This is a genomic window from Rubripirellula reticaptiva, assembly GCF_007860175.1.
Taxonomy (GTDB): domain Bacteria; phylum Planctomycetota; class Planctomycetia; order Pirellulales; family Pirellulaceae; genus Rubripirellula; species Rubripirellula reticaptiva.
Genome location: NZ_SJPX01000001.1, coordinates 1,211,101 through 1,326,443 on the forward strand (window position 1 = coordinate 1,211,101; position 115,343 = coordinate 1,326,443).

The window sequence follows — 115,343 nt, forward strand, 5'->3', positions numbered from 1 at the left end:
CGACGCTTGCTCTCGTAGTGAACGTGACGCGCGAGCACTTCTTTACCTGTTCCGTTCTTGCCGAGGATTAGAACCGACAAGTCTGTGTTGGCGACTTTGTCGGCGCTGCGGCGAACGTTTTCAACCGACTCGTGATTGCCCACAAGCGGACTCGACGATGCGGCATCGTTGACCAATCGGTCGCGGGATTCGACGAGCCGGCGACGAGTCCGCAAGGACTCGATCGCGACTGCTGCGTGAGTCGCCAAGTCGGCCAACAAGACCGCATCGAACTCGTCAAAGTCGCCATCGACTCGGTTGATCGCTTCGAAAACGCCGATCAGTTCATCGCGTTTGTTTTCGTCTTGCCCGCGAGACATTGGCACGGCAACGAGAGATTGCGTTCGAAAGTCGAGCGTTGCGTCAACTTTGCGATTCACTCTCGCTTCGTCGTCAGACCCTGCGTTCCAAATCTTTCGTTCGCCGCTGCGAAGGACTTCCCCCACTACCCCTGCGTCATCATCGACTTCAAGCGAACTACCTTTGATGCCAAGCGCGGGCCGACCGATAAGTTTGCTGCGGCGACGGTCCCACAAGAAAATACTAGCGCGTTCGCACCTCAGCAATTGAGTGGCGGTATCGGCGATCTCTTTCAACAGTTTTTCATCATCGTCAAGTCGTTGCCATTTCGCGGCTGAGGCTAAGACGGCAGATAGCTGCTCGATCCGGCGCTGTTGACGTTGATGCGTTTCGATTCGGTGCAGAGTCGTGGCAAGCAGTTCAGCTGCGCAAGTGATTCGTCGAATGCGACTGTTTGATTCACTGCTGTCGCCAAGCTCGGCCTCGCCAAGACGAACCACCAGCGCCGACGACGCGACAAGTTGATTACCAGTCGATGAGGTTTGGACGTTGCTTGGCATCGCAGTGATGCACCAGCCATCGGACAATTGTGTCGACATCGTTCCTGAATGCGACCGGTCGATCACGTCACCAATCAATTGCGTAGGGACATCTGTCATGTCGCCGACCCACGGACAACAGGCCCAGGTTCCACGGTGCTGTTTGACTAGTCCACCGACTTGGCTGCCTACCAGATGCAACAGATTCGGTAGCACGGTTGTCGCAAATGTCGGCGAGGAGAGGTCGATTTGTTCGGTTGCTGCGAGTTCGAGTGCCAACCGCAGTTCGTTGGTGGCCGGATCAATAAACGCCGGATCAATAGATTCAGATGATTGTGGCACAGAAAGACTCGACAAGGCTTGGGGGAGTGAGCGTGTCGGCTCACATCACGTGGTATGGGACGATGAGTTGGTATTAGAAAATTGCTGGGCTAGATGGCGATTGATGGGATCTGAATTGAAGGTAAATAGACGAACCCCAGGGATTGGCGGTATGTTGGTGCTTTGACGTACCGTTTTAAGAACCAAATAGGAAACACTGCACATGCAATTCGCCGGAAAAAAGGGACTCATCCTCGGAGTCGCCAACGACCATTCCATTGCTTGGGCGATCGCAAAGCAAATCATGGACGCCGGTGGTGAATGTGGTTTTACTCACTTACCTGATCGTCCGGATGATGAACGCCAACGCAATCGCCGCCGTGTTTCTCAGTTGACCGACAAGTATGAGAACGCAAAGTTCCTTGTACCTCTTGATGCGCAGAATGACGACAACATCCGCACTGTTTTTGAAAAAGCAGCGGAAACGTTTGGGAAAATCGACTTTTTGCTGCATTCCATCGCGTTCGCCGATCGTGACGATCTGTCCCGCGACACGGTTTACACCTCGCGAGAAGGCTTCAAATTGGCGATGGACGTTAGTGTCTATACACTGATCAAATGTACCGCTGAGGCCAAGGAAATTATGAACCCCGGCGGTGCGATCGCTACGATGACCTACTTTGGTGGCGAGAAATGTGTGCCCGGATACAACGTGATGGGGATCTGCAAAGCGGCACTTGACGCGACCGTACGCTATTTGGCGTACGACATGGGCCCACAAGGGGTGCGAGTCAATGCGTTGTCGGCGGGTCCGGTTCGGACGTTGGCTGGCCGTGCCGCAGGCGTCGAGGAAATGTTGACCCTGTACGAGCACATGGCACCGTTAGGCCGAAATGTCAGCCACGAAGAAGTCGGTCGCACCGGTGCATTCTTGCTGAGCGAAAACAGCGAAGGAATTACTGGCGAGATTTTGCACGTCGACGGTGGCTATCACGCAATGGGCAGCCCCGGCCGTTTGTTAAACAAGTTGAAGTCGTAGCATAACCGCCGTGCCGGCCGTCTCGCCCGAGCGCGAGACGGTGAGCCTAAAATGACGATTCTCTGATCCACAACTTCTAACCCTTTGATTCCTTACGATGGTTCGCACTGCTAGCACGATGTTGCCCTTGGGCACGACCGCCCCCGCATTTGAGTTGACCGGAACCGACGGAAAGGTGGTCTCGATTGATCAGTTCGACGGTGCCAAAGCATTGCTCGTGATGTTCATGTGCAACCATTGTCCGTACGTCATCCACGTTGCCGACGAATTGGCGACCCTGGCTAATGACTATGCCGATCAAGGAGTCGCGTTTGTCGGGATCAACAGCAATGATGCCGAAAAGTATCCGGACGATTCGTTGGAAGCGATGGTCAAAGAAAAGGCGGCGAGAGGCTACCCTTTCCCCTATCTGTTTGACAGCGATCAGAGCGTCGCTATCGCGTACTCGGCGGCCTGCACACCGGACTTCTTTCTATTCGACGCGGACAAGCGGTTGGTCTATCGCGGTCAACTCGATTCCAGTCGTCCCAAGACTGACATTCCTGTGACCGGCAATGACTTGCGTGCTGCGATCGATGCCGTCATCGGCGGGAAGCTGCCCACCGCTGACCAACGACCGTCGATCGGTTGTAACATCAAATGGAAAGATGGTAACGCGCCGCAGTACTTCAACCCGCAAGGCTCTGCGTGAGTCTGCCGTACTTGCAAGAGTTGACGTTGCAGTTGGCTTTGGGTGCGTCGAGTCTTGATGAAGGATTTCGTCGTCGTCATGTCGATTGGTTGGTTGCCAAGCAACGATCCGATGGTGGCTTTGCCGGTCGCGAAGGCGAAAGTGACCCGTATTACACGGCTTTCGCGCTGCGAGGGCTTTGGATCGCTGGCGGATTGGACGATTCGGTCGGAAAGCGGGCTGCCGATTTCTTGCGATCTCGATTGCAGAAACGAGAATCGGTCATCGACTTGATGTCGCTGATCTTTGGTGCGGCAATCTGCGAAATGGCGGTTGGCCAAGTGGTGATCGGCGATGACGATCTGCACTGGCGATCCAATGTCGCGGCAATGCTAGAAACCTTGCGGACTGATGACGGCGGATTTGCGAAAACCCCCGAGGGCCGCGCTGGCAGCACCTACCAAACTTTCTTGTCGGTGCTGTGCCATCAATTGATTGATATTCCCGTCAATGATGTCGAGGGTATCGAACGTTTCTTGGCGTCTCAAGCGCATGACGAAGGCGGCTACTTGGAAATCCGTGCGGCCAAACGTCCGGGTGTGAACCCGACCGCGGCCGCCATCGGAACCCTGAAAGCGATGGGGCGATTGGACAGCGTTGACCACACCAATACCGTCGAATTTCTATCGGAAATGCAAACCGACGAAGGTGGGTTGTCCGCCAATACACGCATTCCATTCGCAGATCTGTTGTCGTCATTCACCGGACTGTTGACGCTGGCTGATTTAGACGCCTCGACGCGAGTCAACGTGGATTCGATTCGACGTTATGCTTTGGCGATGGAGTCGCCCAAATCAGGCTCCGGTGGATTCATTGGTTTTTCTCTCGATCAAACTGCCGACGTGGAGTACACGTTCTATGGTTTGGCCGCGTTGTCGATGTGCAACCTTCTTTCCAACTAAAACTATGAACGATAATTCGTCTTCGCCCTCATTGATCGTCAAGAACTTGTCAAAGTCGTTTGCGACTGGGGACGATCGGCTTGTCGTATTGTCGAATCTGAATTTGGAACTCTCGAGCGGTGATTCGCTGGCTGTGGTTGGACCGAGTGGAAGTGGCAAGAGCACCTTGCTGCAGATCCTGGGCACACTGGATCGGCCCGATTCGGGCACAGTGATGATCGACGGTGCGGACCCGTTTGCACTGTCGGATGACAAACTTGCTCGGTTTCGTAACGAAAAGGTCGGCTTCATTTTTCAGGATCATCATCTGTTGCCTCAATTGACGGTGATCGAAAATGTTTTGGTACCTAGCCTGGCACAAGGGAAATCTTCGGCAAGCGATGTCGCGCGAGCAACGGAACTGTTGGACGAAGTCGGTTTGTCGAGTCGGCTAGGGCATCTGCCAAGTGAGTTGTCGGGTGGTGAGCGTGAAAGAGTCGCGATCGCGAGGGCGCTTCTAATGCAGCCTCGGTTGATCTTGGCGGACGAGCCGACCGGAAATCTGGATCGCAAGACCGCCGACAGTGTGACCGAACTGCTGTTGCGGCTGCAAAGTTCAGTGGGTGCGATCTTGATCACCGTCACGCACAGCGAGTCGTTGGCCGCCGCCATGAATGAGCGTAAAGAGCTTGTCGATGGCGGTCTCGTTTGATCGATCGACATGTCAGTAGTGTGAACGTCGTGTGCTAATTCATCGGCGGATTTTATCGATTGGCGACGTAACGACCGGACGATTTAATGGCATCGTTCACCAGTCGAGCCGATCATTTCCGTCCGTTTTTATTCCTTGACAGGCAGCGACGATGAACCTTCCCGGTGGCCCTACGGGTAAGTGGCGCAACACGTGGCACGTCATCCAGAATCCGCGCCGGATGTTCGTCCGCTGCGTCCAGCAGTACGGCGATCCGTTTGTGATGCGAGCGATCAACGGCGACGTGCTAGTCACGGGACGACCGGATTTGGTCGAACAGATTTTCAAGGCCGATCCCGACGCATTCGCCGTTTTCGCTAGCGATGCCATTCGTCCGATCCTAGGCAGCGGATCTTTGCTGATGATGGAGGGACCGCCCCACCGTGCCGAACGCAAGCGGGTCGCGCCGCCACTGCATGGGGACCGTATGAAAGCGTATGGCGAGGCGATGCAGGCGACCGCGACGGCTGCGGTTAGCAACTATCAGGACGGTCGCGAGTTTACGGGACTAAAACTTGGAACCGAAATCTCGCTTGATGTGATTTTGCAAACGGTCCTCGGCGCTGACTCGCACCAGTTGATGAAAGAGTTCCGCGCGACAACGCGTGGGGTGTTGGATCGTTCGTTGCCGATTTTGTTCTTTTCACCAAGAACGCAGTTTTCGTGCTTGGGCTTTAGCCCCATGGATCGTTTGCGGGTGGCGCAGGTAAAGCTGCGACAGCAAATCAAAAACGAAGTCCAACGACGTGGCGAATCGGTGCACACGCGCGAAGATATCTTGTCGATCTTGGCACGGCCTACCGACGACGAACCCAACGTTGACTTCGAACATCTCGCCGACTCGATTGGAACGTTGCTATTTGCCGGGCACGAAACCACTGCCGTTACGATCGCTTGGACGCTGTACCACTTGCACTGGAATCCCGATTGGCTGGCAACCCTGCGGCTTGAACTTGATCAATGTGACATGCTGCCCGAGACATTGGCCGCAATGCCGATGTTGCGAGCGATCACTCAAGAAACGTTGCGATTGAATCCGATCGTGACCGAAGTTTTGCGAACGCTGACGCGGCCGATGCAGATCGGTGACTACCATTTGCCGGCCGGATTTTCGGTGGCGGCTGCGGCCTGTTTGACGCACTATGATGAATCCATCTACGAATCACCCGAAACATTCAATCCCGGTCGATTTCTAAATCACACTTATTCTCCATCACAATACTATCCGTTTGGGGGTGGTAATCGGCGGTGCGTTGGGGCGGCCTTTGCAAGTTATGAAATGGCAATCGTTTTGGGGACGTTGATTCGCCGTCACGAATTCGAACTGCTGGAAACGACACCTGTCGTTCCACGCAGGCGTAATATCACGATGTGTCCGTCCACCGGCGTTCGGCTTCGTGTATCGGGTGCTCTTTAATTAGCGATAGACCTACGCCGCGTCACCAAGGTTCATGCGTTTGCCATAGCGACGCATCATCTGTTCGCGAAGCGCTGCAAAATCTTCCGATTCCAGTTCGGGATCTTCGTCGATGATTTCTTGTGCCATCGCCCGGGCGACGACTAATACTTCGACGTCACGGTTTAGGTCTGCGATTCGCATTGGCGGCATGCCGCTTTGTTTGCGACCGAGTAAATCGCCTGGGCCACGCAAGCGAAAATCAGCTTCGGCGAGTTCGAAGCCGTCATCGGTTTGTTCGAAGACTTTCAATCGCTCGTTCTCGTCCGGTGATCGTTCGCCGTCGGTGAAGACGCAAACGTGACCGGCGTGCGAACCTCGCGCGACTCGCCCACGCAATTGGTGCAACTGCGCTAGCCCGAATTGCTGTCCGCCCATGATGGTCATGACGGTCGCGTTGGGAATGTTGATGCCGACTTCGATCACCGTTGTGCTGACCAGGACTTGGGTCCGTCCAGCTGCGAAAGCCTGCATGATTGCTTGTTTTTCGTCGTTAGACATCTTGCCGTGCAGCAGTCCAACGCGGTAATCGGCAAGCGGCCCGTTGCACAAGTCTTCGTAGACCGTTTCCACCGATGACACGTCTTCGGTTTCCGATTCATCGTCGTCTGAAACGACGGCAGATACTCGCGGTGCGACCACAAATGCTTGGCGCCCTTCGCCAAGTCGCTCGCGAACAAACGCCCACCAGCGGTCTTTCCAACCATCGTGCGACAAGTAAGTATTGATCTTGCCGCGACCAGGTGGTTTTTCGCGGATCGTGCTCAGTTCAACATCGCCGAACATCGTCATGGCGATCGACCGAGGAATCGGCGTTGCCGACATCACCAACGAATGCGGATCGAGTCCTCCGGTACGCAGTTGTACGCGTTGGTTGACGCCAAACTTGTGCTGCTCGTCGACGACGCATAGTCCCAATTGGTGAAACTCGATTCCACCGTAAAGCAGTGCCTGGGTCCCTATCAGCAAATCGATTTCACCCGACGCCGTTTTCGCAAACACATCGCGCCGATCGGCGGCGGAAAGAGATCCGCAAAGCAAACCGATGCGAACTCGGCTTCCTTCAAGCATCTCGGTCATCGTTTTAAAATGCTGGCGAGCCAGTACTTCGGTCGGCGCCATCAAAACAGCCTGGTGACCACCGGCCACCGTTAACATCATCGCGTAGACGGCGACCACGGTTTTCCCACTGCCGACGTCACCTTGCAACAACCGGTTCATCGGAAACTGACGAGACATGTCAGCGCGAATTTCGTCGATGGCTAGCCGCTGATCACCAGTCAGAGTGAACGGCAGCCGATTAGTGATTCTCGCGTCGATCATCGCGGTCGAGGGCAGCGGTGGCGCATGCAGATTGGTAGTTGACCGTCGCCGCTTCATTGCCAAAGCAAGTTGCATGACGAACAGTTCTTGAAACACTAACCGCGTTCGAGCGGTCAGCATTGAAATCTCGTTGTCTGGCAGATGCAGTTGCCGTAGCGACTCGTCGATCGATGGCAAATTGCCGAAGACTTGAATTCCTTTTTCTCGCAATCGTTCTGCCGCGGCCGAACGCAGCGACTCGGGCATGACTTCCGGTAAGTCGGTCGCCAACGGCAGGTAGGTTTCGGCGAGGTTGCGAAGTTCCGAGTGTTTGACACCTTCGGTCAATGGGTAGATCGCCATCATCCGCGGTTCTGGTAGCGTTTCGGTCTCATCCAGAATGGTGACCTTCGGATGCACAAACTCCCACCGCAATCCGCTAAGTTTTGGCGTTCCGGAAATGATCACACGGCGGCCGAGTGTCAGCTGTTCGGCGCGGAAGGCCTGGTTGAAAAACAGAATGCGGATGGAGCCTGATTCGTTCTCGACGACCGCGCCGAAGACCGACTTGCCAGGTGTTCGAGATACAATTTCGGTATCCGTAATCGCGCCCAACATCGAAGCAGGTTCGCCTTCGCGAAGCTCGTCGACTTTTGCGGCCGGTGCGGGGCGTTCATAGTCCCGCGGAAACAAAAATAGCAAATCCTGGACGGTTCTTAAACCCAGTTTTGTATACCGATTCGCACGCGCGCGACTCATCCCCGGCAATGTATCGATTGCCGTCGTCAGTTTTAGTTTAGCTGCGACCTCAGGGCCTTTAGAGGCCGAGGCGTTGGCTGCGGTGGTTTTCGAATTCGAGGTCCCCATGGACGAATCGTAGACGATTTTGCCAACCGTTGCTAAGCAGTACGTCTACAGAATTGGGCGAAGGAAGCGGCTATGCCAACTCTCGCATAAACGACGGCGTAGCGCCGACATAGCATTTGCAGTAACCGCAAACGGCAACGGCTTCCGAAATCGCGATCGAGCATTTCGGGCACGGACGGGTCTTGATTTGGTTGACCGACTGAGTCGGCGCCGGTGGCAACGGATCCGCATCGCCTAAAATTCGCATGATGCTCGATTCAGTCACGCTTGGTTTACCCGTCGAAACGACAACGGCGCGTTCGGGAGGGGCGAAAATGAAGGGAACGTCACAACGAGGGCAACGCACCTTTTGCCCTGCCATGGTGATATCACCACGAACATGATGTCCGGCAGGACAGCAGCCCTTGATCTTTTGTGTTCTTGCTTCCATTTCAATGATCCCGAATTTATTGATCCCGAAGTTCCAATCGTTTGTCTCGTCAGACATTCAACCCCTGACCTAATCGCAAGTATCGACTGAAATTGAGACGTGGAAAATGCTTTTCTGTCGCACCCCCCTTGGCTCACTTTGTGAGCGTTTCATCGGGAAACATCGGTTGGTATCCGCAAGCCACACGAGGGGGCGTATAATCCGCCCGTCGCTAGTGTTTCACATTGAGCATTGGTGGCTGCGTACCCCGAAGTTGCCGGAATCATCATAGTTGGTGGGACTGAATTCAGGGATAAGCTGGTTTTTGCTTGAAGGAAACGCCGTGTATGAGTGAAGACGCAAAGCTTCAAGTCAATCAGCAGTTGGCTAGCGAAGTCGTTCGCCACGATTCTGATTCTGGCCACGATTCGGATGCCTCGCCGTTCGACTCTGAGAGCACGCTGATGCAACAATTGAAACTGCATCAGATTGAGTTGGAACAGCAAAATGCAGAACTTCGCCGGGCGGTGGCTGACGTCAACGATCAGTGTGCGAAGTACTTCAAATTGTATGACCAAGCGCCGGTAGGTTGTTGCACTGTCAATCGACTAGGAACGGTTGTCGAAGCAAACCACACTTTGCTGAGCTTGCTAGGTACCGTCCGCGACGAGTTGATCGAGGCGTCTCTTGCGCAATTCATTCATCCCGAAGATCAGGATGATTTTCATCAAATGCATAACGAGTTGCATTCGATGATCCAGGTTGCCCAGGAAGATGGTGTTGAAGGCGACATTGAAGTCGATCGATCGCACTTAAATCCTGTAGCGACCAGTTGTGAAGTTCGAATGCTTCAGTCCGACGGCGGTTGCTTTTGGGCTCATTTCTTCGCGTTAGTGCCATCCAGCAAACAGGAGAGTTCGAGTGCCGGCCAGCAGTCTGCTGTACAGATTTCGATTGCAAAAGTTGATTCGCGACGAAACCCTTTGTCGCAGTTGAAGGGCAGCGAGCAGCACCTGAAAGAGTCGCAGTCGATTGCCCAGATTGGAAGCTTTCATTGGAATTCGCAAACCAACGAGGTGTTTTGGTCGGACGAGGCTTATCGCATTTTTGGTCAGCTTCCAGGCGAATTTCAACCAAGCTTCGATAGCTATATCGCGGCAATCCATCCATCGGATAAATCATTTGTGCTGGATAGTTTGAATCATGCGATCGACACGCTTGGAGCATTCGACCATGTCTATCGGGCAATCTTGCCGAACGGCACTCAGCGTTGGTTCAATGCACGAGGGTGGGCAACGCTAGGTCCGAACGGTGAACTAGCTGGGTTGGACGGAACCTGCCAGGACATCACCGAATCGAAGATTGAAACTGAGGCAAAGCAAGAGGCGCTTGGTCGCCTTGAAAAAATTGCCAGCCATCTGCCAGGATTTGTTTACCAATATCGATTGCGTCCCGATGGAAGTTCGTGTCTTCCGTATGCCAGTGAAAATTTGCGACAGATTTTTCGTCTCGACCCAGAGGACGTCGTTGATGCATCAGCAATGGACGGCATCATTCATCCCGATGATCGGGACGGGTTCCGTGAAGCTGTCGAAAAGTCGGCGCGAGATTTGACGCGGTTCAATCATGAGTTTCGTCTGGAGTTTTCGGATGGCGAGATCAAATGGTTGTCAATCAATTCATTCCCAGAGCGAGAGCCTGACGGTTCCATACTCTGGCACGGCTATGCCGCCGATGTAAGCGAGCGCAAGAACGCTGAATTCAATCTCTATCGCAGCAAACAGGATCTCAATGAAGCACAACGTATCGCTCGCATGGGAAGCTGGCACCTGAATCTGGAAACGAATGAAGTCCAATGGTCGGATGAGGTCTACCGAGTATTTGGCCTTGATCCTGCTTTGCCGGCGCCAACCGTCGATGAACAAAAACAACTCTTCGTTGAAGACAGTTGGGCCAAAATGAATGCTGCGGTTGAGAACACGACGCGGACTGGTGTAGCGTATGAAGTCGAGCTTGAAATCCTACGAATCGGTCAGTACCGCGGGTGGATGTGGGCGCGTGGCGAGGTCGTTAAGGATCCCAGCGGCAGAACCATTGGTCTACGCGGCGTCGCCCAAGACATTACTCGGCGAAAGAGGGCGGAAGTTGAACTCCAGCAGAGCGAAACACTACTGCGGATTGTGACTGGAAGCGCGCGAGTGGGGCTGGTCGTGCTCAGTGCTGAGCGTCGCTACAGCTTCGCCAACGAAACGTACGCAGCGATTTTGGGGCGTCCATCTGCCAGTATCGTCGGTCATTTGGTTGCCGATGTACTGCCGGAAATTTACGAAGAACTGATACGGCCACAGATGGATCGGGCTTTTGCGGGCGAAAGCGTGGATTATGAAGTCCGAGTGCCCAAGGGAAGCGGGGAAGCGATCGTCACTCTCTATTATCAACCTGTTTTCGAAGGCAATGTTGTATCTCGTGTCGTGGCCGTATTGGTGGATGTGACAGAGATACGCAGTATCGAAGAGCAACTACGTCAGGCTCAAAAGATGGAAGCCGTTGGGCAGTTGGCGGGCGGGATAGCACATGATTTCAACAACCTATTGACGGTCATCATTGGCTATACCGACCTTATGTTGCGGAATCCTGCAACGGACCTTTCAACGTCGAACTTCTTGCGGGAAATTGAAAAGGCGAGCGAGCATGCGTCGGATCTGACACGAAGTCTGTTGGCATACAGTCGCCGCCAAGTTCGAACTCCCGAGAAGCTTGATCTAAATGAAGTGATTTTGAATTCACTTTCTTTGCTGCGCAGTCTAGTGGGTGATGGTGTCGAAGTAGAGTTGAAGCTCGAACCGAACCTACGACGAGTCTGGATCGACCAGAGCGAAATGTCGCAGATGCTGTTGAACATTTCGATCAATGCTCGTGACGCAATGGATCACATGGGGAAGCTTGAGATCGAGACTCGCAACGTTGACATCACGGCCGACGACTCGATCGAAGCTGGGGGTGCAAGGCCGGGGAAATATGTTCAGTTATCGGTCTCGGATGTTGGGTGCGGAATATCCGAAGAGATTCAGCAAAGGATTTTCGAGCCATTCTTTACGACTAAACCCGTCGGCAAGGGATCAGGTTTGGGTTTGTCGATGGTGCAAGGCATCATCAGCGAATCAGGTGGGGTGATTCAAGTCACTAGCCGTGTTGGGGAGGGAACAACGTTCAAGATTTTGTTGCCCGAGATGCTTGGAACTCTGGCGTTGTTCAAAAACTCGCCATCCAATCAGGATCCGGTGGGCGGCGATGAAACCATTCTGTTGGTGGAAGACGATGATTCGGTGCGGCTGCTGACCATGAACATTTTGGGCAATTATGGATACGATGTGATCCCGGCTAGAAATGCGCAGGAAGCGATCGACATTTTGGATCAGCAGCCGGACAGAATTCAGGCGTTAATGACTGATTTGGTCATGCCTGGAATGAATGGATTTGACCTTTCTGAGTACATTCAAGCGGCTATCCCAGGGCTTCCCATGCTGTTCATGTCCGGGTTTGTGGGTGAAATCGCAAGGCGTGAACTGATGAACGACGAAAACTTCACTTTCTTGCAAAAACCCTTCACTCCGCGCGACTTGGCAGCCAAGCTGCGAGAAACCCTCGACCGCCGCATCGCGTCCAAGCGATGAATTCTTAGACACTTCGCGCAAGAATCGCTAATTGGCATCCGTTAGTCTTTGTGGATGAGCACGACTTGCCCATAAACGGGATCTTCGGCTTGTCTCGTTTTACAGTGTCAACTCGGAATTGCGTTTCGCCATGTCGATAAGCGGTAGGGAGCCTCAGCCGACGACTCGCCCAAGCCTATTGGTTCGCTTGAAAGACACGCGAGACCATGAGGCGTGGACCGATTTCCACGCCGTCTATGAACCGGTCATTTACGCGATGTGCCGGCGACGCGGACTGCAAGACGCAGATGCCCGAGAAATTGTTCAGGAAGTTTTGATGGCGGTTTCCCGGTCAATTGCAAATTTCACGAACCATGGAGATGGCACCTTTCGAGGATGGCTAAGCCGAATCACTCGCAATGCCACGATTGACGCGCTCCGTAAGTCCGCGTCGCGCCGTGAAACGATCGATGCTAGCGGTGTCATGCGCCATCTGGAAATCATTGCGGCCGACAATGTGAATGACGAAACGACGGAAGAGTTTGACTGGGATCGTCGGCAACAACTCTTTCGCTGGGCTGCAGCGGAAGTTCGACAGCGCACTGGTGAAACGAACTGGATCGCGTTCTGGAAATCATCGGTCGACGGACTATCCATTTCCGACGTCGCCAAAGAACTGGGGATCGGCGAAGGCGCCGTCTATGTTGCTCGTTGCAGAATCATCAAGCGAATCCGCGAACTGGTCGATGACCGATTGACGGAGTGACGATTAAAACATGATTTCAATCCAAGACTATCATTTCGACGATCAAATTCTGATTCAGTTGCTGGATGATTCGTTGCCTGTCGGTCGTACCGAGCAAGTTGAACTGCATCTTTCAAGTTGCACCCGTTGTCGTCAATCGCTCGCGCGGCTCGCGGCGAGCGAGCCGTGGTGGGATGAAACCATTGAAGTGCTCGGAAAGAGCGTGACGATCCCTGGCGACGATCATCCGACCGCTGTGGAAACAGCAATGGTGGTCGAATGGTTGTTGCCAATCCTGGAACCGTCCGAGTCGGGGATCGGAATGCTGGATCGCTATCCTGTGACTGAAGTGATCGGGCAAGGCGGAATGGGGGTTGTTTTGCGAGCGTATGACAACGAACTGAACCGTCCCGTTGCCGTGAAAGTTTTGTCACCGCACTTGGCGGGCGTGGGGGCGGCGCGAGCGAGGTTCATGCGAGAAGCTCAAGCGGCGGCTGCGGTTGTGCATCCTGCGATTGTGCCGATCTATAGCGTTGTGACGTCGGCGCGGTTGCCCTACTTGGTAATGCCGCTGGTAACGGGCGGCAATTTGCAGCAGCGTATCGATCGCGAAGGTCCGCTTGATCTGATCGAAGTGCTTCGTATCGCCGTTCAATTGGCCGATGGTTTGGCCGCCGCGCACCGAATGGGCGTGATTCATCGCGACATCAAACCGGCAAACATCTTGGTCGAAGAAGGCGGCATCCGTTATTTGATCAGCGACTTTGGTCTTGCCCGCGCCCTGAACGACGCATCGTTGACCTGCAGCGGAATGATTGCGGGGACGCCACAGTACATGAGCCCCGAGCAAGCACGTGGTGACGTCGCCGACGCGCAAAGCGATCTGTTTTCGTTGGGCAGTCTGATGTACGCGCTCGCCACCGGCCGACCACCGTTTCGCGCCGGTAACCCCATCGCCGTCTTGAAAATGATCACGGAATCACGTCCGACTCCGATCCACCGGGTCAATGAACGGATGCCGGTGTGGTTTGATCGATTGGTTGGCCGCTTGATGGCGATTCAGCCGAGCCAGCGAATTGCAACGGCGGATCAGGCCGGTGAGTTGCTGCGAGCCGCACTCGCGCACGTGCAAAATCCATCCGCCCATCGGTTGCCCGTTGAAGTCGATTGGCCCGCACACCGCATGCGATGGATCGCGATCGTTGCCGCTGCGTTGTTGATCGGCACGATGATTTGGGCTTTTCGTCCGGAGCAAGTTCGGGAGTCTCCTACGACGACATTGCATCGGCGTCTGGTCACAGTGACACCACCAACAGCGGAAGATGTTCGATGGAACAACGGACAACTTGATTTGAGTCTCCGGCAACTCGCCAGCGAAATCGAAATTCTCGAAACCCAACTCAACTTCTCGGCGCAAACCCTAGGCAGCAAAAAATGAAATCCTATCGAAAAACCGCGTTCCGAATTGCCACGGCAACCGTCTTTGTTGTCCCCGTCGGATGGACATGGCTGCGCGCCGATGATCCGAATCAATTTGGTCGCTCAGCCGGTGGCTATTCGGATGCGCCGGCGCCGTCACGAACTGATGCTACGGTGCCTCAGCCCACGTTCACGCCCACTTACCACACGGTTCATGATCGGGAGACGGGTGAAGTGCGTCGCATTCCGATGTCGGCGTGGCAATCGCACGCTGCGGCCGGTGGTTTTCATAGCCCAATGGTACAAAGTTACGATTCGCGTTCGGACGAAGCCGAAACGCTACGAACGAAGTACTTGCAGACTAAAGATGATGCTCACCGTGATCAAATCAAAGCAGAACTCACCGCACTGATCGAAGCACAATTCGAATCAATGCATATTGATCAAGCAGCTTCGATTCAAAGCATGAAGGAGCGTCTGCAGCGAGTTGAGTCGCTGCACGAAAGACGAATGCAAAATCGTGAGGCCATCGTGCAGCGGCGAATTGAGGATTTGCTAGGGATGCCCGACCATTTGCGATGGACTCCCCCTGTGACGGCCGATTTTCCGCCGCATAGGCAACTCCCTTCGACTAGCCATGCTCCGATATCAGCGTGGGCGAACGACAGCTTTCGACCCTATGCTGATCAACGCAATAACGATCTGCGGACACCGACACCTCAACCACCGACAAGATATGTCGCCCCCCAACCGCCATCGAATGTTCCTTGGGGGAACCCGCCCTCACCATACAACCAACCGAGACCGTCCCAACCGAGTCCTGTCCTACGGAGCAGTCCACCGCAACTTGTCCCAGAGTTGCCAAGTTCACCTGCTCCTGCTCCTGCTCCGTCGACTGTCAGTTCCGACCAACGAGTCTTCGATGTATTGCGAGACTTGGCCTCTCGGCGAGCCAAGCTAGAAGCGACTGTGAAGCAATTCGAACAAGCAGTGGAATTGAATCAAAAGGGGGCGTTGCCGAAAAGCGAACTCGACGCTCTGCAGGCCGAAGTCGTTGGACTGCGCCAGCAACTCGAAGTCGACGAGCGAGAATTGAAGTGGATCAAAGGCGAAGTTGAACGTGATGTTGCCCGGTTAGAGCCGCTCCTTGAGGGGGATCGATCTGACCGCGAAAAGATTGAGACTGAACGTGAAATCGATCGACTGATGCGGCTTCTTGCAATCTTGAAGTCGAATGGCACCAACTCGGACTCTGATTGAGTTTCAATGATTTGAGAAACTTGAGGTGTTGCGGTTTATTTTCAATTCGATCGAATTGAGATCGACGGCCAATGCGCCCAACCCACACGCATTGTTCGCTGCGACGATCGATGCTAGGTGCGAACTGCGGCGGACGGAAAAGCCTTTCGCGATTCCGTAGAGAAATGCGCCGTGGAAGGTATCACCGCATCCGGTTGTGTCGACCACTCGATCAACGTTCACCGCCGGTTCATGCCAACGACCATTATTGCGACAGACAAACCAACTGCCGCGATCACCTGCGGTAACGCCGACGATGCGAGCATCGAAATCAGCAGCAAGCTGTTCCGCCAGCGTTGCCGGATCTGAGTTGCCGTGGACGTCATCTCCATTCACGTGCGCGGCGGCGAAGTGTTCCGATACGATCAAAATGTCGCTTGCCCGGACCAGCGGCAGCACTTCATCGCGATAGCGATGGGCGCCGCCATCGAACGAGACCAGCGTGTCGCTGCGTTTGGCAATCTCGATGGCTCGCAGACACGTTTCGACGTGACGCCCGTTGCAGTGAAGGATTTTGGCGTTGGCAACGGCGGCGGCCAATTCGTCGTTCCATGACAAGGGGATGTCGCTGCCGGGTGAAAAGACGATCGTTCGTGATCCCGAGTTTTGCCGAACCCAGACGGTCGCGACCGAAGCCGATTGCTCTTTGACGACTTCGATGTGATCGACATTCACCCCCGCAGATTTCAGTTCCGCCAGGATCGTTTGCGAGGCGACATCGTTGCCAAGCCGATCGGCAAACGACACTTGGCCGCCCATCATCGCCGCTGTTGCGGTGGCAACTGCGACGCCACCGCCCAAGCTGATTCGTCGGTCCTTGGCGCGGACGACTGATTCATCGGTCGGCAGTTCGTCGACCACCATCAACACATCCAAAACGGAAACGCCGATGCCGAGAATTTCGATCGATTTGGAGGGTGAATTCATCAACAGAACATACCAAAACGGCTGTCTCAGTTCACACTTTGCCGCACGACTGCTTCGCTATCTTCGATGAAGAAGTCGTCAAAGTCGGCGGACTTCTCGGCCGTTCCTTCTAAGTCGTATTCGTCCGACACGAGGGTCCCGATGTACGCCTGGATCCGGTTGGCCCCGTCGGGCGTCGCGTGGTGCGTGGCGATCTCGCTGGCAAAGTTGATCAAGTCGTACACGCGAGCCTTGCTGGGCAGGATGCGTTGGCGTTTGTCGCTTAACGCTTCGATATTCGACAGCCCGTACAGTTCGCTTAGGTTGCCTGCGATCCCTCGCAAGCGTCCAAGCACACCTTCGCACAAAAGTTGTTTCTCGCGTTTGGCTTTTTCGAGAGTCGTCGCCAGCGTGAGGCATTCGTGGACCGAAGCCCACGAACTTTGGCTTGATTCGAATCGTTGACGCAGGGCGACGTAGCCATCGCCGTTATCGAACGATTCGATCGCACGTGAAATGCAGTGATCCATGTGTTTGCCGACCGGCACGTCGCTGCGAAAGGCACGGGCGTAACCGATCATGCCGTTGCTGCATACCATTCGCATCATCGACAAGAACAACCGAGGGTGCCCGTAACCGTCGATGGGTGTTTCCAAACAGAAACGATCACGAAACTGATCGCCGCCGATTGCGAATTGGCGTGAACCGCCGCGTGGGGCATGCGTGCTGAGGACGAGGCCGTTGTGATAACGCACGTCGGACCCGCCGTATCGCGTGATCAGGTCAACCACTTCATCGTGACGGATGACAGGTTTTTTGGGGCTGGTTACTGCCAACAGATCGCGTTTCGTGCGGCCATCGGTGTCGGTGTGATTGGCGATGCAGAAACGAAACGCCGTGTCAGCGTTGACTTCCTCAATGCGGTTGAAGACTTCGGCAGGCGTGAAGTAGCGAAATACATTTTCGGCGATTCCGAACCGGCTGAAGAACGATCGCCAGAATCGCCGTGTCGCCACAACGGGCTGACCATCGATCCGCAGATCCTTTAGCGACACCTTACCGGCTTCGGTCGGCTGCACTCGATCGACCTGTAAGTCGGCGACCGTGGCGATTCCGTAGCTGAAACGTGGCTTGTCGGTTGCTTTTTCTGTTTCGGTGGTTGTCGTAGTCATGCGAATGGTTCCCTAAATTCGGTGGGTTGGTCGTTTGGACTGGTAGCGTTGTGTTGATGATTCGTTGATGTTCATTCGGCCTGCGATAGCCAAGCCATTCGATTTCGCGAACGGTGCATTGAAATCAGAGGTGGCAACTTCACATCTGCCTTGGCGACTCGGCGGCGCGCCGTCATCGCCATTTGGTCCAAGCGAGCGTTGGCACGGATGCTCCGCCAACCATCCTCGCTCCACAGATATTGTTCCTGAGGCATCGCTGTTCGCATCATCGGATGCTTGGTGAGCCGGCACTGAACGACTTGCTTGTGAGGAACGCGATGCGATGTGCGAAGCACGCGTCCGGCCATTTGAATCGTAGGTCCTTTGCCACTCGGTCGACAAAACACCGTCTTCAATTCGGGACAATCGAAGCCTTCGGTTAGGATCGCCATGTTGATCAACACGTCGAATCGACCAGCGACAAAATCACTGAGTTGCTGTTCCCGATTGCTGGTCGCGGTGACCACGTCTGACCGAATGCCGCGAGCACGAAGCATTGATTCGAGTTCGTTGCACTCGGTTCGGCGGTGAAAGAACACCAGCGATTTTCCCCAGCGGTCGGCGTCGGTGGCTAGCAAGTTGGCGACCGCCGATGGCGTGTAGTCAGGGATGGTGTAGTGGTGATACTGGCTCAGATATCCGTCAGCGATCAGTGCTGCAATGCCTGCGTCGCGAATCACTTGATCAAAGCACAGTTTGATCCGATCGGTGCGATAGGGCGTTGCGGAAAGCCCCAGCGTCCAAGTCGGACGGACCTTGCTGTGCAGGTTCGCCATGCTGGTTGCCGCATCGTGTTGAGCTTCGTCGACGATCAACAAGTCACATGGCGGCGGGTTCTTGTCGAACATGCTGATCAGGTGCATCTTCACCCCAAATCGGCGACGAGCATTTTCAGCTTCGGCTTGCGTCAACAAGTTCCGTCGCATGGCGACCCATCCAACTCGGGCGCCCGTCGTTCGCTGGATGAAAGCAGCTGCGGCCAACCCCATCACGGTTTTACCGCTGCCGGTCGGACTCTCGATCAAGACGCTGGCTGCCGCTGGGCTGGTCCGATCACCTACCTGGAAACGGCCTGCGAACATTCGGATCACCGACGCGATGATTCGGCTTTGATAGGGCCGCGGTTGCAGGCCGCTGGAAGCCCACAGTCCCGCTAGCGTGCCGCTGACTCCGTCGGCCATCGTCTGTATCGGCCGTGGATCAAATGCCGTGGCACTTGTCGACACCGATTGGTCCAAGTTGTTGATCAATCCATCGCTCCCTGGTTCGTGTTTACCAGTCATTTGATGACTGGCACTTGAAGACAGAAAGCAGTGTTGTTGGGCAATGTGACACGTCTGGTCACGGGACTGAAATCAGTCCTGGAAAGTTTTTTTGGCTCGGTGCTCAGGCCTGGACTCGGAGCCGCTGGTTCTCATTGTCCCGAAATTTCGATGCGGCCATGCAGGCCAGCTCGCGCCTTTTTGTCGGTGTTGCCAACCGTTGCCCACAGACGGGCTTCTCCGGTGACCGGATGAAGCTCGGGAGACACATACGTGATTTTTCCAACAAGCGGTTGAGCTGAATCATCCCCATCGCTGCCTTTGGGAAAGAACTTGATCGATCGACCAATTAACTCCGGACCGTGCTGTTGTCCGTCGACAAAGCATTCGACCCGGATCGGGTCAACCGTCACCAAGCGGACCACTGGCTTGCCCGGTTCGACCCATTCGCCCGCCTCGACGGCGACTTCCACGACCTGGCCGGTGACGGGCGCCGCGATGCCATGTTTGTCCAAGCGAGCTTGGACAATTTTGGCTGCGGCTTGCTTTTCGTTGGCCTTAGCGCGAGCAACCGCTAAATCGTGATCCGCTTGTTCGATTGCCAATTCAGACTGATCGACCACCAACTGCAATTTGGCAATTTCGGTTTCACTGATTGCACCGGCAAAGCCACGGTTTGCATCGATGCTCTGTTCGAGCTCGCGAATTCGGACTTCTAAAGTTCGTTTGGCATAGCGAGTGTCGACGTCGTTTGATGCTTCGAGTCGCGCGGCTTCGTAAGAGGCTTGTGCTGCTTCGTATTCTGTTCGAACTTGTTCGTTGTCCAACTGGACCATGCGTTGACCGACCGACACGATGTCACCTTCGGCCACTAACACTTCCGCGACAACGCCAGCAATCGGCGCGGCAATGAACGTGTTTTGAATCAGTGACAACTGAGCGTCGGCAATCATGATTGTTTCCGCTGGTGCGGCGGATGATTGGGCGCGTGCTGATCCAACATTCCCTACAAACAGCGAAATTGCCGCCAAGCACGATGCGGTAGTCCAAGGTGGTGGGAATCGAAAACTCATAAATCAGACTTTGGCGGCAAGCGTATGGAATGAAGGTGTGGTTGCCAATAGACTAAAGCCACACCCGTTTGGAAAGATAGATTTTGAGTGTCAAGATCAATTAGGCCATCCAGAGCGACGCGAAGTACCGCCTGCACTCTGTGACTAAGGTTCAAGGAGTCATAGCAATGGAACAAACTCAATCGCTGGTTTTGGTCATCACAACCGTAGAAACAGCCAGTGATGCGGGCGTTCTTTCCCGCGCCTTGGTCGGCTTGTCCTTGGCTGCGTGTGTCCAGATTGATGGACCGATCACCAGCCACTATCGCTGGGCGGGCGAAGTTCAGCAGTCGTCCGAGTTTCGTTTGATGATCAAGTCGTCGTTGTCGGCTTGGCCGGAACTGCGAGACCAAATCGCCAAACTGCATCCCTATGACGAACCCGAAATCATCATGACATTCATCGATGATTCGAGTGAGGGTTATCGAAACTGGGTCATTGATCAGACGACGTAGCCAGGTCGAAGACGGTATCCCAAAGCGGCGGGCCGATCGCAATCACACCGATGACGGCCGCTGCGATCGCCGCCACCAGGACTGCTGCTGCGGCCGCATCGAGTGCACGTCCGATTTGAACGTCGTGGCTTGGATGGACGACGCGGACCATTTCTTCGATCGCGGTGTTGAGCAGTTCGGAGGATAACACCATGGCGATTGCAACGACAATTGACACCCATCGCCACGGTTCTAGTTCTAGCCAATATCCGATTCCCATCGCTGCCAACGCGACCGGAAGATGAACCCAGAAACTGTTCTGAGTTTTGACTGCGTGGATGAGTCCAGTGACCGCAAAAGCAAACTTTTGGTAACAGCGAATCGTACTCGAAGGCTTGGTCATTCGAGTCCCTCGACGCCCGGAGGCGGAATCAATTGACCGCCCAAACGCCCCAGTTTTGGTCGAGGCCAGAATCGCGGTTCGATCGCAAACCGGAATCCGACGTTGTCACGGCCGGCGTCAACATTCACGCCTAATCTCAACAGCATCGATTCGCCAATCCGAGTCACGCCAAGTGACTGACCCACGTTTCCTGTGGGGCCAAAGTCGTAGGTGGTGCCAGCCGACGCGATCCATTTTTCGTTTAATCGATAGTCCAGCGTGCTACGCAGGACCGTACTGCTGATCGGTCCTTCGATCGACAGCAGTCCGACGTAAATGTCACCAACGCCGGGGCGACTGGTGCGAACACCCCCGCTGATGGATCGCAGTCCCTCATCAAAAAAGTCAAAGTACCCATCGCTCAACAAGGTCACTCGATCACCGACGTGGTAACGCATGTCGTACAGTGTTGGTCCGATCGTTTGCCCAAAGTTGTCTCGATCCGCATCCGGGAAGATCATGGTGTCGACATCAAACTGGAACAGATCCACGATGCGTTCGGCACCCGGTAGACCTCGTTTGGTTTGCCATCGTTGATGCAGTCCGAAGCGAAGTTGTTGTAAGTCGTCGGCAACAACATCGCTGGGACTTGCGATCAAGCCTTGAAAGCCTTGTCGAAACGCGTAGTTGCGAGGATCGAATTGGTCGGGCAGGATGCCGCCGTAGGTGTCTTGAATGAACCGACGTCGGAACTGCTCTTGCGCGTTGTCGTCGAGTGGATCGTAATACGGAACTTCATCAAGGTTTGTGTCGCTGTCGGCGTACAAGTACTCGGCCGTCCATTCCAGTTTGTGGGCCAAGCCACGAACATTCAGCAGGCTACTTTGCACCGATGGGTCCACATTCCACATCGGCAAGCTAAAACGAATGCCGGCTTGTCCGACCAGCCGAGTCAATGAATCGCCATCGACTGCCTCGCCATAATGGGTTGCTTCGCCCATCAGATTGGGCACGATCTTGACTGGACCCAACTGAACCGGCAGAGCGATTCCCTGACGAGTAGTCGCGACGACGCCTTGCGATTGGGTCTCGCCGGGGATAGCCGAATACTGCGCCGCTTCGGCTGCGTCGGTCGGCAAGTCGGCAACGTTCAGTCGCGAATAGCTGACGGCGTTGTGAGCCGAATAGGTAAGCCGATCGCCTAGCAGCGAGCCGCCAAGCAGGTAATGATCTAGCTTCGGAAGGTCTTCGGTTTCGGTATAGAAATCATTGACTTGCGCGTTGGCAGACAGGTCGATCAAGTTGTTGTAATAGTACTTTCGAAACCGCAATGCGGTGCGGTGATCGAGGTCTTGGTCCCATTCGTTCTCGAGATACTGTTCCAAGAAGTTTCGATCGCTGAGGTATCCCAGTTCGGCGATGAATTCATAGTCGTTTGGCAAGTAGTGACGATGTCTCAGCAAAGCTCGGCCGCGCGTGGTGCTTTCGGGCGTTAGATTTCGTCGGTCACTTCCCAGATTGTCGAGGCCAGTGTCGTAAATTCCCCACGCGTCAAACATCCCTTTGGCTGGTCCGGCAACGCCCATCAGTCCAGGCAGCGTGTAGTCGAGCGACGTCCCGATTGCTGGCCCGCGGTCGCTTAAGTAGTCCGTCGATAATTCCCATTCCACACCTTTCGGCACATTGTCGATGCCGAACAATTGGAAGAGGTCAAAGTCTAATTCGACTCGTGTCCCAAAGTTGCTGTCGTTTCCAACGCTTGCACCGGTGATGTAGTAGCCCGGTTGATCAAGACTTGCCGAGAAAGTTGGCCAGTACAAAACGGGAACGCCCGCGACGTAGACAAAATTGTTGTTGCTTTCGATCGTCGGATCGCGAACGGTGCGTTGGATGCCTGTAGCGGGGTCGACCTCCAAACGCTGGCGATCGGTCAATTTCAACTCTTCGCTCTGGATCCAATAACGCGGCACACCGATTCGGCTAGTCGTGACCGCCGCATCGAAGGCGCGGAAGTTTCCACGATTAATCTGTTGCAACACTTTCGACTTTAAGCGGACCACGCCTTGGTAGTTCGGCACCGTCGTGATGGCTTCGGCATCTAGGATCATGCCAACTTCGCGAGCGGCATTGAAGTACATCGATTCGGCATAGATGATTCGTTCGCCTTGGCGGAAAACAATGTCGCCTTCCAGATACATTTCGCCTTCGGAATCCGAGATGTTCGACATTCCGTTCAGCAGGTTTGGCACGTACGGGAACCAACCGACGATCCGATCGGCCGACAGTGAAATCGTACCCAGCTCCATGAACTCGCCGTTGGGCAATCGAGCCGACACGTCGCGAATCAAGACGGTGACGCCGCCACGGAAAACAAATGCACTCTCGTTCGATTCAGGGCGGTTGATGGTTTCAAAGTCCGGTGGCGTCGAAGCGCCTCGCGCAAGGATCTGCATACTGCGGGTGCCGCCACCGACGATGAATTGCATCCCCTTGGTGGTTGCACCGTCCGAGAATGTGATCGGTTCCGATCCAGCCTGCGGTGGCGGTATCAGCGAATCGGTAAACTGGGCCTGTTGGATGGTGGTTGCAACGTTACCGGACGCCCCGCCGTCCGCTTGGGCAACGTCACTGCTTGTCTGATTTGGCAAGTACTGCAGCAAGGAAGGCGGTCGGTTCGGTTTGCCACGGTAAACGGGAGCTTGGATTTGCGGGTCGATCAGCGTTCGGATCGACAGTGAGATCGGATCGTTCGATTTGCCTTCAGGCAGGATCGCACCACCGAGTACCAAGCGACAATTCACGTTTCCAGCGTTGCCGTCAGTCACCAGCAAGATCGACTCGGCTGCGATCCGTCGTCCATCGTGTTGCAGTAAGCAGTCACCTTCGAGCAACGATGCGTCGGCGTCGCCAATTTGCCAACGATAGATTGTATTGCCACTGACCTGGACTGGATCAGGACTGATCAATGGTGAAGTCGGCGCAGTTGCCGGTTCTTCGAAACTGGCAATCGCAACGGACGGATCTTCAGCCGATATCGTCGATCGGCCCAGCTGGATGGCTAGCAGAACAGGAAATATCAGCGCAGCCGCAATCACAGACGATGACGGGTCGCGCCAAAATCTGTAAATGAGCGTTTCAGTCGTGGCTTCCTTGCCGACCAAAAGTGTCGATTCCTTAAGATTCTTCGTGCCGATCAACGGACCGGTGACGGGCGGAGTGTACGAATTAAAAACGCCTGATCACAACTCCGAAAAACACCGGTTTCGCGTGGTATAGGTTGTTTGCGTAAAGCACGGGGGCGTGAAACGCGGCCAGGATCGTGAAACTTTCAATTTGTTTTCAGTGACGCGCCGATTCGGATGCCAGCAGCCGAAACACGTCGTCCAAATCAGACCGGATCAGGTTGGCCCAAATGTCGTATCCCTGGTCGCTTAGGTGCAGATTGTCGTCGGCAAATAATTCAGTCCGTGGTTGGCCGGCCGAATCTAGGAAGTGCTCGGCGGTGTCGATGCAGTAGACCTTAGGTGTCGACAAGGCGATCTCTCTTAGTTGGGCGTTCAGTTCTCGAATCTCTGGCCACTGTTTCCATCGTTTCATCGTTGGCGTGACTTCGATGATCATGACGGGAGCATCGGGTTGATGGCGACGCGAGACATCGATGATATGCCGGACCCACCGGTCCACCTGTTCGACGCTGTGGTCGTCGTCGCTGCCCGCGATGTCGTTGCCCACAAACACCACCATGGCACGATAGTGATGCGGTTGGATTAGGCGATCGGCAAAGACCGCCAAGTCGCTGTATTTGGCACCACCATAGCCCCGGCGGATGACTCGGTAGGGCGACATGTCGACGTCGATTTGGGACCACCGCCGAACGCTGCTGCTGCCAACCATCAGGATCTCGTCTGGACTGTGCGACTCTGACAAGTCGAGGGCTTCGAGTTCTTGAATTGCTTTCTCCCATTTGTCGATCGCTTTGTCGCGGATCTCTGATTCCACCTGGAACGGTGCGGGTGCGACGATCTCTTGAGCAATCGCTGGCAAGGAAAACAACACGCTTGCAACGATGAATCCGACTCGCAATCTCATGCTTTTCTGCTCCGAGGAGGCTTTCGATCGCGTCGCGAACCATCGCGACAACTGTTAAAGACTATGATTGCGATCGTAGCGGGAACAAGTCTTTCGGTTGTTTTCGCCATGACTTCGACTTGCCAAAAATTTGAAGAAAACTGCCGTGCGAATCATCTTTGCCTGTCTGATCTGCTTTTTGATCCCTATCGCCTTCACGTTTGCCCAGGATGCCGCGCCAGCGACGTCGACAGCCGTCGATGCAAAGTTGCGCGAAGTGATGGACGAAGTATGGGATTTCGAATTGAACGAAAACCCAATGCTGGCCACAAATTCAGGTGACCCTCGTGGCCAAGATCGGTTGGCCGATGACAGCATCGATTCGATCAATCGACGCAATGTTGCAAGGAAAGATTTTCTGAAGCGATTGACGGAAATTGAGCCTGCCTCGTTGACCGAGTTTAGCCGCATCGACCAAGAACTGCTGCGACTACGACTGGAGGGGCAAATCGCCGACCATCGTTTTCAAACGCATTTGATGTCGATCAACAATCGCGAAGGTTTTCACGTCGGGTTTCCTGAGCTACCCCACGAAATGAATCCTAAGACGCCGGCCGACTACAAGAACTACATCGCCCGACTTCGTGACTTTAGCCGTTATGCGGATCAGCAAATTGCGTTGCTGCGGATGGGGATCGAAGCCGGTCTGACCCAACCGTCCATCGTGATGCGAGACTCGGTTGATCAAGCGATGTCACACGTCGTGGATGATCCGAACGAATCCTTGTTGATGACGAATCTATCGACCGATAGCCAAACGACGCTCGGGCGAGAGGTTTGGGAACCCATCGCGGATCAGATTCGCGACGCGATCAAAACAAGCGTGATTCCTGGGTATCAACGATTTGCGGATTTCTTGAAAGACGAATATGTGCCGGCTTGTCGCGGATCGTTGGGAGCATCGGCATTGCCGCACGGCAGCGAGTTTTATCGGGATCGGATTCTCCGGTTCACCACCTTGGAACTGACACCCGAGGAGTTGCATCAGACGGGGATCAGCGAGAACGCAAGGATCCGTGGCGAGATGGAAGCGATCGTCAAAGCCGAGAAATTTGATGGCGATCTCGAGGCGTTCGTTCAGTATCTGCGCACCGATCCAAAGTTTTATGCGAAGACACCCGAGGAGTTGTTGAAGGAAGTCGCGATGATCTTGAAGACGGTTGATGGCCGCCTGCCAGAGCTGTTTGGTCGCTTGCCACGGATTCCCTACGGCATCCGCGAAATCCCTGCTTACATCGCGCCGCAAACCACAGCGGCCTATTACTGGCCGCCGTCGACCGACGGAAAACGTGCCGGGTATTACTACGTTAACACGTACAATTTGTCGTCGCGTCCGCTATTTGAATTGGAATCGTTGTCGATGCATGAAGCGGTTCCAGGTCACCACCTGCAACTGGCGCTGCAAGCAGAACTGACGGACTTGCATCCGATCAGCCGCGAGAGCAACTTCACTGCCTTTATCGAAGGTTGGGCGTTGTACAGCGAGCGACTTGGCAAGGAAATCGGCTTTTATCAAGATCCGTACCAAGACTTTGGACGCTTAAGTATGGAGGCATGGCGGGCCAGTCGGTTGGTCGTCGACACGGGGATCCACGCGATGGGATGGTCACGTGAACGAGCGATCGAGTACATGAAAGCAAATACGGCGTTGAGCGAGCATAATATTGTCGCGGAAGTCGATCGCTACATCGGCTGGCCGGGTCAAGCACTGGCCTACAAGACGGGCGAGTTGGCGATCTCGCGATTGCGCCGTTCAGCCGAAGCCCAGTTGGGCGAACGGTTCGACGTTCGCGCGTTTCATGATCGAGTGCTCGAGGCCGGATCGATCCCGTTGCCGTTGTTGGAAACACGTGTTAACGATTGGATTGCAGACCAAAAATAGAACAGCACGGCAGAGTTCCCTCTGCCACCTTGTTGCGGTGCTGCCATGCATCGGCTTTCGCCTTAGCGTTTCGCCTTGACTCGCTTAGTTTTTGGTTTGGGCTTGCTATTCGGGTCGGTGTATGGGGCGTGTTCAAAAATCGGATCGTCGCTGACTCGGGGGTCACCGGTTGATTGCAGATAGTTCATCAGCCGATGATCGAGTCCTAGGACGACGTCAGCTAGTTTTCGATCTTCGGCCAAGTTTGTCATGCAGTGTGGGTCAGCTTTGATGTCGTAAAGCTCTCGGTTCGGCCGAAGGCTGAACGCGTACTCGAACGACTGGGGATCTTGTTCTTTGTGCAACACGATCCATGCCTTTGTCGGGCTGGCGTCCATGTCGCCAAAGGCGGCGAACGTGTTTTCGCGTAGGAGTGTTTCATCGGGCAAGCTGCCCGGCGCGCCAAAACCAGGGCCGGTTCCCATCGGCCAGCGATCCGGCTTGTAGTTGATGATGTACAAGTACTGGTCCGTTCGGATCGCACGTTGAGGGTACGGCATGTTGTCCGTGCGCGCCGCTGCGACGTGACGTTCACGACCGGTGAATACCACATCGCGATCAGGGTCAACTTGCCCCGACTTTTCGCTCTGCAGAATTGGCATCAGCGATCGGGCGATCATCGTTTTCGGAGCGGCAACTTCCGCGGCTTCCAAAAACGTTGGCGCCAAATCGGGAAGCGACACAAAGTCGTCCACCACTCGGCCGTGATTCTTGATACCAGCGGGCCAACGGATCGCTAGGGGAACTTGGGTTCCGAGATCGTACAGATTGCATTTTCCGCGTGACACGCCCGGGATACCATGGTCGCCGCTGACTACCAAAATGGTGTTGTCGTAAGCACCGATGCGTTTGAGTTCTTCGATCAAGACACCCAAGCCTGCATCAAAGGCTTGCACTTCACCAAGGTAGTCAGCAAAGTCTTCGCGAACGGTTTCGACGTCGGGCAAGTAGGCTGGCAACTTGCCTTTCAAATCATCGGGGTCGATGTTCCATAGTTCTTTGCCACTGCCGGCAACCCATTTACGGTGCGTGTTGGTTGGTCCGAACCAATAACAAAATGGTGAGTCGCCATCTAGTTTGGCGTCATCATCGGAATCCAAAAACGAACGCACATTCTTGCGTACCTCGTCGAGTAGCTGTTTCTTGCCCGCTTCGTGATCGGAGTTTTTCATCGCGTTCTGAGAAAACCCATTGAATGCGCGACCGTGCGAATTGAATGCTGTCTTAGCGCCGCCATGCGGTGCATCGGCGGGCGACCCGGGGCTCCATACCTTGTAGGTGTGACCGATTCGGTAACCTTTTTCTTGCAACAGCAGCGGATAGGCGGGAATCGAAAAATCCCAGATCGCACCCTGCAGAATCGATGCTCGTTCGCATCGCCAAAATGGTTGCCCGGATAACAACGAACTGCGGCATGGCGTGCATGATGGAGCACTGACGAATGCGCGATTGAACAGGACGCCTTCGTTGGCGACGGAATCAAAGTTGGGTGTCGAAACGACTTCGTGAATGCTGTCCGGTTCCATTGATGCGTAAACGCTAGCGTACTTGCCCCAATCGTCGGCAAACGCCATCACGATGTTGGGTTTGTCGGCGGCAATCAGGTTCGAACCCGAAGTGACGGCGCAATAAACCGCGACCACGGCCAGGGTCAGTTGGCGAATCGTTTCTGTATTCATTGTGATGGATTTGTTGAGAGAGGCGGCAGGGACGCTGTTTACGATAACGGTTGGGCGGTTGCGTCGCCGTACCCCGGCCTGCGAAAATGGGAATTCGAATCACCGAAACACGGAAGCAATCAAATGAGTGACGAAACAGGCGAAGATAAGAAGACTGCGGGGCCTTTGTCGGCAGGTGCGCGGCGAGTGCTGGGCGTGCTGATCGAGAAAGCCAAGACGACACCGGACAATTATCCGTTGACGTTGGCGTCGTTGATCAGCGGCTGCAACCAAAAATCCAACCGCGATCCCAAGATGGACATGGATGACGAAGATGCACTGTTGGCGCTCGATGAATTGAAAGCCGCTGGCGCCGCACGCGAAGTTCAAGGCAGCGGTCGTGCGGTCAAGTACCGTCACGTGGGCTACGAATGGTTGGACGTCGACGGGCCTGGGTCAGCGGTGATGACGGAGTTGTTGTTGCGTGGCGCCCAGACGCTTGGTGAATTGCGCACGCGAGCTTCGCGGATGCACCCGTTTAGTGATCTGTCCGTCATTCAAACGACGGTCGACGACCTGATCGAGAAAGGATTGGTCGAAGCGATCACGCCAGCGGGACGCGGTCAGATGTTCGCGCACAAACTGTACACACCGCAAGACCGCCAGTACTTGGTCGCTCGCATTGAAAAGCATGCGGCGGCCGAGCAATCAACCGCCACGCTAGCACGCGAGCCGAAATCATCGGGTAATCCCGTCGATGCACTCTTGGCTCGACTTGAAACGGTTAGCGAACGGATCGATGCACTTGAAAAACGAATCGCCGAGCTCGAAAGCTAAGCCGCTCGAACCGCGCGAGCGGCTCGGTTCGCTACCACTGGCAAAGTGAATCAATGTAGTCGGCACTGCCGTCTCGCTTCCACGGATCGAGTTGGGCTTGCGCCTTGAGCTGTTGCCCACGTCGCATTGCCGTCACAAAGAATCGCGTATCGATTTCGGGAAGTGCCGTCATGTCGCCCCAAAGTTTTTCGAACTGCGCGACGGGATAGACGTCTTCTTGAGCGTGCCCCCAACGTTTCTTGACGTCTTTGAGCGTCACGTACGTCGGAAGTCTCATTCCCATCTTACGAACGGCAGCGTCGACTTTTGCCTCGTTAGCCAAGTCTTCGCGAGTCAATTCGAACGACGACAACAGTCTGTCGATTTCAATCCACGTTGTCATCGAGTTGTAGTACGTCAGCGCGAACTCGGTCTTTTCATTCGGCATCGCAAGGCCTTCGACCAATCGAGGCCGGCCGCCGACCAAGGCGAGTCCACCACCGCGATCTTCCAGTCGGCGGCCAATCACTTCGAACGACAGTGTTTGTTTGCCGTCGATGTGCAATCCTAGTAATCCTGGATCAACGCTCGCACCGAGCGTGTCGATGTTGTGAAGAAGCAGGTACTTCAGTTCACTTTGGTCGGCCAGCATTTGTCGCAGGACACCGCTGCGAAGCAGGTTTGGAACTTCGTACCAGTGCCCGACCGGATGGATACATTGGCTTGGGACATTGTCGGTATAGTCATTGCATTGACCCGCCGACGTCGCCCAACCCACAAGTGCTTGCCGGACGCTTTCGCGAACCTTCTGTTGCTGTTCGTCCAGGACCTGCTGCGCGGTTTCTTCCCACAGAAAGCGTAAATCGCGAACTGTCGGAATCATTCGCAAACCCACACTGCGACCGGTTGAAACGTGAACTTCCTTGGGATCAAAACCAAAGTAGTTTTGTCGGGCCAAGTGATCGCGAATCGGTTCGTCGGTCAGATGGCTGGTCGTGAAGACGTGCGGGATTTTTCCGCCATAGGTGGATCGAGTTTTACGGTTCTTTGCTAAGTGAACTTCCAAAAACGTGCGGTGGCGACCGGCAAATCGATTGAACGGGTGTAGTGCTTTACAAACGCCCGCACCCTCGGTCCAGCGACTACCCACGCCTGCGGCTAGTGTGACGACGGCGACTTGCCCATCGCGAATGGCTCGGGCGCCCAAGTCGACGTACTTTTTGTCGATGCCTTCGCGAACATCGGTGACGTGCTGAGGCCCGACGTCGCGGATGGTGGTATTGGACGCCAGTCGGTTTTGCGACAAGCCGATTCGGCCGCTGCGTAGGTCTTCACGAATTTGTTCGTGTTGTTGGCGATCGAAACCCGATGCGGCTAGGACTTGGTTCAGCGACTGAGCCTTGATGTCGTCTGTGCTGCTTTGCGGCAAGACACTGCCGAGCAGCAGTCGTGCGGTTTCGGAATCGGCTGAATCTTGGCACCGCCGGCTGATTTGCTGCAGCTCGATGCGGCGTCCCATCGGCAGGTCTCGCATCGGCGTGCGCAGCAATTGCGGCAACACCAGCGAGTAGTATCGATCCGGCATGACCGCTTGATCGCCGGTCATCAAGTCGGCGAACGAGCCATTGTCGTTGATCGAAAAATCGTAGACCACCGGATCCATTGCAAACGGCAATGATGTTTGCATCTCGCGTTTGGTATCGACCATCGCGACGGACAACCAATCTTGGGCTTCGCTTTTGATCGCGGGATCAAAGATGAATCCCATCCCACCGCCGGCCATCCCGCCGAGCATCCAGAAGCCCCAGAACTTGTCGCCGTATCGATCGCGACACTGCTCGATTAACGAATCCGTAAACCGGTTTGTGGCCCAAGGAATGATGGTCTGCAGCGGACCTTCGAAGTTGCGAGTGGTGACTTCGCCAATGCGTTTGACATCGCCCGTGCGGATCGCGTCAGTGACTTCGTCCAGGATCTTCATCGCTTCGCCGCGACCGACCCACTCGTGCTCGCTGCGCAGCAAATAGTGCTCAGTCACCATCTCTAAAATCGGACCAACGTTTTGGGCCATCCCACCGTGGACTAGCACTAAGCTGTCTTGGATTTTTTGACGTGTTTCCGGCGACGCTTCATCGTCGCCCATCACGTGATGGACCGGCATCAACCGGCCACGGCTGATACCGAATTCCGGATCGCCTTCGCCAGCGGTCGTGCCGCAGATCAGCTTGATGCCTGGCCAAACGCCGCCTGAATCCTGCCATCCGCCGCCGCTGCCGCCGATCCATTCGCCCAAAATTGCACGGGCGGCGACGAGTCGGCGATCGGCTTCGGTCAATTTGCCAGTTAACGACTGAATCTGGCCCGTCGCTCGCATTAAAATCGAAATCAACGAACCGAGCAGATTTGTTGATACTGCTAAACGCGATCCCTTGGGGATGTCGTTGATCTTGCTGACCAGTTCGATACCGCGACCGGGACCGACAATACGCGCCAGCAATTCAGGGATCGTTTGACGACAACCTTCGAGGCCCGGCGGAACGACGCCTGACGCGATGACGGCGGCTTTGAGTAGTCCCAGATAGTCGCGAGCAAAGTCGAACATTTCAGAAATGGATTCGACTTCGGTTGACGCGCCTAAATCGACACTCGTCAAACGAATCACGGGGCGATCAATGACTCGCAGGTACGTTTCAATCGGTGGTTTAGGATGATCGTCGCGACCGCGAACGGCCAAGTCGACCGATACGTTCAGAACGCGGGCCCCTTCGGGAAAGTCCATTCCCAGAAAGAAAATGTCGCTCCACGCCGAATGCGAAAAGTCCATTCGCACCGCGGTCGTTTCTCGCATCAACGGCGATGTTCCCGTTGCCGGATCAATTGCTGTTAGTTCCGGACGGATCCGCAGCGGGTGATCGGCTGGGTGTCCCAAGCGAAACATCCACTGGTTGCCGCGGACACTTCGGACACTGCGGCGGACTTGATCAGCAAGCGTTTGGAAACCAAGTTGGTGATAAGCTTGCGCAAGCGAACTGGCAATCGCATCGCTAGGGCCTTCGACCGCTTGGACTTCCAAGAACGTGTCAATCGCTTCGATGAATCGACGTGACAACAGATGGTCATAGCCGCCGTACGGAATCACACCCGTTTGCTTGGGCGACAACCGAGTCGGCAAGTGGTATCGATAGATCGCCGCCAAGAAGAACAACGCTCGCACACGATGATAGAGGTTCTTTTCGACTCGGCGAAACTGATCGAGTGCGTTGACGTGAGCGAGCAAATCGTCCAACGACGCTCCATCGCATACGGATTCGAGCGATCGGTTGCGAACGTTGTCGTCATCCGACAGGATGATTTCGATTAGCGGGTTCGATTGAGCAGGCGAAATCATGATGCCGACTGGGCCTCCAACCGGTGCGACAACAAATCCACCATTTCGGCCAGGATCTGTTCTTTGTCGATGCCGGAAAGTCCGATCGCTAATTGAGCTTTCAACAATCCGTATTTGATACCCAAGTTATATCGAGAACCATGAATTTCGTAGGCCAAGTATCGTCCACGCGACGGCAGCAAATCGGCCGCATCGGAAAGAGTTGGCTTCTTATCGAACGAACCTGATTGTTTGAAATCAGCGATCAAGCGATCGATCAGCGGCATCACTTCGCTGGTCAGCACGTGCATGCCGAAAAAGCCGAGGTAGTGGCCGACGCGAAGACCGGGCGTCACTAATTCTTGTTCAGCAAACGTTGGCGTTGGTTTTTCTACGACTCGTTCAATCTCGTAAAGTCGTTCGCGCCGCGGCACGTTCGGTCCGCTGACGATTCCAAAGTACGGCAAGTTGTTCTCGCGTGTCGACTGGACCGCAGAAACCGAGCAATCAAACTCGCCGGCGATTTCCACCAACTGTTTCGCGCAGGGGGTCAGGTTTCCGCTGACGTACAAGTGGTCACCGACCAAGTGCAAGAAAGGTTCGTCACCGACGAAGTCTTTGGCTCGCAGAATCGCGTCGGCATAACCGAGTGGTTCGGGCTGCTCGACAAATTTTACGCTTCCCAAATGCGACCCGGCGGCAGACTGGTAGGCAGCGTGATCGCCCGGTTTGATGACCAAGCAGATTTCTTCGACGCCGGCTGCGACGGTCTCTTCGATGATCAGTTGAAGCGCCGTTTTTTCTTCGCCGTGGGCGTCTACCAATTGCTGAAGTGGCAGTCGATTCTGGTTCGGAGCGGCGGCCGTGATGACGGCTTTAAGGACCTGCATTTCATTCACTATCGGGCGAGAAGTGTGGGCGAGCCAATCGCTCGTCCTATAATGTCGCCTAGCATAGTTTATGAAACCCCGTTCGCACGGCGGTGGCTCAAATCTGTCCACCACTGGGCGAAACTATACGCAAATGCCGTTTTAATCGCCAAAACCGCAACATTCCGACCCAGGCAACGGCGGCCACCATCGCCAACGAACTAGCTTCGGGGACGCTGACGACGGTTAACGTGCCCGTCAGGGTGGTTGGAAAGATGGTGTTCGGAATCGATAGCACCTGAGGGCCAAGCACAAATCCGAAGTCAGAATCCGCAGCAAGGTTGATCGCGTATTGGCCAGATGCCAGCAAGTTTGTGTCGATGGTCGTCTGAACCAGAAAAAGCGATGTGTTGCTCGTGATTGGGACTACGGTTACACCGCCCGGGGCCGTCGGACGGGTCAATTGTACGTCCAGTGATTGGGGATCGTCGAGTGCGACAATCGGGGTGTTGGGAAAGTCCGATGAAACGACAACGGAGCTAGCGTCTGCGTGCGTCACGTTTGTGTCTCCCGAAATTCCAAAATTGAATTTTCCCGTACCAACGCCTAGAGTCTGTAACCTCATTTCCGATTGCGATGCGGTCAAATAAATATCCAGCGTCAGGGACTCACCCGCGACCACCGTAAAGTTCGTTAAATCTACGTTGGTTCCTTGGCCGAATTGGAAAAGAAAGTCGGCTCTCGATTCGCTTGCTGATGACCACAGCAAAGGTAACGCGATGGCGATGATGGATAGATGGTGTTTATTCATAGAACTTGTCAGTAGCCAGTGTTATCGCGACTTTCCGTAGGTTGATCGGAATCGAATGTATTCGGCAACGCCAATCAATCCGTCGAGGTCGTATGAAAACCCGGCGTTGTATCCATTTTGACCTGGCGATTTTGCGTAGCTGTTCCTGAATTGGATAAAGTCGGTCACGCCAACGATTCCATCTCCATCGACGTCGCCATAGAGCGAGTAAAAACGATCAAGAGGATTGTCGCCCAGTGAATAGTTACCGCCGGACGATCCGTTTCCATCGCCATCTAGCATCGCGACGGTGTTTCGTTTGGTAACGAGGCTTGAATCAATCGTGATGCGATAGTCACCATTTTCCAGGCCACCGTATTGATTGACGGTCGTTGTTCCAGTGATCGCGCTAAGGAATGTCAACACGACACGTGTTCGCTGTGGGACACCTTGATCCAAGACGTCGACCGTGTTGACTTGCAACGGAACGCTTGACGTCGACTGGCCATCGGAGATTCGATCAACGGTAAACGCACTTGGGTCAACCGTGGCAAGCCCATCAAAGTCAACCTCGACTTGGCGAACAACCGAACGCGAGGTGTTGTCGGCACCAATGGTCACTGACTGCACACCAAGCGGCGACTGTCCGTCGGTGAAGTCGATGCGTGGCGATAGGGTCGACGAACCGTCGAATTCCGAGTCATCGCTGACCACCGTGACGGATAGTGTTTCGGATTGGTTGCCTTCGATCGAGTAATCTTCGATCGGTGTGATGGTCACGGGCTGAGGAGTGTCCCAGTTCTGGAATGTGAACGTTAGTGTGGATGGTGACGTTGTGACTTGAGTTGACGGGGCGATCGTAACCGTGACGTCGCTGGTGGGTGCGTGCGTCAGAACCGCAGTCACGTTCGATGCATTGCCTTCGGATCCCGACAAAACCGGGGTCGACCAAACGACGCCCGGCAAGGCGAATACAAGCGTGCCGTCGGTGCTGAAATCAGAAAGTGAACGAGTCACCGTCTGGTTGTTGTACGTGACTGTGATCTCATAGTCGCCGCGAAACACATCGGCCGCCACATTGCCGTCACCACGCGTGGTCCCACGCGTGTCGGTCCACCAGGATCCAAACACGAGGTCTTCGTAGACCTGGCCGTGCGGTCGGATCGAGAAATCAGCGTTGTACATTGCTCCGTCTGGACGCCAGTGCGCTTCGGACCAGAATCCCCAATGAATGAACTCGTCGATCGCCGATTTGCTGAATGCGATCGTCATGTAGTCACGCAAATAATCAGCTTGCAGTTGCCGGTCCTGGCTGGTGATGTCAAATTCGGTGATCGCGATCGGCAGATTGAACGTCGTGTGATAGGTGTCGATCAACGCACCAAAGACCGCGATGTCGGTCAAGTTTCCGTCGGTATAGTGGCTCTGTTCGCCAATCCGTTCGATCGCGTTTGCGGCAGTTAGTGTTTGCAACCACGAATCAAAGTTGGCACGGTGGGCAGCGTTGTTGCCGTTGTTGGCAAAGATGTCATAGTCGTTGAGGACTCGGTCGCCCGTCGGATCATATTGGCGAAACAAATTGAACCAATCCAAAACGACGCCTGCGCCCAACGCTTCAATGGCGTCGGTGTTGGTGAAGGGTTCGTTGACGACATCCCATTCGCCCGTGACGCTAGCGAAGGTTGTCGCGACGTCTTCAATGTGTGTCGCAATGGCTTGCCGCAAGTAGTTTTCGGCGTTGGCCGAATCACCAGCTGCAAGAGTTGTTTGGTATGTGTTCCAGACGGACGCGGGCAGGTTGTCAGCGCCTGGCCAAACTGCGTTGTGGCCTCGCAGATACAAGCCGCTATTCACAGCCCAGTTTGCGACTTCAATCGCGCGAGCCCGATTGGATTCGAGTTGCGGCCACTTCAAGCTGTTCTCGATCACCGCAGTATTAAACAGCCGAGTGATTTCGCTTTGATAGGTTTGGAAATCCGCGTTTACGGTATTGGGATCAAGTTGGCCGCCGAGGCTGTCAATTGCCGATCCAAACCGAAACGCGTGTGATGCTTGTTGGATCGAAACCACGGCTCCCTCGACGGGATTGCCCAACGCATCAATCACATGAACGGTCAGTTCAGATTGGCGGTTTGCTACGATGTCGTCGACTGCCGAATCTCGCCACGAATCTTCGGCATCTCGGCCAACGTAGCTGATCGACGGTGACATGCTTGGCAATTCGTTCAGGTTGGCCGTTGCTGATACGTTGGTCCAACGAAGATCGGCAACTTCCACGGTTTGGGGATCGAAACCCAAGTTCAGCATTGCCTGCAAACCTTCGATCGCGAAGTCTGCTGTAGCAGTTGCCATGATTGTGTATTTCTGCCAGGACGAGGTGGGCTGAATTAGCTGGCTACTAAGCGTGGCAAAGTCGGTGGTCGTTTGGATCACAGCGTTGATCCGCGGATTCGCGCCGGCAACACTGCGAGCATAGAAGTCAAATTCAAGGTTGTCACCTGATCCGACGGGTCCCGAATTTCGGCCGCCATATTGGAAACGCCACGGTTCGGCGCTCGGTGGATCTCCGCCCGTGGGCGTCGTCACCGTTTGGATCTGTTTGGCCGTTTCAAATGGTTGGTTGGTAACGGAAACCGATGTTGTTGATCCAAATCCACTGCCGCCGTTGACCAATTGCACGTTCGCCGGAGTGACGTCGCGTGGCGCTCCGTACGCGTACAAGTGAATGTCGGCGAACTGAATTGTCTGTGGTTTTGAACCCAGGATGAAACCAAAGGCCATCGGCGTCGTTGTGCTGTCATACGGCCGTGCGATCGTGAAAGGCACTTGGATTCGTGTCCATTGTGTCGGCACATCGATCGAGTGATCAAGGCTGTGGTCATAGGGCTGACCATCGGTTTCCGCGATAGCCGTGATCTTGCCTACGCCGCCGATCGAACGAACATAGAAATCAGCCAGCATGACGTCGCCGGTTTGAAAACCCTGCAGGTTCCCAAACCTCAGCTGCGAATCAAATTGGCTGCCGGTCACGGTCGGTATCGCGGCCTCAATCACATTGGTGAAGGGAGCGGTTGGTGTTATCGAAGTGAAGTTGCCGCCGAATTTCGCGTAGTTGGTTAGTGGAACCGCGGGGCTGACTACAAGTGTTCCGGTGGGCGGTTCGACGTCGTCACTGATGATCGCTTCGGCCCGACGCTCGCTGATGAATCCAACGTCATAGCCAGCGGAGTCGACGACTTCAAAGATGATCGATTCCGTTCCTTCGCTAAGTGAGTCTGACACCGGGTTGATCGAGACAGTTGCCGATGTCGCACCGGCGGGAATCGTGACTAAACCGGACGCGGTTCCGGCATAGTCAACGCCGGGTGTCGCATCCCCGCGCAGTGAATACGAAACCACGATCGGATCGTTGGTAGGTTGCCCCGTGCGGTGAACGACAAATTCGACTGGGGCGACTGCACCCTCGGACACTTGTCCGCCGCTCGCAAAAACTCGGACCGTCGGAAGTGGTGGCGATAAGAACTGGCCGTCGAGCACTTCAACGGTTTCGGAACCAGGCTGCGTCCAGCCCACAGCGATTGGGCCCGACGATTGACCGCTCTGATAAACCAGTTCGATCGCGTACGCCTGGCCAGCAACCAATTGCACCGGATCGGATTGTTGTTGCGGCGTCAGTGTCCACTGTTGGGCGGCAGAGGACGCTGGAAGCGACGCGATCAGTTGTTTTGCATCCGGCGATTCTGTGTTGCTAAGCCAAACTTGTGCGAGGCCATCGCCGGCAACAAAGAACTGGTAATCGCCCGTGACGGGAACGTGCAACAGAGCCGACGAGGATCCGATCGTTGCCGAAGTCGACGATGATGTGACTTGTAGCGAGGGTATTTGGCCAAGGTCATCGGGGTCGCTGGGATAGCCTGTCAACCAGTTCGATGCGGGCACAGCAGGATCGACATCCCAAACGCGATTTTGGATCGACCCGAGTTCCGTGGCGAACAACTGCGCCGGTGCAATGGGTTGTAATGGAAGCGAGGGGCTTGACCAATTCAGTGAGACGTTGGCATCGCCGCCGGTTTCGCGATACTCCAATTTGATTTCGTAACGTCGTCCTGAAATTAAATTCACCGTCGACGTTTCATTGGTCGTTGATGAATCCCAGTTGTCGATGACCGCGACGCCATTGATCCACAATCGTGCACCGCCATCGGCGGACAACGCAAACGCGTGAGGTTCGGTGAAGGAGGCTTCGACTTGGCCCGTCATGCGGACTGAAAACGCGTCGACGTTTAAACCCGCGACGGGCGCTGACGCCGCCCAGTCTTGAGTGATCGAAGATTCGACGTTAGTTGCAACGATTTGCTGTAGGTCGATGTCCGCGAAATACTGGGCCGTGATGCCGGACCCGGCGAACGAATCGATCGCTAGCAAGCGACGGTCTTCCAGTTTTTCTAACCGGATGCTGTGCCGCTTGATTGTGCTGCAGTGTTTTTTGACGCGTCGATGTCGCGATACGTTGGACAAGATCAAAACCTGTGCTGGATCAATGGGAGCGGCGCAAACGCGCGGCCCTACGAAGGCTCACGATTTTATCTAACCCTGGTTATTTCGCGAACGAAAGTCCGAGAATTTCTGTTGGGGGTGCATGCACCCCGTAAAACGTCTAGAAGACCGGTTCATTGGTCCTATAACTTTTTCAACGCTTTGACCACATCGTCAGCGGTGCTGCGACCGGCGTGATTATCACTGACCAACTTCCAGGCAACGTTGCCTTGACCGTTGATCACAAACGTCGCTGGATAGGCTGTTTCGCGAGGTGCATTCCAACGCAGGCCCCACTTGTCGACCATTTTCATATCCGGATCGCGGACCATCACGATCGGGCTGGGCAACGTCCGCGGTCCCATGAACTCGGCAGCATGATCTTCCAGCGATTCGGATGGGCCGGGGTACACCAAAACGATTCGAGATGCTCTTTCGCCGATTGCCTTGGCTCGGTTCGCCAGCGCTCCGACCTGTTTGCTGCACAGCGGGCACTGATAGCCAGGAAAGCCGCGCAGCACAACAACGACAACGGGCCCACTGTCGCATTGTTTGCTAAGCGAAAACATCTCGTCGCTGCCAACGACGGGCAGTTTGAAATCGGGCGCTGAATCGCCAACCGCTGGCGACGCTGGAGCCGTTTCTTTAGCAGCGCTGGTGCAGGTGGGGGCAACCAGAATCAAGAACGCGGCCAGTCGCAGTGCATTTGTCATGGGAGAGCCGTTTCAGTACAGAGTTATTGGTTTCGTTTTTCGCGTTGCCGACGACTGTATCGTTCTAGGATTTTGCGTTCGCCCGCCGTCAGACTTGATTCGCCTTGCTGGTGAATCTTGGCCAGAATCCGATCGGCGTCGTCGGCTTCCTGAGCAAGTTTCTTGTCCGGGTCGTGGAGTTTGATTTTCATCCGTCGAGATCGATCTCGCATCTTCGACGGCAGATCCATCAATGAATTCGGCGCCATCCATTTCAGATTCCATCGTTGATAGAAGTATGCCAAGGCAAATCCGGCGCCCGCCAAGTGGACCGTGAACGCGGTGTTGCCCGAGGAACCCATGCTAGACATCAATCCGATGGCACCGAGCACATCCATGGCGACAAACAAGACTGCCGCGATCCACGCTTTGACGGGAATGACCATCATCAAATAGATCTGTTGATGGGGGTAATAACAGGCAAACAGAATGACTGTCGCCACCACCGCTCCGCTGGCACCGATCGTCGATGCTTGAACACCGGTTGCCTGGAACATCACGATGTTGGTGACCGCCGCCACGATGCCGCCGAACACGATCGCAACCAAATAGAATCGCAGGAACTCCATTTGGCCGAGACGTTGCTCGATGATTCGGCCAAAGAAGAACAGCCCCATCATGTTGAACAGGACGTGAAAGATTTTTTGGTAATCGTGGACGAAACCATACGACAGCAACTGCCACCACATCCATGGCTTGTACAGCGTGTCGCTCTTGACGGACAACCAATCGGCGATCGGGCTGGATTTGACCATCGCCTCGCTGCCGTCGGAGAGCCGTATCGGCGTCGTGTTTTGAAACAGGACTTCGGCAAAGAACACTGCCACCGTCACGACGATCAAAATGATTGTCATGCTGCGAGGGTTCTCGATTCGATCCCATGCGGTTCGTTCGTCGCGTCCGTAGTCGCGGTCGTAAAGCCCCATCAAAATCCTGCGAATAAGAGAAGTCCAGCGAAAGGCAATGACCAGATGTTACCAGTGATCGGCCGGGGCTCGTAGGTCGGTCCGGGGCGACTGTACGTGAAGGCTGCTTTTCCGGCAGCTACGCCGCTTCTTTCACGCGGCTTCGCTACTTTTTTCACGCGGCTTCGCTACTATTTTCACGCGGCTTCGCTGGCCGGGGTTTTGGCTGAGATTTGCTTCTTCAGCGTTTCGACGGCTCGCCGCAATTGCGGGTCGATCATCGTGCTGGAGCTCATGGTTTTGGGGGCTTCAACGGACAAAGACTCCGTTGCCAGAGCCGGATAGGCGGATTCGGTCCATCGGCGAGCCACTTTCTTTAGGCTTTCTTCGTCCAATTCGACGACCATGGATTCATCCGGCGTTACTCCCCATTCGTCTTCGTCAGTGGCATCTTTGACGCGGTGGATGTTCTTGCCGCTGGGGCGATAGTACCGGGCCACGGTCAATCGCAGGGCGCTGCGTCCGAATTGCAGCGGCAGAATATTCTGGACCGTGCCTTTGCCATAGCTGCGAGTGCCGACGATGGTGGCGCGCCCGTTGTCCTGCATGCAGGCCGACACGATCTCGCTGGCACTGGCAGAATTGCCATCGATCAGAATCGCGAACGGAATCTTGGTGTCGACCAACGTTCCTGGTGTGGCGTCGAATTCTGATTCGATGACGCCGCCGCGAGTTCGCGTTGAAACGATGTTCCCCGAATTCAAAAACATGTCACTGATGTCGGCGGCCGTATGCAGAAGTCCGCCTCCGTTGCCGCGCAAGTCCAACACAATCGCGCGAAAGTTGTTGTCCAGTCCTTTTAATGCCGCCGCCATTTCGTCGGTCGATTTGTCGCCAAAGCTAGTCAAGCGAACATAGGCAATGGTGGGATCTTCACGGAGGCGATAAACCCATTGATCATCATCATTGCGATAATCGCCGACGACGGATTCAAGCTCGATGCGTGCCCGTTGAACCTGCAGCGTCGCTTCGACATATTCAACTGGTTCGTCAGGTTCCGCCGATTCCGTTTTTTCCAATGGCGCGATATTTTCATCTTCTACAGCGATTTTGGGTTTCGTGTTCGACTTGGTTGCTCGTTTGACGACTACCAATACCGAAGTCCCGATCGGGCCACGCAGCCGTGTGCTGACATCGGGCAGGGGCATCTTTGAAACGTCTTCACCATCGACTCGAATGATCAGATCGCCGGGACGAAAACCGGCTGCGAGCGCCGGTGATCCAACCAGCGGCGTTCGCACTCGCACAGGGCCGTTGTCTTCGGACGCTTCGACGAAAATCCCGATTCCCGCGAATTCTTGATTGATGCTGTCTTGGAACGATTCGTACGCCGCGCCGGGAATGTACTCGCTGTTTTCGTCCAGTGTTGACGTCATCCCGTTCATCGCAGCAAGCAAAAGCTGGTCGCTGTCGACCGGATCGACGTAGTAAGCATCAACCAAATTCATCGCTTCGCCAATGATCAATGCTGTCCGAGTGCGCCGGTGAGTGGCGTAGCAAAGCAGGCTGATCGCCGCGGCGATGATGATGATGTTCAGATTGCGTGGTGACATTGAAAGCCAAGTCGTCAAAGCGAGTGAGGTTCGAACGGCCGCATTTTACCCGCTCGATGCAACCTCACGTAGCCATGGGCTGGGAACCAGCCTGGCCAATGTTTGGGCTCTCCAGAACGGCTGAACTTAGGTGCCACCTAAAAAGGGTACCGGAATAAGGATTGCGTGCTGTTGAACCCAGGTCTGCAGCCCATCCCAGCTGGTGTACTGGGACACATAAACGAACACCAGGTACACCGCCACAACCGGAACCAGCAGGAACCGGGCGGTCCACTGTGAAGTTGTCGCCCATCGACCGGTGGGTTCGGGACGCGATCTTGCACGGCGAAGTGCCAGTCCTTCGGCGATTCTCGCCGGTAGGATGAAGGCGACAAAGACGAGACAGGGCAACCAAACGACTTCACGCGGAGTCGCTTCGATTTTTAACAGGTACAGCGGTATCGGAAGAATCACTAATCCGCAAACCATCGCGCCCAGCCATGCCCACGGTGCGCATCGAAAGTCACGGCGAATGCGACGAACTTCGAAAAGAGCCCGGATTCGATTTTCGGAGGCAAAGTTTGCTTGCAGCATCGGTAAGTACATCAGCGCGACACCAAGCATGATCAACGACACGAACCCAACCAGGCCAGCCAATCCGGTTTCGCCATTTCGAAACGCGGCAATGATGATCATTGCGGGAATCAGCCAGACGAGTGTTCCGGCCGCGCCGCGAAGACCCAACCAGAAATATCGTGGCAGTTCCAGCGAAACCGTAAATTCCCAAAGTCGGTCGGGCATCGAGGTCCATGTGGATAGTCGCCAAGCCTCGCGGAAAAAACGTTTCGGTTGCGGCCAAAGGTAGTGCCCGAGTCGTCCTCCACGGACCCACGCCCACAACAAATACCCCGTCGCGAATAGGGCTGCCGCGATTGCGCCGACTCGCAGCGCTGTGGCTTGGTCCGAACCGGGGTTGATCAGTGACGCGACCGATTCCCAGTGCGTCAACAATTGAGTCGGCAGTGCTGCGATGAACACCGCCGCTAGCGTCATTCCGATCTGGCCCGCCTGTCGCAGTTTGGGCAGCGAGTCTCGAAACTTCGCACCCGATGCCAGTTCGCCACTGACCGACAACAGGTACCCGAACGCGATCAGTTGAACGATCGGAATCGCGGTCAGTAGGGCTAGCAGCAGAATCAAGGACGCAATGCTGAAAGAACCCCGGACCGCCCAAACGACCCAGTTTTGCAATCGCCGCACTCGGCCTGGCCGGGGGAGCGTCGCGAAGACGGTGTGTACATCTGCATCGATGCTGTCCGCAACTGGATCGGTGACGATCAGTTCAGCGGAGATCAGCTCATCGGCAGTGGTGGCTTGGTTCACAAATAAGTATCCCAGTTTGTCGCGACGAGGATGGATTCGTCGCTTCTTGCTCGATCTTGGCGATCGGATTTGACGGTTGCGATGTTTTTTCTAAAGTAACCTGCTTCGGTGGCCGATGCTGAAATATAGATCTGTCTTGGGGGGATACTCGTACAGGCACCGCGAAACTTCGCGTCGTCGTTCCATGCGCCACTGCTACCCTCAGTCTCTATCAGTTCGCTTACTCGTGTCGTCTGTCTTGATTAGCCAATCGGGGTGCTTGGCCTTGAATGTGCCGAGCGAGCGACTACACGATCCGACTGACGCGGGCGGCATTCTAGGCGACTGGAAGAGCGATTCCATCGGCGGTTGCCACCATTTGGCTGGCGGCTATGGAACCGGAAGCGGCTTGCCGGCCGGATACGACGGCGAGTGCATCGATGGCGGTTCACTTGAGGTCGATCCGTTCGGGTCTGCATTCGGGTCCGACAGCACTGAACCGAAACCACCCGAAGTGCCGTGGCCTCGGTTTCATCCCGTTCCGACGCGGCCTGTTTTTGGTACGCCGGCGGCCGACGTTGGCTACTAAAACAGTCTGAAAATTCGTCTGTTCTTTTGCCACGCTTGGCATGTGGTCCCGCGGTTGGGCTCGTTTGGGGGATGCCGGTGTTAAGGTTGGTAAACCTTGCGGCGTGATCTCTCGCTGGTCAAGGTTCGCAGTCGAATGTTCCGATGCAAACATTCATACCGGTCATGCCGGTGGAAATGAAGGCGGATGGATTGTTAAGTCCGCCTGAATGTTTGCATCCGAATGATTCGGGTACGGGAACTAATGCGACTGAAAAATACAGCATCCCGCGCTGCGTCCTGTGTGATGATCGCCGCCGCTCTTGTCGGCACGCTCATCAACGCAGATTCGTCGGCCGGACAATCGCCATCGCGTCGAGTTTCCGACATACGTGAAACACCGACCGTCTTGGCCATTCGACGAGTCTCACCGGCCGTCGTCAATATTCATGGACAGAAAACAGTCCGTTCCACTGCCGCCGGTATGGCTGGTGCAGAGGGGCCTGATTCTTTCCGACAAGTCAACGGCATGGGAACCGGCGTGGTCATCGATCCACGCGGTTACGTGATCACGAATTATCACGTCGTTGAAGACGTCGATAACATTCAGGTCACGTTGTCCAACGGCCAAAACACGACCGCTGAACTCGTTTCAGCCCGCATTCGGAATGACCTGGCGTTGATCAAAGTCAACATCGATGAGCCGCTTCCGACGATTCCGCGAGGCACAAGTAGCGATCTGATGATTGGTGAGAGTGTGATCGCGATCGGCAATGCTTATGGATATGTTCATACCAGCACGCAAGGCATCATCAGTGCACTGCATCGCGATGTGCCGGTCAATGATACCCAAGAGTATCGTGATCTGATTCAGATCAGTGCTGGCATCAACCCTGGTAACTCCGGCGGACCGCTACTGAACATTGCTGGCGAGATGATTGGTGTGAATGTTGCGGTCCGAGTCGGTGCCCAACAAATCGCGTTCGCGATTCCAATCGACCAAGTGATCGAAGTCGTCACCGACATGATCGAACAGCACAATGAGTCTCGTTTGATGACCGGCATGCGAGCCAGCGGTGGGCCGCTCGATAATGATGGCGTCACCATCGCCAACGTATCCGCTAGCAGCCCCGCCGCCCGTGAAGGGTTGCAGGCTGGTGATCGTGTCGTCCGCATCGGATCGCAACCGATCAACAGTCGTTTGGACTTCGCATTGGCGATGATCGACTCGGCACCCGGAACTCCACTGCAGTTCGGTATCGAGCGATCTGGAAAAAGAATCGATTTGGCCGTCGTCGGCGAGTCAGCGGTTGCTGATTCACAATCGGTCGCAGACATGGCTTGGAACGTGCTCGGTATCCAAGCTAAGCCGGTCGCTGAGTCGACGATGCGCCGGTTGAACCAGCGGATGAAGACACCGTACCGCGGTGGCCTCTACATCACTCGCGTTCGTCCTGGGTCGGCTGCCGATCAACAGGGCATCGTCAGTGGTGACGTGTTGCTTGGGATTCACGGCTGGCAAACGTCAACGATGAAGGACTTGGCTGGCATCTTGGAACATCCCGACATGCAACGTGGTCCGCGAGCAAAATTCTATCTGGTTCGCAAAGAGCAGACGTTGTTCGGTCATCTGCAACTCGCCGCCCAACCGGCCCGAAGCTCACATCGCTAGAGTTGGTTCTTTTCGAGACAGTTTCTTACGAGTCAATCGCCAGTGTTCACGTCCCTGGGTGAACTTGATCTGCTTCCCGCAGCGATCGAGTTTGCCGACCCAGCGGGGACGAGATCACTGGCGATTTTTCTGGATTCAAGTGATCTCAATCACAGCTTCGATTCCGGGTTTCCCATAGACGGCTGATCCGGTTCGCACCGTCAAGTTCTCGGCCATCTGCACGACGCCTTCGTGATGTGTGTGACCACACAGTACGCTAATACTGACGCTCGGGTGCGACTGGTTGTACTGTAGCAGAACCTGGCCCAAGGCGCCGCATACAAACGAGGGAGCCCAGTTGTCGTCTGCGATTCGGCCCTCGTACCAGCATGCTTCGCGAAATGGCGGCAAGTGGGTCAGTACCGTAATCTGCCGAGCCGTTGCCGGCAGTATCGCCAGTTTGTTGGCGAGACGTTCGGCGGATTCGTGCCCCAGTTGCCGGAGTCTCTTTGTCAGGTTTTTGTGCGTCAGCCCGGTGAGGTCTTCGATCTTTTCGAAGTCGCGCAACCGGATCGGTGAATGGTCGAAGTCGCCAACGGTGGCGTCGCCCCAGCCGTCTTCACCGACGAGGAAGACATTGTCGATCAGTTCAATCGGTTGAGAATCGGTCAGATAGACCAGTCGGCGATCGTCGCGTGTGGCCGAGACAACGTCACGCCGTGTGCGGCTGATTGAGGAATCGTAGAAATCGTGGTTGCCAAGAACAAAGTAGACAGGCAGGTTGGACGCATCGGCGACGCGACGAAGTTGGATGACGACGTCTTCGCCTTCGGAGATATCGCCAGTGATCCACAGCCCGTCGGGCGACGTTGCCGTAACATCAGCGACCCAGTCTTGCCAGGCGGATTCGGGAACATGATCGAAGTGCGGGTCAGTCGTCCAAACGAATTTCACCGCAACATTCCCTTACCTCCGGCCAGGACTTGTCCTGGCCTTCGTAGCTTGACCAACGTGGCTCGATCTGTGGCCGTGCGACAATGCCCTGACTAAGCCGATGCGGTTGCACCGGCGGCAGCGGCAAGTGTTTCTGCCTTGTCAGTCTTTTCCCATGTGAAGCCGTCGCCTTCGCGGCCGAAGTGACCGCCAGCGCTGGTCTCTTTGAACACTGGACGACGCAGTTGCAGGTGATTGATGATGCCTGCAGGCGTCAGTGGGAAATGGGCTCGGACCAGCTCGCACAATTGTGCATCATCGATCTTGCCAGTGCCTTCGGTGTCCACGTTCACGCTGACGGGTTCGGTCACACCGATCGCGTAAGCCAGTTGGACTTCGCAGCGTTCGGCCAAGCCAGATGCAACGATGTTCTTGGCAACGTAGCGAGCCATGTAGGCCGCACTGCGGTCAACCTTGGTGCTGTCCTTGCCACTGAACGCGCCGCCGCCGTGACGACCCCAACCACCATAGGTGTCAACGATGATCTTACGGCCGGTCAAGCCACAGTCACCGTGCGGTCCGCCAACGACGAACTTGCCCGTTGGGTTGATGTGATACTTGACTTCGCCCTTGACCAAGTTCGCCGGTAATTCGGGGACGATGATCTTGTCGATGATGAATTTCTTGATTTCGTCGTTGGTCACATCGGGGCTGTGTTGAGCGCTGACGACGACGGTGTCGATTCGAACCGGCGTGTTGCCCTCGTATTCGACAGTGACTTGAGCTTTGTTGTCAGGACGCAGCCAGTCGACTTCTTTGTTGAAGCGGGCTTCGGTCAGACGGTTGATGATGCGATGCGACAATGCGATCGGCAACGGCATCATTTCAGGAGTGTCTTTGCACGCGTAGCCGAACATCAAACCTTGGTCACCAGCGCCGATGTCCTTGCCAGATGAGTCGTCCGAGTTCACGCCTTGGGCAATGTCGGGGCTCTGTGTGTCTAGCGAAACCATGACCGAGCAGGTGCTGCCATTGATGCCCATTTGGTCATCGGTGTAGCCGACTTCGTTGATCACTCCACGGACGACGTCGGCATAGTTGATCTTGGCCTTGGTCGAGATTTCGCCGGCAATGATCGCGATGCCGGTGGTGACCATCGTTTCGCAAGCGACGCGGCTGTTGGGATCTTCGGTCAACAGAGCGTCCAAGATGCCGTCGGAAATTCGGTCCGCCAGCTTATCAGGGTGTCCCATGCTGACCGATTCGCTAGTAAACAGATAACGAGAGCTTGTCACGACGGCTTTCTCCGGGCTTCCGTCCCCGCGGGGACGTGTAAGGTCTAAAATAAACGCAGACATAGGCTACTTGCCCGACGCCAAAAAGAGAAGCGGCGCAGGAAATCTATTATGGGCGCCCCTGCAATACGCACTAGATTTGCTACTTTTCAGCGGTCGCCTTTACCAATTGATTGACCGGAACGCATGAACCATTCCGCCCCGGCGGCCCAGCCCGTTGACCTGACTCCGTCGCCCCCAGCCTGGCCGGCGCTGGTGATGTCGTTGGTTTTTCACATCCTTTTGCTAACCACGATCGGGCTGATCTGGACCCAAAACCCGCTTGGTAGCGGTGAAATCACGGATCGTCCGGTTGGCATCGCGATTGTCCACCGGATGCCTGATCGAGACCTTTACACCGAACCGGTCGTTCCCCAAGTCATCGAGCAGCCGACTTCTGAAGCGGCCTCGGCGGCTGCCGCGGCTAGCCCCGCAGCCCCGCCGGCCGACCTTTCGCCGCCGCTGGATCTTGATGGGATTTTAAAAGCAATTCAGTCCACTCCGTCGCCAATTTCCGGCACGGGTATGGCCGGCGAGACGAATTTGGACGGTGACGCGTTCGGATCGGCAGGCGGAAAAACGACTTCCGGTGACTCCAGCGACTCGACCGCAATGCTGTTCGGCGTCTCGGGAAGCGGATCGCGGTTCGTCTATGTATTTGACCGCAGCGACAGCATGAATGGCTTTGGCGGAAAACCGCTACGGGCCGCCAAAGCGGAACTGATTCGCAGCCTCGGGTCGCTGTCGGACAAGCAACGTTTCCAACTAATTTTTTACAACGATAAACCGACACCCTTTCGAATGACCGGTGTGCCGCTGCAGATGATGGCCGGCGATGATCCGAACGTCATGATGGCAACTCAGTACGTCAATTCCATCACGGCGTTTGGCGGCACCGAACACGAATCGGCGATCAAGATGGCGTTGCGGTTGTCGCCCGACGTCATCTTCTTTTTGACCGATGCCCGCATTCCGAGACTATCCAGTGGTGACCTTCGCGAAATTCAAGCGAGGGCTCAGCAGGTGGGGACTACGATTCACGCGATCGAGTTTGGGCCGGATCCGGTCCCGCCGATCGACAGTTTTTTGCGAGACCTAGCGTCCATGAACCAAGGCCAGTATCAGTACGTCGACGTTCGCGGCTTGAAGTCGCCCGGTACGCAATGAAACATTGCTACACCATGACGTGGACTCGCACTCTTACCGCCGGATACCTTGTCTGTGTCACGGCAATCGCAACCGCGCAAACGCCCGAGCGCATTTGGTTGCAGCCGATGCCACCGACTCGCGCCGAAAGCGACTGGTATCCTCGCGCGATCACGATCGTCGAAGGTGCCGTCGTTGATTTTGATCATCAACAGCTTCGTGTGATTGCCGCGGGCGATGAAGCTGAAACGATCGTGTCGGCGCGGCGAGTGATCTGGATCGAACCGGGGGCGGTTTCGTCTGAGCAAGCAGACGCGATCGAGCAGTATGAATCTGGGAATTATGCAAATGCCCTTTCGGCTTTGCCGGCGATCTTGAAACAGCGGCCGCCGGTTTGGCGACAGCAATGGTTGACGATGATGGCGGCCAATGCCGCGTGGAAAACATCGCGTGCCGATATCGCATTGGAATTGGTTTCGCAGCTCGATCGTCGCCCGCTGCCGCCGTTGGTGATCGCATGGTTGCCGGTGGCGTGGAAGAACGGTGGGCAATCGGCTGTGGTGGTTCAAGCCGCCAAGGCTCGCCTACAGGATCCGTCGTTGGCCGTTCAATTGGTCGCGGCAAGTTGGTTGTTGTCGTCTGCCGATCGCAGCGAGGCGACTTCGGTTCTGCAATCGCTTGCCACGCAAACCGATCGCACCGACATCGCGCGGCAAGCAAAGTGTTTGGCTTGGCGAACGGCGACTCCACCACAGGTCGCAGCGTCGTCGCAACGCTGGCAACAAGAACTAATGAAGCTGCCGATGGTCTGGCAGGTCGGTCCCACGGTCACCTTGGTCGATAAGTTTCAATCCGCCGGTCAAGATGAATCCGCAAAGCGATTGAAATGGTCTCTGGAACTGACGCCCATTCATCCGCACCCGGCACTGCAAGACTAGCGGTTGCTTGCGAGTAAACAGTCATAGCTTCATCGTGCACCAACGCCGAACCACGTCGGTATAGATGTCGGCACCGCGACTGAGTTGATCCAAGCTGATCCACTCGTTTGTGGTATGAGCTTGGGCGATATCACCGGGGCCGAAGATGACGCGTTGTTCCAGTTCGTAAAACTCACCCGCATCCGTACCGTAGCAAACTGTGTTGGAGGGACTGCCGACAAGTTTGCAAAGGTCAGTAATGCAGTGCGAATCGGGCTGGATCCAAACCGGGTTGCCACCTTTGAATCGTTTAAATTCGAGACCCCGTAATTTAGCCGCTTCGGCAACTCTTGCGATCAACCCTTCGCCGTCGATTGTCGGCATCGTGCGAAGACAGCACCACGCGACCGAACGTTCTGGAGTGATATTGACTGCCGTGCATCCGTCGCTGACACCGAAGTTCCACGACAAGTGCGGCGGGTCAAAACGATGGTCCATCAGAGACTCGTCGGATCGAGTTTCGTCGCCAATGTCTCGCAGTAATTCCAATATCGGCACAATAGCGATGTTCGCGTTGACGCCCGCGTCGGTACTGCTGTGGGCGGCTTTGCCGTGGCTGGTGACCGAGAAACCAGCGATCCCTTTGTGAGCATGAACGACACGCAGTCCCGTGGGTTCGCCGATGATGGCAAGCGGTTGGGCATCGACGATTTCGCGATAGGCTGCCGAGTGATTGACCAAGTGCGCGGCGCCTTCGAAACCGACTTCTTCGTCGGCCGTGCATACGATCCACAGCGGTGAGGTCTGTTCGGCGCGAGTCACGCGATCGGCCGCGGCCAACATCGCAACGAGCGACCCTTTCATGTCACACGAACCGCGTCCATACAAACGTTCGTTGGCAATCGTGGCGACGAAGGCGTCGTCCGAAGGTCCGTTCCACTGGGTGACGGGAACAACATCGGTATGGCAAAAGTAAGCCAGTCCGGAGTTGCCCCGCGGATTGCCCCCGATAGGATCGCGGCACGCCACCAAGTTCATTTTGCGAATGCCGGCCGAGTCAAGGTACTCCGTTGTCTCAACGACAAAGCCGAGTTCTTCCAAGTAACCGCGGACGTGGTTGGATACGTCCACGTTGCTAGTGGCGCTAACCGAAGGAAAGCGAATCAAATCAGCAAGAGCATCGGTGAGACAGATATTCGACATGAGCCCCATTCTAAGCCGCACGATTCAAACCCGCCACGACACTTCATGAGCAACAAACGCGGTTAACGTAACCGTTCTCGGCCGTCCACGAGAGAGCGGTTAGCTTTGACACTCTGCTATAGACTGCTTAGTTGTCCCTATTGCCTCAACCAAATCCAAGCCAGGTTGGCTAAGCCTTCCCACCAACATGTGCGTCAATAAGCTCACTCGAGAATCCATCAGGACGGTCGCAACGGAATTGGCTCGTCGTGATCCGGTCCTCGCGTCCGTCCTTGACCAACATGGTCCACCACCGCTGTGGAAACGTCCAGCGACTCTGTCCACGTTGGTCCGAATCATCCTGGAACAACAAGTATCGCTTGCGTCCGCCAAAGCGACGTTTGATCGGCTGGTGGTCGCCTGCGAGGGCGAAGTCACTGAAGGATCGCTCGTCAATCTTGGTCAAAGCCAACTCGCCGACCTCGGCTTTACTCGTCAAAAAGCTCGTTACACCTTCACTCTTGCCCAAGACGTCGCTGAAGGTCGTTTCAACGTCAGCAGTCTCGCAAGAAAATCCGACGACCAAGTCCGCACCGAAATCACAGCGAGATTGGGCATGGGCCATTGGACCGCGGATGTCTTCCTGATGATGGCATTGTTGCGCCCCGACCTTTTACCAACTGGCGATCTAGCACTTGTCAAAGGGTTGCAAGAACTCGACGAAACAACCTATCCCACGTCGCAGTCACTGATTCAGCGAGCCATGATTTGGCGACCCTACCGTAGCGTCGCGACCAGGATGGTTTGGCAAAGTTACCTGGCTCGGCGAGGAAGAAGGCTGTTGTAAACGAAGCTTCGCGAAGCGGCTCTTCGGAAATTGAAAACGTTGTAAGTTTTTCCGCCAGCGGAAACGGGAACTCACTGTTTTTTGAGACGGCGACTCCGTAGGTGCCGGTTTGGATTAAGCCAGCCGACGGCAGTGGATTGCAGGAGGCATCCGCGTGCGATCTTCACGTTCAGCTAAGTCATCGATGCGGTCCTTCACACCGGTAAACCGGCTTGATTGGGAAGTCTCGGCGATCGTCGACCAGATCGGATTCAAGCCAACGTTAGCCAAACAGGCCGCCGCCGGCCCGCCACTTCATCGCTCTAAATTACCAGCACATCCGGCCGGTTCCGCAAGGCTCATTCGATATGGTTGTGCCTCAGCGTGTAGGTCAGACAGTTCGACGGCAAGAACACTGGCGAGTACATCGCTGGACGCAATGGAGGAGCTGAACTTTGGCAGGATATAGAACTTCGCCACGAGCAACTCTGGGTAGGGAGCGACCTTCCGCAAGGATGCGATTGAGCTGGGAAGGCCAAAATTTGAAGAAGCGAACGGTCGAGAACAACGCGAGTTGATGTCTGCCCCTTTTCGCTTTTGAAATACTCCGTTGCCTCAACGACAAAGCCGAATTATCGGGGGTAACCACGGACAAGGGGCGATACGGCGACGTTGCTAGTGGCGCTAACCGTGGGAAGGCGACTCAAAGCTGCAAAGGTAGCCGTGAGACCGATATTGGGCATGAACGTCATTCTTAGCCGCGTTTTTCAAACCCGCCACGACACATAACACGCAACAAACGATTGTTGGCGTAATCGCCCCGGCCCGACGGAGGAGAGGGTGACTGAACTTTTGGCTCGCTGCCAAAATTGTTGGTTCCCCCCCTTTCGCCGGGTGACTAACATCGACCAGTTGCAGACCCCGAGCAATCAAAGCACGTTTCCATCTGGAACATTTACCACCACGTCCGTAATTGTTTACACGCTGTCTTCGCAGACAAAAACGGCCGACAACAACCGAGGATTCCATCGATGCGTCAGCACCCCAGCCGCCGAAGCAATCGTCGAACGAGATTCGAGCCTCTGGAAGAACGGCGACTGCTCGCCGCTGATCCGTTTGGCACAAACCAGCTTCAACCACTCGACGTTTCTCGCGATGGTCAGGTCTCTGCTCTGGATGCATTGCAGGTGATCAATGCTTTGGGGCGGTCCAGTCAGCCGGGCATCGCAGATCCCACGGCCAACCCCGGTACTTTTGTTGACGTCAACAACGATGGCTCGGGTACACCCTTGGATGCCTTGATGGTGATCAATGCGCTTGGACGAAAGGGGGCCATCATCGCCGCAACCTTGCCCGTCGACTCCGCCCCGATTGGTGACGCTGATCTCGGATTTGATTTGCTAACGAATGATTATGCGATCAACTTGAATGTCAGTATCGGTGGCGTCGAGAATACGCTCGTTACGATCAGCATTGATGGCGGACAGGCCGAAGACATCACCGATGCGTTCTCTGACAATCGAGCTCATTTATCGAAAGAGAACATCGACGCAATTTTCGGCGGGCCGCTTTCTGATGGTGACCATCCTGTTGTCATTCAATTCGGTGACAACCCGGCAAATCGACTCGAGTTTGTGCTAACCGTTGATCGCGAAGTTCCTGAACTGGTCGATGTCTACCCGAAGCGTTCGGTGTTGGTTGGCGATCGTTCGGTCGAAGTCGAAATGGGAACGTCGGTTGATGAGTTGTTTTTGGATTCCGAAGCAGTTGTGTTGATCGATACATCTGATTCGTCAAAGCAGTTTCGTCCCTCCAGCATCACGCCGCATAGTGAATCGTCGACACTGCGTTTCAACTTTGACCAAGACGTTCCCGCCGGTGACTATGAACTCGTCGTCGACCAAGCACGTATCTCGACACCGGCCGGCAACGCGGTGGGATCTGACACTGTTCGTGCCCCGTTGCGTTTCCTGCGCGCAACCGCGATTTGGGACAATCCCGAGGGTGGCAGTTGGGATGATCCCGAAAATTGGAAACTGGGGCGAGTTCCCGGCGAGTTCGATGCGGTGCTGATTGATGTTCCCGAAGGTGTCGTCGTCGAGGGACCGGCGGCCGCTGTGACAACGATCGAACATTTAGCACTTCATGGAATTCTTGAATCACGCAGCAACATTCAGGCCCGTACGATCTCGGTCGAACGCGGGGTACTTCGCATCAATAGTGGCGGCTCCGTCAGCGACGTGCTGTACACAAGCCGAACGGGTTTGGGCGCGGTATCGGCAGTGCAAATGAATGTCGAAAATGTTGTTTTCGATCTTCCGGTTGGCCTGGATGCTGGAAACAGTTTGCGAGTCACCGGTGGCTTGGAAATCAACCATGAACTTCGCATCGCCGGCGTTCCCACCAACTCGGTACCTGCCGAGGTCACGTTTGTCGACGGGCAAGACGTGACAGGCCGTGGCAAGATCGTCTTCGCCGGAAGCGGAACGGATTTGAACAAGATTACCGCGGCCGGATCGGGTGTCGTGAAGTTTGCCGATACCCTGACCATCGTCGGCTCCGATGCAACGATTAGTGGCAGCACGACAAACAGAATCGATTTGGAAGCTCGCGTCTTTGACGATGGACGTGATGGCGATCGGAAAATCCTGCTGAAGAATCTAGGTTCGAGCGATAGCGTTTTGGCATTGAACCTTGATACACCCGAAGGCTTGGTGCAAATCGACGCACCGTCCGACCATGTCATCCTGAATCGGCGAACATCACCGCTAGAATTCAATTCATCGGTGCCGCTGCAGCGAGTTATCCTCCGGTCACCATCGTTGGTGACGAGTCATTTGTCGTTCCAAGACCAGGTGACGCTCGAGTCAGACATGACGATCCGCAGTGTTGCGGGTGCTCTGTCAAGAATCAATCTGCTTGGCAGTGTGAACGTCGACGGGTTCGGCGACATCGTGTTTGATGGGCAGCCTACCGATGAGTTCAGTCAACGAATCGAAACGGGAAGCGTGACGGGTCAGCCGTTGCCGCAAACTGCTTCGATCGGACCGGGAATCACGATTCGCGGCAATGCGGGCCTACTTCGCACTCGCTCGGGCGTCGCATTCGATTTTTCTGGGACCATTATCGGCGGCCCCGACAGTAACTTTGTGCTCAACGATGTGGGTTCGGTCGAAGGATTCAAGATCGATTCGCCATGGGGCACCGTCAAACTTGATGATATACAGCCATCCAAGATTTTCGGTGTTGGAGATAGCTTTGTACGCATCAGTGACTCGCAAGTCTGGACGACGATGCAGCTCTTTGTGCCGGTTCGCATCGAAGCGGGCGCTCATTTGGAACTCAAGGGGGGGGCCACGATCAATCGGCTGATCACGTTGGAAGGCAACGACCTGGAACAAGCGGTACTGGAGCTGACTGATGGCGAGCCGTTCACTGGCAACGGGGGCGTCTTCTTTGCCGGACTCGCCAGTCGTCCGTACGGCAACTACTTCAAGGCTGACTTGCGTGGCGAGACCCTTGATTCCAATCTTAGCGTCGGCGGCTATAACGGAATCTTTGGTGGCTCGGCGCGTTACAACGGGCGAATCAGTGCTTATGACGGAGGCACAATTGCGGTGGGGATGATCGACGGCGGTGGCGAGGCGATCACGATCGGGTCGTCCGGCGGCAAAGTTCTGTTGTATGAAATCAGCAATGCGATTCTCAACAGCGCAGGTAGTGGCGATGTGATGGTCCAGCAGTTCGCCGACCTCGGCTTCACGAGTCCGAACACAGGAATTGATGAAGTCAGCATTCCGAAGTTCACGAACGTTTCGTTGAACGTGCCGTTAACCGTGCTGGGAAGTACGTTGTTCGTGCTCGAATCGCTGACGGTGAATTCGACGATCGTTCTGGAAGGCCGCGAGGATGAAGTCAGTCGTCTTGACCAACGTTTCAATTCGAAAATTATAGTTCAAGACAGCACCGACAACGCAGCGACGATAAACGGAACCGGCAGCATCTTGTTTGGTGACGCGATCACGACGGCTGACGAACACAGTTTGGTTTCGTCCAACTTTCACAACTTGACGATCGGTCCCGAAATCATGCTCGGTGGAAAGAGTGGTCGGATCTCAACTGGATCGGCACAGATTACACACCAAGGTTCAATCGTCACCGACGCCGATGCGGTGATCAAGCTTTACGACGTCGTGACTCGTTCCGGCGAGTTAAAGCTTGAGCCACAAAACGGACGTGTGTTCATCGCACGAGTTCCCGAAAATATCACGATCACAGGGACCGAAGGAGCGGTGGCGTACACCGAGGAACTGTTGCTTGTGGATGCGACGGTGGATATCCCCTTGGTCGTCACAAAGATCGATCTCAATGATGGTATCGCGGTTTCTGGAATCTCGGTAAACGGCGATCTTACTTTGAACTCGACGTTGAGGTTGTTTGCCGAAGGAACAGGCATCTCATTCAGCGATCCGGGTGTGCCATCCGTGGACGCGATTTCTTATTTGAATGGCACCGGCACCGTCATCATGGTTCAGTTTGACCCAGACCCCAATGACGGGATCGGGGTTAGCTCTCACTACATCACCGGATTTGATTCGCTGACGATCGGAGCGGGCATCACGATCCAAGCGGGCAGAGGAGTCATTCGGGTCAACGACTCACGAGAAGATCTGCGGATCCTTGGAACGATTGAAGATTTCAACAGCCAATTAACTATCGGCCCGCTAGCTGATGACTGAGGCGAACTCGCATTTCGATGATGCAAGCGCCTACGGGCAGACGCAATGGCTGTTTGGTCGCGTCTAACGGGTCAGCGCCAGAGGCGGCTGTTGCCCCCGCTCGGCTGTACGTATCGGCAACGGGGGGCAGCGAGGACACCGCCAACAGTCGCTGAGCCTCGAGCGTTTCCAGCGACGGATGGTAGTTTCGCTTCTTCGATCGAGACAGAGGACACATGAGTACGGCGGCAATGGGTGATTGAGAACGACTGTCGAGACATCCTTGCCCTCCTCGACGATGTGAGAAAGTCGTCGTTGATAATCGTTCGCCGGCTTCGATGGCTCCATACGTTTCTACACACGTCTTCTCTGAAATGTCGCGTCCTTGGGTGTCGCCGCTGCGGCAAACCAAAGCGATACAGCGTCGTGCGACCGACAAATGGCAAGATGGGTGATTGCACATCGTCCGTGCGCATGCCTCCTGTTATTTCCGGTCTCTCGTGCGGTCGAGAGAGGTCAAGGCCTAGTCACGGTCTTGATTGCCTCAATCACGAGGGTGGTGTCGGCACCTTCGACTTGTCCGTCAAGGCTGCCAAGCGTTGCAATGGCTTTGTCACGGTAGCCTTCGTTGCTCATCGGAGCAATGGCTTGGAAGGCCGACATCGAAGCTTGGCGAAGCGGACCTTCGGCAATCGAAAACGTCGCAAGCTTTTCCGCCAGCGGAAATGGGAACTCATCGAACTTGAACGTGCGGTTCTTGGCGTTGTATCGAACGACCAGGAAGTCTGGTCCGACTTCGACAATCACGACCCTGAAATCACTAGTCACTTCAAAGTCATTACCAACCGCCAAACTGCCCAGTCCCCGCTGGATGCCGCCTTGATAGTATGTTGCTAAGTCGGCCAGTTGGTAGAGTCCGTCGGCGAGCGACTGTTGATCGTTATTCATCGGCATCGCGGCGGTCGTCTCGGCTAGCGATTTCATCTCGCCCCATTTCGCGGATCGCAGCACGTCGACAACTTTTGCGATGGCGGCGTCCGCTTGGGCAACGGCCGCGTCAGAGACGGCCGGCTGCTCGGTCATGGGCTGAGTTTTGGATGGCGTTGTCATCTCTGGCTGCAGGCTCGGTTTGGACGCCATTTCGGTCGGCTCCGGTGCAATCATTGGTTGGACACTTGTGCTCATGTCGGGCGGAGACAATTGGAACGGTGGTTCGACGTTGCCTGCCATGTTCCCCATAACGGGGTCGAATTTCTTTTTGGTGATGGGAGCTCGGTTGTCTTCAATGGGGAATGGCTGAGCAACGGTCGATGAACCCGTGTTTGCTCCGGGGCTGGTTGAAATCGTCAACGAGCCGTCTTTGCTGGTGATCGCCAACGTGCCGGGACCAAAAAACAAGAAGTACGACAGTGCTCCGATAGCGCCGAGCATGCTAAGGATGAACGTGGCCATCATCAGCGTGCCCAGTTTCGATCCACGACGCCGCGTTTTAACGGGACGAACATTACGCAGAACGGGTGCCGCAGGGCTGCTCGGGGCAATCGGCGAAGCAGTGTTAGGTACAACGATTCCTGCCGGGATGCCCGACACCGCGGGAATGCTTGGCGTCACGGGAGTGGTCGGTGCTACTGGAGCGATTGGCGCGACAGGGTTGCTGGGCGGCAGAAAACCTGCCAGCGGGTCGACCTTGGAGGGTGAGTTTGCCGCTGGAGCTTTTGCTGTTGGTGGTGTTTCGTCGATCGCAAAGATGCCGAACCGGGCGTCCAATTCTGCTTTCTTGGCCGGGTCGGCGAGCGTCACGCGTGCGGCCTGAACCAATTGGGCAGCCTTTTTCCAGACTGCTGGCGCTGAATCTGCTTTTACGCTGCGCAGCCGAGCGACGGTGGCTTGGACCGATTTGGTGATCCGGGCGATGTCTTGTTCGCCGTCTTCCAATCCAAAGATCTGATACGCGTGCGGCGCTGAATTAGCGTCGTCGATCGGCAGCAGTTCGGATAGTTTCTTGAATGCCATCACCTATCCTGCGTCGGAAGGGTCGAAGTTGTCGTTTGAGGCAAGCATAATAGTCCTCGGCAAACGAGATTTGTTTTTTGACAATGAGGTCGCCGAACATGAGCTGACAACGCGGCCGAGTCACCGCCGGTCAGCACCAGTTTAACCGTCGATTGATTCGCCAAGGCAGCCGGTTTTGAATCGGCCTTCGATGCCAGGGTTACTTGCCAGTTTTCGATGTACCGATCCGCGAATCCATCGATGGCTGCCGCCACGCCGACCAGGATTCCGGCGTGAATCGCATTTGCGGTATTGGTGGCGGGCAATTGGACATCCCGGCTTTCGGTCCAATCGATGTGGGGCAACGCGTCGGTGCCGGTCGCCAGCACGCTGGCCTGTAACGCTAGCCCCGGCAAGATCACTCCGCCGCAAAACGTCCCTGACTCATCCACCCAGTCGATCGTCACCGCGGACCCAGCGTCCACCACAACCAAGGGACTCGAATCTACGAGTCCGGAATTTGCGGGGCCGGATACTCTGTCCGATACAAGTCGGTGTGCTGCGTAGGCGCTAAGCAATCGGTCAATGCCAAGTCGTTCCGGGTGATCGACGGCGACCGGCATGGGCACATCGCGAAAAGTGATCAAGTCGATCGTGGCATCGGGTGCCGCTTTTTCAACGGCGTCGACGAGTCGTGTTGCCGCACGACGATGAACGCTGGCAACACGCCATTGCATCTGTTTGCACCCGAGCCGCTCGCATACCCACTCGATTGCGCTGAGTTCCCAGTTGGTTTGGTTGATGACGATCGAGTGATCGATCACTTCGCCGAACTGTTCGACGGCCAACTTTACCGCCGTGTTGCCGACGTCGACCGCGACAATGCACGCGGCCGGGTTCACGAATCCATGTCCTTGGATTGGTGTTCGTTGGACAACGTTGATGTGGGCCCCGCCAAGTGCGGCGGAACTCGTTTCTTCTCGGGTGCGACGGCGGGACGAATGTCGTTTTCGCGTAGCAACGTGACTTCTTCGCCAGCGGCAATCATTTCAGCGCGACGTTTTTCGACGCGATCTAAGATCGCCGATACCAACTCGGGTAAGCCCTTGCCGACTACCGCGCTGATCAAGAACACGTCGTTGCCGGTCAGATTGTGCAGCGCGTCGCGGACATCTTCGGCGCCCTCGAGTTCGCTTTTGGTGACCACGATGATTTCTTCTCGCTCGCCTAACGACGCATCGTATTCGGCGAGTTCCGCACGGATCGTTTGATAGTTTTCGATCGGGTCTGTTTCGTCCATGGGCGACGGTTCGACCAAGTGGACAAGCAGGCCGGCGCGTTCGACGTGACGGAGGAATTCGTGGCCGAGCCCGAGTCCTTCGCTGGCACCTTCGATCAGACCTGGGATGTCGGCCAATACAAACGACTTCTCGCCCAAATCGACGATGCCCAAGTTGGGGTGCTTGGTCGTGAAGGGATAGTCGGCGATCTCTGGCCGAGCGCTACTGATCCGGCTTAGCAGGGTGCTTTTGCCAGCGTTAGGTTTGCCGACCAAGCCGACGTCGGCGATCGAACGCAGTTCCAAAATCACAGCTCGGACTTCGCCCATTCCACCGGGTTCACAGTGTTTGGGAGCACGGTCCTCGGGGGTCTTGAAGTGCGCGTTGCCACGGCCTCCACGACCTCCGCGAGCGACGACAAAGGAATCGCCAGGCTGCTTCAAGTCTTTGATGACGAAGCCGCCTGCCGCGTCGATCACCGTGGTTCCCGGCGGGACGTAAAGCGTGTGGTCCTTGGCGCCTCTTCCGTAACGTTTGGAGCCTTCGCCGTTGCTGCCGTTTTTGGCGCGAAAGAATTGACGATTGGCAAGTTCAGCCAGCGAATTGACGCCCAAGCGGGCTTCCAGAATGATGCTGGCGCCGTCGCCACCATCGCCGCCGTCCGGGCCGCCACGAGGCACGTATTTTTCACGCCGCATGCTGGTACAGCCGTCGCCGCCTTTGCCCGCTTGCAGTTCAATTTTGATACGGTCGACGAACATGGATGGGCGGCCTAGTGGTTGAAGCAAACGCAAAAGTTCGCTTCATCATAGCCACAAAGGTCGGCAAGTCGAAGAGCCGCAACGAAACTGTTCAACCGCGACTAAAGGCCTAGCGGAAGATCCAGCCGTAATCGAGCCGTTCTTTCAGGCCGTACTGGTCCAAGATGTACTTTTGTTCTTGGGCGTCCGCATAAGCAGGGACGCCGAACCGGATCTCGTCGTCGGTTTGGTCGACGGTATCGCCTGGGCGATAGAAGTTCAGTTGCAGGGCCTTGCGGCGGTACGGGGCGGACGCTCCCTCGCCGTCCTGCTGGAAAGCGTTGGTCAGCCCAAAGACTTCGACCGAAATGAAGTCGATGTTGGGATCGACGTCTTCCCAAGTTGCTACGCCCCAGACACCGTCGCCCGAATCGTCAGCGCTGTATGGCACCTTCACGCGAGTGATCTCGACCGAGTTGTACAGCGGCGCGGTGATCTGTTCGCGGACTTTGATCTTGTCTTGTGCCGTGGGCAGAATCCGATCGACGTAATTCTTGTCGGTCGCCTGGTTTCGCAGGACCAACATCGGAAAGAACCGGCGTGATTCGTAATGGACCTCTTCGACCCGTTTGTAAATCGGCACACCCGCGACCGTATCGGCGGCTGGTCGCAGATCGCCACCACGGTACCGGACTCGGTAAACCATGTACCAAATCAGTTTCCGCTGCATGCGACCCGATTGGTTGGGGATATCAATGTAGATGTGACGGAGTGGCTTGAACGAAAACTCGAACGAGTAGATTTCTCGCCGCAGGATCACTTGCTTGGCCATCTCGACCAATGTTCGGCTGCGAGGATCAAAGTGCGGTTCGCCTTCGGGGTGTGCTGCACCGCCAAACTGAATTTCCGGATGCGCATCGAGCAACGACTGCAGCGTTTGCGGTCCCTCGAATGTTTCGTCCGGTTCCGGCGCCGGTGGGATCACCCTCAGCACGCCGGGCGCGAAACGGCTTTCCTCAGTGGTCGACGGATCCAGTTTGCCGCCATCTTGGGCCGACACGTAGCCGGCAAAACCGTACGTGATCAACGTGGCGGTCAAGGCGATGAGGGCGTTACGTCCGAGAAACATCATGGGGTACCGTCGTGAGTCAACTATTATTCTAGGCCGCTATCTTTATAGGTCACTGGCCGATTGTACTTGAGGTTTCGGCGATTCGTTCGACTTATTCAGGCGAGCGATTCGCGTTTCACCGTCATTGCTCGATCGAGCACTGATCGCCTCGGCCACAGGTTTCTTTCGCTCGATCAACCGTAGGGAACCGCCAAGTTGGTGGTCCGAACCGGCAAACGTCGATGCATTCTTGGCTTCCATTGTGAATGTCGCAAGCAATCGACGACCTGAATCGTCCGAAAAATGCATCAGAATCCACTGGATCGGAACGTCCTCGACTGCACCGGATGCCGTCACCCGCAGCACTCGCAGTCCCGTTTCACTGACCCGTTCCTCGGCCGAAACAATATCCGAAAGCTGTTCGCCGAGCGTCTTCTTGATGTCCTGCTCGAAAGCCTCGAGCGTCCACTGGGAACCCGCCGGCAAGGTCGCCAGTGGCCGGAAATCGCACTGCGCGATGCTGCGATCATTGTCGATCATCCGCATCATCGCCGCGCCCGGTACGTCCGCCATCATCCGCCAGCGCCGGTCCATCAAGACGCCCAGCCCGACTTCGCGACTGGTCAAATCGACGTACAAACGCTCCACTGGAATCTGGTTCCCCGGATTCAGCTTCTGAGCCGAGGCAGTCAAGGCAACCGGTTTGGGCATCGGTTTGCGAAGCATCTTCACGGTCGCTGAAACGTCAAAGCCAGGTTCTGCTTTGCCAATTTCGCGAGTCTCGTGAACGGCCATCGCCAACCATGTGCAGGCACCGATTCGGCGATCGAACGTCAGTTTCCCGACCGTTCGGACCGTCGTTGGGACGCCTTCGTAGGAGCCTTCGACATTGCCTTTGAAGTGGATTTTCGCCTCACTGGCTGTGATCTCGACGACTTCTGCGACGACTTCGGTGGCTTCGACAGACGACAAACAAAGTGCCGATGCGACCGCGTCGTTCGACGGCGAGTACGTCGAACCGACCGATACCGCGGTGGTAGGCAACAATTCGTCTACGCCCAAGCTGGAAACCGGTAAACGCAGCAGATCCAATTCTTCGCGGTCAAAGTAATCGTCGACCGAGTACATCAATTCAGGGGTGACATCGCGCCGGATGATCGTTTCTCGGACCGAATCCCGCAGCGTGTAAGACTGTTCCACTTCGTTTAGCGAGCCTTGGCTCTTGGCGACGTGATAGAACCGGTTCGCCATCGCGACCGTCGGATCTGAACTGCTCTTTCGCCGAAGTTGTTCTTCGTAATCCAGCGATGCCGCGGTGACGATTGGCAACTGCAGTTCGCTTTTTCGCGAAATCAACGCGTTTTTGGGAAGGTTGACGTTGCCTTCGACTTCCAATTCCACACGGACGCGAAACAGGTTTTGGTTGCCGTGGGGACGCAGCATCACGCTGCCGGCCGATTTCCCAGCACCTGGGCTGGCGGCGAACGCATCGGAGCCAGTCGCAGACAGGGCTCCGACAGCGATTGCTGCGGCGGCAACGAGAAAGCGACGACGATCGGACGAGTTTTGATTGGCTTGGGATAGCATCGGTAACCGGGCAAAACGAGAGTCAAGAAACGACGGTTTGATCTTTCATCGACGTTTCAACCTGAATCGGTTTACCCGAAATCTGTTTATCCGATTTCTTGCCATTTTCAATCGCCTGTCCCATTTTGGGAGACGCATCTTGAGTTTTCGTCTCGATTTGCGACATCCGGACTTTTCAATTGATCGCAATATTTACAACGATCGCTCACGTTTTCAGCAGGCTGGTTCGCTTGCCCCCTGGATGCCTTGGGTATGCTAAAGAGCGTGCGGACAACGGGTTACCGCAGCGAGTTGCAGGAAACCAGAAGAAAAAGTTTGACTTTGGCGCGAAATTTCCTACACAGATGTCCTGGTCAGTTGGGCATTTGTCGGGCAGCCAAGCTTCGGACGAACTTCAATCCTCTCGGACACTTCCCACGGGCGGTCTTCGAAACAGCGATTAAAGCCGAGCAAATTGGCGAACTTGATGGATTTCCGGCGGGTCATAGTAGAAAACTACGCATGAATGACAGGCGTAGGAAATAATGGTGCGAGGGACAAGGAGTCCCTGGCGGTGAATCGCGATTCGGACAACTGTTTTCGCCATTTGAGGATGGCGGTGACACCGTGACCAAACGTGTCACGACAAAGTGCGAAGAGTTATTCACACCCCTGAATGATTCGCTCTACGGATTGAGCGACACCCGGGAAAAACATTTTGGTAGGCAGTCGAGCGATCCGCCGGGGTCGCAGGGAAACGGAATCGACTGCAATACCAGCACTGGGAGACATGGCGATGCACGAAGACTATCGCGACGTGAAGATCAAGGAACTGCGAGACCAGCTAACGCGATTTGCCCCCAAGGCAAAGAAGCTGGAGCAGGCCTCGCTAGCCGAGAAGCTGTATGAAGAAATCGAAGCCGATCGCTCTTACGCGTTCGACTATCTGTGTTTTCGCATCACCAACTATCGCCCTGAAAAGGCGAGTCGCCACAGCATCGCCGACGCCGACCTAAAACATGATTTGCGTCTGCTGATCGAAGACCTTAGCGATTCGGCGGATGTCGAAGTCACCGAAGTCGCTGAACCGGTTCACACGGTCGATGATCTCAGCAAGATGTTTCGTGTCTCTACTAAAACAATCAGCCGTTGGCGCGACGCGGGACTGGTCAGTCGCCGGTTCCTGTTCAACGGCCGCCGACGTGTCGGATTTCTGCACAGTAGTGTCGAGCGTTTCGCCGCCAACAACCGGGACAAAGTCCGTCGTGGCGAACGGTTCAGCCAATTGACGGATGACGAAAAGAGCGAGATCATTGAACGCGCTCGGCAAATGGTCGAAGGCGGATCAAGTCTGTCGGAAATCACTCGTTTGCTGGCTGCCCAGATGGGACGAAGTTCCGAAACCATTCGTTACACACTCAAGAACTTTGATGCTGATCATCAAACACTGGCGATCTTCGCGAGCCATCGTGGTGTGCTAACCGAAGACGACAAGCGTTCGATTTTCAAGCTGCATACCCATGGTGCGACCGTGCCCCAGTTGTGCAAGCGTTTCAATCGCACTCGCACCAGCATCGGCCGCATCCTGCTTGACATGCGGTTGGATCAGATTGCCGAACTCCCGCTCGATCACATCTACAACGAAGACTTTGACGACGCATCGCGTGAAGCCGAATACTTGGGCCCATTGCCCGAACCAGCCACCGCGCCGCGAAAGGTTCGAGTGCCGTCGGGGCTGCCTAGTTACTTGGCCGCGTTGTACGACGTCGGGCTGTTGACTCGCGAACAGGAATATCACCTGTTCCGTCAAATGAATTATTACAAGCACAAAGCGAGCCGGTTGCGTGACAGTTTGGAAACCGCCGAGTCGAATAAGACGGCGATCATGGAAGAAATCGATAGTCTGTACGAAGCCGCCGTGCTGGTGAAGAACAAGATCGTGCAAAGCAACTTACGTTTGGTCGTTTCGATCGCCAAACGCCACGTCGCCAGTTCAGATGACTTCTTTGGTTTGGTTTCGGACGGCAACATGTCGCTGATTCGTGCCGCCGAGAAGTTTGATTACTCGCGCGGAAACAAGTTCAGCACTTACGCGTCCTGGGCGATCATGAAGAACTTCGCTCGGACGATCCCTAGCGAATTCAAGCATCGCGATCGTTTCCGCACGACGACCGAAGAATTATTTGTGTCACGCCAGGACGAACGACGAGATCCGTACGCCGAAGAAACGGTCCAAAAAACACGTCAGCGTGAGTTGTCGAAGATTCTGAATCGGTTGGACGAGCGCGAGCAAAAAATCATCACGGCACGTTTCGGTCTTGGCCGCGGCAGCGAACCGCTGACACTGAAAGAAGTTGGTGCCGAGATGGGGGTCACCAAGGAGCGGATCCGGCAATTGGAAGCTCGCGCGTTGTCAAAACTGCGTGAAGCTGCCGATGAAGCGAAAATCGACCTGGAACTAGGGGCTTGAGTTTCTAGCCCGAGAATCGGCGAATTTCGACCCACGTTGGGTGTCCCTTCAAATTTGCTAGACTGTCGCTTTTGGCCCTTGGCTTTTGAGCGACAACATGGAAAAACGGCAACTCGCAGGCACCGATCTACAACTTCCCGTGCTCGGATTCGGTGCTTCATCGATCGGGGCAGAGTTCCGTCAAATTGACCTCGGCGACGCATTGAAGGCAGTTCATGTCGCGCTCGACCGAGGCATGAATTATATCGACACGGCCGCTTACTACGGCCGCGGGATGAGCGAGCTGATGCTGGGGCGTGTCCTGCCCGACGTGCCGCGTGACTCCTACACGCTCAGCACAAAACTCGGTCGATTCGCGCCCGCTCATTTTGATTTCAGTGCTCGGCGAGTTGCCGAAAGCATTGATATCTCGCTGGAAAGAATGCGGGTTGATCATGTCGACATGGTGTTCTGTCACGACATCGAGTTTGTCGAGCTAGATCAGATCATCAACGAGACTCTGCCAGCGCTTCGCAAAGAAGTCGAAAAAGGCAAGGTACGTTACATCGGTGTCAGCGGTTACCCCATGAAGATGTTTACCGAAATGATTCGGCAAACCGACTTGGATGTGGTGCTGACGTACAACCACTACACGCTGCAAAACGATATGGCTTTAGCTCTGATCGAGCCTTGCAAAGCGAAGAACGTCGGTTTGATCAATGCCGCACCATTTTCGGCTCGGTTGTTGACCGACGCTAAGCTTCCCGAGTGGCACAAAGCGACACCGCAAGTTCGCGAGGTCGCCGCTAAAGCCGCCGCGCACTGTAAAGCGGCCGGTACCGACATCGCCAAGTTAGCGCTGCAATACAGTTGTGCAAACGAAGCGTTTGCAAGTTGCGTCACGGGATCAGCAAACCCGGATCGCGTGTCTCAGTGGTGCGATTGGTTGGATGAACCGATGGACGCAAAGTTGGTTGCCGAAGTCAAAGAAATCTTAAAACCGATTCACAATTGGGTCTACGTTGAAGGTCGCCCTGAGAATAACGACGCCTAGTCGTTATCAGCCTGTGTGCTTGACCGCGGCACAAATGAAAAATCAAATTCCCCATCAACTTTGAAGTCAATATGAAGTCTTGCGTCACGATTAGCCTTGTCGAAGAAGCCCGCGGTGGTCCGTTTGTTTTATGGGACGGTCTTGAAAAGTCGATCGGGTTTGCTGCCGAGCTTGGCTATGACGCCGTCGAGATTTTTGCACCTGGTGTTGAAGTCATTGATGCCGATGGGTTGGCAAAGATGTTGGACAAAGCAGGTTTAAAGTGTGCTGCGTTTGGCACTGGTGCTGGTTGGGTCAAGCACAAGCTTCAGCTTGCCGATCCGGACGCGGCCAAACGCGAAGCGGCCAAGAAGTTTGTTCGCACCATCATCGACTTCGCGGGCCAGTTCGGCGCCAGCGCGATCATCGGCTCGATGCAGGGGCCGAGCGGTCACACGGGCGATGCCGAAACCGCCCGCGGCTATCTGTGCGAAGCTTTGGAGGATGGCGGATCGCATGCGGCCCAGTACAAAGTGCCGCTGATTTACGAACCGCTTAATCGCTATGAAACCAAACAGTGCTGCACCGTTGCCGATGGTGTCACCATGCTGGAATCGCTGTCCACTGACAACGTGCGATTGCTGTGCGATTTGTTCCACATGAACATCGAAGAAACCAGTGTCTCAGAAGCACTGATCGCGGGCGGTAAATGGGTCGGGCATATCCACTTTGTCGACAGCAATCGCCGTCCGGTCGGGCTGGGCCACATGGAATACGGGCCAATCATCGCCGCCCTGCGTCAAATCGGCTACGACGGCTACCTTTGTGCTGAAGCATTCCCGTATCCCGATCCGCACGAAGCGGCTCGTCAAACGATGCGAGCGTACAAGTACTGGGTTGGCGTCTGATTGCTATGTCGGCCGGTTGACCGGTGGAGTTACAATGAGAGGGACGTTCGCCTCAATCTTTCCCAAAGTTTGCTATGTCCATTCGCCGCCGTATCATTGCTCTCGCCGTGTTCATGATCACTTGTACGCCAGTGGTCGCAGAAGAGCAGGCCGCCGGAAACGGTACCAAGGTGATCGATCAATCTAGCAGTGCGGCGTCCAAGGCGAAGGGCGAAATCAACTTTGACGATTTGAAGTTCGAAATTGATAAAGACGCCGCCTTTGCACCCAAGATGTTGAACGATGACGTCAAGGGTTTGGACGGAAAGAAGGTCAAGCTGCGCGGCTACATTTTGCCGGCGACCTTGTTCAAAGAAACCAACATCGATCAGTTCGTGTTGGTTCGGGACAACCAGGAGTGTTGTTTCGGGCCGGGTGCGGCACTGTTCGACTGTGTGATCGTTGAAATGGTGCCCGGGAAGACGACCGACTTTGTGACTCGCCCCGTGACCGTCGAGGGCAAGTTCAAAATCGATACTGAAAAGTACAAGTATCCCGGTGGCGCTGGGCCCAAAGGGGCAAGCCACTTTGCCATCTTCAAAATCGACGGCATTTCGGTCAAGTGAATCTGGCGATGCCGGTGAGATTTGGCGGGATCAGGCCTCAGGTTTATGCTCCGGGCGACCAACCCGGTCTTGGCGTGCTGTGGATTTCAGCTTTCTGATTGCTTTGCAGTTTCTGGATCTTGTCGGACATTTGACGGACCGATTCCGTATCGGTCAGTGGGTGCAGTTTGACGCGGAATGATTCAGTTTCGCCACCGGCAATCTCGACCACTCGTCCTTGCGTTTCCTCGTACGAGCGTACGTTCGGGTAATTGGTGGCTGGTTCAAGACCGACAACATAGCCATCGCCTTCGGCAGCGGTATTTTTCCACACAATAAATCGGGGCAATCCTTTGACGTTGATCGTTACCCCCAAGCCAGTCACGCCGTCGGCTGATTTGATCATCGCCGATGTGTGATGGTGATCGTCACCGAGCAGTTTTGCAAAATAGACTCGTTCGTTGTAACCCGATTCCGGCGCGCCGATCTGGTTCCATTGCTCGATCTCGCCGGCCGACAAGGCGTCTTTGGGGGCCAGCGATTCGATCGCCGCTTCGATCGTCGCACCCTCGCCAAGTACCGGTGATCCGACGTTGATGTGGTAAAGCAACTGCATCGATGTTGGTGTGCTCAGGTCGTTGGTGACATCGTCAAGCAATTCGACGTCTGCACTGTCTGCGTGAAAGCGGATGCGGCTTTTCAAGCGTAGCCGTTTGATGAACAGCCGTGACTCTAGGATCTCGCCAATCACTTCCAAGCGACCTGATGCTTCGTCAAATTCAATTTTCAATGAAGTCGCTGGCAGGTTTCCGATTCGGCCATGCAGCGGATAAATCAGTTTTCCGCCGGCATCGTATTCGGGCGCCCCATTGCTTTCCAAGCCGCAACGCACGACGAGTTCGTCGAATCCTTCGAGCCAACCGATGCCGCTGGGGTCGAAGGTTGGGACCAGGGACGGGTGGATGGGCCCCGCGACCGGTGAATTCCAGGAAAACGGAACTTGCCCAGCCTCCAATCGCCAGATCGACATGCCGCGAGTCGGTAGAATCAGGGCGCGAACCTTGCCGGTATCGACTTCGATGACTTCCACTTGGTCCGCCGCGCCGCCGACAAACCGTCCGTGGCGAGTCTGAAGTGGCCCCAGTCGAGTTTCGATCTTCATGGTCAGCGGCGAATTGTCGCTCCACCGGATGGATGCAACGGGGTCGCGTAGGGTACGAACGGTGGCTGTTTGCGTGGTCATGTTGAGAAACGATTGGAAAGTGGATGTCGTCTTGATCAGACTCGGCCGTCGTCGCTGATCAAATTCCCGACCAAGTACCTGGTCAAGTTCCTGCTCAAGAACTCGAAGCGCGTTCTTGTTAGGCCGGTGAACAGCTAATAAAACATTAAGCGTCGTCAACCGCTACTGAACGGCGAAAAATTCCCTCCTCCCTGTTTTCTCCCTCCCGATTTCGAAATCAACGTAACGATGAGCAATGTCAAACTCGACGAAGGTCTGATTCAAGGCGATAGCGTCTCGGCAATTTTGGACGCTGCGATGAACGCCGGCGACGGACTGCTGCGACTAACGCCGACTTGGGTGCCAAGATCCTTTTTGCACCCCGGGCGACGAATCAAGCTGCACCCCGGCGATTACTACCGATTTGGTGCTGATCGCGGGGGCATCGACGAGCGTTGGTTCGGCAGCACCACCGAGGCCGCCAACGAAGGCCGTGTTTGGCACGAAGGGCTAAGCTTTTGTTTGCACGACGGCAAGAAGTTCATGCTAAAGGACGCCGTGGCCGAACGTGGCTCCGATATCGTTGGCAAGAAAATCTTTGACCAATACGATCGTTGGCCGGTGTATTCAAAGTTCTTTGACAACATGGGGCCAATTCCCCATCACATGCACCAATCGTTCGAAGACGCAGCTTTGGTCGGCCAAGAAGGAAAGCCAGAGAGTTACTATTTTCCACCGCAACTGAACAATGTCGACAACAACTTTGCGTACACGTTCATGGGCCTGGAACCGGGCACGCGTCCCGAAGACGTGCGCCGTTGTCTCGAGAATTGGAACGCCGGTGATAATGGCATCCTGGATCTCAGCCGTGCCTATCGGCTGAAGCGAGGCACCGGTTGGTTGATTCCACCAGGCGTTTTGCACGCGCCCGGTTCGCTTTGCACCTACGAGCCCCAGTGGGGCAGCGATGTGTTCGGTATGTATCAGTCGATCGTCGAAGGTCGCTACGTACCATGGTCGTTGCTGGTCAAGGACATGCCCGAAGAGAAACATCAAGATCTTGACTTCATTGTTGGGCAACTCGACTGGGACAAGAACGTCGACACGCACTTCAAGAACAGCAACTACTTGGAACCTGTTCGCGACGAAGATCGCAGCGGTGATGGTTACGAAGATCTGTGGATCGTGTACGGGACCGTCGATGGACGACAATTGTTCAGCGCAAAAGAATTGACGATTCAGCCCGGTGCGAAGTGTACCTTGAAAGATCCCGGTGCCAGCAGCTGGATCACGGTTCAAGGCCGCGGACGGATGGGCAAGCTCGATTTGCAAACGCCTGCGATGATTCGCTTTGGCGAAAACACTTCGGACGAAGTGTTCATTTCGCACACTGCGGCAACCGCCGGCGTCGAGATCGAAAACTTGGGCACCGAACCGCTTGTCGGTCTGCGGTACTTTGGACCTGACACCCACAGCAACCTGCCTAAGGCCGGTAGTTGATCAACCAGATTTGTTTGATGTGAACAGAGGTCGTGGCCGGCGCAAGCGAGCTACGACCTTCTTTGATTTTTGCCACTCGCCTTTTCCCTACCAACCCACGCCAGACTCATGACGAATCATCCCAACCAATTTCCGAAACTTCACAACGCGGCTTGGCCGGGCGTCGTCGGCAAGGGCGGCGAGGGAGACGATCCCTGCATTCCCCTGGACGACATGTTGGACATGACCGCCGCGGCCGAAGTCGATGGGCGTAAGTTCGATGGCGTCGATATTTTCTTGTTCGATCCACACGTTTCGATTGATGCGACCGATGCAGAACTGGAAGACCTAGCCGATCGTGTTCGTAGCCGTGGTTTGGTCATTGGAAGTGTTGTCGCGCCCGTTTGGGGGCCAACCGGCGGTGGTTCGGCAGCCGGCGGTCCTGATGACGTCGAAGCTTTCTTGACCCAAGTACGTAAAGGTTGCACGATCGCAAAGAAACTTCGCGAGCTTGGCGTTCGACCGTACGGCGTCGTTCGACTCGACACGGCGACTTCGGTCGACGAGTGGGTCAAGGATCCAGACAAGAACCAATCCAAGATTGCCGATACCTTAAAAGCGGCCTGCGATATCGCCGAAGAGTACGACGAACGATTGGCTGCCGAAGGCGAGATTTGTTGGGGCGGAATGCAGTCGTGGCGCAAGATGGTTGACTTGCTAGAACGAGTTGGCCACCCCGAACGATTTGGGTTCCAAGCTGACATGGCCCACACGCTTTTGTATTTGCTGGGATACAACGCGCCCGAAGATGCAATCCTGCCACAGGACTTTGATTGGAATGACAAAGCCAAGAAAGCCGCGGCACTGAAAGAACTGACCCACGCGCTACGTCCTTGGACCATTGACTTTCACGTTGCCCAAAACGATGCAACCGTTCACGGGACCGGATCACACGACAAAACCGGTCGTCACTGTTTGCCCAATGACCCGAACGGCAAGTTGGACATTGCCACCGATGCCGGGCACTGGTTGCGCGACGAGCATGGCGATGTGCTTACGACTTGTCGGCACATTTGTTGGGATGGTTGCATGTTCCCCAACGACGTGATGAAAAAGCCTGACACTTGGAACAGCATTCTCTCGGCGATGTTGTCCGTCCAAGACGCCCATGGATGGAACGAGTAGGCTGGCAAGTTTTGCCGCTGTCGATGCTTGTCGAATACGATGAGCGTGAAGCTTGTGTCCGGCATCAGCACGAACGACTGGACCAGCGACTTTAGCGATGTGACGAAGCGAACTCACATCAACACAAATATCAGCTCCTTTTAAGAAATAACTGCATTCCTGCTTTCACCAGATGTGGGCGAATTGCCGGGATGCTTTCCAACGCATTAGCGACGAGAATTGAGATCGATGGCTTTAAAACCACTTAACATTGGCTTGGTCGGTTACGGCTTCATGGGCCGAACGCATACCAACGGCTACAAGCGAGTTAACGACTTTTTTCCAGAACTGAAGCATCGCCCGGTGCTGAAAGCCGTTTGCGGACGCAGCCCCGAGAAGGTTCAAGCGTTTGCGGATCAGTGGCAATACGAGTCGGTCGAATCCGATTGGAAGGCGTTGATTGCTCGCCCCGATATCGACGCGATCGACATTTGCACGCCCAATAATTCGCACGCCGAAATCGCAATTGCCGCCGCTGAAGCGGGCAAGATGATCCTTTGCGAAAAGCCACTTGCACTGAATCCTGAGGAAGGCGAGCGGATGTGTGCGGCTGTTGAAAAAGCCGGCGTTGCGAACACCGTTTGGTACAACTATCGGCGCGTTCCAGCAGTGACGATGGCCAAGCAATTGATCGACGAAGGCAAGCTTGGAAAAATCTATCACTATCGCGCCAATTTCTTGCAAGACTGGACGATCAACGAAGACTTGCCACAAGGCGGCGAAGCACTATGGCGTTTGGACGCCGCGGCTGCTGGATCGGGCGTGACCGGTGACCTGTTGGCTCACTGCATCGACACGGCATTGTGGTTGAACGGGTCCATCAAGGACGTCACCGCGATGACCGAGACATTCGTCAAGGAGCGGATGCACACCGAGACTGGCAAGAAAGAAAAAGTAACGATCGACGACGCTTGCGCTTTCATGTGTCACTTTGAAAATGGATCACTCGGCCTGTTCGAGTCGACACGTTACGCTCGCGGTCACAAGGCACTTTACACGTTGGAAATCAACGGTCACGACGCGTCGATTCGTTGGGACCTGCACGACTTGCATCGTTTGGAATACTTCGACAACAGTGACGAAGGTCGACTTCGCGGTTGGCGTTCGATTCACGTGTCGGATCACTCTGGCGACCAACCGTACATGGACAAGTGGTGGGTGCCCGGTTTGCAGATCGGATACGAGCACACCTTCGTGCACCAAGTCGCCGATTTTATCTCGTCGATCGACAATAATACGGCGATGCACCCAAATTTTCGTGACGCGTTGGAAACCCAACAAGTCTGTGAAGCGGTGCTTGAAAGTGCCAAGGTCGGCACCTGGAAAAACGTCTAACGAGCGTCAGTTTGGAATCGGATCACTCGGCCGCAAAGCCGAGTGATCGGAAGTTTCATGCGCGTCTACGCGACTTCCGCGGGTGCGTTTGTTTCCGCCAAACGCCGCTCCGAAAGACGCCAAGGCAGGGTCACCCAGAACGAACTGCCACGGCCAAGTTCGCTTTGGAAGTCGATTTCGCCACCGAGTAATTTGGCCAGCTCTTTCACAATCGACAGGCCAAGGCCCGTGCCAGCATATTCGCGGGTCAGACCTTCGCCGTCGAGCACCTTGCTGCTTTGGCGGAACTTTTCAAAGATGATCGGTTGGTCTTCGATCGCGATTCCGACCCCGGTGTCCGTGACTTCCAAGCGAAATCGACCATTGGCTAGGTCTGCCACCGATACCGTGATCATGCCGCCCTCGGGGGTGAACTTGATTGCGTTGGACAGCAAGTTGTTGATGATTTGCCCCAGTTTGTTGGGATCCTGATGAGCCATCGGTAGATCATCCGGGACGACCAGCGACAAGGAGATGTTTTTGTCTTCGCTAAGCGACTGAATCATGTCGCACTGCGCTGAAACCAGTCGTCCCAAGTTGAAGTCGCTGTGTTTGACTTCCATTTTTCCCGCTTCAACTTTTGCCAAGTCCAGGATGTCGTTGATCATCTCAAGCAGCAGTCGGCCGCTCTTTTGGATGTTGGACGCGTAACGACGTTGCTTGTCGCTTAGTGCATCGATGCCCTGCAGCACTTCTGAGAAACCGATGATGCTATTGAGCGGCGTGCGTAGCTCGTGGCTCATGTTGGCCAAGAAGTCGCTCTTCAAACGGTTGGCTTCATAGAGCTGCAAGTTGAGCTGGGCCAGTTGGTCGACGCGTGCATCGAGTTCTTTGTTGACCTCTTGGATTTGGTCTTGGGTCTCGGTCAAGTGGCGAAGCATTCGGTTGAACGCGTCAGCTAGTTCACGAAATTCGTCCTCGGTTTCGATGACAGCACGTTGGTTGGTGTCACCATGCGTGATCGCATCGCTGACGTCTCGCAGGTGGTACATCGGATACAAGACCAAGTGCCGGAGAATCCAGTGCAGGAAGAACAGCGTCACCGCAATGATCAGCATGCAAAGCGACACAACGATCGCGCGAATCATCGTGGTTTGTTGCTGCGTCTGCTCGTAAGGCATCGTGACTTTCATGACACGAAACGGATACTGCAACGCAAGCTTGGCGGGCGACTCGTTATTGTCGAGCGAAAATGTGCCCGGCATCGAATGACACTGCATGCACTCGTGAGTGGAAAAAATCGGCGTGTAGTAGGCGTATCGGCCGTCGACCGGGCCGACGTCTTCAAAGATTTGTGGCGTCATCGAGTTCAAACTTAGCCCAATCGGGCTCATCGGCTCGTTTGCACCTAAATCCATTGGGCGAGAAACGTCGGGTCGGTCGATGGCGATTTGAACCGCAAGACGGGCACGGAATCGGGCCTCGAGATCTTCCAGCCTCGCAACCTCGGCGGGATCTTGAGGCAGTTCGATTGACGGCAAGTTTTCATATTTGACGGAATCCTTCAGTCCAAGGATTTCATACTCGATGCTCGATTCGAGCGTCTCGTATTCGTCGTCTAGCAAAATGTCGCGAAGACCGGCCAGCACTTCTCGCTTCATTCCGACTTGTTCGGGTGATTGGTCGGATGACCAGATGGCATCGCTGTGTAGTCGCTCGACTTCAGCGGCATAGAAGTCGCGAGCTCGAGTTCGAGTCGTGTTCTTCACCAGCTTCTGGCCCAGGATTTCGATCACCAAGAACGCACCAAACATCAATACCATCAGCGCCGATCCGAAGAACAGAAGGCACTTCCGTTCTAGGCTCATCGAGGCAAACAGGCCTTGAAGTAGACGAATCATGGGGCAGTTGAGTTGGTTACGGGTGGGAGGGCGAGTGGATCCGATTGATCAATTCTCGCCATTTTCGGCATCGTGCCATCGCCGTGCTTGGGAGTTTGACGGAATCTGGCTTTTATTGGCACCCGAATAATTGCCTCATGATCGGTAAAATCGAACCTCTGCGCCTATCTATCGCATTTTATCTGTCTTCGCTTCTTGTCGCTGGTTTTCCCCATAACTAGCATAGAGTGGTACGTGAGCACCGAATTTTCGGAAATTTCCCACCCGATCCTGGCGATACGGCCTGATCCGTCGCGACGCCGACCAGCAATCCACAGCCCGACTGTGGAGGAGTCATATCAAACCCATGAATCGCACGATTCGACATTTGTTCCAATGGTCCCTCGTCTGTACGCTAATCATGATGCTAAGCGCCAGCCCGGTTTCGGCTGGTTGGTTGTTGCACCATATGAAATGCAAGCGGGCTTCGGCTTGTTGCGTTCCCGCCGAGGTTTGTCCGCCTGTTACCGACGACTGCTGTTCGTCGGCACCTGTGGTTAGCGCTCCAATCTGCGCCGCTCCGCTAACGCCGGCACCGGTTTACGAAGCACCGATCTACACGACTCCGATGGTCGACTATTCGATGATTGGTGGATCGGTTGATTCAGGTTGCGCGTGCGATTCAGCACCGATCGAAATGGGCACCCCCATCGACATGGGAATGCCCATTGAATCCCACGCTCCGACGGGCGAACAGATCATTGACGATCAAGTGATTGAGACACCAATGAACAGCGGTGAAACGGCCATTGAACCTTATGAAGTTTCGGAGCCTGTCGAGTCCAACGTGACTGAGTCGGCACCGGCTGCACCAGCGGTTGAAGAGTCTGCACCAATCACTTCGCCTTCGGACGCTGCAGCACCGGCGGACGCTGCACAACCCGCGGCGCCTCAAGAGTCGGTTCCGGAACCAGCAACCGAAGAACCTAGTTTGTTTGATGTACCATCGGAAGAGCCGGCTGCGGCTGAAGCTCCGGCCGAAGCCGATGTCTTTGGTGGCGAAATGGAAGAGTCTGCAAGCGAACCGGCCGCAGCACCAGCCGACGATTTGTTCGGTGAACCCGCAGCACCAGCCGACGCTGGCGATGACTTGTTCGGTAGCCCAGCCGAAAGTGCAGCACCCGAAGCGGCACCAGCCGAAGCACCCGTAGACGACTTGTTTGGCAGCCCCGCAGAAAACGCCGCGCCTGCTGATGCACCAATGGATGACTTGTTCGGTGCTCCCGGCGAAGATGCTGCACCGGCCGATGCCGGCGACGATTTGTTCGGTAACCCACCGGCAAGCGATGCTGCACCCGCCGACGAACCGTCGGTCGACGATTTGTTTGGTGATAGCACATCCATGGAAGAAACTCCCGTGACGGACTCGCCAGCCGCTGATGCTGTCGAGGACGATATCTTTGGTAGCGAGCAGCCTGCCGGCTCTCCGGCAACGGAGGAAAAAGCGAAAAGTGTGATCGACGATCTGTTCGGCGACGCTTCTGACGAAAAGTCTGAAGAGATCAGCGAGTCAACTCGCAACGTGATCGAAGATTTGTTTGGTGCGAATGGCCATACCGAAGACAACGGTTTCGTTGCCGAACTGCCTGCTCCTGTGGCGGTTCCCGAATCCTCGAAGTCAAGTTCGTTGCAGATCGTTTCGAACGTGAAAGAGTCGAACGATCCGATCGCAAAGGCACACGTTCGTACTTGGATCGATAACACAGGATCTTTCCATGTCGATGGTAAGTTGATTCAAATCAACGAAGACAATGTTCGCTTGATGAAGTCCAACGGGCACACCTGCACCGTACCAAACAACCGTTTGTGCGAAGCAGACGCAGCCTATGTTGCCGCCATTCAGAGCGAGATCGCAGCAGCTCGGATCGCTATGTTGACCAGCAACTAGATCTGGCTTGACGATCGTGAAACAATGAACCGAGTCCGACTGTAATGGTTGGGCTCGGTTTTTTCGTTTGAGCACCATTCGCTAGCGGGATTTTTACGATGCTTGATGAACCGGTTCGTTTGATGCACTACGACCCTCGGTGGCGGCAAGAGTTCCAGCAGACTCGCAGCAGTATCCTGGCGAGCTGCGAAGGTTGGGTGAATTCTGTCGAGCACATTGGCAGCACGGCGATTTCGGGGCTTATCGCCCGGCCGACGATCGACGTGATTGCGTTGGTGCCGAATGACGAAGCGATCCAGCCAGCTCGCCAATTGATCGAAGGTTTGAACTTTCGAATCGAACCGACGGCTTCGTGGGCGACAGACGTGATGACGTTGGAAAAGCCTCGGGCGGCGTCGCCAGGGATGGATCCGACTCATCGGGTAATGTTGGTGGTTCAGGGGGCCCCAGTTGCGATTCGAACGGTTCGGTTTCGCGATTATTTGCGCAGCCGACCGGAAGTTGCGATCCGGTGGGAGGAGTTCAAGGTCGCTGCTTGGCGAGACAGTGATGGTGACTTTTTGAGGTACGAGTCCGAAAAATCGGTTTTCATCGCCCACCTGGAAGACCAAATGGACGCGGCCTCCGATTGCAAGTGATCGTCGAAGAAGCTTTTTTGGCAAACAAGATGAACGAATCCTGTGACATGGATATACTGACGCGTTCACCTATTCTGTTCTTCGGTATTGTTTCGCCTTATGCCTCGCAGCCGTCTCGGACCACTGGCGATCGAATCGAAGCTTGGCGATCATCCGTCCCAGAGCCGTGTGTGGCGTGCCATCCACGTTCAATTGAAAAAGGCGGTCGCAGTCAAAGTCTTTGACGCTCCGTTTGGAGGCACGCCCGAAGCACGTGCGGCATTTGCCGTTGAATGGGAACAACTGAAAAAGTTGCAGCATCCCGCGATCGCAAAGTGTTATGGCGGTGGTTTCGAAGAGACCGATGCGTATCTTGCCCACGAACTAGTCGAAGGCGAAACGCTGACGCTGCAGTTAGAGCGACGGGGGCGATTGTCGTGGGAGTCGGTTCTCGACCTGGCCGAACCGCTTGCCGAGGCGCTCAAGTATTTGCACAGCAAGTCGATTGTTCACGGTCGAATGGATCCAGACAAAATTCTGTTTGCTGGCTTAAGTCCGGTGTTGATTGATGTCCGTATCAATCACAACCATTCACCATTTCGTTCCAATCGACCGCCGACCGCAAACGAGCTGGCATTGCGGGCGCCGGAGCTGGTAAGCGATCCCATGGCCGCGTCACCACTGACTGATTTGTACGGGCTTGGTGCAATTCTTTACCTTGCACTGACCGGTCGCCCCCCCGCGACCGGAACCACGATCGAAGCAGTTACCCATTCGGTCATTCACGAGGTGCCTCCGTCGCCGGCTTCGCTGGTGATGGATTGTCCGGTCTGGCTGGACAAGCAAGTCATGCATTTGTTGCAAAAGGATCCTGCCGCTCGCCCACCAAGTGCCGCTGCGGTTCTTTTGGGGTTGGCCGAAGTCCGTCGTCGATCGATGTCACGATCGGGTGTTGCCGAACATGCATCGGCAGGATTCAGCGCGCTGGCGGTCACCGATCAACGTGATCGCGACGTCGCTCGCAAATTGCTTGGTCGTGACGCGATTGGTCTTGATGAAAAGGTCGTTGACGAAACGGCCTGGCACGACCGCCCGTTAATCCTGATCGGAGGCTTGGTCGCGGCGGTTGCGTTGTTTGCTTATCTGCTGTGGCCGCTCAGCGAAGACCAGATGCGGCGCCGCGCCGAAGACTTGTTGGTCCAGCAATCTCGGACCGCCATGAACCAAGCCAAGTCGTCGTACTTGGAACCGATGCTGCAAAAATTCCCTGACGGGAAGCACGTCGATTGGGTCAAAGAGCAGATCGATCGCGTCGACATGTATCAGGCCGAGCACGCGCTCGAGGTTAAACTGAAACGCAATCTTCCGCTGCAAAACGAAGCCGAGCGACTATATGCCGAAGCAAGTCAGTACGAACGGTTCGGCGATGCCGCCACGGCGCTAGACCAGTACCGTTCGATGCAAACCTTGTTGGGTGACGATCCGCAATATCGACCGTTCGTTAACTTAGCGCGTCGCCGGATCGCAAGGATTGAATACGAAGGCGTCGATGCGGACGAAGCGACTCAAATGATCCGCGAAAAATTGAATGAAGCCGACGAATTGATGCGCGACGGAAAGGTCGTCTCGGCACGCAAGATTTGGTATAGCATCGTTGAACTTTACGGCAACAACGACAACGTGGCACCGCTCGTTGAAAAAGCGCAGTCACAACTCGCCGGAAACGCCACACTCACGGACAACTAAGTGATGGACCACGACAGCGAAGCACCGATCGAAGCGCGGTTGGTCAAACAGTCGCCCAACTCTGCGGACTATCACATTCCGGAAACGAAGTTCCTGGACAATAAATGGGCGGTGATTGCGATCCTGTTCGCGGTCACTGGATTCTTAGGCATACCGCTGCTGTGGATGAATCAGAGTTTCAACTCTGCCGAGCGAATTTTTTGGGCGGTGGTGGTCACAATTTACACCGTGTTATTGATCGGCGGTGCCGTTGCCGTTTGCATGTGGAGTTACCGCCAAATCATGGGTGTTTGATCTTCACAATTGGCATCGGCAGCTAGCACGCTTTATCGCACGCACCGATACACAAATGCCGGCGGCAAGTTCTTCCAGACGGTGTGGCTGCGCTCGACATGCGGAAACGTTTTTCGTAGTCGCCGCGAAAAACGCATTCCCGCGGGCAGCACGACTCCTTGCCAGTACGCGAACGTGGCGAATTGGCCGCCGGGCGACAGCACGCCCAGCATCGCATCCATGATCTCGGTTTGCAGCGAGTCCGAGAACGACGCCCACGGTAATCCGCAAATGATCGCGTCGACTTTGGGCATGGATTCTCGTTGGCACAATTCGGCGACGTTGGCCACACTGTCTTCGTAAACCGTGACACCAGGGCACCGCTGGCGAGTTCGCTCCGCTAGATCCGGTGACCGTTCAATGGCAAAGAATTTAGCGTCGGCGTGTTTTCGCTTCAGGGCGGCTTCGGTAAACACGCCGGTGCCGGGGCCGAACTCGACAATGTTGCGGGCCCTGTCCCAGTCGAACCACTGGACCATCGCCTCGACCAGTCCGGGGCTGCTAGGTGCAATCGCGCCCACCTGAGTCGGATTGCGCAGGAAGTTTTTTAGAAACGTGACGCTGTCGGCCATGATGAATTTCGCAATCGAGTCGATGGAGAACCCTGCCAAGGGTATCGGATAAAGAGGTGCTTGTGAGCTACCATGGGAGCATGCGAGTTCCTCAATCCCACGGCTACGGTTCGAATCGTCGGACGCCCGTCGGCGCCAACATGACGCCGATGATCGATGTTGTATTTCTGCTTATCATTTTCTTTCTGGTTTCCAGCCACTTGGCTCGGCAAGAAAATCATTTGCCGCTGGAATTGCCGGTTGCGTCCAGTTTCGACCCGATGGACCTCGAAAAGAGTCCTTTGACAATCAGTGTCGACGGGAAGGCTCAAATCCTTATTTCGGGAAAGATCGTGGCGGCAACGCAACTAGAGCCTGTGTTTGCGGATTTGATTCGTCGTAGCGGCGCAGATGCCGCGATTCGGATTCGCTGTGAAGGAGCCGTCCAGTACCAGTACGTCGAGCCCATTTTGCGTCAGGCAGCCCTTGCGGGCATCACCGATGCGGCCATCGCCGTTCGCGAGGAGTCAGCGAAGTGAAGATTCCAACGGGCATTTATCACGAGTCGATGGAGCTGAAGATGACGCCGATGATCGACGTCGTTTTCTTGTTGCTGGTTTTTTTTGTATGGACCAGCAGCTTTGAACTGCCTGAATTTGATCTGCCCAGCTCGATTGCTCAGCCACCCGCCGGCGGCAGCGAGGTGCAAAACGCAACTGCGCCGGCCGAGGCGTTCGACGAAATCGTGATTCGGCTTTCGATCCAGGATGCCGCGTTAGTGATTGACTTTGGTGGGGAATCGATGGGCAGTGTCGAAGGCTTGCGTGAGCGTTTGACTCAGATTTTGGCGCTGGGGGTCCAGCCGCCTGTCATCATTGATCCCGCTAACAACGTCACCATGAACGACGCCGTGCGAGTCTACGATGCGGCGCGAGATGCGGGTGCCGACCGAGTCCTCTTTGCTGCGGACCCCGCGTCATGATCTCTCCTTCGCGCCTACTGAAGAAACGCTGGTTTGTGGCCGGCTTGTTGATAGCGTTATCGTCAGTCTCTTCAGCCTCGTCATCTTATGGCGAAGTGCCCGTGCTGCGACAGACCGACAGCGCCGCGTCCGACCTGATCGCCGCGTTGGTGCGGGCAGGCCGATTTACGGATGCCGAATCGGTTTGCCATGATACGACGGCCGCGAATCTGGATCCGATGAGTGATCAAGCGGCAAAGCGTGTGATCCGGCTGTCACAGATTTCGACCGCGCGGCAATTTGCATCCGGCCATTTTGACGATGCTGCGACGTTGGCTGCTAGCGATCTTGTCACTGAAATGTTGCATTCGTATCCGGAGCATCCTCGCCGGCTGTTTTTGAAATCACAGTCCCTTGCCGTTCGCCGCGAGGCGGCTCGCTTTGCGGTACTTGCCGCGGTCGTGTCGGCGGATTCGGCCAATCAGTTAGCGGCGAGTGAGAGTCTGCTACGAGCAACCTTGGCGTCGCGCGAGCTGGCAAATGAGATCGCCGACGAGCGGACTCGTTTGCAAACTCAGCGCGGCCCAGAAGTCCTCGGAACGCTTGCGGACCTGCTTCGGCTAGAGCAAGAATCACTGGTCGAATCAGTTTCGCTCGCCTTGATGCAAACAGATCTCTTATCGGCCGATCCAGACATTGCACCCGAGCCCGATGGGATCGGCGCGGCTACCCAAGCCGAACAAGCTGCGGATCAAGTCTTGATGAAACTGCCGTCCGGGTCAACGGCGCGGCATGAGATCGAGAGATTGAAAACGGAAGCCATTCTGCGTGCTGGAGACCGACCGCGAGCAGCAGAAAGCTACGCTTCGCTTGCGAAATCTCTGTCCAAACCGTATTCCGCCACCATGTTGGCATTGGGCGTACGAATCAACATGGCGAGCGGTAGACTTCGCGAAGCGGGCAAGACGCTCGATACCTTCTATGGCGATGATCCTGATACGGCACCATTTTCGGTCGAGATGGACCTGGTGCGGCTAAAGTATCTGTTGGCGAACTCTGCGGCGAACGACGCGACTACCGATACATCAGTCGTCGTTCGCTGGATCGAAACGATCGGACGCCGAAATGGTGCCTACGCAACTCGCCGCGCCGAAGCGATTTCGTTGTCGCGATTGCAATCCGGCGGTGTTGTTCGGGACGTAGACGCAGCGCTGGTAGCGGCACAAGGACGTGATTGGCTAAGACGGGGTGACGCCGCTCGCGCCGCTGAACTTTTGGCTGCTGCAGCCGCCGCGGATGCGGATCCCGACCGAGCAATTCGGCATGCTGTCGAAGCAGCCGCGGCTTGGTCGTCGCTGGAGGATTTTGAAAGTGCGGCGGCAATTTTGGCGTCCACAACGTTTGGTCATCCATCCGGAAGCGATGCGGCCAGAATCCATTTGCAATCGATTCTGCTGCATGCAAAAGCAGGCAACGGCCAGGTCGCTGGAAATCGCGACACCTTAAAGTCGTTGCTTCGTAATCATTTGCAGCGATGGCCAAAGTCGTCAACGGCCTCCGGTGCAACCGAGTGGCTCGTTAAAATTTTGACGGCAGAAGGCGACTTGGTGGCTGCCGCAGAAGCCGGGAGTTCTGCCGAGGCTTGGCAAGCCGCCTATCTAGCCAGTGCGCCACGTGAGAGTGCGAAATTTCAGTCGCGTCTTCAAAAGGCGAGCCGTTCACTGGCGGCCGACTCAGCCTCATACTCAGTTTATGCACAGACCGTTGCAACGATTGCTGATCGCGATCAGTTGCCGAAGTCGTTGGAATCAGATTCCGATGGTTTTTTTACAGCGGTAATCCAGGCACGTCGGACAGGCGTGATTGATCCATCGCTGCCGACGCCGCCGAGCGGTTTGTCCGCGGTCGCGGTCGATGCGCTTCGAAAGCGAATGATGGCGGACGGCCGCGAGAGTCCGTCGCTGCGAAAGTCGATCGCCGCGTGGCTTGACCGTTGGTCGGGCGACGCCGATGACCCAATCGGAAGCGCAGAAAGACGGTTATGGTCCGGCATGCCAGACGAAGCGATCAGAATCATCGAGACTTTCCTGGCTCAGTCCCCAAAGGCGATCGACCGAGTCGAGCGGGCTGCCGTTATGCTGAGCCAGTCGAGCGACCGCCGGGCGCAAGAGGTTGCGGTTGAGTACTTCGACTCGATCGCCGCCGGAGTTGCCCAAGCCAGCGTGCCATGGCACGAGGCAAAGATTTCAGCGATCGAGTTGTTGCGTAGGATGAACAGAATGGAAGAATCAAGCCGCCGAGCCCAGTACATACTGCTGACGGTGCAGGAAATTGATGCGCCGACCAAGAGGCGATATCAAGAACTTGCGAAATCAAACGCAACCGATCGCGAGTCGAAATGAACGCTGATTCCGCAATGGGTAACCGGTTCGTGGTGCTACACCATCACATAGGCCCAGGATTCCAGCGAGTTTCCGATGATCATTTTGACTGGATGTTTGAACGCGGCGGATCACTTCGGACATGGGCCACTCCGGTTATCGACGATGTCAATGATGCCTTCACTTTAAATTGTGAACCGCTTGCCGATCACCGAATTGAGTACTTGAATTACGAAGGTCCCGTCAGCGGCCATCGGGGCAACGTCACACGCGTTGTCGCTGGAACGTTTAAGGTGATCGATGAATGGCCTAGCCGGTTTTTGGTTCAGGTGAATGTCGAACTGGGCGATCTGTTTGATAAGGCCACGCTCGTTTTTCAGCGAACGAGTCTGGATTTCGATCGTGGCTTTGATGTTAGCCGAGCCGACTGGACGTTGTCGTTTTCGTGAGGTCGGTACGATACGAATTGATGCACCGGACCTCGCGGGACAAAGGTTTTGTGAGCAAGTTGCCCTGTATGGCCTGCCAGCAGGACGGCGCCGTCATAGGTGATCAACGACTCGACAACGACGGGGCTTAGGGCATACCGGGGGTCATCGCTGGGGACGGTTACTAGCGCGATTGGACCTGTGTCCGTCATGTCCCAGCGGACATCGATGTCACCGCGAGCAGCTTCTTTGCTGATCCCAGTCAGAAATTTGGTCAGCGGCAATCGCAACGCGCCAGCGCGAAGATTCTGGACACGAAAGGCTAACATGTTGGGTTGTTCGGTCATCTCCACAATGAACTCGCAGGACACGATTGTGTCGATGTGACGATTCTTGTAGCGAACCGCTGCTTGGACTTTTTCGTTTTCGATGATGATCCTTGGTTCGCTAGCGCCAAGGGCGGCAAGTCGTGGAAACTTCTGGGGCAGTTCCTCGATCAGCCATGCATTGATCTGTTCGTCGCTAAACGCTGCTCGCCATGAACCTAGCTTGGCAGCGTTGGTTTGAAGCTGTTGGACTTCCGCTTGCAACCGACGACTAGCTTCGGCAGTTGTGACCGAATGGTTGTTCGATGCTCGAGTGTAAAACTCAGGAACGTATTGTGATTGTTGGACCGCCCACCAAGCGACCGATCCGCTGATCACCATGATGGCGATGACAGCAAGGGAAATTCGTTTGATCCAATTTCGCATCACAATCCTTCAAGCAAAGGGAGGATTAGAATCTAGAACCTAAGCGGTCGCGGTAGCCAACTTCGTACTCGGTCAGCAACCCCAGGCACACTTTCTTGTTCAGCGGCGGACTTATCCGACGCCGCAATTTCGGTCGTCGGCTCGGCTAACAAGAACTGTGCCCAATGATTTTGCAGTAAGCGTGCGGATGGCGTCAAATTTCCTCGCTGCAATCCTTGCACCGCCAAAAATGCTTGACTTTGGATTTGGACGCGTTCTTTCGATGTCGGAAATCGATCATGAAGTCGAACGTCATCAATCCATACTCTACCACCCGAGAGACTGTCGATCGTCAAACGCAACGACTCCGTTTTTTCTACGTCAATCGAAAGGGCTTCCAACACGATTCCTCGTGATTCCCATTTTCCGTTGCAGGGAACACTGACGTCGGCACTCTGCCGAATCGGTGCTCCGCTTTGAGTCGCTTCGATTGAAACTCGTAAATGATGTACGTCACCATCGCGTTTCAATTCGCCCCGGCAGGCCATCGAGACCGCCAGTTGCCCGCTTTGCGGCGGCGTCACTGTTTCGCTGACGAGCCACGTTCGCGTGGAAACAGCTGCGTCGGTAGTCAGTAAAACGGATTGGCTTCCTTCGAAACACTCTCCTCTTTCGACTCGAACACACTGAGGTGGATGCTGGGCGTGTAGCCATCCGATCAATCCCATGCCGCCGGTTTGTTCAAAGCCGCCGTTGGCTAGACCGTCGTAGGCTGGCGGCGTGCTCAGCATACCGATCCGCTGCACAACCGAAGTGACCTGTTCTTTAATCTTGTCTGTGGTCGCGGATCCACCGCTTGCGACCGCATTCCAACTGCCAAAATTTTTAGCCGACCCTCGACAACGCAGCAACGAAACGCTGCCGGGTTCCAAGGTAAGTTGCTGACCGATTCCGGACAACTGACTAGGTGATGGCGATGCCGTTGACGTATCCGTTTGATTAATCGTCGACAGTGGGGCGTTGCGGAGGCTAGCTTCGCCGCTAATGACTTCCCACCTAGCGCCGGTCGGAGATTGGAATGTGACCAGTGATTTCCACGGCGCCATGCTAGAAATCGAAGCAAAAGTGTATTGGTCGTTTGTCGCCAAATGGACATGCACGGATTGTGATGCTTGATCGATCGGTTCGATGTTTAGCGGACCATTGGTCGGCGTCAATGCAAAAGCGTCAAGGACTTGGGCAAGTCGCGGAACGATGGCGGCAGCTGTTAGCGGTAGGTCGACGAATAGGCATGGAGGGGCCATTTGATCGATGATTCGAGCAGCGTCGAGATCAAGATGGCTGCATAAATGAACCGGCGAATCGGGGGCATCGGTCTGGCCGATCGCTGCGGAAATTATATGTTCAGGCGTTGACTGTCGGACCGATGAAAGCCGTTGAGCAAGCATCGACTGCATCGACAGTCCTTCGCGGATTTGGTGCACAAACGACTGGATCGCTATGGCATCCTGGGCTGTGTCAGGTACGGATTTTTGGTCACCGGTGGCAACGCGACTGTGCGGTTGATGGGCCGGGGCTTGAACGAATACCTTGAGTTTTGTAGACGATTGATCTTGAGCCGCCGCGATCAGATCAGAAATCTGCTCCGATGCAATTGGTTGTTCACTCTGTGGAGTTGCTGCATCAATGACAAGTCCCGAAAATGATGGGGCGGGCAGGCATACTGCTAGTAGATGATGCGCAATCGCACTGCTTTCTCGCGACAGAAGTGCGGTTGGGTTCGAAGACCGTGGGTTGAAGAAGGCCGGATCGATGCTGACCATCGCGTGCTTGCGTTGTTTGGTCAACACTTGAAAGAAGGTCGCTAGTCGGTTGATGTCCGCACCATCATTCCACGCGGGGACTAAAAGATCGCCACTGTCGAACCACGATCGATTCGCGTTGCATGCGGGGATCAAGATGGTGTTGATGTTATGAATGCTGGCATAGTCTGCCAAGCGTTCAGTCGCGATCCAGGTCCGGTAGATCGCTCGCGTTTGTGGGCTGCATGACGTAATCGCGTCATAGAGGTGAATGTCGCCCGAGAGAGCCTCGACCCAATCTAGGTCGCCTAGCCGAAGCACGACATCGCGTTGTTTGTCAGCGTCGGATTTTGCTTGCACCAATCGTTTGGGGCCTGCATCAATGCGGATCGACTCGAATCGGACGGGCTTATTGTTGCTGAGGTTAGTCAGCCAAATTTGATCGTTCCCGCTGGGGTAGTAGATGAACGTGTGGGTTTTCCAACGCCCATTCCCACTTTGTTCGTTGGATTTGTCAGGTTCAATCAAAGCACGATCGTCTGGGCCAATAATGAACGATACCGGGCAACCGCTTCGGTTTTCACCTGCTGCGACATCAACTTGCAGCAATCCATCCAGATCGTTGGGGTAACGCAGCGTGACCTTGTGCGGCAAATGTGAGACCATGACCGGCAGCGACGCTTGGAAAACGTGTTGCGGGTTGAGTACCGAAATGGACTCATTTGCATGCTTGCTGGTCGCCAAGTCTCCCGAAACGCCGCTGACACCAGGAATCAACCGCGTCGCTTGTTTCGGTAGCCATTGATCAACTGACCAAGTCGTTTCGGACGGGCGGATTACGTTGACCGTGTTCCAATTCGATTCGCTTTCCAAATCGGGGGCGACTCTCGACGACATCACAACCAGCGTGGTGCGGTTGGACGCGATCACGGGTTCCCGGCGGCGTAGTCGCGACCACAGTTTGTCCTGATCGGTCTCGATCTCGCATCGAAACTCGTAGACACCTTCATCATGAAGCACGTTGTCGTCGATCGTAATCGTTGGTGAGTTACCATTGGCATCTAGCGTGACGGGTTTTTGGCCCGAGTGAATCGTTTGTCCGCGAGACACTTCGTAGAAACCGTACTTCATCAATACCGTGGACGAAGCGCGGCCTGGAATTGAGTTGATGCGAACCGACAAATCGATGGGCTGATCGGGGACGCAGATGGAGTGTTTTTCGCCGACGCGAATTCGAACGGAGTCCGTTTCAAGTCGCTGGATCGTCCAAGTGGGTGAACTGGAATCTTTGTTGGGTGACTCAAACGCCGCGCCGGTGGTTAGTTTCTTGACTGCGATTTCGAGAACTTCATCGTGGTTTTGGTCCGACGATCGATTCTCGGGGTTGCGGCTTCGTAACCGCAGGATTCCGTTTTCCGAACATCTCAATCGAAACAGGATCGCACCGGCTGTCATCGGTTGATACGGTTCTAAACGCACACTGGTTTGGTCGGACGATCGAGTCAATTCGCCTGACAGTCGCGTTAATTGCGAGTCGGGGCGAACACTCAGAATTTTTCCATTGGCTGAATCGACGGCGGTGGCTTCCAAGTCCCAGTGAATTGGATTGGGTGATTTCCACTGCCATCGCAATTCAATGTCGATGATATCATCGTGCGAGGTGGTCTCGATTAGCGGAGCCTGTGCAAAGCTGTGACTCGAGCCAAGAATTAAGCCGACAATAAGGTGAAAAACAACGAGAGCCTGAGCCGCCACCGTTACGCGGTGCGGCATCGACGACGAGTGGCGAAGACTTCCTTGTCCAGCCATCAGAGTCCAGTCCGTAGTTCCAAGGGCAGATGTGATCCAAGTCCGCTTGCCGCAAAATTGACAGTATGACTGCCGAGGCGGCTGGGATATGATCGCGACCGTACCTACCGCGGATCTCTTATGTAAAGAGAGAACCGGCAGAATGGGAAAGATGCGGGGGGCAAGCAACCGTCCGTGCACCGCTTGCACAGGCTTGATTAAAACCGCTTGCGCAGGCCGGATCGAGCAAGATCTAGGCTTGGTCCTCGGCGTCAACGGTGCCGCCGGCTTCATTCACATCCTGTACATCCGCAGTCGCCTCCGTCTCAGCGTCGGTTTCTTCCACAATCCAAGGATTCTTCCACTCGCTCCAGTGCGAGAGGTAGACCTGATAGGCCTCGCAATCGTCGGCGCGTTCTTCAATCCACTTCTTTCCCTCGGCGACCAACTCGATCTCTTGGTCTAGCGTGATGTGCCCCGTCAGAACTCGGGTTCGCAAAAAGACGAAGTATGTGTCAAGCACATCGCAGCGGCAGTAGTCACTGATCGCCTTCTTTTTTCCATCGTTGTATTGTTGTTGCACTTGTTCGCCCGTCAGATCGACCTTGCCGGGTTTGCCAAGCATTTGCGAAATCAAATTCAGTCCTCCGTTGCAACGTGCGGCTCCAAAATTTGTCAGTACGTCCTGCAGGTCCAAGTGGGCGGTCGTATTGAATCGATTGCGTGGCGACTTGTAGCCTTCGCCGCGGAACCACTTTGGCAGCGATACGCCAAAACGGTACGCCGCAAGTTCCATCAACGGTACGTCGAACGATCGACCATTGAATGTTACCCAAGTCGGATACTTGTAGGCTTCCCAGCCTCGCCAGAAATGCTGAGTAATGACGTGCGGTCTGAACTCGGGTTCATCCAGTGAAACTAAATCCACCAGCCGAAAATCCATGGCGACTTTGGCGACGACTACCGCGACCGGCACCTGGAACGTATGGGGAATGAAGGTCGTTCCCTTGGTTTCCATAAGCTCATCTTGATACGTCTCGATCGCCTCCATCGGCGTGTAATTTTGGCCCGGATAACGAACCTTCGAGACGAGTTCGCCATCGGCAACACTTTCAACATCGAAGACCAGATAGGAAACTTGATCGGCCATCGGCAGTTGCTTTTGGGTTGCTTGATTGCGGCGGGTGGGTGCCTACGAACTTCGTTCTATGAAACAATGTACCTATTCCTTGACATTGATCGAACGTCCTCACCCCAAGTTTGCCCAAAATCTGCCATGACCGCTGAAAAAAAAACTCACGAGCGTTCTGTCACGCTCGTCAATCGCGACCGCTTGTTGGAGCGTTTTCTGCGTTATGTGCAAATTGACACGACCGCAAATCCAGACACAGACCAATATCCAAGTTCGCCCGGCCAGCGTTTACTGGGATCGCAACTTTGCAAAGAATTAGCTGCCATGTCGATTACCGATGCGGTTCAAGACGACCATGCGCTAGTGTGGGGGACCGTGCCAGCAAGTGATGGTGGAAACAGTCCTACCGTGGCACTGGTCGCTCACTTGGATACTTCGCCCGAATCGCCCGGCGCAGGCGTCAAGCCACAGGTCATCGACGCGTATGCAGGAGGTGACATTCCTTTGCCTGCTGGAGGCCAAATCTCGGTTGCCTCGTCGCCATCGCTTCTAGAGCTGATTGGCAAAACGTTGGTCACCACCGATGGATCGACATTGCTTGGCGGCGATGACAAAGCAGGTGTCGCCATCATCATGGAGCTAGCGCAAACATTGATCGAGAATCCGCATTTGCTGCATGGACCCGTGCGGTTGCTGTTCACCTGTGACGAAGAGATCGGACGGGGAACCGACAAAATCGATCTTCGGCAAGTGGATGCCATGGTCGCCTACACGATCGATGGTGGCGGTTCGTCGATGATCGATGTTGAAACGTTTTCAGCCGACGCGGCCACCGTGCGTTTCATAGGGCATAACATTCACCCATCGATCGGTAAGGGACGAATGGTCAACGCGATACGGGCAGCCTGTGATTTTGTTGCCGCGCTACCACGCGAAACTTGCACGCCTGAAACAACCGAAGATCGCGAAGGATTCATTCACGCGCATTCGATCGGCGGTGGTGTGGGTGAAGCAAGTGTTGAAATGATTTTGCGATCATTCGACAGCGAAGACTTGAAACGGTACACGCAGCAAATTGAAACGCTCGCGAACAAGATCGCCGACCAAACACCGGGGATGAAAGTCGAAGTGTCTGTTCGTCGTCAGTACCGGAACCTGCGTGAAGGGCTCGAAGAACTTCCCGAGTCGGTGTCATTTGCCGAAGAGGCGTTCGTGCGACTGGGGCGGACACCCTCGCGAATGATCATTCGCGGAGGCACCGACGGCAGCCAACTGACCGAAAAAGGTTTGCCAACGCCAAATCTGTCGAGCGGTCAACACAACATTCACGCCGTGACCGAGTTTGCATGTCTGGATGAAATGGCAGAAGCCGTCGAGCACCTGATTGAGATGTTGTCGCTGTGGAGTAAGCAAAAAATCTAGGCAGATTGTTCGGGTTTGCTAAGACTTGAATTCGGCGATCACGCTGGCCAGCGACGCTTTGGCGTCACCGAATAGCATTCGCGTGTTTTGGCCAAAGAACAGCGGGTTGTCGACGCCGGAAAATCCGGACGCCATTGATCGTTTCAAGACAAAGACCGTCCGCGCGTAATCCACATTGATGATCGGCATGCCGTAGATCGGGCTGTTTTCATCTTCGCGAGCGGCCGGGTTAACGACGTCGTTGGCGCCGATGACAATCGCGACGTCAACGTTTTCGATCCGTCGGTTGATGTCTTCCATTTCGACCAATTGATCGTACGGTACGTTGGCTTCGGCAAGCAGCACGTTCATATGACCGGGCATTCGGCCGGCGACCGGGTGAATCGCGTACGAGACCTCGGCACCGTTGGCTTCCAATAGTTCGCCAAGTTCACGAACGACGTGTTGTGCTTGGGCGACCGCCATTCCGTAGCCCGGAACCATCACGACCGACGAAGCGGCTTCCAAAATCAAGAAAGCGTCGTCGGCGGTGATCGGTTTCACTTCGCCTTCGACTTTGGTGGCCGCGCCGGTGGCTGTGAATCCCGAGAACAGCACGTGCGAAAGCGAGCGGTTCATGGCTCGGCACATGATGTTCGTCAAAATGATTCCCGCGGCACCGACCAGGGCGCCCGCGACGATTAGGATCGTGTTGTTGATCGCGAAACCTGCCGCGCACGCCGCCAAGCCCGAGTAACTGTTCAGCAGTGAAATCACCACGGGCATATCGGCGCCACCGATCGGGATCACCGCTAGCACACCCAGCACCAATGACAGCAGGATCACCGCACTGACCATCGGCCCGGTCCAGCCAGGCAGGATGACCATGACCACACTGCAAACGACCAAAGCAGCCAATACCAACAAACTGACAAACTGTTGACCAGCGAATGCACCGGCGCCACTGCCAAGTCGTTCGGACAGTTTCGCCCATGCGACCAGACTGCCCGTGAAGGTGACTCCGCCAATTAGGATCGACAACACGATGGTCACCATCGTGAATGCTGATAATCCGCCAAACCCGCCACCTGGTGAATAGAGTGCTGCCCATCCCACTAGCAGTGACGCGATGCCGCCCGATCCGTTAAACAGGGCAACCATTTCGGGCATGCCTGTCATTTCAACTCGGCGGGCCGTAACCGCACCAATGATCGAACCAAGTACCATCGCCACGGCGATCCAGCGGTAGTCGACGATTTCCAGCGACAGCATGGTCACGATCACGGCGATCAACATCGCGATCGACGAGATCAAGTTGCCACCGACCGCCGTGGCGGGCGATCCGAGACGCTTGAGTCCGTAAATGAACATCGCCGCAGTGACGATGTAGACGCCGCCGATGATTTCAGGATTCATGATTTCTCCTTTGGCGAATTGTCTTTTTTCTTGAACATCGACAGCATTCGGTCGGTCACCATGTAGCCACCGACCACGTTTACCATCGCAAAGAAAACCGCAATCGCACCCAGCCAAGTTGCCCACGGCCCAAGGTCAGCACCGGCCGCCAGAATGGCGCCGACAATTGTGATGCCCGAGATCGCATTGGCCCCTGACATCAGCGGCGTGTGCAACGTGGACGGTACTTTGGATATCAATTCGAAACCCAAAAAAACCGACAACATCAAGATGAAGCCGAGATACACCATGTCCATGTTTTAGGACTCCATTTTCGCTTTGACGGATTCGTTGACGATGTTGCGATCGCGAGTGATCACGGCGGCCCGGATGATTTCGTTTTCCGGATCAAGCGACAGAACTTTGGTTTCAGCGTTCCAGAATTCTTCGATGAAATTGACCAGGTTATTCGAGTACATTTCGCTAGCGTTGCGGCTGACCTCGGAAGGCAAGTTTCCAATGCCAATGATTTTAACGCCGCCGATGTCGACAATTTGGTCTAGCACCGATCCTTCGACATTGCCACCGGTTTCGACAGCCATGTCGACGATCACGCTGCCTGGTTGCATCGCCTGGATCATGTCGGCCGTGATGATACGGGGCGCGGGGCGGCCGAACAATTGTGCAGTGGTGATGACGACGTCGGATGCCGCAATGATTGCTTTTTGCCCTTCGCGTTGCAGTTCGACTTGTTCGGGTGTTAGGGCTTTGGCGTAGCCCTGCTCGGTTTGCCCGACTTCGCCCAAATCAATTTCGACGAACTTTGCACCAAGCGATCGAACTTGTTCAGCCACGACGGGCCGAGTGTCGAACGCTTCGACTCGCGCCCCCAAACGTTTGGCGGTTGCGATCGCTTGTAGACCGGCCACACCGGCGCCAATGATGAAGACTCGCGCCGGTCGAATGGTTCCCGATGGTGTCATCATCATCGGAAAAACTTTGGGGCAATGGTACGCGGCTTGGATCACTGTCACGTACCCGGCCAAGTTGGCTTGCGACGAAAGCGCATCCATCTTCTGAGCAATCGTTGATCGCGGAATCATCTCCATCGATACCGCAGTGACGCCTTGGTTGGACATCGCCGTGATCAAGTCGGGCTCGTTGTACGGATCAAGAAAACTGACGTGGACGGCACCGTCTTTAAGCGAGGCGATTTCGTCGGTCGCCGGTTTCCGAACTCGCAGCACGAGGTCTGAATGACTCAGAAGGTCATGTCGATCGGCAACGATGGTCGCGCCAGCTTCGGTATAGGATGGATCGTCGAAACCCGATTCGACGCCAGCACCGGATTCAATGCTAACAAGGAATCCTTGGCTTATTAGTTTCTTCGCGTTTGCGGGGACCATGGCGGTCCTGCGTTCGCCCGGCCATGTTTCCTTGGGGACACCGATTCGCATGTTGTGACTCACAGGTTCTTGAGGTACTCGACGCTTTGACGAAGTTCGCCGATGGTTGAATCGGCTCGGCCAACCACGTAGCGACCACGATAACGGTTTTCTTCTAGCAAGCCGATCAGGTTGGGAAAGTCCGCGATCCCTTGTCCCAGTGGAACTGAGATCCCACGACCGGCTGCCAAGTCGATCACTCCATCGACTGCACAAACCAATTGGACTCGTTCACGCAATGCCTTGACTGCGTCGGGAACCGAAAAACGATTGACGATCAACTGGCCCGGGTTCAGCGCGACCGCCACGTAACCGTCGACACACGTGTCGAGCAATTTGGACAGTGTTTCGCCGGATTCGGTTCCGGTTTCGGCAGCAAAGAATGCTCCGACGCGAGCCCCATGTCGGCCCAGATCGTCCATCACTTCGCGCAGTGTCGTGTACCGCGGATCGTCTTCCGATTCGGGCACCATCCCGATCGCGTTGACCAGAACGGGTGCACCCAGCTTATATGCTAGCAACATCGCCGACTTGGTGGCATCGATGCGTCGGTCAAGATTTTCGAGGCTATCAAAGCCCCTTTGGGTCGGAAAACGCAATGAAGATACCTTCAAGTTGAGGTCCTCCAGCGTTTTACGCAACTGACGGAGCCCGGTGTCCGACAATTGAGAAGGGTGGATCCCGCTGCGCGCGTCTAATTCGATCGCTCGGACCCCTAATTGAGACGCCTGTTCGAGCGATTGACGTAGCGGCAGCCGCATCGAATCGGTTCGGATCGCCACATTCAGTTCGGCCATTTTGCCACTTTGTCGCTTGAAATCATTCGTTTTTTCATTTTTGTCATCGCATCACCACCAATGGGTGACTCTCGTCCCATGATCGGTACCGGCATCGCTGACATCTTACGTGTCGCTCAACGAATCTCCTACATGGTCGCATCCGGCTTAGGCTCGCATTTGCGCCGTTCCGGATTGCGCTGTGCCGATTTTCGTGGTGCGGGATTGCATGGTAATGGGCGGCGGCTGGTTTTCAACGGCGCGTTCCGGGTTGCCAGCCTGTCATTGTTGTTTGCGTTGCTAGGGGTTTGTTTCAGTGTCGCTGATGATGACTCCAACGAATCCGCCGCAGTCGCGATTACTGAACTAAAGAGTTTCGTATGGGATTTTAGTCGAAAAGATGACCAGGGTTTCGATGGTGAACCCGATGGCTGGAAGCGTGCCACCGGCGACTCGTATCCCAGTTACGTTCAGTACCAGATCGTCGCTCGCGATCCAGACTTCGAACGCAACATGTTGAAGATCGACTCGTCAACACTGCGCCCGTGGCTGAAACTGCGATCACAATTTCCTAGTCTGCCGGCATTGCCACCGTCGATAGCCGACATGACGGTCGATCGCTTTGTCAGGATCGAGCTAGACGGTGGCCAGTTCACCGCCCAATCGCCTTCGATCGAAGCGAGTCGTATGTACCAGTATCGGTTTTCAGCTGACATCATGACCAAGGGGTTGCGGCACGATACGGCACGAGCGGAACTGGTTTTCTTGGATGAAAGCAACCAGGAACTCGCTCGGCATTCAACCGTTCCGCGCGGGGGCACGTCGGATTGGACATCCTGCCAAGTCGAATTAGTTCGTCCCCCGGTCGGCGCCAAATCGATGATGATTCGTATCATGGTTCAACGCAGCGAAGACGGTTTGGAAGACATCCGAGGTACAATTGGTTTTGACAATCTGCGGATCGAACAGTATCCGCAACTGCAGGTCGTCACGGATCAGACGCGCGGCGTCTACCGCGTTGGTCAGCCGATCACGACGACCGCCAAGATCATGGGACTGCCCGCGGGTGCGTCGCAAATCCAGTTCCGTCTGCTCGACCATGACAATCGGGAACTGGCTAGCGAATTGCTGTCAGTCAATCACCGTGGCGACCCTGTCAGTAAGGACTCGGCGAGCAAGGATTCCGCAGGAGTTCTCGCCGAAACAGCGCCTCGTTCCGTTGATTCGGACGTCACTTGGCAGCTTCCGCACGTGGACGTTGGTTTCTATCGCGTGGCTGCGTCCATCGTTGGAAAACGAGCGTCAACGTTGTCGACCGATGTGACATTCGTCGTGATCGATGATCTGGTCGGTGGCCCGCCGCACGGCCCGTTCGGTTGGACGTTGCCGCGAGGATCTTCGCAGGTGCCGGCTCGGGAATTAGGGCCATGGTTGTCTAGTCTTGGCGTGGCATGGGTCAAGTATCCGTGTTGGTTCTCGCCAACCGATACGGTCGCTGCCGAAGAGACCGCTGCGCTTTTGACTCGCTTTCAAGACAACGGTTTGCAAACAGTCGGAATGTTGGATTTGCCACCCGAGTCCCAAATTGCAAAGTACAACTTGCGTGGTCGTCGTGATTTGGTCGCAGCGCAGTTGTTTCGGGACGTCGCTACCTGGCAACCACTGCTTGAACCATTGATGACGCGATTGACATTGAAGGTTCGCACTTGGCAACTAGGTGCTGACCGTGACCACAGTTTCTTGGGGCGTCCACGACTGCGCGATTCAATCAACGCGATCTCGACCGGACTGCAAGGTTTTGGGCAACCGATTGACGTTGCCATTTCATGGCCTTGGCTCGAGGAAGAACTCGACGAGAGCGAAACGTCGTGGCAAGCGATCTGTCGCAGCAGTGATCCATCGCTCGCGGCGCACGAACTCGATGCGTTTTTAGGATTAGAGGAATCACATTCGCGTGGCAGCGGGCCGCGAACTTGGTTGCTGCTCGATCCGATCGAAAAGAGTCGCTATGACCGTGATTCTCGCATCCGTGATCTTGTGCTTCGTATGGCCACCGTTCGCGGGCACCGTGTACAAGCAGCATTCGTCAGTGATCCCCATAGCGAAGAGAACGGCTTGCTTCGTCCGGGTGGCCGTCCCGATGAATTGCTTTTGCCTTGGCGAACGACATCGCGGTTGATTGGCAATTTACGAAAGACGGGTTCGTTACAACTGCAAAGCGGGGCCCAGAACACGGTCTTCGTTGGCGGTGATCGTGCCGTTTTGATGTTGTGGTCGGCCGAACCAACGGAAGAAAAAATCTACTTGGGTGACAACGTTCAAATGGTCGACGTGTGGGGGCGAGTCACCGAACTGCCGGTTCATCCAGACCCTGTGCAACCGAGCCAGCATATTTCGATCGGCCCAGTGCCTATCTTCATCGTTGGCGCTGATCCATCGCTTCTGTTATTTCGCATGTCAGTTGCGCTTCAACCGACCCAGCTCGACAGTTTGTTAGGGCTGGTTCAGCCGCTACGTGTCAAATTCACCAATCCAACTCGCGAGAGTATGGTTGGCACAGTGCGAATTCTGACGCCGCCGTCTTGGGCGATTACCACTCCGATTCGCAACTGGGAAATGCTTAGCGGTCGCTCGACTAGCGAGCCCTTTGAGGTCGTACTCAGTAACGTTGCGAAGATCGGCACCTACGATGTACCGCTTCAATTTGAATTGGAAACCGTACCACCCAAGCTGATCACGGTTCATCGCAGCCTCATCGTCGGCCCCGAAGGATTGGATATCAAGATTTTGACTCGATTGCTTCGCGGCAACGAACTTCGGGTGCAAATTGAGATCACCAATCGCTCGAATCGAACTCAGTCGTACGACTGTCTACTTTTCCCGCCGCCGGGGCGACAGTACCAGCGTCGCTTCGTCACGATCGAACCCGGCGAAACAACTCGCCGTGAAATCTTCTGGCCGAACGGCGGCGAATTGGTCGGCAAGCGAATGCTTTTGCGAGCAGTCGAACAAGACGGCAGCCGGGTGTTGAACTATCCCATCGACGTGACCCGCTGATCGTACCATCACCGATGGGTGATCACTGACCGCAGGTAACTTTCCACGTTCCGTTCGCCATGATTACTCGTGACGGAGGGCTTCGATGGGATTCATCTTGGCAGCTCGAATTGCCGGGTACAGACCGCTGATCAATCCCACACCGACGGCGATGGCGACGGCCAACGGGATCGTCCAATAGACGATCGCTGGTTCGGCTTCGCGGATTGCGGCTGGCAACGCCGCAAACTTCTCTGGCAAGCCTCGTTTGACGCCAATGATCGCCAAGCGGTAAGCCGGCAAACTCAACAACCCGATCACGATACCGAGGATCGCACCGGCGAAACTAAGCACGATGGTTTCAACCAAAAACTGGCGAGTGATATCGTGTTGCTTCGCCCCCAACGCGCGACGAATGCCGATCTCGCGAGTTCGCTCGGTCACGCTGGCTAGCATGATGTTCATGATCCCGATACCGCCGACGACCAACGAAATACAGGCGATCAAAATTCCGATGCCCAAAAACATCAGCTTCATGTTGCGGGCTTGTTCCAGCAGTTCCAGCGGTACGACTACGGCCACATCGTTTAAGTCACCGTGGGATTGGGCCAGTAAGCCTTCGATCATTGCGGCCGAGTTCTTGACCTGATCTTGGTTCTTGGCCTGCAAGGTGATTTGATTCAGTTCCATGATTTCCATCTGGAACTGGCCACTGCGACGCGTGACGATTGTGTCCCCGATTCGTTTGCGCAACGTGCTCATCGGGATGTAAACGTCGGCTGAAAAATCTTGCGAGTCCAACGACCCGCCGATTGCCGCCGATGCATTTCGGTGCTGCAGCACGCCAATGATTTTGTACTTGTCAGTATGTTCGGGGACCGTAACTCGTTTCCCAAGTGGTTCTTCAAATGGGAAAAGTCGATCGGCCACACCGGATGAAATGACGCACACGGTGTCGGCTTTAATTTCGTCAGCATCGGAAATGAACCGTCCGCCACCGTTGCGAATTTTCAGATGGTTGACGTCCGAATACGTTGGTGTGCAGCCAACCAGACGACCGTCAATGATGCGATCTCGGTACGTGAATTGGCGACGGATCTCGCGGATTGGAATGGCCGTTTCAATCGTCGGAACGTTGACCAAGATCTTTTCCAGGTCGCTGCGTTTGAGGCCATACTGAGTCGCCGACTGTCCCGCCAATTTGTCTTCCGGCGGCTTCTGGCTGCGGACAATAATGGTGGTCGATCCGAGTGACTCAATTTGCTTTTGAACTTGGTCGCTTGCACCTTGGCTGATTGCGGTCAACACGATCACCGCCCAAACGCCAATCATGATGCCAAGCATCGTCAGTCCGGTGCGCAGCGGGTGCAGCGCTAGACTTTTGATTCCCAGTTTCCAAGTACGAAGCCACAGCATGTTTGCTCGATTCCAAAAATTGTTTATCGCTTGTTACTCGCGGGCCAGAAACTCGGCCACGGCGGCAGCTTGCTTCTCACGCATTTCGTTGCGTTCTTGTTCTGTGACAACTTCGTCGGTATGCAGCAGACCGTCCTTGAGCCGTACGATTCGCTTGGCACGCATGGCGACATCGTCTTCGTGCGTGACCATGATGATGGTTCGGCCTTCGGAGTTTAGTCGGTCAAAAATCGCCAGGATTTCGTCGGTCGTGACTGAGTCCAGGTTGCCCGTCGCTTCGTCGGCTAAGACAAAGAACGGATCGTTGATCAGCGAGCGAGCGATCGCGACACGTTGCTGTTGGCCCCCGGAGAGCTGCGATGGACGGTGGCCAAGTCGGTCTTTCAGGCCAACCTCCGTTGCAAGCGCGACGGCACGTTCTCTTTCCTTCGGTCCCAACCGGCCTTGGTAGTACAAAGGCACTTGAATGTTTTCAAGCACCGAAAGTTGTTGGATGAGGTTGTAGGACTGGAACACGAATCCGATTCGCTGGCTGCGAATATCGGCTAGTTGGTCGTCCGTCATCGAGGCGATGTCGTCGTCGCCCAACATCAAGCTCCCGCTGGTGGGCTTATCTAAGCAGCCGAGCAGGTTCAACAGTGTACTTTTTCCGCTCCCCGACGGACCCATGATCGCGACGTAGTCGCCTTCGGGTACGTCGAATGAAACGCCACGAAGTGCGCGGACGGTTTCGCTCTTAAGCACGTACTCCTTGGTCAGATTACGGATCGAAGTCGCCAGCCGTACCGGTGCGGATGGCGCCGGTATATCGCTTCGATTTTCAGTTCCGCGGACCTTTGACACACTCACTGCGAAGCTCCGCCACCTGCACCGCTGCTGAACCGAGCCTTCATCGACTTCAACAGTTCCGCACGTGTGACTTCACCGTCGCCATCCTCGTCAGCCGCCAAAGTTCCGCTGCGCCAGCGTTCATCAATCGAACCGATTTCTTCAGCCGACAGTTTACCGTCACCGTCGGTGTCGCTACGTTCCATCGTACGGGAAACCATCGCATTGGCGTCTGGTGGTCCTCCACCACCGCCTGGTCCCCGTCCGCCTGCGCCTTGTCCACCGCCTAGCCCACCTGCACCTGGACCACCTGAATCTGGTCCACCGCCGCCTCGAGGGCCTCGTTCACCAGCGCCGCCTTGTTCGGGGTCACCGACAATGACTGGTGGGGATAGTTTCTGCTCGGCGCCGAGTGCTCGCATTTCGCTATTGTCTTCCGCTTCGACGTCCGGCAACTCCATCAACGTCAAGTGTTCCCGTAGGTTCAAGACCACTTCGTCGTTTTCCTTCAGCCCTTCAGCAATGCTCGCCATCGTATCGTTGGTTGCGCCAATTTCGACTTTGACGGTGTCAAACGAAATGTTGGATCGCTTGACCAGTGTGAACATCTCACCGCCGTGTTCGTACAAGCCCTGGATTGGAATTTGCAGAGCGTCTTCGAGCTGTTCAACGAAGATCTGGACTTCCGCGGTCATACCGGTCCGGATGTTTTCCGGCGGATCGCGAATTTCGATGATCGTTGCGTACTCTTTGATCGAAGAACTGAAGAAACCGCCCGGCTCGGCGTAACGATTTACTTTCTTGACGACTCCCGTTAGCTTCATTCCGGGGATCGCATCGATTGAAATCTTTGCTGGCATGCCGCCTCGCACCAACGTAATCCGCGACTCGTTGATATTGCATTTGACTTGCATTCGTGTTGGGTCGGGCAATCGAATGATGGCTTGCCGTTCGCGTACCGTCGCTCCGGCTTCGACCACAAATTCGGCGTTGCCACCACGACTGCTGAATCGGTTGGCATGGACAACGACTCCGTCGGATGGTGCGTACATGACGCATTTTTCGATTTGTACTTCGATATCATCCAGCTCGTTTTGCTCTTCCATCAACTCGCTGGACGCAGCGGATAGGGTGGCCGCGGCGGCTTCGATTTCGCTGTCGAACTGGACCACCATCTTCTTTTTGGTGAGGTCTCGCAGCACCCGCAGCTGGCCTTCGGTGGCTTTCAATTGGTTGGTTGCGTTGATGACGGCAAATTGGTCTGCCTGCAGTTGCAGTTCTTTGACTAGACCCTTGGCGACCAGACGTTTGCTGCTTTCAATCGCCAACTGTGCCTTCAGCAGGTTTTGGTTGGCGACGGCTTCAGCACTTAGCAGCGCGCTTTCTTCGGTTTTAAAGACGCCCTGCAAATATTCTTCTTTGGCGATTTTGGCTTGTTCAAGCTGGGCCTGGGCTGTCGTGACGCGTGCTTCTTCGGTGATCACCTGAATCTTCTGCTCTTTCAGACGCAGTTCCAACTGTGACGAATCGAGCTCGACCAGTTTGTCGCCCTTGTTGACTTTGGTGCCTTCGTCGATGACCCACAAAATTGAAGTTCCGCCGTTGCCACCCGAAGATTTGACTTCGCAGATCACTTCGGTGTTGCTGCTGCTTTCGATTTCACCCTGTTCAAGCACGATGTGGTCGAACGATGCTTTCGAGACCACCTGGGTGATCAGATTTTCAGTGTCGACGCGTGAATCGGGGTCAAAGAAGAACCGATACCCGACCGCGCCGATAATTCCGACCAGGATCAAGCAAACCAGAAGTCCGCCTAGCATGCCGCCGCCGCGACTGGAACTCCGTCGAGTACGCATGGATTGATTCATAGACATTGGCAGTCGTCTGATGGCGTGGGCGGGATGGGGGGAGGTAGGTAGGGCGAACACAGTCGCAAATACAGTCATTCGCGACAGACATTCGTACCCCGGGCGGACTCTCGTCCTTCATCGAGCAGTGGTGCAGTGTTATTGAACCCCGGGAACCACTCAAAGGTTTCGCTGGCCGCCAAGACGCCCCAATGGCGGGTTGGTGCTTGGATTGGCCTTCGTATTCTAGTCAGGCGTCAAAGTAGTGGTCGGAATCGATTTTTGAACTTGTAGGAATTTTTTCGCGAAGTTCGTCCGCCGATAGCGCAAACCGAGGGTTGATTTCGACCTGAATACCGTCGGCGACCTCGGCGCCAGCCGCGACCAGCCAACTTTTGTGAAGATCCGAGAGTGCCTTGCGAGCCAGGGACGCGGTGTCCGTGGGCGCTCCTTCGGCGTTCTTGATCGGCGCAAATGCTTCGCTGGGCAAGGCTTCGACCACAAAAGCATTTTCGGCTGAAGGCAGCAAATCAAAAATGAAACGTTCGAACTTCGTCGCATTCGGCTCAGTCGGTTCAACCGGCAGGCCTGACTCGTCCACGAAGCCAACCTTTTTCGAAGCTCGGTGAAAAGGCAACGCGTCAGCCGATCGGCTCATTCGTCGTAAAAAGGCGACGTCAATCACATGGATGCCGATGCTGCCGGCCCACAGTTTCAGGCTGCCGTCAGGGGCAGTGGCATTGGCCGAAGTTTCAGGCAGATCGCTATATTCGATCACATTTACTTTTCCATCGACCAACACAATGTTGCCGACTTTCTCGGTTGCAAAGCGTTTGCGGACCACTTGAGTGGTCATTTCGCTGGCCGCCATGACGTGATGCCCGATCAAGGCCGGGTCGCACAAGTTGGCAAGTGGATTGTCGACTTGAATGTAGGCAAGGTACTTAACGCCCCGAGCGTCGGCATCATCCAGACATCCCGTTTTGTCTAGTGCACGGACGGTTCCGCCGTGACCATCGGGGCTAAGTGCCAGTGAGTCCTTCGATGCCAACAGCAACTTGCCGGTGGCGGCGTCGACGGCCGGCATGGTCCCCTGTTTAAAGATCCGGACTTGATCGGGGTTCAGTCCCAGATATCCGTTGCTTTCGAAATAAATGCGTGTGTCGGCGTCCGTCGCGTCGCTGGTCATCACGTACCAAGGCACTTCGACGTTGTAACGTCTGCCAATCGCGATCAGTCGATCAGCGAAAATTTGAAAAAGCGTTCGGTTCGAAACCGGACCCGCGGGAAACATCCCCTTGGGTTGATCGAAACCCAACCGAGTTCCCTGTCCGCCTGCAACCAGGATTGCGCCGACTTCGCCCGCAGCCAGTGCAGCCTCGCCATGTTTGACGGCTTCTTCGACCGACCAAGCGGCTCCGGTTCCATCCGCCAAGACTGATGGTGGCGACATTGCCCGGTCTGCCATCGCCGCAAAATCTTGCTTGACGTCTTCACCGGCCAGCAATGTTGCCAACTGGTCCAGATCAAGGTCTTGGATCTGCGAAGCAAGTTGGCTCTGGCCGGCGGAGTCTAGTTCGTCCCAAAACCGCAACACACCGTCTTGGCCAAAGGGGGCGAGTCTTGCTTGCAGTGCCTGGCGAGAAACGTTGCTATCAGTCATGGAGAAAACAGAGCTTAGGAGGGACGGGAATTGTTTATAGAATAATCAATGTCGGAAGTGCCATGAATCCAAATCATATCGTTCTCGACGAAGCCGATCGACATGCTCAATCCAATCAGTCGCTTCAATTGTTTGAATCGCGCCGAATTGATCTGCTAAGTCGCTGGCGAATGTGTCTGGATCAATCGGTGCGTTGGTCACAAATTCGCTGTGATTTCGACCGTCACGATATTCCGGTTGCCGCGGCGCACCCGTCAAACATCGGGCCAGCAAATCTAAGTCTGCGTCAAAGAGAATGGTTCCGTGATATAGCAAATGTCGCTTTGAAATCCGCAAGCTGTTGCCCGAACATTTGCGATTGTTCCAAGTCAAATCGCAGATCCCTTGAAGCTTTGCGTCTGGCACCTGAACCTGGGCGGCTCGCAATACCCGCGTCATGACATGGTCATGAGCGGCATCGATTTTTTGTAACTGCGGTTCTTCTTTAAAACTCAGTACAACACTGTACATCAGGCATCCCGGGCCACCGACCACCGATGCACCACCGCTGCATCGACGCAAAATCGGAATGTCGTTCTGGCGACAAAATTCGCGGTCGACCTCGTCGTTGACTCGCGAAGATCGTCCCAGCACAACCGTGGGGCGATCGAATTGCCAGACGCGAATGGATTCCGTGTCGGTGGATTGGTCCGTGCTGGCAACGACCGAGTGGTCGTCGCAGACGCTCGAAACTTCATCAGCGATCAACAGCATTGTCTCGTCCGTTGCCAAATGATCGGCCGGTGCGAGAGTTTGTTTCGCGTCGACTCGATAAGTGATGTCTCGCACCAGATCGTTCAAAATTTGCATGTCGGTTTCACTCTGACCGCAGTGATTCAAGCAGCGGCATGCGGCTGACCCGGCGCACCGCCACTAAGCCTGCCAGCATTCCAAACACGATGATTCCGATCACCGTGACAACTGATTCAGTGATCGGTGGTCTGGCACCGCTGACCCAAGAATACGGCACCACCGCGATCACTGCGCACGCGGCCCCGCACCCGATCCCGGCAAGCAACAGGATCGCCGTTTCGCCCATCACAATCGTTGCCAAGCGGCGCCTGGTAAATCCGATCGCCCGCATCACGGCAAGTTCGCTGCGCCGTTCCAAGACGCTGCGCAATTGTGCGACAGCTAAACCGATTGTTCCCAACAGCAGTCCCAGTGCGCCCAGGCTTTGGAAAGTCCGCAGGTAAGTGTTCTGGACCGCCAGCATTCCAGCCAGGACTTTGTCTGCATTCGATACATCCATTCCGACATCACCGAGTCGGTTCTCAAGTACTCTGGCGACCGCGCCTGTTGAATCCTTCGACGCATCAGTCCTAGGGCCGATCAAGTAGAGCCTGTATCCGCTGATGTTTTGAAACGTCGTTTGGAAATTTGCTTCGCCAATGATCAGGCGACCTTGCAGCATCGAATTGGAAAGCAAGCCAACGACGCGAAAAAAGACGGGCTTCCCGGCTTCGTATTCGAACGACCGAATCTCGCCAACCCCGCCCATCATCTGCAGACTCCACATCGCTGTGTTCTGATCGATCACCACAGGAATCGGGTCCGCTTCGGTTCCCTGCGCTGTCGCGTCAAGTAACCGCCAAGGCGATTGACCGCCGTCGACTTCGTCTGTGGCTATCCATGCAAAGTCGGCGTCGAAATCATCGGGGACGCCAATCACGGTTGGCTGCGTTGCTTGGTAGAGGTTGTTGCAACTAGCGTCTTCGCCTAGCCGCAGTCGCATGCCGACGACCTTCGTGTCGGCCAGCTCTTTTGCGTCGGGGCCAAGCAGTTCGGATTGAACGGTTTGGTCGCTCAGGTCACGGTAGATCGGCTGCGCTGTTTGCGCGATCCAGGTGAACCCGCCAGTTCCCTGCTGAGTAGGTTGCAACTGAAACGCAGCGATCGCGATGATCAAGAACGCTGCGGTCGCCATCAAGCCGATCGTCATCGTGCTGCGCATCGGATGACGGGCCGCACTGCGGCCCGTCATCCGAAGCAGGGAGTATTTCGTGGCGCCGCCGCTACTGGAAATCTGTCGAGGCCGGCGCAGTTGGCCGTACATCAATACCAAGAATGCCATCAGCAACATCATTCCGCCACCGATAAATCCACCGGCTGCGGTTTGCCCACCCGAGACCGCACCAAAGATCGCCAGTCCGATCGCGATCACCAACAACACGACTCCGACGATCGTCAAGTTGCCCCGCGAACCCTTCGCATTTGGCGGTGACGCCGTATCTAAATCGCGTCCCGACATCAGTGTCTGAGCATCAAATTTTAAGATCCAGCGAATCGTGATCGCCAGTGTCGCCATCGCAACCAACCATCCCGCAACCGCGCCAATCGCAAGGCTCTTGAACGTCCAGTGGAAAGTCAGAAATGGAACGGTCACCGCGCCAACCCACCAAGAACGCAGTGCCCACAACACAAATACCGCGTAGGCAATGCCGCCACCGATCCCGATCACAACCCCAACGGACGCGACAACCATTCCTTCGCCCATCGCTAGTTTTCGAACTCGCGAGGGCGTCCAGCCGATCGCCATCAAAGTGCCAAACTGTTTTGCTCGAGAAACCAACCCAAGTCGAAACAGCATCGCGATCAACATCACCGCCGACAGAATCACAAAGAAGCTAAGTGCCAAGAACAATCCGTCGAAGGGAGTCGTTCCATTGGATGCGGCTAACTGCTGCATTCGAATCGGCCGAGGGGACCAGCCCAGTTCGTCGCTTGCTGGTTTTAATGCTGCGACGACAATTGATCGCAACTCGCTTGGGTCGTCTTTGCCATCGGTCCCGATACGCAAACTGGTTGTGTCGCCGAATCGGCTGCCAAACAATCGACGGCCAGCTTCCAGTGGCAAAAAGGCTTTCGGCGTCAGCCGATAGTTGTTCCAGTACTGGTCGTCGGCTTTTGAGATTTCACGTTCCAGTGGAAACGGCAAGTCCCAGTCGCTAATTGAGTTTTGGTCGGTCACGCCTGGAACGATCGGTGTCAAACCTGGATCGTTGAAGACCGTCGGGGGCGTGTCAAACTCGGCAGCGCGTCGGCGGTTGTACGGTTTGGATGGTTCGGTGATCGGAACCACTTGAGTGACGATGGCTTCAAAGAATCGCTCGACTTCTTTGCCGTCGACGACTTCTGGTTCGAAGTAGGCGACTCGCAATCGAGTTCCAACCGCAGCGTCCAATTGTTTGGCTGTCCAGTCGTTGATCACCAGTGGCACCACGTTTGAATTTACTTCGCCGTTGGGCAAGTCGTAGATCAATTCGATACGCTCGGTTGCACCGGGGTCCAGGGCGTCGACTTGAATTCGGTCGATTGCTGTGATCGTGCTGTACGGGACAGACTTGATCACCTTGCCCGATTCGTCCAGTCGTTCAATCGCGTTGGCCAAGTAGGTCATCACCGGGACGACCACGCGACTGGGCAATGCTTGAGTGACTCGCTGGACCACTGTTTCGGGCAACATCAACTGATCGCTCGTCAGCGACTGGTATTCGAAGATCACTTCGTCGGCGAAGGTTTGCTTTGTCGCGGTCAATGAAAGGCCGAGTGAACCCAAGTCGATATTCAAGTCCTTTGCTTCGATCAGCGAATCGAACAGCATCAAGTTTGCTTGACCAGTCCGGTCGAGCGTCTCGGCCATCAGGGACCGAGACACGTAGACATTCAGAGGTGCCGCTTGGCTTGGCGAAATTGCAAATCGTCCGAGCCCTCGGTCGGCGATGATGTCCAGCACTTTCATTCGCGGCAAACCTTCGCTGCGACTGTCGCGTCGGCCCAGCGGGCTGTCGGCCGGCACGGCCTGTTCACTGGGCAGTCGCAGGGTCACTTGGTCGCCAATCGAAACGCCAAGCTCAGTCGCCGCAGAGGCATTCAAGACGACGCCGGTTTGGTCAGGCAGCGTTGTCGGCTTCAGTCCTTGAGAATCCAGGCTCCAAAAGTCATCGTCGATGCCGATGATCTGGACGGCACCGGCACGCTGGATGTCACCTTGCTCGTTACGTGTCTCGACCACGCCGGTCGGAAAGTAGATCAGCTTTGACGCCGATGCATTTTTGCCAACCAGGTTTTTGGTCGGGAAGAAGGTGCCCGGGGCGACAATCGATTCAGTTCGTCCGAGTCGCTCGATGGTCAAACTGCGAAGACTGCCTCGCATCGAGTCACCGACCAGCAACGCACCCACGATCACTGCTGTTGCCGTTGCGACGCCCAACGCCACCGACGCCGAAACTCGCCAGGAATATCGGGTCCCTGCGGCGATCATTCGCTGGTTTGTTAAGGGTTGTTCCGCAGTGGGGGCCTGCATCAAATCACCGTTTGGGGCTATCGGAAATTGTCATTTTACGTCCTGCGGTCGTCTCGCAGGCAACCGTTCTATGACGATCGCTCGGATCGGGACAGCCGAGTTGACTTTTCTAGCCTTGCGGAATCGAACACGATAACATGCTTGACCGTGTCAAAGCTCGCCGGGTTAGACGTCGGCGGACTCGTTCAAGCCGACAATGTTTTTCGGTCAATGCGGCCTTTGGCCAAGTGATTTCGCCTTGCCAACGGCACGCTTTTTCCCGCGGGAACGGCCTTTACTGGCTAGTTTGACGTTTCGATTAGGAAATTGATCCGTGCAAAGGTCACGTTTCGACGATTGAGTTGACTTTGCGGAATGGAGATCCCATGGTTGTGTCGATTGCACGACGTGGAACGGTGTCGGTGGTCGCGTTGGTTGGCTGCGGCTAATGAACCGATAACGAAGTTTGGGTCCCACGGTTTGCGATCCAAGTTCCACTCGGTCAGGGAAGGATCCCGTTGTTACCGTCTAAGAAACCTGCTGCTTCGGTATCTGCATCAACGAACTTTCGTCGTGCTTGTGTCGTTGCCTGCGCGGTCGTTTCCACGGTTGGCTGTTCGGCAAGTCGCTTTGCGAAACCCGATTCGAGTGTGAAGCCGGACACGCTGGTTGAATCGCCCATCCTTGATTCCCAACAGCGGTTGCTTGATCAGGCGGAATCGATTTTTCAGCTGGTGTCGGTCAGCGAGCAGCGAGTCACTCAATATGACGAATCGGAACATGACTCGCACTTGGGCTTGGTCGCGGATGAATCGGTCGCGGTCGGCGAGGTTTCGTACTCGCCCGATCCTGTCGCCGAGTCGGCGCAGCCACGCGATGCTAATGTCGTCCCCGACCAGTTTTATGACCTGACCGAAAGCCAAATGTTGTCGCTGGCGCTGGCGAACAGTCCTGTCTTGCGACCGCTTGGAATTCGAGTTCTCGATAGTCCCGCCGCGGCGACAACCGTTTATGACACAGCCATTGCGGCGACGGATCCATTCTATGGACCGGCCGCCGCGCTTGCCGAGTTTGATACGCGTTTGACGGCAAGCTTGTCATCCCAAAATAACGATCGTGTCTTCAACAATTCCACCTTGGGCGGTGACGTTCAGCAACTGGTTCAAGATTTTGCCTCGCTCAACACTGGCCTTCAAAAGCGAAGTCTGAGCGGTGCAGCGTTCAATTTCGATACCGTTCATGCGTACGACAACAACAACCGGTCTGGCAACAGTTTTCGAAGTTATTGGGAAAATCAGTATCAGTTCGGTGTTCGGCAACCAATCCTGCAGGGTGCTGGTCGTGAGTTCAACCTGATCGCTGGGCCAAACGCTCAACCAGGTTTCAATTTTTCAAACGGAATCTTGATTGCGAGACTGAACAATCGTATGTCCGATGCCGATTTTGCAATCTCATTGCGGACATTCGTGCGCGACTTGTATTCGGTCTACTGGGACTTGAAGCGTCAATACGAGAACTATCAAAACGTTCTTGTCGCCGAAGAACTTGCCTGCCGGACTTGGCAAAGCGTTTTGGCGAAATCGGATGCAAGCGTGACTGGTGGCGAAGCGAACAAAGAGGCTCAAGCTCGTGCGAAGTACTACAGCTACAAACGCCAAACGCAGACTTCCCTCGGTGGTGATGGGTCGCAAGAAGGACTTTACGTCGTCGAACGCAAACTGCGGCGTTTGATTGGATTGCCGATTGTCGATGGAGAATTGCTTCGCCCGGTCGACGCGGTGCCCTGTGCACCGATGAAGTTCGACTACGATGCATTGATTACGCGAGCGATGGCAAGTCGAACCGAGCTGACGCGACAGTCCATGAAGGTCCAGCAGCAGCAGTTGCGGTTGATTGCAGCCAAGAATTTCTTGCTGCCCCAACTCGATTTGATCGGGCGATATCGATTGAGAGGTTTTGGCGATGATTTGACGGGAGATGACAGCGGCGAGCGTTTCGCGAGCGCCTACAAGGACTTCTTTTCGCTTGATCACCAAGAGTTCGAATTTGGTGTCGAGATGGGAGTCACCGCGGGGCGACGCCAAGCTCGTGCGGCTGTCCGGAATGCGGGGCTTCAGGTCAATCGCGAACAGTCCGTCTTGGCCGAACAACAGCGGACCGTTGAGCATCAGATCAGCGATGCTCACGCTGCGGTTGCATCGGCCTATGCGGCGATGGAAACTTCACTAGCTCAGGTTGATGCGTCGCGAACGAGGTTGGAATCTTCGCAGGCTCTTTTTGTTGCAGACAAGATCCAGATCGAGTTCATGCTGGACGCTCAGGAAGAACTGCTTCGAGCCGAAACTCAACTGGCTGCGGATCAAACGCGGTACGCGATGTCGCTCGTGGAAGTGAATGCTGCAACAGGCACCTTGCTAAGCGATCTGGGCATTCACGTTCAACACACCGCTTGTCAGTCTCATGCCGTGTTTGCGTACTGAGCGATTTGCACAGCGGCGTTGGAGTTTCGGGTATCTATTTTCCGCTCATGAGTAAACGCGGGCCGAAATGATCAAGACCTTCCGATTTGATCCGTTGCCCGGCGCGCGGCCGTACGAGAATCCACGCTCGATGCGGGTGCGCAGGCATCAAGCTGGATTGTCGCTGTTGAATTTCTTGTTGGAGTTTCATCCGCCGACTCGGCGACAGAGTTGGCTAGACTGGATCGCGGCGGGCGACATCACGATTGACGGTCAATGTGCCCAGGCGGATCGAGTCGTGCTGGCGGGTGAGCGGTATGTTCACACGATGCATGACGTGTGCGAACCGGATGTTGCACCGGAGGTGGTGGTGCTGCACGAAGACGACGCGATTATTGTCGTTGACAAGCCCGCGCCGATGCCAGTTCATCCCAGCGGGCGATTCAATCGCAACACCTTGCTTTGTTTGTTGCAAACCGTCTATCTCGACGACAAGCTTCGCATGGCTCACCGGCTAGACGCCAACACCACGGGCGTGGTGGTGGTTTGCCGAACGGCTGCTGCAGCTACGTCCATTCAGACTCAGTTTGCCAATCGGCAAGTCAAAAAACAGTATGCCGCGGTCGTGCATGGGCATGTGACTTGGGATGACTACGTTTGTCAGCTGCCGATCCAAAGTTCGGCGGATTTGTCGCCTAAGCAGAACACGATTGGATCGCGAACCGTTCATCCGGATGGTTTACCGGCGGAAACCATCTTTCGAGTGCTGGAGAGACTCCATGACAACACGACTCGAATCGAAGCGATACCCATCACGGGGCGTACGAACCAGATCCGTGTTCACTTGTGGGCGATGGGATTTCCGATTGTCGGCGATCCGCTTTATCTGCCAGGCGGCAAGCTGGGCCAGCAGCAAACGCTGGGCGTTGGGGATCCGCCGATGAGATTGCACGCTGCACGATTGATGTTTGTCCACCCGCAGACCGGCCGCGAAGTCAGCTTTGAGAGCCGTTCAAAAGCGACCGATTGAATCGCGACGCTAGCTTTTTCCAGAGAATGTTCGGTTTAGGTTTTTGCAAGTTTCGAGGCACGGAGCGGTCAAGGTAACGTCGGCGACCGCTTGCCAGCGTACACCTGCGGCTTTGGGACGCGTTTGCGGACGGACAGGTCGCTTTGCCGGTTGGTGGTATGGTGGTCGGCGAGGGCGAGGAAAGGTGCTAAAGTCAGTGTCTAAACCGAGATCCGATCCCTATCCAGTGGACCCATTTTTCCGATGACTGTCGATACTTACGCGATTTGCCCGTGCGGCAGCGGCAAAAAAATCAAGTTCTGCAAGTGCAAGGACTCCGTTCACGAACTCGACGAAATCATGAACATGATCGAGGGTGGACAGGTTGTCCCCTCGCTTGACCGATTGTCGAACATTCTTTCCGAGAATCCAGATGCGGCTTGGGCGTTGGCGATTCGCGGTCGCTTGTTGCTGGATTTGCGTGAGTACGATTCGCTGACCGAGAACGCCGAACGGTTCATTCGGTTGCAGCCTAGTAACCCGCTGGCGCTGACTCAGTCGGCCGCCGCGTTGTTGTTTCGTGGCAAGCAAGAAGAAGCGACCACGAAGATGTTAGAGGCGTTGACCGAAAGTGGTCGCGATGTCGACGCATTCGTGTTGGACGTGTCGTCGGTGCTGGCATACTCGTTGGCTCAAAGCGGCGTCTTTTTGACCGCGCGTGTTTACGCGACCTTGGCGATGATGGCATCGGGTTATCAGGGTGGGCAAACCGCGATGACAGTGCTGCGTCAATTGAATTCAGCGCCGACGATCAGCCAGTTGATGAAGGCCATTCCCGAACCGATCGAGCGACCGGAAGGCGTCGAGTGGGGCGAGCGTTTCGATGAAGCAGCGACGCTGCTACGAAGCAATAAGGTGATCTTGGCTGAAACGAAGTTTGAGTCGCTGCGACGGACCGTTCCGAAAGAGCCCGCGATTCTGCTCGGTCTTTTGACTTGTGCCATTTGGCGTGGCGACACGGACTCGCAATCAGATTTGTTGAAGAAGTTGTCGGCTTGCGAGTCGCTTGATTTCGAACAACGTGCTCGCTATCTGGCGATGTCAGCGCTGGCGAAGCCAGGTGCCCCGGATGCTTCGGTCGCGACGGTGACTTTGTCGGCTGATATTGACAAGGCAGACGAAGCCGAAATGGCGCTGATGACCGACGCTCGCATGGTTTCGTTGCCAGCCGACTTGCTGCAAGGCATGCGGACCAGCGAAGAGGACGTGCCGCCGAAGTCTGGTTTCCAGATTCTCGATCGCGACAAACCGGAATCGTTGGAAGTCTTGCCAGCGGTCAATGACGTCCCCGAAGCGATCGCGATGGTGTTCGTTTACGGTCGGCAAACCGACCGTTCGGCTCGTGTCGAAGTCATCGAAGTTCGGAAGGAAAACGTTGCCGAAGTGCGATCACGCATCGATGGTGTACTGAGCGGTTTGACATGGACAGAAACAGACGGCGAACAGTTGCCGTTGTTGGTGGGTTGCCAGCCAGCGATTGCGATGTTGCGGTTCAAGGCAAATCCTGCCGAAGCCGAGAAGCTGCAAAACGAGCTGTCCAATACTCGCATGGCTGCCGCAATCGTATCGCTGAAGTTGCCGATTCTTGGCGGAGCATCGCTGCAAGATTTAGCTGGCGACGAATCGAAATTGCTCGAGCGAACTGCTGTGGTACGCATTGTCCAACAATACGATTCGATCGCGGCAAAGGGCGACGTTGTGATGGACGAAGTGGTTAAGTTGGCGGGCTTGGCGCCGCTGGCAATGATCACGCCAACCGACGAGCAGACTGAATCGATCGCCAACGAAGATCTGAACTTGGTTGACCCAAGCGGTTTGAACGGCGAATCGATGATCTACTTGCTTCAGCGCGCTCAACAGGTTTCGGCAACGCCAGCGACTCGCCGATTGGCGACGCGTTTGATCGATGCGGATTTGACCGACGAACAGAAGCCAGCCAAGTTGCTCGCCTACATGTCGTTGATCAACGCTGCGGAAGGCGCTACCGAAGCCATCGAGTTGATGGATAAAGCTAAAGCCTTCGCCGCGAGCAATGGTCTTTCAACTTCGAATCTTTTGCTGAGCGAAATCGGGCTGCGTTTGTCCGCGGGTGATGGACCGGGTTTCCAAAACACGCTGCAAGAACTGACCACTCGCTACGGCAACGAGCCTGAAACGATGGCGCGTTTGCAGCAGATGTTGATCCAGTATGGCTTGATCAATCCAGACGGCTCGCCACGCGGTGGTCGCCCTCCTCAAGAGCCAGCCGCTGCTGGCGGTGGTTTGTGGACTCCGGACGGTGGTGGTTCGGGGGGGCCGGCCGGACCTGCTGGTCCACCGCCATCCGATGGTGGCAGCAAGTTGTGGGTCCCAGGAATGGACTGATCGATCTGGCTGGCCAGTTGGTCGGTCGGATGGTTCGCCGTTTGCGAAACACTGAGAGTTTCGATTTAGAATTTTTGATTTGAGATTTGAAGTCGTGTCTCTTTGTGATTCCACTGACGCCGATCATCGTTTTATGTCCGCAGCCATTCGGTTAGCATGGCGCGGGCAGGGGCACGTTGAACCCAACCCGATGGTCGGTTGCTTGATTGTTCGTGACGGTGTCGTGATTGGTGAGGGCTATCACGCTAAGTTCGGCGGACCGCATGCGGAAGTCGCGGCATTGCAGTCACTCGATTCAGTCGATGATGCTCGCGGAGCGACGGCCTACGTCACGTTGGAACCGTGCTGTCACTTCGGTAAGACACCACCGTGCGCCGACGCGCTGGTCGATGCCGGTGTCGGCCGGGTTGTGATTGCGATGCAGGATCCATTCGAGCAAGTTGCCGGCGGCGGCATCACGCGTCTGAGGGCTGCGGGGATTGGAGTCACCGTGGGAGTTCTGGGCGATGAAGCGGCGGCGATGAACGCACCGTTTATCAAACGAGTTCGCGAGGGTCGGCCCTGGGTGATCGCCAAGTGGGCGATGACGATTGATGGCCGGATCGCGACCGAGAGCGGTGAAAGTCAGTGGATCACGGGTGCGTCGTCGCGTGCTGCGGTGCATCAATTGCGCGGCCGCGTCGATGCGATTGTGGTCGGCATGGGAACCGTGATCGCAGACGATCCGATGTTGGACGCGCGTCCGCCGGGCGCTCGTGTGGCCAACCGAATTGTGTTTTGTCGGCGGCGTTTGCCCGGCATCGATAGCAAACTCGTCCGCACTGCAGCGGGGGTCCCACTGTGGTTGGTGGCTGGTCCGGAAGTGGATGCTGAAAAATTACGGCAACTCGCATCGTTGGGAGCCAAAGTCATTCCGGTGGCGACAGGCGACGGTGTTGGGATGGTCGATCAGGCGATTGGAGAGCTCGCGAAAAACGGTGCGACCAACGTGATGTTGGAAGGCGGTGGCGAGCTTTTGTCTAGCTTTTTTGCGGCGAATCAAGTGGATGAATGCCACGTCTACATCGGCGCCAAAGCTTTTGGGGGTGCGGCA

The 115,343-nt window shown here is 55.4% G+C and carries 83 protein-coding genes (2 of these 83 only partly in view); 39 read left to right on the forward strand and 44 right to left on the reverse strand.

Going from position 1 to position 115,343, the window contains the following annotated elements:
* Positions 1-1,220, reverse strand: partial view of a sigma-54-dependent Fis family transcriptional regulator gene (locus Poly59_RS04300; RefSeq protein ID WP_246151372.1) — the 5' portion only. Its footprint begins 802 nt before the window's first position; only the first 1,220 of its 2,022 coding nucleotides appear in the window; it begins with the start codon at positions 1,218-1,220; the stop codon falls past the left edge of the window.
* 202 nt (positions 1,221-1,422) lie between these two features.
* On the opposite strand from Poly59_RS04300, the gene Poly59_RS04305 reads away from it, so the two are divergent.
* From Poly59_RS04305 to Poly59_RS04325, 5 genes are all read left to right on the forward strand, one after another.
* A complete protein-coding gene (locus Poly59_RS04305) occupies positions 1,423-2,238 on the forward strand; it encodes an enoyl-ACP reductase FabI (protein ID WP_146532785.1) in 816 nt (271 codons plus the stop codon).
* Between the two features lie 97 nt (positions 2,239-2,335).
* On the forward strand, positions 2,336-2,929 hold the full coding sequence (locus tag Poly59_RS04310; protein ID WP_146532786.1) for a thioredoxin family protein: 594 nt from the start codon (positions 2,336-2,338) through the stop codon (positions 2,927-2,929).
* Positions 2,926-3,870, forward strand: a complete 945-nt coding sequence (locus Poly59_RS04315) for a prenyltransferase/squalene oxidase repeat-containing protein (protein ID WP_246151373.1) — start codon at positions 2,926-2,928, stop codon at positions 3,868-3,870. The genes Poly59_RS04310 and Poly59_RS04315 overlap by 4 nt, the downstream gene beginning before the upstream one ends.
* Before the next feature lie 4 nt (positions 3,871-3,874).
* Complete coding sequence (locus tag Poly59_RS04320; RefSeq protein ID WP_146532787.1) at positions 3,875-4,561, forward strand: ABC transporter ATP-binding protein; 687 nt, start codon at positions 3,875-3,877, stop codon at positions 4,559-4,561.
* A gap of 151 nt (positions 4,562-4,712) precedes the next feature.
* Entirely contained in the window at positions 4,713-6,017 is a 1,305-nt protein-coding gene (locus Poly59_RS04325) for a cytochrome P450 (protein ID WP_146532788.1), read from the forward strand.
* 12 nt (positions 6,018-6,029) lie between these two features.
* On the opposite strand, the gene recG is transcribed toward Poly59_RS04325, so the two are convergent.
* Together recG and Poly59_RS04335 are read right to left on the reverse strand one after the other, a co-directional pair.
* On the reverse strand, positions 6,030-8,225 hold the full coding sequence (gene recG / locus Poly59_RS04330) for an ATP-dependent DNA helicase RecG (RefSeq protein ID WP_146532789.1): 2,196 nt from the start codon (positions 8,223-8,225) through the stop codon (positions 6,030-6,032).
* A 70-nt stretch (positions 8,226-8,295) separates the two neighbouring features.
* Entirely contained in the window at positions 8,296-8,655 is a 360-nt protein-coding gene (locus Poly59_RS04335; protein ID WP_222436037.1) for a hypothetical protein, read from the reverse strand.
* A gap of 326 nt (positions 8,656-8,981) precedes the next feature.
* Here Poly59_RS04335 and Poly59_RS04340 point away from each other — a divergent pair, with 326 nt between their 5' ends.
* From Poly59_RS04340 to Poly59_RS04355, 4 genes are all read left to right on the forward strand, one after another.
* Positions 8,982-12,308 carry a PAS domain-containing protein gene (locus Poly59_RS04340; RefSeq protein WP_146532791.1) on the forward strand — a complete coding sequence of 1,109 codons (3,327 nt, stop codon included), beginning with the start codon at positions 8,982-8,984 and terminating at the stop codon, positions 12,306-12,308.
* Positions 12,309-12,438: 130 nt separating this feature from the next.
* Positions 12,439-13,053, forward strand: a complete 615-nt coding sequence (locus Poly59_RS04345) for an RNA polymerase sigma factor (protein WP_146532792.1) — start codon at positions 12,439-12,441, stop codon at positions 13,051-13,053.
* A gap of 10 nt (positions 13,054-13,063) precedes the next feature.
* Complete coding sequence (locus tag Poly59_RS04350; RefSeq protein ID WP_146532793.1) at positions 13,064-14,470, forward strand: serine/threonine-protein kinase; 1,407 nt, start codon at positions 13,064-13,066, stop codon at positions 14,468-14,470.
* Positions 14,467-15,711, forward strand: a complete 1,245-nt coding sequence (locus tag Poly59_RS04355) for an HlyD family secretion protein (RefSeq protein WP_146532794.1) — start codon at positions 14,467-14,469, stop codon at positions 15,709-15,711. Before Poly59_RS04350 ends, Poly59_RS04355 begins: the two co-directional genes overlap by 4 nt.
* A 3-nt stretch (positions 15,712-15,714) precedes the next feature.
* Here the strand turns inward: Poly59_RS04355 and Poly59_RS04360 are convergent, their stop codons facing one another.
* From Poly59_RS04360 to Poly59_RS04375, 4 genes are all read right to left on the reverse strand, one after another.
* The gene (locus Poly59_RS04360; protein ID WP_146532795.1) at positions 15,715-16,677 is read right to left on the reverse strand and encodes a carbohydrate kinase family protein; all 963 of its coding nucleotides are present in this window, start codon (positions 16,675-16,677) and stop codon (positions 15,715-15,717) included.
* A gap of 26 nt (positions 16,678-16,703) precedes the next feature.
* Positions 16,704-17,828, reverse strand: a complete 1,125-nt coding sequence (locus tag Poly59_RS04365) for a DUF932 domain-containing protein (RefSeq protein WP_146532796.1) — start codon at positions 17,826-17,828, stop codon at positions 16,704-16,706.
* A 71-nt stretch (positions 17,829-17,899) separates the two neighbouring features.
* Positions 17,900-19,150 (reverse strand): DEAD/DEAH box helicase, encoded by a 1,251-nt coding sequence (locus Poly59_RS04370; RefSeq protein WP_246151374.1) that lies wholly within the window; start codon positions 19,148-19,150, stop codon positions 17,900-17,902.
* A gap of 131 nt (positions 19,151-19,281) precedes the next feature.
* Entirely contained in the window at positions 19,282-20,202 is a 921-nt protein-coding gene (locus Poly59_RS04375; RefSeq protein ID WP_146532797.1) for an efflux RND transporter periplasmic adaptor subunit, read from the reverse strand.
* Between the two features lie 167 nt (positions 20,203-20,369).
* Between Poly59_RS04375 and cutA the strand changes: the two genes are divergently transcribed.
* Positions 20,370-20,696, forward strand: coding sequence for a divalent-cation tolerance protein CutA (cutA, locus tag Poly59_RS04380; protein WP_146532798.1), 327 nt, complete (start codon positions 20,370-20,372; stop codon positions 20,694-20,696).
* On the opposite strand, the gene Poly59_RS04385 is transcribed toward cutA, so the two are convergent.
* The 3 genes from Poly59_RS04385 to Poly59_RS04395 all read right to left on the reverse strand — a co-directional run bounded on the left by Poly59_RS04385 (position 20,677) and on the right by Poly59_RS04395 (position 25,146).
* Entirely contained in the window at positions 20,677-21,078 is a 402-nt protein-coding gene (locus Poly59_RS04385) for a diacylglycerol kinase (protein ID WP_146532799.1), read from the reverse strand. The two genes, cutA and Poly59_RS04385, sit on opposite strands and share 20 nt — an antisense overlap.
* Positions 21,075-24,152: an LPS-assembly protein LptD gene (locus Poly59_RS04390; RefSeq protein WP_146532800.1), complete on the reverse strand. Its 3,078-nt coding sequence runs from the start codon at positions 24,150-24,152 to the stop codon at positions 21,075-21,077. Before Poly59_RS04390 ends, Poly59_RS04385 begins: the two co-directional genes overlap by 4 nt.
* A 244-nt stretch (positions 24,153-24,396) precedes the next feature.
* Complete coding sequence (locus Poly59_RS04395; protein ID WP_146532801.1) at positions 24,397-25,146, reverse strand: GDSL-type esterase/lipase family protein; 750 nt, start codon at positions 25,144-25,146, stop codon at positions 24,397-24,399.
* 145 nt (positions 25,147-25,291) lie between these two features.
* Here Poly59_RS04395 and Poly59_RS04400 point away from each other — a divergent pair, with 145 nt between their 5' ends.
* On the forward strand, positions 25,292-27,067 hold the full coding sequence (locus Poly59_RS04400) for a DUF885 domain-containing protein (protein WP_146532802.1): 1,776 nt from the start codon (positions 25,292-25,294) through the stop codon (positions 27,065-27,067).
* Between the two features lie 62 nt (positions 27,068-27,129).
* Here Poly59_RS04400 and Poly59_RS04405 read toward each other — a convergent pair whose 3' ends face one another.
* Positions 27,130-28,785 (reverse strand): sulfatase family protein, encoded by a 1,656-nt coding sequence (locus Poly59_RS04405; protein ID WP_146532803.1) that lies wholly within the window; start codon positions 28,783-28,785, stop codon positions 27,130-27,132.
* Between the two features lie 123 nt (positions 28,786-28,908).
* On the opposite strand from Poly59_RS04405, the gene Poly59_RS04410 reads away from it, so the two are divergent.
* Positions 28,909-29,601 (forward strand): YceH family protein, encoded by a 693-nt coding sequence (locus tag Poly59_RS04410; RefSeq protein ID WP_146532804.1) that lies wholly within the window; start codon positions 28,909-28,911, stop codon positions 29,599-29,601.
* A gap of 31 nt (positions 29,602-29,632) precedes the next feature.
* Here the strand turns inward: Poly59_RS04410 and Poly59_RS04415 are convergent, their stop codons facing one another.
* From Poly59_RS04415 to Poly59_RS04450, 8 genes are all read right to left on the reverse strand, one after another.
* Positions 29,633-32,968 (reverse strand): UTP--glucose-1-phosphate uridylyltransferase, encoded by a 3,336-nt coding sequence (locus tag Poly59_RS04415; protein WP_146532805.1) that lies wholly within the window; start codon positions 32,966-32,968, stop codon positions 29,633-29,635.
* Complete coding sequence (locus tag Poly59_RS04420) at positions 32,965-33,837, reverse strand: sugar phosphate nucleotidyltransferase (RefSeq protein WP_146532806.1); 873 nt, start codon at positions 33,835-33,837, stop codon at positions 32,965-32,967. The genes Poly59_RS04415 and Poly59_RS04420 overlap by 4 nt, the downstream gene beginning before the upstream one ends.
* A gap of 97 nt (positions 33,838-33,934) precedes the next feature.
* Positions 33,935-34,627, reverse strand: coding sequence for a hypothetical protein (locus Poly59_RS04425; protein ID WP_146532807.1), 693 nt, complete (start codon positions 34,625-34,627; stop codon positions 33,935-33,937).
* A 21-nt stretch (positions 34,628-34,648) separates the two neighbouring features.
* On the reverse strand, positions 34,649-39,124 hold the full coding sequence (locus Poly59_RS04430; protein WP_146532808.1) for an endo-1,4-beta-xylanase: 4,476 nt from the start codon (positions 39,122-39,124) through the stop codon (positions 34,649-34,651).
* Between the two features lie 161 nt (positions 39,125-39,285).
* Complete coding sequence (locus Poly59_RS04435; RefSeq protein WP_146532809.1) at positions 39,286-39,855, reverse strand: redoxin domain-containing protein; 570 nt, start codon at positions 39,853-39,855, stop codon at positions 39,286-39,288.
* Positions 39,856-39,878: 23 nt separating this feature from the next.
* Positions 39,879-40,820, reverse strand: coding sequence for a rhomboid family intramembrane serine protease (locus Poly59_RS04440; protein ID WP_146532810.1), 942 nt, complete (start codon positions 40,818-40,820; stop codon positions 39,879-39,881).
* 176 nt (positions 40,821-40,996) lie between these two features.
* Complete coding sequence (locus Poly59_RS04445; protein ID WP_146532811.1) at positions 40,997-42,412, reverse strand: S41 family peptidase; 1,416 nt, start codon at positions 42,410-42,412, stop codon at positions 40,997-40,999.
* A gap of 126 nt (positions 42,413-42,538) precedes the next feature.
* The gene (locus Poly59_RS04450; RefSeq protein ID WP_246151375.1) at positions 42,539-43,774 is read right to left on the reverse strand and encodes a DUF4013 domain-containing protein; all 1,236 of its coding nucleotides are present in this window, start codon (positions 43,772-43,774) and stop codon (positions 42,539-42,541) included.
* 226 nt (positions 43,775-44,000) lie between these two features.
* Here Poly59_RS04450 and Poly59_RS04455 point away from each other — a divergent pair, with 226 nt between their 5' ends.
* Both Poly59_RS04455 and Poly59_RS04460 read left to right on the forward strand, forming a co-directional pair.
* The gene (locus tag Poly59_RS04455) at positions 44,001-44,342 is read left to right on the forward strand and encodes a hypothetical protein (protein WP_246151376.1); all 342 of its coding nucleotides are present in this window, start codon (positions 44,001-44,003) and stop codon (positions 44,340-44,342) included.
* Between the two features lie 243 nt (positions 44,343-44,585).
* The gene (locus Poly59_RS04460) at positions 44,586-45,992 is read left to right on the forward strand and encodes a trypsin-like peptidase domain-containing protein (protein ID WP_246151377.1); all 1,407 of its coding nucleotides are present in this window, start codon (positions 44,586-44,588) and stop codon (positions 45,990-45,992) included.
* Between the two features lie 135 nt (positions 45,993-46,127).
* On the opposite strand, the gene Poly59_RS04465 is transcribed toward Poly59_RS04460, so the two are convergent.
* On the reverse strand, positions 46,128-46,925 hold the full coding sequence (locus tag Poly59_RS04465; protein ID WP_146532814.1) for a metallophosphoesterase family protein: 798 nt from the start codon (positions 46,923-46,925) through the stop codon (positions 46,128-46,130).
* Between the two features lie 92 nt (positions 46,926-47,017).
* Positions 47,018-48,199: a methionine adenosyltransferase gene (gene metK, locus Poly59_RS04470; RefSeq protein ID WP_186776011.1), complete on the reverse strand. Its 1,182-nt coding sequence runs from the start codon at positions 48,197-48,199 to the stop codon at positions 47,018-47,020.
* 186 nt (positions 48,200-48,385) lie between these two features.
* On the opposite strand from metK, the gene Poly59_RS04475 reads away from it, so the two are divergent.
* Positions 48,386-49,405, forward strand: coding sequence for a vWA domain-containing protein (locus Poly59_RS04475; protein ID WP_146532816.1), 1,020 nt, complete (start codon positions 48,386-48,388; stop codon positions 49,403-49,405).
* Between the two features lie 14 nt (positions 49,406-49,419).
* The gene (locus tag Poly59_RS04480; RefSeq protein ID WP_146532817.1) at positions 49,420-50,322 is read left to right on the forward strand and encodes a hypothetical protein; all 903 of its coding nucleotides are present in this window, start codon (positions 49,420-49,422) and stop codon (positions 50,320-50,322) included.
* Positions 50,323-50,343: 21 nt separating this feature from the next.
* Here Poly59_RS04480 and Poly59_RS04485 read toward each other — a convergent pair whose 3' ends face one another.
* Positions 50,344-51,504 (reverse strand): M20 family metallopeptidase, encoded by a 1,161-nt coding sequence (locus Poly59_RS04485; RefSeq protein ID WP_146532818.1) that lies wholly within the window; start codon positions 51,502-51,504, stop codon positions 50,344-50,346.
* A gap of 187 nt (positions 51,505-51,691) precedes the next feature.
* On the opposite strand from Poly59_RS04485, the gene Poly59_RS04490 reads away from it, so the two are divergent.
* Both Poly59_RS04490 and Poly59_RS04495 read left to right on the forward strand, forming a co-directional pair.
* A complete protein-coding gene (locus Poly59_RS04490; RefSeq protein WP_146532819.1) occupies positions 51,692-52,330 on the forward strand; it encodes a DNA-3-methyladenine glycosylase family protein in 639 nt (212 codons plus the stop codon).
* Positions 52,331-53,340: 1,010 nt separating this feature from the next.
* Positions 53,341-57,048, forward strand: coding sequence for a dockerin type I domain-containing protein (locus Poly59_RS04495; protein ID WP_146532820.1), 3,708 nt, complete (start codon positions 53,341-53,343; stop codon positions 57,046-57,048).
* Here Poly59_RS04495 and Poly59_RS04500 read toward each other — a convergent pair.
* From Poly59_RS04500 to Poly59_RS04525, 6 genes are all read right to left on the reverse strand, one after another.
* A complete protein-coding gene (locus Poly59_RS04500) occupies positions 57,023-57,265 on the reverse strand; it encodes a hypothetical protein (protein ID WP_146532821.1) in 243 nt (80 codons plus the stop codon). The two genes, Poly59_RS04495 and Poly59_RS04500, sit on opposite strands and share 26 nt — an antisense overlap.
* Before the next feature lie 278 nt (positions 57,266-57,543).
* Positions 57,544-59,040: a hypothetical protein gene (locus Poly59_RS04505; protein WP_146532822.1), complete on the reverse strand. Its 1,497-nt coding sequence runs from the start codon at positions 59,038-59,040 to the stop codon at positions 57,544-57,546.
* A complete protein-coding gene (locus Poly59_RS04510) occupies positions 59,040-59,921 on the reverse strand; it encodes a type III pantothenate kinase (RefSeq protein WP_186776012.1) in 882 nt (293 codons plus the stop codon). Before Poly59_RS04510 ends, Poly59_RS04505 begins: the two co-directional genes overlap by 1 nt.
* Positions 59,918-61,060 (reverse strand): GTPase ObgE, encoded by a 1,143-nt coding sequence (gene obgE, locus Poly59_RS04515; protein ID WP_146533257.1) that lies wholly within the window; start codon positions 61,058-61,060, stop codon positions 59,918-59,920. Before obgE ends, Poly59_RS04510 begins: the two co-directional genes overlap by 4 nt.
* Before the next feature lie 109 nt (positions 61,061-61,169).
* Entirely contained in the window at positions 61,170-62,171 is a 1,002-nt protein-coding gene (locus Poly59_RS04520; protein ID WP_186776013.1) for a hypothetical protein, read from the reverse strand.
* Positions 62,172-62,213: 42 nt separating this feature from the next.
* The gene (locus tag Poly59_RS04525) at positions 62,214-63,737 is read right to left on the reverse strand and encodes a hypothetical protein (RefSeq protein WP_146532824.1); all 1,524 of its coding nucleotides are present in this window, start codon (positions 63,735-63,737) and stop codon (positions 62,214-62,216) included.
* A 775-nt stretch (positions 63,738-64,512) separates the two neighbouring features.
* On the opposite strand from Poly59_RS04525, the gene Poly59_RS04530 reads away from it, so the two are divergent.
* The 4 genes from Poly59_RS04530 (at position 64,513) to Poly59_RS04545 (ending at position 68,711) form a co-directional block, all read left to right on the forward strand.
* Entirely contained in the window at positions 64,513-66,186 is a 1,674-nt protein-coding gene (locus tag Poly59_RS04530; protein WP_146532825.1) for a sigma-70 family RNA polymerase sigma factor, read from the forward strand.
* Between the two features lie 97 nt (positions 66,187-66,283).
* Positions 66,284-67,219 carry an aldo/keto reductase gene (locus tag Poly59_RS04535; protein WP_146532826.1) on the forward strand — a complete coding sequence of 312 codons (936 nt, stop codon included), beginning with the start codon at positions 66,284-66,286 and terminating at the stop codon, positions 67,217-67,219.
* A 71-nt stretch (positions 67,220-67,290) separates the two neighbouring features.
* On the forward strand, positions 67,291-68,106 hold the full coding sequence (locus Poly59_RS04540; protein WP_146532827.1) for a sugar phosphate isomerase/epimerase family protein: 816 nt from the start codon (positions 67,291-67,293) through the stop codon (positions 68,104-68,106).
* 74 nt (positions 68,107-68,180) lie between these two features.
* On the forward strand, positions 68,181-68,711 hold the full coding sequence (locus Poly59_RS04545) for a DUF3299 domain-containing protein (RefSeq protein ID WP_146532828.1): 531 nt from the start codon (positions 68,181-68,183) through the stop codon (positions 68,709-68,711).
* 43 nt (positions 68,712-68,754) lie between these two features.
* Here the strand turns inward: Poly59_RS04545 and Poly59_RS04550 are convergent, their stop codons facing one another.
* Positions 68,755-69,933: an aldose 1-epimerase family protein gene (locus Poly59_RS04550; protein WP_146532829.1), complete on the reverse strand. Its 1,179-nt coding sequence runs from the start codon at positions 69,931-69,933 to the stop codon at positions 68,755-68,757.
* A 228-nt stretch (positions 69,934-70,161) separates the two neighbouring features.
* Here Poly59_RS04550 and Poly59_RS04555 point away from each other — a divergent pair, with 228 nt between their 5' ends.
* From Poly59_RS04555 to Poly59_RS04565, 3 genes are all read left to right on the forward strand, one after another.
* Complete coding sequence (locus Poly59_RS04555; RefSeq protein ID WP_146532830.1) at positions 70,162-71,412, forward strand: cupin domain-containing protein; 1,251 nt, start codon at positions 70,162-70,164, stop codon at positions 71,410-71,412.
* Positions 71,413-71,520: 108 nt separating this feature from the next.
* Positions 71,521-72,576, forward strand: a complete 1,056-nt coding sequence (locus tag Poly59_RS04560; RefSeq protein WP_146532831.1) for a sugar phosphate isomerase/epimerase family protein — start codon at positions 71,521-71,523, stop codon at positions 72,574-72,576.
* A 228-nt stretch (positions 72,577-72,804) separates the two neighbouring features.
* Positions 72,805-73,950, forward strand: a complete 1,146-nt coding sequence (locus Poly59_RS04565) for a Gfo/Idh/MocA family protein (RefSeq protein ID WP_146532832.1) — start codon at positions 72,805-72,807, stop codon at positions 73,948-73,950.
* 65 nt (positions 73,951-74,015) lie between these two features.
* Here Poly59_RS04565 and Poly59_RS04570 read toward each other — a convergent pair whose 3' ends face one another.
* Positions 74,016-75,830, reverse strand: a complete 1,815-nt coding sequence (locus Poly59_RS04570; RefSeq protein WP_146532833.1) for a sensor histidine kinase — start codon at positions 75,828-75,830, stop codon at positions 74,016-74,018.
* A 346-nt stretch (positions 75,831-76,176) separates the two neighbouring features.
* Between Poly59_RS04570 and Poly59_RS04575 the strand changes: the two genes are divergently transcribed.
* The 4 genes from Poly59_RS04575 to Poly59_RS04590 all read left to right on the forward strand — a co-directional run bounded on the left by Poly59_RS04575 (position 76,177) and on the right by Poly59_RS04590 (position 80,414).
* A complete protein-coding gene (locus Poly59_RS04575; RefSeq protein ID WP_146532834.1) occupies positions 76,177-77,757 on the forward strand; it encodes an SHD1 domain-containing protein in 1,581 nt (526 codons plus the stop codon).
* A gap of 98 nt (positions 77,758-77,855) precedes the next feature.
* Positions 77,856-78,395, forward strand: a complete 540-nt coding sequence (locus Poly59_RS04580; protein WP_146532835.1) for a GrpB family protein — start codon at positions 77,856-77,858, stop codon at positions 78,393-78,395.
* A 99-nt stretch (positions 78,396-78,494) separates the two neighbouring features.
* Positions 78,495-80,120, forward strand: a complete 1,626-nt coding sequence (locus tag Poly59_RS04585; RefSeq protein WP_146532836.1) for a serine/threonine protein kinase — start codon at positions 78,495-78,497, stop codon at positions 80,118-80,120.
* 3 nt (positions 80,121-80,123) lie between these two features.
* The gene (locus Poly59_RS04590) at positions 80,124-80,414 is read left to right on the forward strand and encodes a hypothetical protein (RefSeq protein WP_146532837.1); all 291 of its coding nucleotides are present in this window, start codon (positions 80,124-80,126) and stop codon (positions 80,412-80,414) included.
* Positions 80,415-80,446: 32 nt separating this feature from the next.
* Here the strand turns inward: Poly59_RS04590 and Poly59_RS04595 are convergent, their stop codons facing one another.
* Positions 80,447-81,025, reverse strand: a complete 579-nt coding sequence (locus Poly59_RS04595) for a class I SAM-dependent methyltransferase (protein WP_246151378.1) — start codon at positions 81,023-81,025, stop codon at positions 80,447-80,449.
* A gap of 80 nt (positions 81,026-81,105) precedes the next feature.
* Between Poly59_RS04595 and Poly59_RS04600 the strand changes: the two genes are divergently transcribed.
* Genes Poly59_RS04600 through Poly59_RS04615 form a run of 4 tightly spaced genes read left to right on the forward strand, consistent with a single transcriptional unit; the run spans position 81,106 to position 84,795 of the window.
* Positions 81,106-81,543, forward strand: coding sequence for an ExbD/TolR family protein (locus tag Poly59_RS04600; RefSeq protein WP_146532838.1), 438 nt, complete (start codon positions 81,106-81,108; stop codon positions 81,541-81,543).
* Positions 81,540-81,986, forward strand: a complete 447-nt coding sequence (locus Poly59_RS04605; protein WP_146532839.1) for a biopolymer transporter ExbD — start codon at positions 81,540-81,542, stop codon at positions 81,984-81,986. The genes Poly59_RS04600 and Poly59_RS04605 overlap by 4 nt, the downstream gene beginning before the upstream one ends.
* Positions 81,983-84,367, forward strand: coding sequence for a hypothetical protein (locus Poly59_RS04610; protein ID WP_146532840.1), 2,385 nt, complete (start codon positions 81,983-81,985; stop codon positions 84,365-84,367). The genes Poly59_RS04605 and Poly59_RS04610 overlap by 4 nt, the downstream gene beginning before the upstream one ends.
* Complete coding sequence (locus Poly59_RS04615) at positions 84,364-84,795, forward strand: hypothetical protein (RefSeq protein ID WP_146532841.1); 432 nt, start codon at positions 84,364-84,366, stop codon at positions 84,793-84,795. The genes Poly59_RS04610 and Poly59_RS04615 overlap by 4 nt, the downstream gene beginning before the upstream one ends.
* Here Poly59_RS04615 and Poly59_RS04620 read toward each other — a convergent pair.
* From Poly59_RS04620 to Poly59_RS04630, 3 genes are all read right to left on the reverse strand, one after another.
* The gene (locus Poly59_RS04620; protein ID WP_146532842.1) at positions 84,723-85,526 is read right to left on the reverse strand and encodes a hypothetical protein; all 804 of its coding nucleotides are present in this window, start codon (positions 85,524-85,526) and stop codon (positions 84,723-84,725) included. The two genes, Poly59_RS04615 and Poly59_RS04620, sit on opposite strands and share 73 nt — an antisense overlap.
* A 32-nt stretch (positions 85,527-85,558) precedes the next feature.
* Complete coding sequence (locus tag Poly59_RS04625; protein WP_146532843.1) at positions 85,559-89,116, reverse strand: hypothetical protein; 3,558 nt, start codon at positions 89,114-89,116, stop codon at positions 85,559-85,561.
* A 232-nt stretch (positions 89,117-89,348) separates the two neighbouring features.
* Positions 89,349-90,245, reverse strand: a complete 897-nt coding sequence (locus Poly59_RS04630) for a ribonuclease H-like domain-containing protein (protein ID WP_146532844.1) — start codon at positions 90,243-90,245, stop codon at positions 89,349-89,351.
* 126 nt (positions 90,246-90,371) lie between these two features.
* On the opposite strand from Poly59_RS04630, the gene pepT reads away from it, so the two are divergent.
* Positions 90,372-91,649 carry a peptidase T gene (gene pepT / locus Poly59_RS04635; RefSeq protein ID WP_146532845.1) on the forward strand — a complete coding sequence of 426 codons (1,278 nt, stop codon included), beginning with the start codon at positions 90,372-90,374 and terminating at the stop codon, positions 91,647-91,649.
* Positions 91,650-91,667: 18 nt separating this feature from the next.
* Here pepT and Poly59_RS04640 read toward each other — a convergent pair whose 3' ends face one another.
* From Poly59_RS04640 to Poly59_RS04655, 4 genes are read right to left on the reverse strand one after another with little or no spacing between them, the layout of a single operon-like run.
* Positions 91,668-93,044 (reverse strand): NAD(P)(+) transhydrogenase (Re/Si-specific) subunit beta, encoded by a 1,377-nt coding sequence (locus Poly59_RS04640; protein WP_146532846.1) that lies wholly within the window; start codon positions 93,042-93,044, stop codon positions 91,668-91,670.
* Positions 93,041-93,340: an NAD(P) transhydrogenase subunit alpha gene (locus Poly59_RS04645; RefSeq protein ID WP_146532847.1), complete on the reverse strand. Its 300-nt coding sequence runs from the start codon at positions 93,338-93,340 to the stop codon at positions 93,041-93,043. The genes Poly59_RS04640 and Poly59_RS04645 overlap by 4 nt, the downstream gene beginning before the upstream one ends.
* 3 nt (positions 93,341-93,343) lie before the next feature.
* A complete protein-coding gene (locus Poly59_RS04650) occupies positions 93,344-94,480 on the reverse strand; it encodes a Re/Si-specific NAD(P)(+) transhydrogenase subunit alpha (protein ID WP_146532848.1) in 1,137 nt (378 codons plus the stop codon).
* 8 nt (positions 94,481-94,488) lie between these two features.
* Positions 94,489-95,265, reverse strand: coding sequence for a sugar phosphate isomerase/epimerase family protein (locus Poly59_RS04655; protein ID WP_146532849.1), 777 nt, complete (start codon positions 95,263-95,265; stop codon positions 94,489-94,491).
* 60 nt (positions 95,266-95,325) lie between these two features.
* Here Poly59_RS04655 and Poly59_RS04660 point away from each other — a divergent pair, with 60 nt between their 5' ends.
* Complete coding sequence (locus Poly59_RS04660; protein WP_146532850.1) at positions 95,326-98,301, forward strand: hypothetical protein; 2,976 nt, start codon at positions 95,326-95,328, stop codon at positions 98,299-98,301.
* A gap of 63 nt (positions 98,302-98,364) precedes the next feature.
* On the opposite strand, the gene Poly59_RS04665 is transcribed toward Poly59_RS04660, so the two are convergent.
* The 6 genes from Poly59_RS04665 to Poly59_RS04690 form a co-directional block, all read right to left on the reverse strand.
* Positions 98,365-99,696, reverse strand: a complete 1,332-nt coding sequence (locus Poly59_RS04665) for an ABC transporter permease (RefSeq protein WP_146532851.1) — start codon at positions 99,694-99,696, stop codon at positions 98,365-98,367.
* Positions 99,697-99,729: 33 nt separating this feature from the next.
* Positions 99,730-100,503: an ABC transporter ATP-binding protein gene (locus Poly59_RS04670; RefSeq protein WP_186776053.1), complete on the reverse strand. Its 774-nt coding sequence runs from the start codon at positions 100,501-100,503 to the stop codon at positions 99,730-99,732.
* A 38-nt stretch (positions 100,504-100,541) separates the two neighbouring features.
* On the reverse strand, positions 100,542-102,380 hold the full coding sequence (locus Poly59_RS04675; protein WP_246151379.1) for an HlyD family efflux transporter periplasmic adaptor subunit: 1,839 nt from the start codon (positions 102,378-102,380) through the stop codon (positions 100,542-100,544).
* A gap of 241 nt (positions 102,381-102,621) precedes the next feature.
* Positions 102,622-104,034, reverse strand: coding sequence for a UTP--glucose-1-phosphate uridylyltransferase (locus Poly59_RS04680; RefSeq protein ID WP_146532854.1), 1,413 nt, complete (start codon positions 104,032-104,034; stop codon positions 102,622-102,624).
* Positions 104,035-104,079: 45 nt separating this feature from the next.
* Positions 104,080-104,883, reverse strand: coding sequence for a lipoate--protein ligase family protein (locus tag Poly59_RS04685; RefSeq protein ID WP_146532855.1), 804 nt, complete (start codon positions 104,881-104,883; stop codon positions 104,080-104,082).
* Between the two features lie 7 nt (positions 104,884-104,890).
* A complete protein-coding gene (locus tag Poly59_RS04690; protein WP_146532856.1) occupies positions 104,891-108,379 on the reverse strand; it encodes an ABC transporter permease in 3,489 nt (1,162 codons plus the stop codon).
* A gap of 497 nt (positions 108,380-108,876) precedes the next feature.
* Between Poly59_RS04690 and Poly59_RS04695 the strand changes: the two genes are divergently transcribed.
* The 4 genes from Poly59_RS04695 to ribD form a co-directional block, all read left to right on the forward strand.
* On the forward strand, positions 108,877-110,838 hold the full coding sequence (locus Poly59_RS04695; RefSeq protein WP_246151380.1) for a TolC family protein: 1,962 nt from the start codon (positions 108,877-108,879) through the stop codon (positions 110,836-110,838).
* A 67-nt stretch (positions 110,839-110,905) separates the two neighbouring features.
* On the forward strand, positions 110,906-111,847 hold the full coding sequence (locus tag Poly59_RS04700; protein ID WP_246151381.1) for an RluA family pseudouridine synthase: 942 nt from the start codon (positions 110,906-110,908) through the stop codon (positions 111,845-111,847).
* 243 nt (positions 111,848-112,090) lie between these two features.
* A complete protein-coding gene (locus tag Poly59_RS04705; protein WP_146532857.1) occupies positions 112,091-114,250 on the forward strand; it encodes a tetratricopeptide repeat protein in 2,160 nt (719 codons plus the stop codon).
* 133 nt (positions 114,251-114,383) lie between these two features.
* A protein-coding gene (gene ribD / locus Poly59_RS04710; RefSeq protein ID WP_146532858.1) for a bifunctional diaminohydroxyphosphoribosylaminopyrimidine deaminase/5-amino-6-(5-phosphoribosylamino)uracil reductase RibD crosses the window boundary here: on the forward strand, positions 114,384-115,343 show its 5' portion. It continues 123 nt past the right edge of the window; only the first 960 of its 1,083 coding nucleotides appear in the window; it begins with the start codon at positions 114,384-114,386; its stop codon lies off the right edge, out of view.

Coding starts and splice junctions, on each gene's coding strand:
- Poly59_RS04305 (WP_146532785.1), top strand. CDS start 1,423: ATGCAATTCGCCGGAAAAAAGGGACTCATCCTCGGAGTCGCCAACGAC.
- Poly59_RS04310 (WP_146532786.1), top strand. CDS start 2,336: ATGGTTCGCACTGCTAGCACGATGTTGCCCTTGGGCACGACCGCCCCC.
- Poly59_RS04320 (WP_146532787.1), top strand. CDS start 3,875: ATGAACGATAATTCGTCTTCGCCCTCATTGATCGTCAAGAACTTGTCA.
- Poly59_RS04325 (WP_146532788.1), top strand. CDS start 4,713: ATGAACCTTCCCGGTGGCCCTACGGGTAAGTGGCGCAACACGTGGCAC.
- recG (WP_146532789.1), bottom strand. CDS start 8,225: ATGGGGACCTCGAATTCGAAAACCACCGCAGCCAACGCCTCGGCCTCT.
- Poly59_RS04335 (WP_222436037.1), bottom strand. CDS start 8,655: ATGGAAGCAAGAACACAAAAGATCAAGGGCTGCTGTCCTGCCGGACAT.
- Poly59_RS04340 (WP_146532791.1), top strand. CDS start 8,982: ATGAGTGAAGACGCAAAGCTTCAAGTCAATCAGCAGTTGGCTAGCGAA.
- Poly59_RS04345 (WP_146532792.1), top strand. CDS start 12,439: ATGTCGATAAGCGGTAGGGAGCCTCAGCCGACGACTCGCCCAAGCCTA.
- Poly59_RS04350 (WP_146532793.1), top strand. CDS start 13,064: ATGATTTCAATCCAAGACTATCATTTCGACGATCAAATTCTGATTCAG.
- Poly59_RS04355 (WP_146532794.1), top strand. CDS start 14,467: ATGAAATCCTATCGAAAAACCGCGTTCCGAATTGCCACGGCAACCGTC.
- Poly59_RS04360 (WP_146532795.1), bottom strand. CDS start 16,677: ATGAATTCACCCTCCAAATCGATCGAAATTCTCGGCATCGGCGTTTCC.
- Poly59_RS04365 (WP_146532796.1), bottom strand. CDS start 17,828: ATGACTACGACAACCACCGAAACAGAAAAAGCAACCGACAAGCCACGT.
- Poly59_RS04370 (WP_246151374.1), bottom strand. CDS start 19,150: ATGACTGGTAAACACGAACCAGGGAGCGATGGATTGATCAACAACTTG.
- Poly59_RS04375 (WP_146532797.1), bottom strand. CDS start 20,202: ATGAGTTTTCGATTCCCACCACCTTGGACTACCGCATCGTGCTTGGCG.
- cutA (WP_146532798.1), top strand. CDS start 20,370: ATGGAACAAACTCAATCGCTGGTTTTGGTCATCACAACCGTAGAAACA.
- Poly59_RS04385 (WP_146532799.1), bottom strand. CDS start 21,078: ATGACCAAGCCTTCGAGTACGATTCGCTGTTACCAAAAGTTTGCTTTT.
- Poly59_RS04395 (WP_146532801.1), bottom strand. CDS start 25,146: ATGAGATTGCGAGTCGGATTCATCGTTGCAAGCGTGTTGTTTTCCTTG.
- Poly59_RS04405 (WP_146532803.1), bottom strand. CDS start 28,785: ATGAATACAGAAACGATTCGCCAACTGACCCTGGCCGTGGTCGCGGTT.
- Poly59_RS04410 (WP_146532804.1), top strand. CDS start 28,909: ATGAGTGACGAAACAGGCGAAGATAAGAAGACTGCGGGGCCTTTGTCG.
- Poly59_RS04415 (WP_146532805.1), bottom strand. CDS start 32,968: ATGATTTCGCCTGCTCAATCGAACCCGCTAATCGAAATCATCCTGTCG.
- Poly59_RS04420 (WP_146532806.1), bottom strand. CDS start 33,837: ATGCAGGTCCTTAAAGCCGTCATCACGGCCGCCGCTCCGAACCAGAAT.
- Poly59_RS04425 (WP_146532807.1), bottom strand. CDS start 34,627: ATGAATAAACACCATCTATCCATCATCGCCATCGCGTTACCTTTGCTG.
- Poly59_RS04435 (WP_146532809.1), bottom strand. CDS start 39,855: ATGACAAATGCACTGCGACTGGCCGCGTTCTTGATTCTGGTTGCCCCC.
- Poly59_RS04440 (WP_146532810.1), bottom strand. CDS start 40,820: ATGGGGCTTTACGACCGCGACTACGGACGCGACGAACGAACCGCATGG.
- Poly59_RS04445 (WP_146532811.1), bottom strand. CDS start 42,412: ATGTCACCACGCAATCTGAACATCATCATCATCGCCGCGGCGATCAGC.
- Poly59_RS04460 (WP_246151377.1), top strand. CDS start 44,586: ATGCGACTGAAAAATACAGCATCCCGCGCTGCGTCCTGTGTGATGATC.
- Poly59_RS04475 (WP_146532816.1), top strand. CDS start 48,386: ATGAACCATTCCGCCCCGGCGGCCCAGCCCGTTGACCTGACTCCGTCG.
- Poly59_RS04480 (WP_146532817.1), top strand. CDS start 49,420: ATGACGTGGACTCGCACTCTTACCGCCGGATACCTTGTCTGTGTCACG.
- Poly59_RS04485 (WP_146532818.1), bottom strand. CDS start 51,504: ATGTCGAATATCTGTCTCACCGATGCTCTTGCTGATTTGATTCGCTTT.
- Poly59_RS04490 (WP_146532819.1), top strand. CDS start 51,692: ATGTGCGTCAATAAGCTCACTCGAGAATCCATCAGGACGGTCGCAACG.
- Poly59_RS04495 (WP_146532820.1), top strand. CDS start 53,341: ATGCGTCAGCACCCCAGCCGCCGAAGCAATCGTCGAACGAGATTCGAG.
- Poly59_RS04500 (WP_146532821.1), bottom strand. CDS start 57,265: ATGTGTCCTCTGTCTCGATCGAAGAAGCGAAACTACCATCCGTCGCTG.
- Poly59_RS04505 (WP_146532822.1), bottom strand. CDS start 59,040: ATGGCATTCAAGAAACTATCCGAACTGCTGCCGATCGACGACGCTAAT.
- obgE (WP_146533257.1), bottom strand. CDS start 61,060: ATGTTCGTCGACCGTATCAAAATTGAACTGCAAGCGGGCAAAGGCGGC.
- Poly59_RS04520 (WP_186776013.1), bottom strand. CDS start 62,171: ATGATGTTTCTCGGACGTAACGCCCTCATCGCCTTGACCGCCACGTTG.
- Poly59_RS04525 (WP_146532824.1), bottom strand. CDS start 63,737: ATGCTATCCCAAGCCAATCAAAACTCGTCCGATCGTCGTCGCTTTCTC.
- Poly59_RS04530 (WP_146532825.1), top strand. CDS start 64,513: ATGCACGAAGACTATCGCGACGTGAAGATCAAGGAACTGCGAGACCAG.
- Poly59_RS04535 (WP_146532826.1), top strand. CDS start 66,284: ATGGAAAAACGGCAACTCGCAGGCACCGATCTACAACTTCCCGTGCTC.
- Poly59_RS04540 (WP_146532827.1), top strand. CDS start 67,291: ATGAAGTCTTGCGTCACGATTAGCCTTGTCGAAGAAGCCCGCGGTGGT.
- Poly59_RS04545 (WP_146532828.1), top strand. CDS start 68,181: ATGTCCATTCGCCGCCGTATCATTGCTCTCGCCGTGTTCATGATCACT.
- Poly59_RS04550 (WP_146532829.1), bottom strand. CDS start 69,933: ATGACCACGCAAACAGCCACCGTTCGTACCCTACGCGACCCCGTTGCA.
- Poly59_RS04555 (WP_146532830.1), top strand. CDS start 70,162: ATGAGCAATGTCAAACTCGACGAAGGTCTGATTCAAGGCGATAGCGTC.
- Poly59_RS04560 (WP_146532831.1), top strand. CDS start 71,521: ATGACGAATCATCCCAACCAATTTCCGAAACTTCACAACGCGGCTTGG.
- Poly59_RS04565 (WP_146532832.1), top strand. CDS start 72,805: ATGGCTTTAAAACCACTTAACATTGGCTTGGTCGGTTACGGCTTCATG.
- Poly59_RS04570 (WP_146532833.1), bottom strand. CDS start 75,830: ATGATTCGTCTACTTCAAGGCCTGTTTGCCTCGATGAGCCTAGAACGG.
- Poly59_RS04575 (WP_146532834.1), top strand. CDS start 76,177: ATGAATCGCACGATTCGACATTTGTTCCAATGGTCCCTCGTCTGTACG.
- Poly59_RS04580 (WP_146532835.1), top strand. CDS start 77,856: ATGCTTGATGAACCGGTTCGTTTGATGCACTACGACCCTCGGTGGCGG.
- Poly59_RS04585 (WP_146532836.1), top strand. CDS start 78,495: ATGCCTCGCAGCCGTCTCGGACCACTGGCGATCGAATCGAAGCTTGGC.
- Poly59_RS04590 (WP_146532837.1), top strand. CDS start 80,124: ATGGACCACGACAGCGAAGCACCGATCGAAGCGCGGTTGGTCAAACAG.
- Poly59_RS04595 (WP_246151378.1), bottom strand. CDS start 81,025: ATGGCCGACAGCGTCACGTTTCTAAAAAACTTCCTGCGCAATCCGACT.
- Poly59_RS04600 (WP_146532838.1), top strand. CDS start 81,106: ATGCGAGTTCCTCAATCCCACGGCTACGGTTCGAATCGTCGGACGCCC.
- Poly59_RS04610 (WP_146532840.1), top strand. CDS start 81,983: ATGATCTCTCCTTCGCGCCTACTGAAGAAACGCTGGTTTGTGGCCGGC.
- Poly59_RS04615 (WP_146532841.1), top strand. CDS start 84,364: ATGAACGCTGATTCCGCAATGGGTAACCGGTTCGTGGTGCTACACCAT.
- Poly59_RS04620 (WP_146532842.1), bottom strand. CDS start 85,526: ATGCGAAATTGGATCAAACGAATTTCCCTTGCTGTCATCGCCATCATG.
- Poly59_RS04625 (WP_146532843.1), bottom strand. CDS start 89,116: ATGGCTGGACAAGGAAGTCTTCGCCACTCGTCGTCGATGCCGCACCGC.
- Poly59_RS04630 (WP_146532844.1), bottom strand. CDS start 90,245: ATGGCCGATCAAGTTTCCTATCTGGTCTTCGATGTTGAAAGTGTTGCC.
- pepT (WP_146532845.1), top strand. CDS start 90,372: ATGACCGCTGAAAAAAAAACTCACGAGCGTTCTGTCACGCTCGTCAAT.
- Poly59_RS04640 (WP_146532846.1), bottom strand. CDS start 93,044: ATGAATCCTGAAATCATCGGCGGCGTCTACATCGTCACTGCGGCGATG.
- Poly59_RS04645 (WP_146532847.1), bottom strand. CDS start 93,340: ATGGACATGGTGTATCTCGGCTTCATCTTGATGTTGTCGGTTTTTTTG.
- Poly59_RS04650 (WP_146532848.1), bottom strand. CDS start 94,480: ATGCGAATCGGTGTCCCCAAGGAAACATGGCCGGGCGAACGCAGGACC.
- Poly59_RS04655 (WP_146532849.1), bottom strand. CDS start 95,265: ATGGCCGAACTGAATGTGGCGATCCGAACCGATTCGATGCGGCTGCCG.
- Poly59_RS04660 (WP_146532850.1), top strand. CDS start 95,326: ATGGGTGACTCTCGTCCCATGATCGGTACCGGCATCGCTGACATCTTA.
- Poly59_RS04665 (WP_146532851.1), bottom strand. CDS start 99,696: ATGCTGTGGCTTCGTACTTGGAAACTGGGAATCAAAAGTCTAGCGCTG.
- Poly59_RS04675 (WP_246151379.1), bottom strand. CDS start 102,380: ATGCGTACTCGACGGAGTTCCAGTCGCGGCGGCGGCATGCTAGGCGGA.
- Poly59_RS04680 (WP_146532854.1), bottom strand. CDS start 104,034: ATGACTGATAGCAACGTTTCTCGCCAGGCACTGCAAGCAAGACTCGCC.
- Poly59_RS04685 (WP_146532855.1), bottom strand. CDS start 104,883: ATGCAAATTTTGAACGATCTGGTGCGAGACATCACTTATCGAGTCGAC.
- Poly59_RS04690 (WP_146532856.1), bottom strand. CDS start 108,379: ATGCAGGCCCCCACTGCGGAACAACCCTTAACAAACCAGCGAATGATC.
- Poly59_RS04700 (WP_246151381.1), top strand. CDS start 110,906: ATGATCAAGACCTTCCGATTTGATCCGTTGCCCGGCGCGCGGCCGTAC.
- Poly59_RS04705 (WP_146532857.1), top strand. CDS start 112,091: ATGACTGTCGATACTTACGCGATTTGCCCGTGCGGCAGCGGCAAAAAA.